The 111609-nt window shown below is 61.5% G+C and carries 111 protein-coding genes, 3 tRNA genes and 3 pseudogenes (2 of these 117 running past the window's edge); 73 read left to right on the plus strand and 44 right to left on the minus strand.

The features are described 5' to 3' along the window. Both AB7Z56_RS16895 and AB7Z56_RS16900 read right to left on the minus strand, forming a co-directional pair. On the minus strand, window positions 1-969 hold the 5' portion of the coding sequence (locus AB7Z56_RS16895) for a serine hydrolase domain-containing protein (RefSeq protein WP_441256371.1). The gene continues 420 nt to the left of window position 1, outside the view; 969 of the gene's 1389 nt are visible here — the first part of the coding sequence; it begins with the start codon at window positions 967-969; its stop codon lies beyond the left edge, outside the window. A gap of 109 nt (window positions 970-1078) precedes the next feature. Beyond that, entirely contained in the window at window positions 1079-1621 is a 543-nt protein-coding gene (locus AB7Z56_RS16900) for a tetratricopeptide repeat protein (protein ID WP_354100398.1), read from the minus strand. A 251-nt stretch (window positions 1622-1872) separates the two neighbouring features. On the opposite strand from AB7Z56_RS16900, the gene AB7Z56_RS16905 reads away from it, so the two are divergent. From AB7Z56_RS16905 to AB7Z56_RS16920, 4 genes are all read left to right on the plus strand, one after another. Further along, window positions 1873-2241, plus strand: coding sequence for a His-rich protein BRANT (locus tag AB7Z56_RS16905; RefSeq protein WP_354098557.1), 369 nt, complete (start codon window positions 1873-1875; stop codon window positions 2239-2241). Window positions 2242-2453: 212 nt separating this feature from the next. Then, window positions 2454-2888, plus strand: a complete 435-nt coding sequence (locus tag AB7Z56_RS16910) for a hypothetical protein (RefSeq protein WP_187388016.1) — start codon at window positions 2454-2456, stop codon at window positions 2886-2888. Window positions 2889-3175: 287 nt separating this feature from the next. Further along, entirely contained in the window at window positions 3176-3883 is a 708-nt protein-coding gene (locus tag AB7Z56_RS16915) for an outer membrane protein (protein WP_071917379.1), read from the plus strand. 251 nt (window positions 3884-4134) lie between these two features. Then, window positions 4135-4377 (plus strand): DUF6719 family protein, encoded by a 243-nt coding sequence (locus AB7Z56_RS16920; protein ID WP_038935984.1) that lies wholly within the window; start codon window positions 4135-4137, stop codon window positions 4375-4377. Window positions 4378-4417: 40 nt separating this feature from the next. On the opposite strand, the gene AB7Z56_RS16925 is transcribed toward AB7Z56_RS16920, so the two are convergent. Both AB7Z56_RS16925 and AB7Z56_RS16930 read right to left on the minus strand, forming a co-directional pair. Further along, window positions 4418-4672 carry a hypothetical protein gene (locus AB7Z56_RS16925; RefSeq protein WP_028150218.1) on the minus strand — a complete coding sequence of 85 codons (255 nt, stop codon included), beginning with the start codon at window positions 4670-4672 and terminating at the stop codon, window positions 4418-4420. A gap of 296 nt (window positions 4673-4968) precedes the next feature. Then, window positions 4969-5358 carry a hypothetical protein gene (locus AB7Z56_RS16930; RefSeq protein ID WP_208087494.1) on the minus strand — a complete coding sequence of 130 codons (390 nt, stop codon included), beginning with the start codon at window positions 5356-5358 and terminating at the stop codon, window positions 4969-4971. Between the two features lie 102 nt (window positions 5359-5460). On the opposite strand from AB7Z56_RS16930, the gene AB7Z56_RS16935 reads away from it, so the two are divergent. After that, window positions 5461-5625: a hypothetical protein gene (locus tag AB7Z56_RS16935; protein ID WP_354124984.1), complete on the plus strand. Its 165-nt coding sequence runs from the start codon at window positions 5461-5463 to the stop codon at window positions 5623-5625. A gap of 3 nt (window positions 5626-5628) precedes the next feature. Here AB7Z56_RS16935 and AB7Z56_RS16940 read toward each other — a convergent pair whose 3' ends face one another. After that, a complete protein-coding gene (locus AB7Z56_RS16940) occupies window positions 5629-5847 on the minus strand; it encodes a hypothetical protein (RefSeq protein WP_225005256.1) in 219 nt (72 codons plus the stop codon). A 218-nt stretch (window positions 5848-6065) separates the two neighbouring features. Here AB7Z56_RS16940 and AB7Z56_RS16945 point away from each other — a divergent pair, with 218 nt between their 5' ends. After that, the gene (locus AB7Z56_RS16945) at window positions 6066-7763 is read left to right on the plus strand and encodes a methyl-accepting chemotaxis protein (RefSeq protein WP_354124985.1); all 1698 of its coding nucleotides are present in this window, start codon (window positions 6066-6068) and stop codon (window positions 7761-7763) included. A 226-nt stretch (window positions 7764-7989) separates the two neighbouring features. Here the strand turns inward: AB7Z56_RS16945 and AB7Z56_RS16950 are convergent, their stop codons facing one another. After that, window positions 7990-8751, minus strand: coding sequence for a dienelactone hydrolase family protein (locus AB7Z56_RS16950; RefSeq protein WP_225005254.1), 762 nt, complete (start codon window positions 8749-8751; stop codon window positions 7990-7992). An 87-nt stretch (window positions 8752-8838) separates the two neighbouring features. Here AB7Z56_RS16950 and AB7Z56_RS16955 point away from each other — a divergent pair, with 87 nt between their 5' ends. From AB7Z56_RS16955 to AB7Z56_RS16965, 3 genes are all read left to right on the plus strand, one after another. Next, the gene (locus AB7Z56_RS16955; protein WP_354124986.1) at window positions 8839-9552 is read left to right on the plus strand and encodes a class I SAM-dependent methyltransferase; all 714 of its coding nucleotides are present in this window, start codon (window positions 8839-8841) and stop codon (window positions 9550-9552) included. A gap of 104 nt (window positions 9553-9656) precedes the next feature. After that, on the plus strand, window positions 9657-11489 hold the full coding sequence (locus AB7Z56_RS16960) for an outer membrane protein assembly factor BamB family protein (RefSeq protein ID WP_354124987.1): 1833 nt from the start codon (window positions 9657-9659) through the stop codon (window positions 11487-11489). 20 nt (window positions 11490-11509) lie between these two features. Next, the gene (locus AB7Z56_RS16965) at window positions 11510-11923 is read left to right on the plus strand and encodes a GFA family protein (protein ID WP_063986280.1); all 414 of its coding nucleotides are present in this window, start codon (window positions 11510-11512) and stop codon (window positions 11921-11923) included. 18 nt (window positions 11924-11941) lie between these two features. On the opposite strand, the pseudogene AB7Z56_RS16970 reads toward AB7Z56_RS16965, so the two are convergent. Next, window positions 11942-12040: pseudogene (locus tag AB7Z56_RS16970) on the minus strand. 413 nt (window positions 12041-12453) lie between these two features. Here AB7Z56_RS16970 and AB7Z56_RS16975 point away from each other — a divergent pair. Together AB7Z56_RS16975 and AB7Z56_RS16980 are read left to right on the plus strand one after the other, a co-directional pair. Next, window positions 12454-12825 (plus strand): hypothetical protein, encoded by a 372-nt coding sequence (locus AB7Z56_RS16975; RefSeq protein WP_084795359.1) that lies wholly within the window; start codon window positions 12454-12456, stop codon window positions 12823-12825. Between the two features lie 115 nt (window positions 12826-12940). After that, window positions 12941-13570, plus strand: a complete 630-nt coding sequence (locus tag AB7Z56_RS16980) for a TerC family protein (RefSeq protein WP_354124988.1) — start codon at window positions 12941-12943, stop codon at window positions 13568-13570. A gap of 245 nt (window positions 13571-13815) precedes the next feature. Here AB7Z56_RS16980 and AB7Z56_RS16985 read toward each other — a convergent pair. After that, window positions 13816-13890: transfer RNA gene (locus tag AB7Z56_RS16985), tRNA-Thr, on the minus strand. 370 nt (window positions 13891-14260) lie between these two features. On the opposite strand from AB7Z56_RS16985, the gene AB7Z56_RS16990 reads away from it, so the two are divergent. Continuing rightward, a complete protein-coding gene (locus AB7Z56_RS16990) occupies window positions 14261-14662 on the plus strand; it encodes a hypothetical protein (protein WP_354124989.1) in 402 nt (133 codons plus the stop codon). Here AB7Z56_RS16990 and AB7Z56_RS16995 read toward each other — a convergent pair. Together AB7Z56_RS16995 and AB7Z56_RS17000 are read right to left on the minus strand one after the other, a co-directional pair. Continuing rightward, window positions 14640-14951, minus strand: a complete 312-nt coding sequence (locus AB7Z56_RS16995; protein WP_063982534.1) for a hypothetical protein — start codon at window positions 14949-14951, stop codon at window positions 14640-14642. The two genes, AB7Z56_RS16990 and AB7Z56_RS16995, sit on opposite strands and share 23 nt — an antisense overlap. 123 nt (window positions 14952-15074) lie before the next feature. Beyond that, entirely contained in the window at window positions 15075-15548 is a 474-nt protein-coding gene (locus tag AB7Z56_RS17000; RefSeq protein ID WP_441256372.1) for a hypothetical protein, read from the minus strand. A gap of 307 nt (window positions 15549-15855) precedes the next feature. On the opposite strand from AB7Z56_RS17000, the gene AB7Z56_RS17005 reads away from it, so the two are divergent. Both AB7Z56_RS17005 and AB7Z56_RS17010 read left to right on the plus strand, forming a co-directional pair. Beyond that, on the plus strand, window positions 15856-16341 hold the full coding sequence (locus AB7Z56_RS17005; protein ID WP_071912719.1) for a hypothetical protein: 486 nt from the start codon (window positions 15856-15858) through the stop codon (window positions 16339-16341). Window positions 16342-16397: 56 nt separating this feature from the next. Then, a complete protein-coding gene (locus AB7Z56_RS17010) occupies window positions 16398-16913 on the plus strand; it encodes a hypothetical protein (RefSeq protein WP_063982537.1) in 516 nt (171 codons plus the stop codon). A 125-nt stretch (window positions 16914-17038) separates the two neighbouring features. On the opposite strand, the gene rlmB is transcribed toward AB7Z56_RS17010, so the two are convergent. Continuing rightward, window positions 17039-17869, minus strand: a complete 831-nt coding sequence (rlmB, locus tag AB7Z56_RS17015) for a 23S rRNA (guanosine(2251)-2'-O)-methyltransferase RlmB (protein WP_441256373.1) — start codon at window positions 17867-17869, stop codon at window positions 17039-17041. A 206-nt stretch (window positions 17870-18075) separates the two neighbouring features. Between rlmB and AB7Z56_RS17020 the strand changes: the two genes are divergently transcribed. Then, window positions 18076-18161, plus strand: a tRNA-Tyr gene (locus tag AB7Z56_RS17020). Window positions 18162-18282: 121 nt separating this feature from the next. Here AB7Z56_RS17020 and AB7Z56_RS17025 read toward each other — a convergent pair. The 8 genes from AB7Z56_RS17025 to AB7Z56_RS17060 all read right to left on the minus strand — a co-directional run bounded on the left by AB7Z56_RS17025 (window position 18283) and on the right by AB7Z56_RS17060 (window position 27823). After that, window positions 18283-19314, minus strand: a complete 1032-nt coding sequence (locus tag AB7Z56_RS17025) for an LLM class flavin-dependent oxidoreductase (RefSeq protein ID WP_063982539.1) — start codon at window positions 19312-19314, stop codon at window positions 18283-18285. A 157-nt stretch (window positions 19315-19471) separates the two neighbouring features. Beyond that, complete coding sequence (locus tag AB7Z56_RS17030; RefSeq protein WP_063986281.1) at window positions 19472-20479, minus strand: dimethylarginine dimethylaminohydrolase family protein; 1008 nt, start codon at window positions 20477-20479, stop codon at window positions 19472-19474. A gap of 42 nt (window positions 20480-20521) precedes the next feature. After that, window positions 20522-21322: an ABC transporter permease gene (locus tag AB7Z56_RS17035; RefSeq protein WP_063982540.1), complete on the minus strand. Its 801-nt coding sequence runs from the start codon at window positions 21320-21322 to the stop codon at window positions 20522-20524. Further along, window positions 21319-22197, minus strand: coding sequence for an ABC transporter permease (locus tag AB7Z56_RS17040; protein ID WP_084795074.1), 879 nt, complete (start codon window positions 22195-22197; stop codon window positions 21319-21321). The genes AB7Z56_RS17035 and AB7Z56_RS17040 overlap by 4 nt, the downstream gene beginning before the upstream one ends. 93 nt (window positions 22198-22290) lie before the next feature. Then, window positions 22291-23355, minus strand: coding sequence for an ABC transporter substrate-binding protein (locus AB7Z56_RS17045; protein WP_354124072.1), 1065 nt, complete (start codon window positions 23353-23355; stop codon window positions 22291-22293). Between the two features lie 45 nt (window positions 23356-23400). Beyond that, window positions 23401-24471: an ABC transporter ATP-binding protein gene (locus tag AB7Z56_RS17050; RefSeq protein WP_225005249.1), complete on the minus strand. Its 1071-nt coding sequence runs from the start codon at window positions 24469-24471 to the stop codon at window positions 23401-23403. A gap of 257 nt (window positions 24472-24728) precedes the next feature. Next, complete coding sequence (locus AB7Z56_RS17055; RefSeq protein WP_063982543.1) at window positions 24729-25652, minus strand: LysR substrate-binding domain-containing protein; 924 nt, start codon at window positions 25650-25652, stop codon at window positions 24729-24731. 113 nt (window positions 25653-25765) lie between these two features. Next, window positions 25766-27823: an ATP-dependent helicase gene (locus AB7Z56_RS17060; RefSeq protein WP_354124073.1), complete on the minus strand. Its 2058-nt coding sequence runs from the start codon at window positions 27821-27823 to the stop codon at window positions 25766-25768. A gap of 128 nt (window positions 27824-27951) precedes the next feature. Here AB7Z56_RS17060 and AB7Z56_RS17065 point away from each other — a divergent pair, with 128 nt between their 5' ends. Further along, window positions 27952-28542: a TMEM175 family protein gene (locus AB7Z56_RS17065; RefSeq protein WP_354124074.1), complete on the plus strand. Its 591-nt coding sequence runs from the start codon at window positions 27952-27954 to the stop codon at window positions 28540-28542. A gap of 9 nt (window positions 28543-28551) precedes the next feature. Here the strand turns inward: AB7Z56_RS17065 and AB7Z56_RS17070 are convergent, their stop codons facing one another. Continuing rightward, entirely contained in the window at window positions 28552-28932 is a 381-nt protein-coding gene (locus AB7Z56_RS17070) for a YciI family protein (protein ID WP_135216597.1), read from the minus strand. A 167-nt stretch (window positions 28933-29099) separates the two neighbouring features. On the opposite strand from AB7Z56_RS17070, the gene AB7Z56_RS17075 reads away from it, so the two are divergent. Together AB7Z56_RS17075 and AB7Z56_RS17080 are read left to right on the plus strand one after the other, a co-directional pair. Beyond that, window positions 29100-29309, plus strand: coding sequence for a hypothetical protein (locus AB7Z56_RS17075; RefSeq protein WP_014494462.1), 210 nt, complete (start codon window positions 29100-29102; stop codon window positions 29307-29309). A gap of 26 nt (window positions 29310-29335) precedes the next feature. Then, entirely contained in the window at window positions 29336-29539 is a 204-nt protein-coding gene (locus AB7Z56_RS17080; protein ID WP_354124075.1) for a hypothetical protein, read from the plus strand. A 10-nt stretch (window positions 29540-29549) separates the two neighbouring features. Here AB7Z56_RS17080 and AB7Z56_RS17085 read toward each other — a convergent pair whose 3' ends face one another. Further along, window positions 29550-30263 (minus strand): substrate-binding periplasmic protein, encoded by a 714-nt coding sequence (locus AB7Z56_RS17085; RefSeq protein ID WP_354124076.1) that lies wholly within the window; start codon window positions 30261-30263, stop codon window positions 29550-29552. A gap of 307 nt (window positions 30264-30570) precedes the next feature. On the opposite strand from AB7Z56_RS17085, the gene AB7Z56_RS17090 reads away from it, so the two are divergent. Together AB7Z56_RS17090 and AB7Z56_RS17095 are read left to right on the plus strand one after the other, a co-directional pair. Then, window positions 30571-32985, plus strand: a complete 2415-nt coding sequence (locus AB7Z56_RS17090; RefSeq protein ID WP_354124077.1) for an ATP-binding protein — start codon at window positions 30571-30573, stop codon at window positions 32983-32985. Window positions 32986-33315: 330 nt separating this feature from the next. Next, window positions 33316-33389 (plus strand) — tRNA-Gly (locus AB7Z56_RS17095). A 521-nt stretch (window positions 33390-33910) separates the two neighbouring features. Here the strand turns inward: AB7Z56_RS17095 and AB7Z56_RS17100 are convergent. Genes AB7Z56_RS17100 through AB7Z56_RS17110 form a run of 3 tightly spaced genes read right to left on the minus strand, consistent with a single transcriptional unit; the run spans window position 33911 to window position 35252 of the window. Then, window positions 33911-34264: a hypothetical protein gene (locus AB7Z56_RS17100; RefSeq protein WP_441256374.1), complete on the minus strand. Its 354-nt coding sequence runs from the start codon at window positions 34262-34264 to the stop codon at window positions 33911-33913. Next, on the minus strand, window positions 34248-34784 hold the full coding sequence (locus AB7Z56_RS17105; RefSeq protein ID WP_441256375.1) for an NAD(P)H-binding protein: 537 nt from the start codon (window positions 34782-34784) through the stop codon (window positions 34248-34250). The genes AB7Z56_RS17100 and AB7Z56_RS17105 overlap by 17 nt, the downstream gene beginning before the upstream one ends. Window positions 34785-34829: 45 nt before the next feature. Beyond that, window positions 34830-35252: a DoxX family protein gene (locus AB7Z56_RS17110; protein WP_354124079.1), complete on the minus strand. Its 423-nt coding sequence runs from the start codon at window positions 35250-35252 to the stop codon at window positions 34830-34832. Window positions 35253-35373: 121 nt separating this feature from the next. Here AB7Z56_RS17110 and AB7Z56_RS17115 point away from each other — a divergent pair, with 121 nt between their 5' ends. Together AB7Z56_RS17115 and AB7Z56_RS17120 are read left to right on the plus strand one after the other, a co-directional pair. Further along, on the plus strand, window positions 35374-36279 hold the full coding sequence (locus AB7Z56_RS17115; RefSeq protein ID WP_354124080.1) for a LysR family transcriptional regulator: 906 nt from the start codon (window positions 35374-35376) through the stop codon (window positions 36277-36279). 218 nt (window positions 36280-36497) lie between these two features. Then, window positions 36498-36737: a hypothetical protein gene (locus tag AB7Z56_RS17120; protein ID WP_354124081.1), complete on the plus strand. Its 240-nt coding sequence runs from the start codon at window positions 36498-36500 to the stop codon at window positions 36735-36737. A 1008-nt stretch (window positions 36738-37745) separates the two neighbouring features. On the opposite strand, the gene AB7Z56_RS17125 is transcribed toward AB7Z56_RS17120, so the two are convergent. The 5 genes from AB7Z56_RS17125 to AB7Z56_RS17145 all read right to left on the minus strand — a co-directional run bounded on the left by AB7Z56_RS17125 (window position 37746) and on the right by AB7Z56_RS17145 (window position 43540). Next, window positions 37746-38717 carry an ABC transporter permease gene (locus tag AB7Z56_RS17125; protein ID WP_354124082.1) on the minus strand — a complete coding sequence of 324 codons (972 nt, stop codon included), beginning with the start codon at window positions 38715-38717 and terminating at the stop codon, window positions 37746-37748. Window positions 38718-38725: 8 nt separating this feature from the next. Beyond that, a complete protein-coding gene (locus AB7Z56_RS17130; RefSeq protein WP_354124083.1) occupies window positions 38726-39694 on the minus strand; it encodes an ABC transporter permease in 969 nt (322 codons plus the stop codon). Beyond that, complete coding sequence (locus AB7Z56_RS17135) at window positions 39691-41181, minus strand: sugar ABC transporter ATP-binding protein (protein WP_354124084.1); 1491 nt, start codon at window positions 41179-41181, stop codon at window positions 39691-39693. Before AB7Z56_RS17135 ends, AB7Z56_RS17130 begins: the two co-directional genes overlap by 4 nt. Before the next feature lie 58 nt (window positions 41182-41239). Beyond that, window positions 41240-42376, minus strand: a complete 1137-nt coding sequence (locus AB7Z56_RS17140) for an ABC transporter substrate-binding protein (protein ID WP_354124085.1) — start codon at window positions 42374-42376, stop codon at window positions 41240-41242. A gap of 81 nt (window positions 42377-42457) precedes the next feature. Then, the gene (locus tag AB7Z56_RS17145; RefSeq protein ID WP_354124086.1) at window positions 42458-43540 is read right to left on the minus strand and encodes a 2,3-butanediol dehydrogenase; all 1083 of its coding nucleotides are present in this window, start codon (window positions 43538-43540) and stop codon (window positions 42458-42460) included. Between the two features lie 260 nt (window positions 43541-43800). On the opposite strand from AB7Z56_RS17145, the gene AB7Z56_RS17150 reads away from it, so the two are divergent. Further along, the gene (locus AB7Z56_RS17150) at window positions 43801-44712 is read left to right on the plus strand and encodes a LysR family transcriptional regulator (protein ID WP_354124087.1); all 912 of its coding nucleotides are present in this window, start codon (window positions 43801-43803) and stop codon (window positions 44710-44712) included. Window positions 44713-44808: 96 nt separating this feature from the next. On the opposite strand, the gene AB7Z56_RS17155 is transcribed toward AB7Z56_RS17150, so the two are convergent. Further along, on the minus strand, window positions 44809-45000 hold the full coding sequence (locus AB7Z56_RS17155) for a hypothetical protein (RefSeq protein ID WP_354124088.1): 192 nt from the start codon (window positions 44998-45000) through the stop codon (window positions 44809-44811). 10 nt (window positions 45001-45010) lie between these two features. Here AB7Z56_RS17155 and AB7Z56_RS17160 point away from each other — a divergent pair, with 10 nt between their 5' ends. After that, the gene (locus tag AB7Z56_RS17160) at window positions 45011-45292 is read left to right on the plus strand and encodes a hypothetical protein (RefSeq protein ID WP_354124089.1); all 282 of its coding nucleotides are present in this window, start codon (window positions 45011-45013) and stop codon (window positions 45290-45292) included. Between the two features lie 146 nt (window positions 45293-45438). Here the strand turns inward: AB7Z56_RS17160 and AB7Z56_RS17165 are convergent, their stop codons facing one another. Beyond that, entirely contained in the window at window positions 45439-45954 is a 516-nt protein-coding gene (locus AB7Z56_RS17165) for a winged helix-turn-helix transcriptional regulator (RefSeq protein WP_354124090.1), read from the minus strand. Between the two features lie 239 nt (window positions 45955-46193). Here AB7Z56_RS17165 and AB7Z56_RS17170 point away from each other — a divergent pair, with 239 nt between their 5' ends. Together AB7Z56_RS17170 and AB7Z56_RS17175 are read left to right on the plus strand one after the other, a co-directional pair. Further along, window positions 46194-46826: a 2-hydroxychromene-2-carboxylate isomerase gene (locus AB7Z56_RS17170; RefSeq protein ID WP_354124091.1), complete on the plus strand. Its 633-nt coding sequence runs from the start codon at window positions 46194-46196 to the stop codon at window positions 46824-46826. Between the two features lie 78 nt (window positions 46827-46904). Beyond that, complete coding sequence (locus tag AB7Z56_RS17175) at window positions 46905-48104, plus strand: CaiB/BaiF CoA transferase family protein (RefSeq protein ID WP_354124092.1); 1200 nt, start codon at window positions 46905-46907, stop codon at window positions 48102-48104. Between the two features lie 35 nt (window positions 48105-48139). Here the strand turns inward: AB7Z56_RS17175 and AB7Z56_RS17180 are convergent, their stop codons facing one another. Further along, window positions 48140-48817, minus strand: coding sequence for a glutathione S-transferase family protein (locus AB7Z56_RS17180; protein WP_354124093.1), 678 nt, complete (start codon window positions 48815-48817; stop codon window positions 48140-48142). A gap of 1 nt (window position 48818) precedes the next feature. Beyond that, entirely contained in the window at window positions 48819-49556 is a 738-nt protein-coding gene (locus AB7Z56_RS17185; RefSeq protein ID WP_354124094.1) for an SDR family NAD(P)-dependent oxidoreductase, read from the minus strand. A 237-nt stretch (window positions 49557-49793) separates the two neighbouring features. Between AB7Z56_RS17185 and AB7Z56_RS17190 the strand changes: the two genes are divergently transcribed. The 7 genes from AB7Z56_RS17190 (at window position 49794) to AB7Z56_RS17220 (ending at window position 57513) form a co-directional block, all read left to right on the plus strand. Next, the gene (locus AB7Z56_RS17190; RefSeq protein ID WP_354124095.1) at window positions 49794-51392 is read left to right on the plus strand and encodes a class I adenylate-forming enzyme family protein; all 1599 of its coding nucleotides are present in this window, start codon (window positions 49794-49796) and stop codon (window positions 51390-51392) included. 19 nt (window positions 51393-51411) lie between these two features. Then, on the plus strand, window positions 51412-52149 hold the full coding sequence (locus tag AB7Z56_RS17195) for an SDR family oxidoreductase (protein ID WP_354124096.1): 738 nt from the start codon (window positions 51412-51414) through the stop codon (window positions 52147-52149). Between the two features lie 15 nt (window positions 52150-52164). Then, window positions 52165-53346, plus strand: coding sequence for an acyl-CoA dehydrogenase family protein (locus tag AB7Z56_RS17200; protein WP_354124097.1), 1182 nt, complete (start codon window positions 52165-52167; stop codon window positions 53344-53346). Window positions 53347-53367: 21 nt separating this feature from the next. Next, a complete protein-coding gene (locus AB7Z56_RS17205; protein ID WP_354124098.1) occupies window positions 53368-54498 on the plus strand; it encodes an acyl-CoA dehydrogenase family protein in 1131 nt (376 codons plus the stop codon). A gap of 52 nt (window positions 54499-54550) precedes the next feature. After that, on the plus strand, window positions 54551-55738 hold the full coding sequence (locus AB7Z56_RS17210) for an acetyl-CoA C-acyltransferase (protein WP_354124099.1): 1188 nt from the start codon (window positions 54551-54553) through the stop codon (window positions 55736-55738). A gap of 45 nt (window positions 55739-55783) precedes the next feature. Beyond that, window positions 55784-56797, plus strand: a complete 1014-nt coding sequence (locus AB7Z56_RS17215; protein ID WP_354124100.1) for an NAD(P)H-dependent flavin oxidoreductase — start codon at window positions 55784-55786, stop codon at window positions 56795-56797. A gap of 62 nt (window positions 56798-56859) precedes the next feature. Beyond that, a complete protein-coding gene (locus AB7Z56_RS17220) occupies window positions 56860-57513 on the plus strand; it encodes a flavin reductase family protein (RefSeq protein WP_354124101.1) in 654 nt (217 codons plus the stop codon). 19 nt (window positions 57514-57532) lie between these two features. Here AB7Z56_RS17220 and AB7Z56_RS17225 read toward each other — a convergent pair whose 3' ends face one another. Together AB7Z56_RS17225 and AB7Z56_RS17230 are read right to left on the minus strand one after the other, a co-directional pair. After that, entirely contained in the window at window positions 57533-58744 is a 1212-nt protein-coding gene (locus AB7Z56_RS17225; RefSeq protein ID WP_354124102.1) for a multidrug effflux MFS transporter, read from the minus strand. 88 nt (window positions 58745-58832) lie between these two features. After that, the gene (locus AB7Z56_RS17230; RefSeq protein ID WP_354124103.1) at window positions 58833-60032 is read right to left on the minus strand and encodes an acetyl-CoA C-acyltransferase; all 1200 of its coding nucleotides are present in this window, start codon (window positions 60030-60032) and stop codon (window positions 58833-58835) included. A 171-nt stretch (window positions 60033-60203) separates the two neighbouring features. Here AB7Z56_RS17230 and AB7Z56_RS17235 point away from each other — a divergent pair, with 171 nt between their 5' ends. From AB7Z56_RS17235 to AB7Z56_RS17250, 4 genes are all read left to right on the plus strand, one after another. Further along, on the plus strand, window positions 60204-60824 hold the full coding sequence (locus tag AB7Z56_RS17235; protein WP_354124274.1) for a TetR/AcrR family transcriptional regulator: 621 nt from the start codon (window positions 60204-60206) through the stop codon (window positions 60822-60824). Window positions 60825-60843: 19 nt separating this feature from the next. Then, the gene (locus tag AB7Z56_RS17240) at window positions 60844-63165 is read left to right on the plus strand and encodes a molybdopterin-dependent oxidoreductase (protein ID WP_354124104.1); all 2322 of its coding nucleotides are present in this window, start codon (window positions 60844-60846) and stop codon (window positions 63163-63165) included. Window positions 63166-63182: 17 nt separating this feature from the next. Further along, entirely contained in the window at window positions 63183-63887 is a 705-nt protein-coding gene (locus AB7Z56_RS17245) for an SDR family NAD(P)-dependent oxidoreductase (RefSeq protein WP_354124105.1), read from the plus strand. Between the two features lie 88 nt (window positions 63888-63975). Continuing rightward, window positions 63976-64797 (plus strand): enoyl-CoA hydratase-related protein, encoded by an 822-nt coding sequence (locus tag AB7Z56_RS17250; protein WP_354124106.1) that lies wholly within the window; start codon window positions 63976-63978, stop codon window positions 64795-64797. Between the two features lie 145 nt (window positions 64798-64942). Here AB7Z56_RS17250 and AB7Z56_RS17255 read toward each other — a convergent pair whose 3' ends face one another. Further along, on the minus strand, window positions 64943-65542 hold the full coding sequence (locus AB7Z56_RS17255; RefSeq protein WP_354124107.1) for a TetR/AcrR family transcriptional regulator: 600 nt from the start codon (window positions 65540-65542) through the stop codon (window positions 64943-64945). A gap of 214 nt (window positions 65543-65756) precedes the next feature. Between AB7Z56_RS17255 and AB7Z56_RS17260 the strand changes: the two genes are divergently transcribed. The 6 genes from AB7Z56_RS17260 to AB7Z56_RS17285 all read left to right on the plus strand — a co-directional run bounded on the left by AB7Z56_RS17260 (window position 65757) and on the right by AB7Z56_RS17285 (window position 70599). Then, window positions 65757-66584: an oxidoreductase gene (locus AB7Z56_RS17260; protein WP_354124108.1), complete on the plus strand. Its 828-nt coding sequence runs from the start codon at window positions 65757-65759 to the stop codon at window positions 66582-66584. Between the two features lie 105 nt (window positions 66585-66689). Then, window positions 66690-67553, plus strand: coding sequence for an alpha/beta fold hydrolase (locus AB7Z56_RS17265; protein WP_354124109.1), 864 nt, complete (start codon window positions 66690-66692; stop codon window positions 67551-67553). Between the two features lie 34 nt (window positions 67554-67587). Then, the gene (locus AB7Z56_RS17270; protein ID WP_354124110.1) at window positions 67588-68592 is read left to right on the plus strand and encodes an NADP-dependent oxidoreductase; all 1005 of its coding nucleotides are present in this window, start codon (window positions 67588-67590) and stop codon (window positions 68590-68592) included. 66 nt (window positions 68593-68658) lie between these two features. After that, window positions 68659-69447, plus strand: coding sequence for an SDR family NAD(P)-dependent oxidoreductase (locus AB7Z56_RS17275; RefSeq protein ID WP_354124275.1), 789 nt, complete (start codon window positions 68659-68661; stop codon window positions 69445-69447). Between the two features lie 82 nt (window positions 69448-69529). Next, window positions 69530-69775, plus strand: a complete 246-nt coding sequence (locus tag AB7Z56_RS17280; RefSeq protein ID WP_354124111.1) for a hypothetical protein — start codon at window positions 69530-69532, stop codon at window positions 69773-69775. A gap of 44 nt (window positions 69776-69819) precedes the next feature. Further along, window positions 69820-70599, plus strand: a complete 780-nt coding sequence (locus tag AB7Z56_RS17285; protein ID WP_354124112.1) for an SDR family oxidoreductase — start codon at window positions 69820-69822, stop codon at window positions 70597-70599. A 320-nt stretch (window positions 70600-70919) separates the two neighbouring features. Here the strand turns inward: AB7Z56_RS17285 and AB7Z56_RS17290 are convergent, their stop codons facing one another. Beyond that, complete coding sequence (locus tag AB7Z56_RS17290) at window positions 70920-71309, minus strand: winged helix-turn-helix transcriptional regulator (RefSeq protein ID WP_354124113.1); 390 nt, start codon at window positions 71307-71309, stop codon at window positions 70920-70922. Window positions 71310-71380: 71 nt separating this feature from the next. Here AB7Z56_RS17290 and AB7Z56_RS17295 point away from each other — a divergent pair, with 71 nt between their 5' ends. After that, window positions 71381-72463 carry a quinone oxidoreductase family protein gene (locus AB7Z56_RS17295; RefSeq protein WP_354124114.1) on the plus strand — a complete coding sequence of 361 codons (1083 nt, stop codon included), beginning with the start codon at window positions 71381-71383 and terminating at the stop codon, window positions 72461-72463. A 165-nt stretch (window positions 72464-72628) separates the two neighbouring features. Here the strand turns inward: AB7Z56_RS17295 and AB7Z56_RS17300 are convergent, their stop codons facing one another. Both AB7Z56_RS17300 and AB7Z56_RS17305 read right to left on the minus strand, forming a co-directional pair. Next, a complete protein-coding gene (locus tag AB7Z56_RS17300) occupies window positions 72629-74878 on the minus strand; it encodes an indolepyruvate ferredoxin oxidoreductase family protein (protein ID WP_354234340.1) in 2250 nt (749 codons plus the stop codon). Further along, window positions 74875-76176: a hypothetical protein gene (locus AB7Z56_RS17305; protein WP_354124117.1), complete on the minus strand. Its 1302-nt coding sequence runs from the start codon at window positions 76174-76176 to the stop codon at window positions 74875-74877. Before AB7Z56_RS17305 ends, AB7Z56_RS17300 begins: the two co-directional genes overlap by 4 nt. Window positions 76177-76341: 165 nt before the next feature. Here AB7Z56_RS17305 and AB7Z56_RS17310 point away from each other — a divergent pair, with 165 nt between their 5' ends. The 5 genes from AB7Z56_RS17310 (at window position 76342) to AB7Z56_RS17330 (ending at window position 82305) form a co-directional block, all read left to right on the plus strand. Beyond that, window positions 76342-77346 (plus strand): LysR family transcriptional regulator, encoded by a 1005-nt coding sequence (locus AB7Z56_RS17310; protein WP_354124118.1) that lies wholly within the window; start codon window positions 76342-76344, stop codon window positions 77344-77346. Between the two features lie 191 nt (window positions 77347-77537). Beyond that, a complete protein-coding gene (locus AB7Z56_RS17315) occupies window positions 77538-79283 on the plus strand; it encodes a dihydroxy-acid dehydratase (RefSeq protein ID WP_354124119.1) in 1746 nt (581 codons plus the stop codon). A 138-nt stretch (window positions 79284-79421) separates the two neighbouring features. Beyond that, complete coding sequence (locus AB7Z56_RS17320; RefSeq protein WP_354124120.1) at window positions 79422-80732, plus strand: MFS transporter; 1311 nt, start codon at window positions 79422-79424, stop codon at window positions 80730-80732. 54 nt (window positions 80733-80786) lie between these two features. Then, window positions 80787-81503 (plus strand): haloacid dehalogenase type II, encoded by a 717-nt coding sequence (locus AB7Z56_RS17325; RefSeq protein ID WP_354124121.1) that lies wholly within the window; start codon window positions 80787-80789, stop codon window positions 81501-81503. Between the two features lie 109 nt (window positions 81504-81612). Beyond that, entirely contained in the window at window positions 81613-82305 is a 693-nt protein-coding gene (locus AB7Z56_RS17330; protein ID WP_354124122.1) for a Crp/Fnr family transcriptional regulator, read from the plus strand. A gap of 20 nt (window positions 82306-82325) precedes the next feature. Here the strand turns inward: AB7Z56_RS17330 and AB7Z56_RS17335 are convergent, their stop codons facing one another. Both AB7Z56_RS17335 and acuI read right to left on the minus strand, forming a co-directional pair. Continuing rightward, window positions 82326-82784, minus strand: a complete 459-nt coding sequence (locus AB7Z56_RS17335; RefSeq protein ID WP_354124123.1) for a DUF2147 domain-containing protein — start codon at window positions 82782-82784, stop codon at window positions 82326-82328. 106 nt (window positions 82785-82890) lie between these two features. Then, the gene (gene acuI, locus AB7Z56_RS17340; RefSeq protein ID WP_354124124.1) at window positions 82891-83877 is read right to left on the minus strand and encodes an acrylyl-CoA reductase (NADPH); all 987 of its coding nucleotides are present in this window, start codon (window positions 83875-83877) and stop codon (window positions 82891-82893) included. A gap of 422 nt (window positions 83878-84299) precedes the next feature. On the opposite strand from acuI, the gene AB7Z56_RS17345 reads away from it, so the two are divergent. The 6 genes from AB7Z56_RS17345 (at window position 84300) to AB7Z56_RS17370 (ending at window position 91640) form a co-directional block, all read left to right on the plus strand. Further along, entirely contained in the window at window positions 84300-84689 is a 390-nt protein-coding gene (locus AB7Z56_RS17345; protein WP_354124125.1) for a winged helix-turn-helix transcriptional regulator, read from the plus strand. A 1043-nt stretch (window positions 84690-85732) separates the two neighbouring features. Next, on the plus strand, window positions 85733-87328 hold the full coding sequence (locus AB7Z56_RS17350) for a class I adenylate-forming enzyme family protein (protein WP_441256376.1): 1596 nt from the start codon (window positions 85733-85735) through the stop codon (window positions 87326-87328). 97 nt (window positions 87329-87425) lie between these two features. Further along, window positions 87426-88625: an ABC transporter substrate-binding protein gene (locus AB7Z56_RS17355; protein ID WP_354124276.1), complete on the plus strand. Its 1200-nt coding sequence runs from the start codon at window positions 87426-87428 to the stop codon at window positions 88623-88625. A gap of 70 nt (window positions 88626-88695) precedes the next feature. Then, window positions 88696-89796 carry an NADH:flavin oxidoreductase gene (locus AB7Z56_RS17360; protein WP_354124127.1) on the plus strand — a complete coding sequence of 367 codons (1101 nt, stop codon included), beginning with the start codon at window positions 88696-88698 and terminating at the stop codon, window positions 89794-89796. 198 nt (window positions 89797-89994) lie between these two features. Further along, window positions 89995-90786 (plus strand): crotonase/enoyl-CoA hydratase family protein, encoded by a 792-nt coding sequence (locus tag AB7Z56_RS17365; protein WP_354124128.1) that lies wholly within the window; start codon window positions 89995-89997, stop codon window positions 90784-90786. Window positions 90787-90851: 65 nt separating this feature from the next. Then, complete coding sequence (locus AB7Z56_RS17370) at window positions 90852-91640, plus strand: SDR family oxidoreductase (protein ID WP_354234345.1); 789 nt, start codon at window positions 90852-90854, stop codon at window positions 91638-91640. On the opposite strand, the gene AB7Z56_RS17375 is transcribed toward AB7Z56_RS17370, so the two are convergent. After that, entirely contained in the window at window positions 91637-92095 is a 459-nt protein-coding gene (locus tag AB7Z56_RS17375) for a MaoC family dehydratase (RefSeq protein ID WP_354124130.1), read from the minus strand. The genes AB7Z56_RS17370 and AB7Z56_RS17375 overlap by 4 nt on opposite strands. A gap of 204 nt (window positions 92096-92299) precedes the next feature. On the opposite strand from AB7Z56_RS17375, the gene AB7Z56_RS17380 reads away from it, so the two are divergent. After that, on the plus strand, window positions 92300-93247 hold the full coding sequence (locus tag AB7Z56_RS17380) for a LysR family transcriptional regulator (protein ID WP_354124131.1): 948 nt from the start codon (window positions 92300-92302) through the stop codon (window positions 93245-93247). 163 nt (window positions 93248-93410) lie between these two features. After that, complete coding sequence (locus tag AB7Z56_RS17385) at window positions 93411-94973, plus strand: fatty acid--CoA ligase (RefSeq protein WP_354234347.1); 1563 nt, start codon at window positions 93411-93413, stop codon at window positions 94971-94973. Between the two features lie 44 nt (window positions 94974-95017). Here AB7Z56_RS17385 and AB7Z56_RS17390 read toward each other — a convergent pair whose 3' ends face one another. Then, window positions 95018-95689, minus strand: coding sequence for a GntR family transcriptional regulator (locus AB7Z56_RS17390; RefSeq protein ID WP_354124133.1), 672 nt, complete (start codon window positions 95687-95689; stop codon window positions 95018-95020). 132 nt (window positions 95690-95821) lie between these two features. Between AB7Z56_RS17390 and AB7Z56_RS17395 the strand changes: the two genes are divergently transcribed. From AB7Z56_RS17395 to AB7Z56_RS17445, 11 genes and pseudogenes are all read left to right on the plus strand, one after another. Continuing rightward, window positions 95822-96598 (plus strand): enoyl-CoA hydratase/isomerase family protein, encoded by a 777-nt coding sequence (locus AB7Z56_RS17395; protein ID WP_354124134.1) that lies wholly within the window; start codon window positions 95822-95824, stop codon window positions 96596-96598. A gap of 9 nt (window positions 96599-96607) precedes the next feature. Then, window positions 96608-97900 carry a CaiB/BaiF CoA transferase family protein gene (locus tag AB7Z56_RS17400; RefSeq protein ID WP_441256377.1) on the plus strand — a complete coding sequence of 431 codons (1293 nt, stop codon included), beginning with the start codon at window positions 96608-96610 and terminating at the stop codon, window positions 97898-97900. Window positions 97901-97944: 44 nt separating this feature from the next. Then, complete coding sequence (locus AB7Z56_RS17405; protein WP_354124136.1) at window positions 97945-98265, plus strand: DUF485 domain-containing protein; 321 nt, start codon at window positions 97945-97947, stop codon at window positions 98263-98265. Next, window positions 98262-99953 (plus strand): cation/acetate symporter ActP, encoded by a 1692-nt coding sequence (gene actP / locus AB7Z56_RS17410; protein ID WP_441256378.1) that lies wholly within the window; start codon window positions 98262-98264, stop codon window positions 99951-99953. The genes AB7Z56_RS17405 and actP overlap by 4 nt, the downstream gene beginning before the upstream one ends. After that, window positions 99953-101302, plus strand: coding sequence for a fumarylacetoacetase (gene fahA / locus AB7Z56_RS17415; protein ID WP_354124138.1), 1350 nt, complete (start codon window positions 99953-99955; stop codon window positions 101300-101302). The genes actP and fahA overlap by 1 nt, the downstream gene beginning before the upstream one ends. Window positions 101303-101408: 106 nt before the next feature. Next, window positions 101409-101552 (plus strand): hypothetical protein, encoded by a 144-nt coding sequence (locus AB7Z56_RS17420; RefSeq protein ID WP_354124139.1) that lies wholly within the window; start codon window positions 101409-101411, stop codon window positions 101550-101552. Between the two features lie 1151 nt (window positions 101553-102703). Next, a complete protein-coding gene (locus AB7Z56_RS17425; RefSeq protein WP_354124140.1) occupies window positions 102704-103294 on the plus strand; it encodes an RNA polymerase sigma factor in 591 nt (196 codons plus the stop codon). A gap of 199 nt (window positions 103295-103493) precedes the next feature. Further along, complete coding sequence (locus AB7Z56_RS17430; RefSeq protein ID WP_441256379.1) at window positions 103494-105428, plus strand: vWA domain-containing protein; 1935 nt, start codon at window positions 103494-103496, stop codon at window positions 105426-105428. 382 nt (window positions 105429-105810) lie between these two features. Beyond that, window positions 105811-106167, plus strand: a pseudogene (locus AB7Z56_RS17435) (DUF1109 domain-containing protein); the annotation flags it as partial. Between the two features lie 50 nt (window positions 106168-106217). After that, window positions 106218-106385 (plus strand): annotated as a pseudogene (locus AB7Z56_RS17440) (GDP-L-fucose synthase); the annotation flags it as partial. 244 nt (window positions 106386-106629) lie between these two features. Next, on the plus strand, window positions 106630-106833 hold the full coding sequence (locus AB7Z56_RS17445) for a hypothetical protein (protein ID WP_063986285.1): 204 nt from the start codon (window positions 106630-106632) through the stop codon (window positions 106831-106833). Window positions 106834-106957: 124 nt separating this feature from the next. Here the strand turns inward: AB7Z56_RS17445 and AB7Z56_RS17450 are convergent, their stop codons facing one another. After that, window positions 106958-107689 carry an IclR family transcriptional regulator gene (locus AB7Z56_RS17450; RefSeq protein ID WP_354124142.1) on the minus strand — a complete coding sequence of 244 codons (732 nt, stop codon included), beginning with the start codon at window positions 107687-107689 and terminating at the stop codon, window positions 106958-106960. 234 nt (window positions 107690-107923) lie between these two features. Here AB7Z56_RS17450 and AB7Z56_RS17455 point away from each other — a divergent pair, with 234 nt between their 5' ends. The 5 genes from AB7Z56_RS17455 to AB7Z56_RS17475 form a co-directional block, all read left to right on the plus strand. Further along, window positions 107924-108754 (plus strand): transporter substrate-binding domain-containing protein, encoded by an 831-nt coding sequence (locus tag AB7Z56_RS17455; protein WP_354124143.1) that lies wholly within the window; start codon window positions 107924-107926, stop codon window positions 108752-108754. 17 nt (window positions 108755-108771) lie between these two features. Beyond that, the gene (locus AB7Z56_RS17460; RefSeq protein ID WP_063982553.1) at window positions 108772-109488 is read left to right on the plus strand and encodes an amino acid ABC transporter permease; all 717 of its coding nucleotides are present in this window, start codon (window positions 108772-108774) and stop codon (window positions 109486-109488) included. Further along, window positions 109485-110303, plus strand: coding sequence for an amino acid ABC transporter permease (locus AB7Z56_RS17465; RefSeq protein ID WP_354124144.1), 819 nt, complete (start codon window positions 109485-109487; stop codon window positions 110301-110303). Before AB7Z56_RS17460 ends, AB7Z56_RS17465 begins: the two co-directional genes overlap by 4 nt. Next, window positions 110300-111046, plus strand: coding sequence for an amino acid ABC transporter ATP-binding protein (locus tag AB7Z56_RS17470; protein ID WP_354124145.1), 747 nt, complete (start codon window positions 110300-110302; stop codon window positions 111044-111046). Before AB7Z56_RS17465 ends, AB7Z56_RS17470 begins: the two co-directional genes overlap by 4 nt. Before the next feature lie 86 nt (window positions 111047-111132). Continuing rightward, window positions 111133-111609 carry the start of an NAD(P)/FAD-dependent oxidoreductase gene (locus AB7Z56_RS17475; RefSeq protein ID WP_354124146.1) on the plus strand. Its footprint extends 840 nt past the window's final position, so 477 of the gene's 1317 nt are visible here — the first part of the coding sequence; its start codon is at window positions 111133-111135; the stop codon falls past the right edge of the window.

Below are 111609 nucleotides of genomic sequence, written 5' to 3' on the forward strand. Positions count from 1 at the left end.
GAGGATGCTGATCGCGAGCTCGCAAGCGGGGATGGAGCAGGTCCGGGAGATGTAACCCTGAAAATGGCCGCCATGGCCGAACCAGTCCCAGCCGTCGGTTTTGCCGGCGTTGATGCCAAGGCCATAATAGGCCTCGAAACTCTGCGGGATGCGCCAGTGATGCCGGGTCATTTCGCGGCGGCTTGCGACTGAGAGCACGCTCTTCCTGGCGTTGGGCGCAAGCTGCGCGAAGAAGCGGGCCGTATCGCCGGCGGTGGCGGCGAAGCCCGTAGCGGACGCCATCGCGTGCGTCGGATTGTCGCCGGGGATCACGCAACGCTCGCCCAAGGGCACCTTTCGCGTGTGGCCGCGCGCGAACGATGCGCCCTTGGGAAGCGGCGCATCCGGCTCAGTCTCGCGCAGGCCTGCGGGCTCGATGATCTCGCGCTTGATCCAGGCGGCGTAGGGCTCCTTCGACACGGCTTCGATGACGAGGCCGAGCAGGCCAAAGCCGTGGTTGGAGTATTTGAAGCGCGTCCCCGGCTCGATCGCGGTCGGCAGCTTCAATTCCGCGAGCAACTCCCTGGCGTTGAGATAGGGACGGTTGTCGATGAACTGCCCGGAATCGGCGCCATCGCGCGTCAGCCCCGCGCTGTGCGAGAGCACCTGCGCAATCGTCGTCTCGGCGACGCGCGGATGCAGGCCGCCGACATGTTGGCCGACCGTGTCGTCGAGCCGCAGCTTGCGCTGGTCGCGCAGCTTCATGATGCCGGCGGAGGTGAAGCTCTTCGAATGCGAGGCGATACGGCAGCGGTGGCGCGGGGTGAGTTTTTCGCCGGTGTCGAGATTGGCAAGACCAAAGGCGTGCTCGGCGACGATTTCGCCGCGATGGGCAAATGCGACGATGACGCCGGGCTGCTGGAATGTCGTCTGTTGGAATTCGATCCAGGAGCCGATGTAGTCGATCGCGGATCGCAGCCACGTATCCATTGCGCACCAATTTGCGAGGGGAGCACTTGATGCGAGAGGCTAACCGAGAAAGCGGAACGGGCACAACCCCGAGGTTGTGCCCGTTCGTTTCGTTCGAGGATGCGATGTCTCAGTAGACGAGCGTCGCGCCGGTCGGCTTGTCGAGCGCCGCGGCGAGCGAGCGATACTCGGAGCTGTCAGTGCCGGCGAGCGAGGCGATCTTGTTCAGGTGGTACTGCGCCTGTTCGCGGTTGCCCTGCTCGAGCTGCCAGAGGCCGTAATACTGCCAGGTGCGGACGTGGTTCGGATCGTCCTTCAGCGCGATCTCGTAATAGACCTTGGATGACTGGTAGTCGCCGAGCTTGCGATAGGAGTAGCCGATCAAATTGGCGACGTCGGCGACGTCGTCGCGCTCGAGCGACTTCAGCTGGCCGATCGCGCTCGTGTAGTCGTGACCGTCGTAGATCGTGGTGTAGGCGGTGCGATAGGCCGCGAGGAATTTGGGATCGCTGATGGAGGAGCTCTTCTTCTTCCCCTTCTTGGTCGAGCTGTCCGACTTCGGCGGCGGCGAGGGCTCGTCGCTGCCCGCGGCGTAGGCGCTGGTCAGCATCGGTCCGGCGGCCAACGCCATCGAGACAAGCCCCGGTACCAGAAGCATGGAAAGTTTGCGCATCTATCTTCTCCCGTATGGAACGTGGCGATCCTACACGATTGCCCAAAGACCGGAACACCCAGAGGGCAAAAACATTCCCGCTTCGCACGATCTATTCGCCCCTCCGCAGATGACAAACTTGTCATCGAGATGAACAGAAGCCTGCAAGGGACTTCAGACTGGGTTCAGCGCGCGCCGCCTAGGCTCCCACCCACGATCGAAGAGTAGGCGAGAGGGCGCCGCCTCAAGATCCTTCCAAGAGGAGACCAACCATGTTGAAGACCATTTCCGCAGCCTTGCTCGCCGCTTCCGTAATCGCAGCCCCGGCCTTCGCCGCTGAAGCCGGCAAGACCACCACGACCGCGCCGGTGATCAAGGCGGACCAGAGCCAGACCAAGGTGTCGACCACCACCGTGAAACCCGAGGCCGGCGTCAAGGCCGACACGAAGGCCGCCGACGTCAAGGCGGACGCCAAGGTGGATACCAAGTCGAAGGCGATGAACGCCAATGCCGCGGTCACGCCCGATGAGCACAAGGCCGTGCGCACGCATCGTCACCACCACAAGCATCTGTCGGCCAAGAAGTCGCTGAAGGCGCAGCCTGACGTGACCAAGCCGGCGGCCATCGACAAGCGCAGCTAACGACTGATCCGGCGCGGCGGCATCCCTGGCATTGCCCGCCGCCGCGTGCGGAATTCAGGCCCGGCCCGTCGTCTCGGCGTCAGCGCGAAAGCGCAGGCGCCGGCGGCGGGGCGGTGCGTTATTTGCGCAGCCTACGAGCAGGAGCGAATTCCCTTCGTGCAACCTTGGAGCTAGAACATCCTCCGAGTCTGATCGAGCGGAGAGCGTGGCCTGTGGGGCGATTGGCGAAGCGTGCGGTGATCTTGGCGTTGGTTCTGGTCTTGCCGCTGGCGCTCGCGGCATGTTTCGGCAGCGACGGTGATCGTCCATCCCTGATGGAGGGGACCCAGGCGGGAGGGCCGCAGCCGTTTCCCGACAATTTTCGCAGTGACACGCTGGCCTTGATGCGCGCTTACCTCAACAATCCCGTCGGCGTGCGCGAGGCCACCATGGCCGATCCGGTGCTCCGCGAGATCGGCGGACGGCAGTTCTACGTCGCCTGCCTGCACTTCACGCCACGCGAGACCGACGGCAGCTACAAGGGCATGCGCGAACGGGCCGCCGTGTTCGTCAACGGGCGGGGCGACCGCATCGTCGATCGCGCCGGCGAGCTCTGCGCCGGTGCGGTTTACGCACCCTTTCCGGAACTGGAAAAGATGGCGCGGTAGCGCAAAGCCGGCCTTCATCGGCAGGTGCTAGGACAGGGGCCGCCGGAGCCGCTGGATCACAATTTGGCGAGCTTTGAACGGGGCTGGTTTGCCTTGCGACAGATCGTTACAGCCCGCCTTGCGCAGACGACGAAAACAGTCGGTGCAAGCAGGTGTGACGGAACAAAATCGCGTTGTTGCCAACCCGTCACAGTTACAGACGATCAACGTTCCGGCATCGCCGCGAAGCAACCTAATTCACGCCACGTTGTTTCCTGAGTGTCGAATTTGAAAGAACGGGGATGATCATGAAGACGATTTTGCTGGGCGCCGTCGCTCTGCTGGCGCTGGCTGCACCGGCCGCCGCGGCCGACATGCAGCCGCGCACCTATACCAAGGCGCCCGCCTATACGCCGCCGCAGGTGATCTACAACTGGACCGGTTTCTACATCGGCGGCCATGTCGGCGGCGCGTTCGCCGGTGACAGCAGCTTCCAGTCGAGCGACGCCCGCTTCCTGGGCGGCGTGCAGGGCGGCTTCGACTACCAGTTCGCGCCCAATTGGGTGGTGGGCATCGAGGCCCAGTACTCCTGGCTGCCGACCAACAACAACGGTGTCACGTTCCCGCTGGGGACGCAGGTGACGTCCAACACCGACCAGCTCGGGTCGGTGACCGGCCGCATCGGCTACACCTGGGGACCGGCGCTGGTCTATGCCAAGGGCGGTTACGCCTGGCGTAATGGCGGCCTCGGCGTCAACGTCGCCGGCGTGGCGCAGCCCTTCACCGCCACTGGCAACAACAAGGACGGCTATACTGTCGGTGCCGGCCTCGAATACATGTTCGCACCGAGCTGGTCGGCCAAGGCCGAGTACCAGTACTACAACTTTGGCAGCACGACGTTCACCTCCGGTCCGGCCGACGTCGTCGGCGTCCGGGGCCGGGAGGACGAGCATACCGTCAAGGTCGGTGTGAACTACCGCTTCGGCTGGGGTGGACCGGCGGCCTCGCGCTACTGACGCTCAACAGCGACCACGACCTGACAAGGGCCGGCTCACGCCGGCCTTTCGTTTGCCAGGCCCTTGTTTGCCTGCCTGTTGTTTGCTTTGCGTGAACCATCTGGCGCGTCATTTGCAAGCAAACGGTCTGGCGCGCGCGTTCTCACGCGCGTCATGGGACTGGCGTAAAGCAAAAATAATTTTTGCCGCCTACGGAACTCGCGCTCCGGAAGGCGTTATATGAGAATTACCGGGCTGGTGGGACGACGGACATGCGTATCTTTGTGTCGGCAGTAGTGCTCTCGTGCTTCATCTCCCTGCCGTGCGCTGCACAGACAATCCTCAAATCCGAGCCTCTGATGCTGGCACCCTATGAGGTGGCCTTCGTCAAGGACGCTTCCTGCCCATCCGGCAAGGTGCTGAAGGTAACGGGCGCGATCCGCGGGCTGCACCGTCGCAAGGCGTGCGTGGTGCTGGCGGGCGAGCAGGCCTCGCTGGCGACCGCGACCCCCTGAGAGATCCCTTGCTGAGATACCCTGGGCTTGCGGCCGAACCTCAGGAATTCAGCTCAAGCTCCATCCTCGACTGCTGCTCGGCCTCGGCCTTGTTCCTGGCGGGGTCCTCGCCCTGGGCGGCCCGGCAGGGCTTGATCTCGTAATCATTGTCCAGGACCCGGCGCGGCCCGTGGCGCTGGTCGTCGGTGCTGACATCCACGACGAGGCCGCTTTGCTGCGCGAGCTGCCAGACGTCGGCCTCGCTGGGATAGGCCTTGCTGATTTGGGCGTCGTTGCAGAACAGGGCGTAGGGCATTCTTCCCGCTCCCGGAAAGCGCGTTAACGGCTTCACGGGGCAAGGGGTTCCGGGGCGATCACGGGGGCGTGATCGGGGCCGCGGGCCCTGAGTCTTTAACGAGTCCTGAATCCCCAAAAAAAGAATCCCTGGGACTCATTTGCCGGAATCAGCGGATGTTTTCGGCCATGACGACCGACCTCAAGACCTGCTGCGGGCACATGCTGTTGCCACTGACGCTGGGATTGCTCAGCGCCTGTGCGGCCAATCTCTGGTTGGTCTGGTCCTGGCTGTAGGTGTCCGATCGACCGTCGGCCCTAGTTTTCGGCTGGCGGACGGAGGGAGGGGTCGCGAATGGCCGCGCGGAGCCTGGTCAGGGTCGCCGCGCAATACTCCTCCCGCTCACGCTCGAATCGCTCCTGATGCTTGCGGAAATTGGCGATGCGGGCCTGCATCTCGGAGCGGAAATCGCCGCCTGTCCGTGCTGGCGGGATCATGACGGCTGGGGCGAGCGGGACTGGCGGCGGATTGATCTCGACCGCCAATGTCTCGACCGCCACGGTCTCGACGGTGACGCTCCCCACCGGCACGTCCGGTGCAGCCGTCGGTCTCTCCGGCGGATGGAAGTCACCCTTCTTGCCGGTTACCGATTGGACGAAGGCCATTGTCTGCGCGATCAGTGCGTCGCGCTCGCTGATCCACTTCATGGTCCACCTCTGTTGGAGCTATTCCAGCAAAGCTGGCCGGCCGAATCAAGGAGGTGTCCGGCTGGGGATTGCATATTTTTCCCGCCCGCCCGACAGTGAGGAATGGACGTCAAATCAGACCAGTCGGACGAAGCGCAGGGCCTGAGGCTCGTCCGTGCGTTCTTGTCGCTGCCGCCCGACAGGCGGGCGGAGGTGATCGCGTTCGTGGAGGAATTGGCGCGGGCCCAAGGCCGGCCCGAGGCAGGCGCAGAGGCATCGCCGACGTGAGCGCTATCGCTCGCGCGGGTTAATGTTGGGCTCGAACGGCGCCCCCACCACCCGGACTGGTGTCGGAGCCGTAACGTCGATCGCCGCGCGTTCGGCGACCTGCGTTGCCGGAGCCGGCCCTGGTGCCAGCTTGAACAGCGCAACGGTGCCGGCCACGGCGACACAGCACAGCGTCACCGTCGCCAGCAGAAACATGTTTCGGTTTTCTTCCTTGATCCGCATGGGCCGACAACGACTGACGCCGGCGACCGGTTCCGGCCGGTCATGTCCGGATCACGCCCCCAAAACAGGCAGAAGCTTACACGAGGCTTACGCCGACCCCCCGAATAGTTATTTTTCCGTAAGACTACTCGGGGGATTTGGCATCAAATCTTAACGTCCGCCGGTTCCAATGCCCGTTGCTGGGATTATGCGTCGGCAGAAGCATTGGGGCGGCTGTTATGAGCTTTTTGAACAATCTGAAAATCGTGTGGAAGGTCGCACTAATCGTGGCGGTGATGGGATGCGCGATGCTCGCCGTCGCCGGCTTCGCCGCGCGTGAACTTTCAGCGACTGTCGACGGATTTACCGAACTCTCCGCCGCGCAATCCTCGGCGCTCAACCTGACGCGGGCCCAGCGCCGCGCGGAGACCTATCATGCCGCGCTCTATGCGGTCTTCACCGAAGCGACGGAGGCGGGCAGCGCTGGCCGTCTCAAGATCGCGAACCAGAACCGCACCGAAATCAGTCAGTACCTCGATGCGGCCGTGCAGGACGACCCGTCGCGCGCCAGCCAGGTCAAGAGCATCGGGGACCAGCTGAAGGCCGCGTTCGCCAGCTGCGATCCGGTACTCCAGGCCGGCGCGCAGGCAAGCAGCGTGGAGGAGAATGCCAAGGCCGCCGAACGTGCGCACAAGGAGTGCGATCCGGTGCTGGACGCGGCCCTCGCACGCATCGTCCAGTTCGTGACCGAGTCCGCACAGGCGGTCAGCAACCGCAAGGAAGCCATCAACCGCGACGCCAGATCCGCGACCTGGACCGTGATCGGCGTCAGCGCCGGCGGCCTGATCGTCGGCATCGCAATCGCGCTGTTCATCGGCCTCAATGCGATGTCCCGGCCGATCGCCCGGCTCAAGCTCGCCATGGAGGGTCTCGCCCGCAACGATCTCAAGACCGAGGTGCCCGAGAAGGAGCGGAGCGACGAGATCGGCGACATGGCCAGGACCGTCGAAGTCTTCAAGACCAACGCGCTCGAGGTCGAACGCCTCAAGGCTGCGCAGCTCGAGATCGAGAAGCAGGCTGCCGAGCAGCGCCGCCGTGACATGGTCAACCTGGCCGACGGCTTCGAACGCGCGGTCGGCGAGATCATCGAGACGGTGGGCTCGGCGTCCACCGAGCTCGAAGCGTCGTCCTCGACGCTGGCCACCACCGCGCACCGCGCGCAGGAGCTGACCTCGGTGGTCGCGGTCGCTTCGGGTGAAGCCACCGGCAACGTGCAGTCGGTGGCGACCGCCACAGAGGAGCTGTCGTCCTCGGTCAACGAGATCAGCCGGCAGGTGCAGGAATCCGCGCGGATGGCGGGCGAAGCCGTCACCCAGGCGCGCACCACGACCGAGCGGGTCAGCGAGCTCTCGATCGCGGCGACGCGGATCGGCGATGTCGTCGAGCTGATCAACACCATTGCCGGCCAGACCAACCTGCTGGCGCTGAACGCCACGATCGAGGCGGCACGCGCCGGCGAGGCCGGCCGCGGCTTCGCGGTCGTCGCCTCCGAGGTGAAGACGCTGGCCGAGCAGACCGCGAAGGCGACCGGCGAGATCAGCCAGCAGATTTCCGGAATCCAGACCGCGACCCAGGAATCCGTCAACGCGATCCGCGACATCTCCGCGACGATCGAGCGGCTATCGGAGGTGTCGTCCACCATTGCCGCGGCCGTCGAGGAGCAGGGCGCCGCGACCCAGGAGATCTCACGCAACGTGCAGCAGGCCGCTCACGGCACCCAGCAGGTCTCCACCAACATCACCGACGTGCAGCGCGGCGCGGCCGAGACCGGTTCGGCGTCCTCACAGGTGCTTTCGACCGCCAAGATGCTGGCGACCGACAGCAACCGGCTGAAGGACGAAGTCGGAAAATTCTTGCGGACCGTGCGCGCGGCGTAAGTGTGTGCGGCGGCACTCGTCCGCCGCGCTCGCCGCGCCTAATGCGGAAGCAAGAGGCCGAGCGCGAACACCAACAGCATGGCCGTCATGACGACGGCCGTCACGGCGCCGGCAACGATTTTGGCCTTCTCTTTGCTGGTAGTCGAGCGCATCGGATGCGCAGGCTACCTGATGTTGAACTCTGATCCAATCTGCGGTCAGGAGCCATCTTCGTGACCCGCCTCGATCAGGCGGCGAGCCTTGGCTGGAAGAACCGTGTGACGCGATCGATCGCATCGGATGTCATCGGGTCGGTGCCGGAGAAATCAAAGCCGTGGGCTTTGCCTGGATAGGGCACGAATTCGGCCTCGGCGCCGACCGACTTGCCGAGCTCGACCAGTTGCCGTCCCTTCGCGACCGGCACGTTCCTGTCCGCCTCGCCATGCAATGCGATCAGGGGCGGCAGGTGCTTGACCTTGGCGGCCATAGCGTCGGGCATGCCGCCATAGAGCACCGCGAGCGCGGTGATACGCGTGTCCCGCGCGGCGGTGTCGGCGGCGACGTAGCCGCCCAGCGAGAAGCCGAGCAGGCCGATGCGCCCGGAACTGTCGGACCGGCCCAGGATGGCCGTCACGGTGGCGGAGACCGTGTTGGCCCAATCGTCGAACCGCGTCGTGTCATAGGCATCGCGGCTCTCATGCGTGCTGGACTTCGGCGTCAGCGCGGCCTTATCGGCCGGTGTCATATAGCGGAGAAAATAGACGTCGATGCCCTTGGCGGACAGCGCATCGGCATATCGCTCGTAGGCGCGGAGCCTAAGCTCGATGCCGCGGGACCCGTGCAGCACGATCACGGCAGGGCGCTTCCCGGCCACCGTCGCCGCGTAACGTGATACGGGCAGGCTGTCATTGCCGGAGGTGACGCTGAACTGTTCGCCTGGTGCACCGTGTGCAGGGATAGACGTCAGCAGCGCGGCGATGCCGGTCATGGCCGTTCGTCGGGTAATCATCAGCGAACTCGCGCCAGGGAGATTTCGGAGGCGACGCGTCGGCTGTATAGTGTGCTTGCGACGGAATCTTGACACGAGTCCCGCCCGATGATCCCCAATCGTCCACCCGTGCTCGCCCATGAGCGCTTCGTTGCGGACCGCGAGAGCTTTGACGGCCTCGATCTCGCCGCGCGGTTCGAGCGGATCGAGCGGACCAACCTGTGGGGCGCGGCCACATCAGTCTCGGGCCTCGGCTCGGAGGACCCGGCGACCGCCGCGATCCGGGAGGAGCTTCCTCCTCTGCTGCAACGGCTCGACGCGCGCTCGCTGCTCGATGCGCCCTGCGGCGATGCCGGCTGGATCGGCCGCATCAAGCTCGACCTCGACTACACCGGCATCGACATCGTCCCGTCGCTGATCGAGACCAATCGGCGGCGTGTGGCCGGCGGCGAATTGTCCGGCCGGTTTCTCGTTGCCGACATCACGCGCGATGCGCTGCCGCGCGCGGATGTCATTCTGTGCCGGGACTGCCTGGTTCATTTGAGCTTCGACAACATCGCCCGCGCCGTTGCCCGCTTTGCCGAGAGCGGCGCGGGCTTCCTGCTGGTCACGACATTTCCCGAATGGGATGCAAATCGCGATTGCGCGGATGGCGATTGGCGCGCGCTGAACATGGAGAAGGCGCCATTCAACTGGCCCGCGCCGCGCGCGTTGATCAACGAGCGTTGCGAGGAGGGCGGCGGCGGCTGGCGCGACAAGAGCCTTGCCCTATGGCGGCTGGATGAACTGCCCGATCGTATCCGCATGGCCACGGCGATGTGACGGACGCAGGCGGAACTCCATTGCGTCCGTGACCGCACTGGCGATACACTTCAGGTTGTGTGACGCGATTTTTGCGTCGCGTGCCGACGATACCGGAGAACGCCATGAAGCCGAGTTTTGCCGTAGCGGCTCTGTTGATCTGGTGCTCCACGCCGGCACTGGCGCAGCAGGACGGCGCCGCGCTCTACGCAGCGCACTGCGCGCAATGTCACGATGCCGGCGATGCCCAGAACCGCGCGCCCGCGCGCGGCGCCATGCAGGCGATGTCGTTCGATCACGTGCTGGGGACGCTGACCTCCGGCAGCATGGCCGCGATGGCGAAGGAGCGCAGCGACGACGAGCGTCGCGCGATTGCTGCTTTCGTCACCGGCAAGGCCGCAATCAACAGCGCGTCTGACGGGCAGGGCCGCTGCACGCAGCAGATCAGCGGCTTTCCGCAACCGCTCGACGGTCCACGCTGGAACGGGTGGGGCGTCGATCTCAACAACAGCCGCTTCCAGCCGGCCGACATGGCGGGGCTGACCGCGGCGCAGGTGCCGCGCCTGCGGCTGAAATGGGCCTACGCGTTTCCCGGCGCCTCGGTATCCTTTGCGCCGCCGACGATCATGGGCGGCCTGCTGTTCATCGGCGGCACCGACCGCAAGGTGCACGCGCTCGACGCGCGAACCGGCTGCACGCTGTGGACGTTCGCGATCGATGCGGCGGTGCGCGCCGCGATCACGGTCGCGCCGCTTCCCGGCTCCGATCAGTTCGCGATCTTCTTCGGCGATTTGCGTGCGAACGCCTATGCCGTGAACGCGCTGACGGGGGCGCTGATCTGGAAGACGAAGGTCGAGGAGCATCCGGCCGCGCGCATCACCGGCGCGCCGGTGCTGCATTCCGGCGTGCTCTACGTGCCGGTGTCCTCGCTCGAGGAGGCCGCCGGCTCGCAACCCTCTTACGAATGCTGCACCTTCCGCGGCAGCGTGATGGCGCTGGAGGCCGCGACCGGCAAGCCGGTCTGGCAAGCCTATACGATCCCGGAAGTGCCGCATCCGACCGACAAGAACGCGAGGGGCGTGCAGCTGTTCGGCCCGTCCGGTGCCGCGATCTGGTCGGCGCCGACGATCGATGTGAAGCGCGGCGCGATCTATGTCGCGACCAGCAATTCCTATTCGAATCCGCCATCCGCGACGAGTGACGCGATTCTCGCCTTCGATCTTGCGACGGGAAAGCTGCTCTGGAGCCGGCAGGCCACGCCGAAGGACGCTTATGTCGTGGCGTGCTTCGCCGCGGACAAGACCAATTGTCCCGAGGATCACGGACCCGACCACGATTTCGGCCAGTCGCCGATCCTGGTGACTCTGCGCGACGGCAGGCGCGTTCTTGCCATCGCACAGAAATCCGGTGTCGTGCACGCGCTCGATCCCGACGACGGCGGCAAGATCCTGTGGCAGACGCGGATCGGGAAGGGCGGTGCGCTCGGCGGCAGCGAATGGGGCTCGGCGGCCGATCAGGATCGCATCTATGTCGCGAACTCCGACGTGCGTTTCCTGCGTGACGGCACCAGGCGTCTCGACTCCACGCAAGGCGGCGGCCTGTTCGGGCTCGATCTCGCCAGCGGGACAGTCGTGATGGAGGTGCCTCCGGTCGCCTGTGGCGATCGTCTCCAATGCAGCCCCGCGCTGTCGGCGGCGGTGAGCCTGATCCCCGGCGTCGTGTTCTCCGGCGGCGTCAGCGGCTTCCTGCGTGCCTATGCCAGCGACGGCAAGCTGCTCTGGGAGTTCGACTCCGCGCAGGATTACAAGGCCGTCAACGGCGTCCCCGCCCATGGCGGCGCGATCGACGGTCCCGGACCGGTCATCGCCGGCGGCATGCTCTACACCAATTCCGGCTACGGCCAATGGAGCGGCGTCGCCGGCAACGTGCTGCTGGCGTTCGAGGTGGGGACGGAGTGAGCGCGAGGCAGGGAGGCGCGATGATCGATGCCCGATGCAGTTGTGGCGCCGTTGCATTGTCGCTCGCGGGGCCATCCCGCGCGGTCGTTGCTTGTCACTGCATGGACTGCCAGCGCCGAACCGGTGCGCCCTTCGGCGTCGGTGCCTTCTACGCGGCTGAGGCCGTCACGATCTCGGGGACCCCAAGCGAATACGTTCGCAAGGCCGCGAGCGGCGGCAACGTCCGCAGCTATTTTTGCACCCATTGCGGCTCGACGGTCTACTGGAAGGCGGACAACCTGCCAGGGATGATCGGCGTCGCCGTCGGCGCGATGGCGGACCCGAATTTCCCGGCTCCGCTAAGATCGGTTTTCGAGCAGTCGAAACATGGCTGGGTCGAAATCAACGGTGCGGAGCACTTCCAGCAAAGCAGTGCGAAGAAGAATGCAAGCTGAGGTTTCCGCCTCAAGCGCTGGTGCCGGCTGAGGGGATTGAACCCCCGACCTTCAAGGCGATCTACGAAGCTTGACCGCTGACCTCGGCAAGCTGAGGTCGGAAGAGCATCAACCGGCTCGCCGACGGCCGCTGGAATAGCCGGCAATAGGAGACTCTCCAAAATGCTAGGCTTGCCACATAAGTCACCTTGCCGCGCGGTGAAAAACCGCGCGACGATGAGTAGCATTGCTTTTTTTATCGCCCGGTTCGTTCTTCTTGGAGAGCAGATCTTGTCGATCGTGGGTGCGCTCTCGCGAGAGGCCAGCACATGATTGAGCTTTGGAACAAGTGGTACGGGACCTTGGCCTCTGTCGAGGCGCTGGCAGCCGTCGTCGTTATTGCCGTGGTGACCGCTGGCATTCTTACGCTAATTGAGAGTCAGCGTCATAGGACAAAACATTGATGGGGAGACGTCGGAAAACGATCAGCTAGACCAGAGTAGTTCAGCAGGTGAGTGGCGCTAAAAAGTGCTCCTATGCAGGAGGATCAAATGATCCTTTCTCGTGCAAGTTGGACAAACAGGAATGCTTCTTGGCGGCAAGCATTTTGCACATGCGCGGTGTTGAGCATACTGGTCGCAGCTCCTGCATTCGTGATGATACTCCTGCTGGATTCCCAGCTCGTCTTGCCAGCGCTCAGTATTCTATTTTTCTCAGACGCGATGATCACTGCGGTTTTGGCTTGGGCAAAGTCGGGAAATGCGACATTAGAAAATGTAACGCTATGGGATGTTGCCGGGGCATTGACCATGTTGGGTTGTGCCGCAGCGATTCTTGGCGAACCAGATCAAGTGGCACTTCTTTTCGAGCAACCGGTTAGACTACATTCGGACGCGGCTCTAGGCGATAGCGCTAGCCCCTGATAACCGGCGGCGTTAGGACCCCCGTTTCTTGGTGGCAGGTATCGGTCAACCGATCCGATGGACGTATGCGATCTCGCTTGCAGCTGCCCATTCCCCTGCGGCGGGGACATGACCCGTGCCTGATTATTACGATACAGATGTCCTTAGCGTTTTCTTGCAGATCGTTCTGATCGACCTGGTGCTCGCTGGCGATAACGCCATCGTCATCGGTCTTGCTTCAGCCGGACTTCCTGAGGCGCAACGAGGCAAGGCGATTTTGATCGGTATTGTTGCCGCGACGATACTGCGCGTCTTGCTCGCCGGGTTGGCGACGCAAATCCTCCAGATCGTCGGCCTCTTGCTCGCTGGCGGGATCCTGTTGTTGTGGGTATGCTGGAAAATGTGGCGAGAGTTGCGCACATCCTCCACAGGGCCAACAGGTGCGATGGACGCCGCTGGAGCAATTGCAGGCAGCAAAGCTCGCAAAACCCTCGCTCAAGCGAGTTGGCAGATTGTCGTGGCCGACGTTTCCATGTCTCTCGACAACGTTCTGGCCGTGGCGGGGGCAGCACGCGAGCATCCGATGATCTTGATTTTCGGCCTGGGGCTTTCCATCGCGATGATGGGCGTGGCCGCTTCTTTCATTGCGCGCCTTCTGCAAACTTATCGATGGATTGCTTACGTCGGCCTAGCCGTCATCCTTTATGTGGCGGGTGACATGGTCTTTCGCGGGATGTTGGATGTCATCAACGTTGCGTCGATATGAGATGCTGTTTCACCCTAGATATCCTAAATCGTCAGGCAGAATTCGAACGCGGTACGCATAGGCTGCAGATGGGTGTGAAGCCCGCAGAAGAAAGGGCCGCCTTTGTGGGGCGGCCCTGTCCAAAGTCTATCGACGCCGGTCAAAAAAAATTAGGTTAGAGCAAAGCCAGCCCCGGGAATGAAAACAACTAAGGATACAAACGCCGCGCCCGGTTGAGGGACATCGAAATAAAACAAGCTAAGCGCTGGTGCCGGCTGAGGGGATTGAACCCCCGACCTTCGGTTTACAAAACCGCTGCTCTACCGCTGAGCTAAGCCGGCAAAACCAAACAATTATAAGCAGTTAACGAGAAGAAACTTGTCCGGTCGGCACGTTGGGGTGCACGGTCGGGCAGCGTTTGCGTCGATATAGCCGCAGTCGGGGTGTAGGTCTAGTCTGACTGGCTTGCGCTCTTGTCCGCACCGCCACCTGGCAGAAAATGTGTAGAGCCGGAAAACGCTTTGTGAAACCAGACTGCCCCCGTTGGAGGTACGGGCGAAGGATCTCAGACCAAAAGAGCGGATGATCGTCGACGCAACCGTCAACCGATTCTTGGAAAACTAAAGCTAACAAAACGAATGGTGCTCCAAAGCTGTCAAAGCCTTGCGCGGTCTCGGAACCAAATACGTCCCTTTGGAGTGAGGACGAGACATGAAACGCTTTCTCGCCATCGCCGCTGCACTCGCAGCCGCCGACGCTCACGCGGCGCCTCTAGACGATGCAATCAACTGCGCTAATTACGCGACTATTGATGCCGCCTGTCGTGAGCAAAAAGACCCAAGCGCCCCTTTGCTCGGCAAGCTCAAGACTGCAGCAGGCGTGTTGCACGGTCGCAGCATTCGCATAGGTGCGCAGGCTGGGATTTCCAAAGAAGCGGTTGGAGCCTTGGCTACTATCGCCAACGACAGGATGACAAACGAGATGTCGCGCAAGTGCGACAACATCAAAGTGTTGCGTGATCAATTCGAAGGCACTTGCCGCCCGGTGATGGATCAAGCGTATAAAGATACGCTCATGATGATAGACGAGATCATGAAGGGAAAGGGTCGCTAAGATGATAGCGAACGCGCCGCGCTAAAGCATTAGCGACCGCGATGTAGTCGTAACCCTCGGCGTAGTCCTTTTTCCAGCGTGAATTGTTTCGGTACATCCGGTCGAGCTTGGCTTTCTCCTTCGCATCGGCCACGGTCAGGATACCCTTGCAATAGAGTTCGAGGGAGGCGTTCGCAAAACCGTAGTCGCTGGCGGCCTTGCCGTGATCGACCGCGTGCGCGGCGCCGGTCAGGGCGAGCAGTGTTGCGGAGGCTAGGACGATGGCGGCGGTGCCGGGTAGTCGTTTCATGTGTCACCTCATATCCGCGAAGTGAACTTTTTCGGCATTCCATGCTTCCAGAGGTGCGTTTCGCCGCCATGAAACAGGCGGCCCGTAGGGCCGCCTGATCCTCTTCACCCGACTTGTGCCGTGTTACTGGCAGATGTGCTGGAGGCCGTCCGCTCCCTTGTACCAGGTCCCGAGCCGGCAAACGATGCCGTTGCGGGCCGCATAGGTATCCCAATTGCCGTACCAGCCCATTTCGCTGCGGCCGCCGGCATACCCACCGGAAGTGTCATAGGCGTAGGAATTGTCCCAGCCGCGGAACGGCGCGGATGCAACGGCTGCCGCGGTGCCGACGGCGGCGCCAGCAACGGCGCCTGCGGTGTCGACCGGCCAGAAGCCCGATCGAGTTCCGTCATCCGGATTCACTTGGCCGCGGGCCATGTGCCGGCGCCGAGAGGCGCGATCGGTGGTGGGATTGCCGGGGGTGAGATTCTGGCAATTGGGATCCTGGAAGAGCCCCGTGCAGCGGCCCGAATTGTCGACTGTGGTTTGCGCGAAGGCCGGTGTTGCCAGCGTGGACGCGACGATCGCGGCCAAGCCAAGAAGCTTCAGGCTCGTCATGGCATTTGCTCCATGTTGTTGAGACCTGTGCTAAGCGCGCCATCCGGCAGTCGTTCCGCGGCTTCTCGCATGTGGGGTCACATCGACGTGAGCCCGCCGAGGATGTGAAGTTTGCGCCACGCAACCTCGTGCGATCCGGCATGTGCGGCGGGTTTGTGTCCCGTTAACGCTTCGCTAGCGCAGCTTGCGGCATTTGAGCCGCTGTCGACCCTTGCGCGTTAGGCTTACCGGAAATTGGTGAGGGGGCCTTAACCCTCTCCGCGTGGCGATCGGATAGGATGAGCGTCGGATAAACCGGAATCCTTCCATGCGCGCTCTCGCGCTCGCCGCCTTTCTGATCGGATTGCCCGCGACGGCGTTTGCCGGCGGCGGCTTCGATATCGTCGTTCCCGGCCGCCCGGGCGTGCCCATCATCATCGACAACATCGACGCGTCCTACAGCGTGGTCGAGGGGGTCTGGGGCCTCGGCAAGAACGTCCAGGTGCAGCCGACCATCTATGGCGGGCGCTACATCGCCGAGCGGCAGCCCGAGGACGTCGGCCATTATTATCCGACCATGGGCTTGCGGCCGGGCTACGGCCGGCTCGAGGTCGAGCCGCCCGCCAACCGCAAATTGCCCAGGCCCGCCGAGAGCTATCACCAGAGCTGGGGTGTGCAATCGGCGCCGCTGCCGCCGCAGATGGACGTGCCCGTCAATCCGCCGCCGGTGATCTTTGCGCCTGAGATCAACGACCGTCCGCGGCGTCCTCGGCCGCGGCCGCATGCACAGGCGCCCGGAAGGCCGCCAACTTAAGAAACGTCAAAAATTCAAGAAAAAATCCAAGATACGAAAATCAACAGGAGAGAGTAATGCGTCAGATGATTTCGGGACTGGTTGCGGCGGCTGCCGTGATGTTCGTCGCCACCGCGCCCGCCGCGGCTTGCGGCTTCAGCACGTGCGCACCGGTTGCGCCGGTCTATAGCGGCTGCAACACGGGTTGCGGTAGCTGGGGCTATGGCCCGGGTTATGGCGGATGGGGCTTTGAGCACCTCGCCGAGCCAGCCACGCAGTATTACTACGTCAACCAGGGGCCGACCTACACCGGACCGGGCGCATTCGCGCCGTACCCTACCTATCGTGAGGACGCGGTCGTCGCGCCCGCTAACTACGGCTACGGCCGTGGTTATGGCTACGGCAATGGCTATGGCTATCGTGCCGCCGCCGCCTATCCCTATCAGCGCCCGTACTACCGTCCGTATCGCTACGGCTATGGCCCGCGCTACGGCTATCTGCCGCGCACGCACTACGGCTACGGTCCGCGCTACGGCTACGCCCACCGCGCGCCGTATTACGGCGGCCACCGCGTGCTGCGCCGCTATTACTGATCGTTTGATTGGTTGAGTTGACGAAACGCCCGTCCGCGCGATGCGGACGGGCGTTTTGTTTTTTGGATTCTTAGTTTGACGCGTTTTCTTGACGCGAACCGGTATCCACTTCGCTCGAAAACGCTCTAGCGCTTCATCAACCCGAGACGGCCCGCGCCAACATAGAGCGAGAGCACGGCGGCGTTGGAGACGTTGAGGCTCTTGATCTCGCCGGGCATGTCGAGCCGCGCCACGACGCTGCATGTCTCGCGGGTCAATTGCCGCAGGCCCTTGCCTTCGGCACCAAGCACCAGCGCGAGCGGCTCGCGCAGCGTGACGTTCGAGAGGTCCTCGCTGCCTTCGCTGTCCAGCCCAACGGTCTGGAAGCCGCGCTCGTTCAGCGCGGTGAGTGCGCGGGCGAGGTTCTGCACGGTCACCATTGGCACCAGCTCGAGAGCGCCGGAAGCGGCCTTGGCCAGCACGCCGGTTGCCTCGGGGCTGTGGCGCGCCGTGGTGACGATCGCCTTCACCGCGAAAGCCGCTGCGGAGCGCAGGATGGCGCCGACATTGTGCGGATCGGTGATCTGGTCGAGCACCAGCACCATGCCTTCCTGGTCCAGGGTCTCGATGTCGGGCGAGGGCAGGGCGTCGGCCTCGGCCAGCAGGCCCTGGTGCACGGCGTCGGGCGACAGCAGGCGGTCGATCTCCTGGGGCCGGACGATCTCGGGCGTGACGCGGGTCGCGATGTTTTCGTCCGCAAGCCGCTTTGCGGCGTTCTCGGTCAGCGTCAGCTTGCGGATCTGCCGCTGAGGGTTGGCGAGCGCCATGGTCACGGTGTGCCAGCCATAGAGGATGACCGGTCCGTCGGACTGCGAATCGCGGTCGCGCCAGGCCGGCCGGCCGGCTGATTTTCCGGGCCTGTTGAAGGGCTTAGCCCCGCCGCGGGGGCCCCTTGGGGTAAATTTTCGATCCTTCATGGGCTCGCTTGTGTCACGGGTCCCGGAATATGGCAATTTGGGTGGCTTCGGGGACGATTTTAGCTGTTCGCCTCGGTTGACTTTGCCCCACCGCATCGCCCATAAACGCGCCCGGTCGCGCCCCCATCCGGGCTGTCGCGGCCTTCACGTTCCATGGCCGTCTTCGGTCGCCGGCAAGGTCCGGCCCGATTGTGCTGCCGTCGAGCGGGGGAGTGTCCCGAGTGGCAAAGGGAGCTGACTGTAAATCAGCCGCCTCATGGCTTCGCAGGTTCGAGTCCTGCCTCCCCCACCAGCCTTCGCTCGCTTCGCGAGCTACGGCTGGGCAAGCCTGACCAAATCACCGTCACGCGAAGCTAGCGAAGGCTGTCACGCCGTAGCCCGGAGGGCGCAGACGGACTGGTCCAGAGCGTAAGTCACCCCATCATCTCCCTGACCATTGGCACCACTTTCCCCCCGTAAAGCTCGATGCTCCGCATCAGCTTCTCGTGCGGCAAAGGCCCCGCCGAATACTTCAGCTGGAAGCGCGAAATGCCAAGCGCCTTTGCGGTCTTGGCGATCTTGCGCGCGACGGTTTCCGGCGAGCCCACATAGAGCGAGCCGTGCTCGGCCTCATTGACGAACTCGTCGCGGCCCATCGGCGGCCAGCCGCGCTCCTTGCCGATCCGGTCGCGCATCGCCTTGTAGTCGGGCCACAGCTCTTCGCGCGCCTGTTCGTCCGTCTCGGCGACGTAACCGGGCGAGTGCACGCCGATCGGCTGCGCCGGGCGGCCGAACTCCTTGAAGGCGCGGTGATAGAGATCGACGTAAGGCGCAAAGCGCGCGGGATCGCCGCCGATGATCGCGAGCATCAGGGGCAGGTCGTAATGCGCGGCGCGCACCACCGATTGCGGGCTGCCGCCGACGCCGATCCAGGTCTTAAGCCGGCCGTTCTCGACCGGCGGATAGATCAGCTGCTCTTTCAGCGGCGGACGCAGCTTGCCCTCCCAGGTCACCGGTTGCTGCGACAAGAGTGCCGTGAACAGGTCGAGTTTCTCCTCGAACAGCGCCTCGTAAGCGCGCAGGTCGAAGCCGAACAGCGGAAAGGATTCGGTGAAGGAGCCGCGGCCGAGGATGACCTCGGCGCGGCCGTTGGAGAGCGCATCGAGCGTGGCAAAGCGCTGGAACACGCGAATGGGGTCGTCCGAGCTCAGCACCGTCACGGCCGAGCCGAGATGGATGCGCCTGGTGCGCGACGCGATCGCGGCCAGCACGGTCTCGGGCGAGGAGATCGCAAAATCAGATCGGTGATGCTCGCCGAGGCCGATGAAGTCGATGCCGAGCTCGTCGGCCAGCACGGCTTCGTCGACGACGTTGCGGATCACCTGCGCATGCGCAAGCGTCTTGCCTGTGCCGTCCTTGGTGACGTCGCCAAAGGTATCCAGTCCGAATTGAAGCGGTGCGGTCATCGATCAGGTCTCTGCGGGGGAGGATCGACGACATGTGGTGGATGGCCGCCGGGTCACAAGGCGGGTTTCGGAAATGCTCGGTTTCCGTTTGGTAGACCCTTGCTCTCTGCGCGGTCACGAGGCGGCAGATGTCGTTGCCGCCTCGTGCTCATGACAGTCAGAGCGGATCGCGGATCAGCGGCGAGGTCGAGCAGTGGATGCCGCCGCCGCCGAGCGCGACCTTGTCGTAAGCCACAACGCGCGTGGTGATGCCGGCCTTGACGAATTTCTCCATGGTCCGCGGCGAAATGCCTTCGGGCACGATGACATGGCCCGGGCGTACGGCGAGACAATTGATCACCCAGTTCTGGTCATCGGGACAGACCTCGATCTGGCGAATCCCGAGTTCCTTCAGTTTTTCAAGGAACCAGAACGGTAGCAACGTCGGGTTCACGAAGGCGGTATCGCGGTCGATCATCACGAACATGCCGTCGATGTGCAGCCGATAGCCGGTCAGCTGGACGCGCAGCAGCTCCACGCCCTGCGTGCGCAACACTTCCTCGAGCTGGCGCGCGCCTTCCTCGTCGACGCGGCTCGACAGCCCCACGACCGCGACCTTGGGCGTGATGAAGGCGAAGCTGCCACCTTCCATGAGTCCCGTGCCGGAGATCGTCCTGAGGATCGGCATCCCGAGCTTGGCCAGGGTACGGCTGACCGGCAGCTCTTCCCCGCGCCTGATCGGGGGGCCGAGGCGGGTGACGATGGCGCCGCCGTCGACGGCAATCACGCTGTCGCGCGTGTAGACGGTCTTCATCTTGCCCGGCGCGCATTGATCGACATAGACGACCTCCGCGCCTTCCTCGCGTAACGCCTGAGCGAGCGCGTCATGCTGGCTCTGCTGTGCGGCCAGATCCGGGATCACGTCGCCGCGCCAGTACCAGCCTTGCTCGGGGTCGCCGAAGGCGCCGATCTCGGGCAGGCGCTTGTTCGCGTCAACGATATTCAACTCGGCGCCGGGGCGATGCATGAGCACCATCCGGATCTGGCCGACGTCGTTGTTGCAGCCCCAGCGGCGCCCCCAAACGCCGACCTGCTCCGATTCCGTCTCGAAGGCCGGTTCGGCGCGCGACGGAAACGCTTTGATCAGCATGTTGTAGCGAAATTCTGGCTCGGAAATGATCGACATGAGGGGCTCCTGCGGGAAGTGGTTGGTGTGGCGCATGCGGGCTCAACGCGAGCGGTACGCCCGGACTGCGATATCGATGAAGAGAAGACTGACCGTGATCAGGATGAGCACGGCGGCGACTGCGGCCATGGTGGGATCGAGTTGTTCGTTGATGCCGTCCCACATCCGCCGCGGAAGCGTGAAAACCCCGCGGCCGGCAATGAACAGCACGATCACCAGCTCATCCCAACTGTGGATGAAGGCGAAGATCACACCGGAGATGATGCCCGGCAGAATGTTCGGGATGATGACCATGCGCAGCGTCTGGCCAATGCTGGCGCCGAGGTTGAGGGCCGCCTGTTCGAGCCTGGGGTCGAAGCCGGCGAGCGCCGTCGAGACGGTGATGATCACATAGGGCATGCCGGTCACCGCATGGGCGATGATCACGCCGGTGTAGGTATCGATCAGCCTGAGGTCCACCCAGACCTGATAGATGCCGAGCGCGTAGACGATGGTCGGCACCATGATCGGCATCAGCATGACGAGGCGGACGATATTGCTGGCACGGTTGCCGAGACGCCAGCATCCGATAGCGCAGAGCGTTCCGGCGACCGTCGCGATGACCGTCGAGCAGATCGCGATGACGAGGCTGTGCAGGATGCTCGTCAGCCAGGCCTGGCTGGTCAGCAGGTTGCGATAATATTGCAGCGAGACGCCGTCGCGAGGCAGCGACAGATAGGGACGATCGGTCAGCGACACCGCGAAGACGATGGTGATGGGCAGGACGAGAAAGCAGATAATCGCCCATGCGATCGAGCGCGTCATAGGCGAGGAGCCTTCGAATGCGGTGCTGCTGGTGCTCATATGGACCCGAACAGCTTGCGCAGATCGACGACGCGGGCGAGCGCGACAAGCAGCCCGCCGATGATGATGAGCAGGGTGCCGGCCAGCATACTGCCGACGCCCCAGCGGACGATCTCGAGAATCTGGACCTTGATATATTCGGCGATCATCAGAGTCTTGCCGCCGCCGAGAATGGCCGGGGTCACGAAGAAGCCGAGGGAGAAGATGAACACGAGGATACTGGCGCCGACGACTCCGGGCATCGACAATGGCAGGAACACCTGGCGGAACGCGACGGCGCGGCTGGCGCCGAGGCCCCGGGCTGCGGCAACGCATCGTTGATCGATGTCGCGCATGTTGGCGTAGATGGGGAGGATGCCGAAGGGCAGCATGTAGTGGACCATGCCGATCAACACACCGGTCTCGTTCCAGATCAGGCTGAGCGGAGCGTCAACCAGTCCGCTTGAGATCAGGATGTTGTTGATGAGACCCTCGCGCCGCAGCAGCACAAACCAGGCGAAGGCGCGCACCAGGACAGAGATCCACAGCGGCACGAGAACGCCGAGGAACATCCAGCGGCGGACCCGCTCGCTCGAATGGACCAGCGCGTAAGATACGATGTAGGCGAGCACGAGCGTGATCAGCGTGCTGATGACGCTGATGCGCGCCGTCGTCGCCAGCATGCGTTGGATCGACGCGCTGGTCGCAAGCATGGCGTAGTTGTCGAGGCCCGGCTGCGGCTCGGTGACGCTCAACCAGAGCACCTTCGAGATCGGGTAGATATAACAAACGATCATCAGCGCCAGGGCCGGCAGGATCAGCAGCCAGTAGCGCGCGGTTACGCCGAAGCCCGGACGGGACGGCGAGGGCGTCAGCTGATCTGCAGGAGAGCTCATCGATATCGGACCCGGGCGCTCGGGGCTTTGCGCGGTTTTGGCGAGGTTTTGGCAGCGCGGCGCCGAGGAGCGCCACGCCGCCGGTAACGGACGTCAGGAGGAGATGAAATCCAGATAGGCCTGGAAGGTCTTGGAATGGTTTTCGATGTACCAGGCCGCGTTGATCCTGGCCTGAACCGCTGCGTTTGCGGGATCGGCCGGATTGGTCGCGCGCAGCGCTTCCGGCACCATGGACTGGGCCGCCGGGTTGGAGGGACCGTTGCCCATCGCAGTCAGAAGTTTCACCTGCCCCTCCGGCTGCTGCATGGAGGCGATGGCGCGGAAGGCCTCGGCGCCGGCCGGATTGTTCTTCGGCACGACCCACAAGCCGGGCTGCAGAAGACCGTCCTTGAAGGTGTAGGCGATGCGGTTATTGGTCTCGGCCTTGAGGACGTTGGCGCGGGTGTGCCACAACAGGCCCATGACGCATTCGCCGTCCCGCATCAGGCTCTGGCTTTCGGCGCCGCTGTTCCAGTAGAGCACATCCTTCTTGATGGTTCCGAGCTTGGTGAAGGCGCGCTTGACGTCCAGCGGATAGAGCTGGTCGGGCGGGACACCGTCGGCGATCAGGCACAGCTCGAGCATGGCCTGGGAATCCTTGCGGACCATGCGGCGGCCTGGATATTTCTTCAAGTCGAAGAAGTCTGCGAGGGTCGGCGTCTCCTTGACCTTCGCCGTGTCCCAGGCGAGCACGGAGGAGAACATGTAGTTCACGACGCCGTTCTCGTAGGCGAATTCCGTGGCGACCTTGCTCTTGTCGACGATGCTGTAGTCGATCTTCTCCAGGGCGTTGCGCGGCCCGAGCTCGGCCAGCGTCGTAACGCCGCAATCGCAGATGTCCCAGGTGACGTTGCGAGACTGGACCATCGTCAGGATCTTGCCGTTGAGGGGGCCGCTGCCGTCCAGCACCATGCGGCCGCCCTGCGCGGCGAAGGGCTGCACATAGGCTTCGTCGAAAGCCTTCATGGCGGCGCCGCCGTAGTTGACCACGACGACCTCCTTGCGCGCCTCTGCGCGGGCAGCGCCGGCGGCGAACACTGCGGGAGCGGCGAGAAGGCTGGCGCCTCCCTTCAGGAGGGCGCGCCGGGTCGGGGTGAAAATTGAATTGCGTTCGTTCATGACGGAAGCCCCATTCGTTCGTTTCGACTGTTGCGGCACTGCAGTTCAGGCATCGGTGACCAGCGTCCCGGCGCTGTGGTCCCAACCGATCGTTACGGCGTCGCCGGCGACGGGCGGCTCGCCATGTCGCCAGGTCGGCATCATCACGACGACGTCGCCGAATTCCGGCGTGGCGACCACGAGCCGGAATTGTGAGCCCAGATAGCTCCACTCGGAGACGACGCCTTTGAGCGTATTGTCGGGTTGACCGGTTTTGCCGGCGAGGGTGATCTTCTCCGGCCTCAGGGCGATCACGACGGGCTGGCCGATCGCCGGGCGATTGCAGTCGTCGCTCGCCTGGATGATCCGCACGCCCTGATGGGTCAGCACGAAGCCGCCGGCCACGTGATTGTCCACGCTGCCCTTGAGGAAATTGCTCTTGCCGAGAAAGTTGGCGACGAAGCTTGTCGCGGGCCGCTCGTACAGCTCGGTCGGCGATCCCTGCTGGACCATCTTGCCGTCTCGCATCACCACGATCCGGTCTGACATCGACAGGGCTTCGTCCTGGTCATGGGTGACGTAGATGAAGGTCAGGCCGATCCGCTTGTGCAATCGCTTCAGCTCGTCCTGCAGCTCTGCGCGCAGCTTCTTGTCGAGCGCGCTCAGCGGCTCGTCCAGCAGAAGCAGGTGAGGCGTGAAGACCATCGCGCGGGCAAGCGCGACGCGTTGCTGCTGGCCGCCGGAGAGCTGGCGCGGATAGCGGCCGGCTTGCGAGCTCAGCTGCACCAGATCGATGGCGGCATCGACCTTGCTCTTGATCTCGGCGGCAGGCCGTTTGCGCACCTTCAGCGGGAACGCGACGTTGTCGTACACGGTCATGTGCGGAAACAGGGCGTAGCCCTGGAACACCATACCGAAATTCCGCTGCTCGGGAGGGAGTCGCAGGATGCTCTGTCCGCCCAGCAGGATGTCGCCGCGATCGGGCTGGACGAAGCCGGCGATGGACATCAGCAGCGTGGTCTTGCCTGAGCCCGAGGGCCCCAGCAGCGTCAGAAATTCTCCGCGCTTGACCGTGAGGGACACATCGTTCAGCGCGGCGAAGTCTCCGTAGAACTTGACGAGCCTCTCGATCTTCAAATCGTGATCAACTCCTGCGGAAGCTGACACACTTATGAAATTGTTGCTGGTCATTCTCGTCTTCTGGCTACGGCGGCAGAACGTGCGGAGATCCGTGTATCCCTGCAGATTGGCCGAGAGCTAAAATCGCAACAATCATCTAATTTGCATCTGTATGGTGTGTTTTTTGAACGATTGACCCGCCGGTGGCCGACGGTTGCAATCAGTGCGTTCGGTGTGCCGACGATGAGCGTCGGCGTTGTCGCTGGACAGGCGGCCTATTCAGAACGAGCCGCCGCATCGATTGTCCTGGCGATGCCCCCCTGGAATGCTTCCTTCAACCAGCGGCGCAGCACCACCAGTTCGGGGTCGCCCCAACGTCTGGCAACAGCGACGAAGTAGTAACCGCCGAGACTGACGGGGTGAGGGCTAAGATCGACCAGTCTGCCTGCGGCGAGGTCCTCCTCGACGAGCAGCGTGTTTGCGAGTGCGACGCCTTGTCCCTGTCTTGCGGCCTCGATCGTCAGATGGGCATGCCAGAGGTGCGGTCCTCGCAACATCGGCAGGTCGGTGACCCCCGCATTTTCGAACCATTGCTCCCAATAGAGCGTCGAGGCTTCGTGGATCAGCGGCAGGTTCAGGAAATCGGAAGCCTGAGTGACGACGGGATGGCGCGCCCTGAACGCGGGGCTTGCGACGGCATGAATCTTCGGCGCCGCGATCAGCTCGGTCCTGACCTTCGGGCGGCTGATCATCATGTTCATGTGAACGATCTCGGCATCAGCCTCGCCGCGCGTGAAGTCCGCACGCGACAGCGTTGGATACAGGGCGATGTCGTAGTTCGGCAGGCTGGCCATGAGCGCGGGCAAACGGGCGAGCAGGCGCTGATTGATGATGCCGGGAATGCACCAGATCGTCAGGGTTCGGCGGCTGGCCGGACGAACATCTTCGTTGGCCTGGCGCAGGATGTCGAAGGCGCGGGTGACCCGAGCGTGGAATGCTTCGCCGGCGGCCGTCAGCAGCAGGCCGCGTCCGTGCGCCGCAACCAGCGCGACATTGAGGTCGAGCTGGAGCTTGCGGATGTGTCGGGAGACGACGGTCGGACTCACCGACAATTCATCGCTTGCCGCCTTGATGCTGCCGGTGCGGCCGACAGCCTCGAAGGCTCTCAGGGCATTGAGCGACGGAAGCCGCAGTGACAAGCGATCCTCTGGCAAAAGCCACCTCTTTCCAGATGATCTAGCTCACCAAACCAGTCAGCGAAAGCAGGATCCGCGCCAATCCGAGGGATCGATGTACTGGGATTCGGGTCCACCTACCGCCACATCCCGCGCATCCGGGCCCCGATATCGATCTTCGGGCCCTGCGCCGCCGCGCGGGCCGCAGCCGAAGCCGCCTTCGGCCAGGCGGTGCGCTCGAACAGATAGACGAGGGATTCCGGGATGAAGCGGGTGCGCGAGGCGTAGACGTGGCGGTCGCCCTTGGCTTGCTGGCCGTGGGTGAAGAAGCGCTGCGGCACGACGAGGTGCAGATCGTCCTTGGCGCGCGTCATCGCGACATAGAGCAGGCGGCGCTCCTCCTCGAGCTCGGCCGAGGTGCCGGCGCCGAGATCCGACGGCATGCAGCCGTCGACGACGTTGAGCACGAACACCGACTTCCATTCCTGGCCCTTGGCCGAATGGATGGTGGAGAGGATCAGATAGTCCTCGTCGCGGAGCGGAGGACCTGATTTGTCGCTGGTCGCATCCGGCGGGTCGAGCGTGAGCTCGGTCAGGAATTTTTCGCGCGAGGCATAGCCACTCGCGATCTGCTCGAGCTGCATGAGGTCGGCGCGGCGCGTCTCGGAATCCTCGTGGATGCGATCGAGATGCGGCTTATACCAGAGCCGCACGCGCTCGAGATCGGCGGGCCATTCCGAGTAACGCAGATTTCCGACCGTGCGGACGAAGTCGGTCCAGTCGGCGCCGGTGCGTGGCGGCACCGCAAGCTGGCCGAGCGCGGCAAGCGGATCGGTGCTTTCCGCCATCTGGTCGAGCACGCGCTGCGCGGTGGCGGGGCCGACGCCCGGCAACAGGTGCAGGATGCGGAAACCGGCGACGCGGTCGCGCGGATTTTCGGCAAAGCGCAGCAGCGCCAGCACGTCCTTGACGTGCGCGGCATCGAGAAATTTCAGTCCGCCGAACTTGACGAAGGGGATGTTGCGGCGGGTCAGCTCGATCTCCAGCGGACCGGAATGCGAGGACGTGCGGAACAGCACCGCCTGGTGCTTGAGCAGCGCGCCTTGCTCGCGGTTGGCCAGCACCTCCTCGACGATGTAGCGCGCCTGGTCGGCCTCGTCGTGGACGGTGACGAGCTGCGGCTTCTGCGACGAGGTGCGGTCGGTCCACAGGTTCTTGGTGAAGCGCTCGCGCGCAAGCCCGATGACGCCGTTGGCCGCCGCCAGCACGGGTTGCGTCGAGCGGTAGTTGCGGTCGAGCGTGATCATCTCGGCGTGGGGGGAGAAGCTTTGCGGAAAATCCAGGATGTTGCGGACGGTGGCGGCGCGGAACGAATAGATCGACTGCGCGTCGTCGCCGACCACGGTCAGCCCGCGTCCATCCGGCTTCAGCGCCAGCAGGATCGAGGATTGCAGGCGGTTGGTGTCCTGATATTCGTCGACCAGCACGTGATCGAAGCGGCCGCCGATCTCTTCGGCGATCAGCGCATCGCTCATCATCTGCGACCAGTAGAGCAGGAGGTCGTCGTAGTCCAGAACGTGCTGGGCCTGCTTGGCCTCGACATAGGCCGCGAACAGGCCCTTCAGTTCGGCGGCCCAGCCCGCACACCAGGGATAGTGCTGGCCGAGCACCTTTTCGATCTCCATCTCGGCATTGACGCAGCGCGAGTAGATCGACAGGCAGGTGCCCTTGGCCGGAAAGCGGCTCTCGGTCTTCGACAGGCCGCGCTCGTGCCGAACCAGATTCATCAGGTCGGCGGAATCCTCGCGGTCGTGGATGGTGAAGGCTGGATCGACGCCAATCCGCTCGGCATATTCGCGCAGGAGCCGCGCGCCGATGCCATGGAACGTGCCGGCCCAGGTGAGGGCGTCGCGCATGATCGCGGCATTGTTCTCGCCCAGCACCTTTCGGGCGATGCGCTCGACCCGGCCGGCCATCTCGGCCGCGGCGCGGCGGGAGAACGTCATCAGGAGGATGCGGCGTGGATCGGCGCCTGCGACGATCAGGTGCGCGACGCGATGGGCGAGCGTATTGGTCTTGCCGGAGCCCGCGCCGGCGATGACGAGCAGGGGGGCGCCCACGGTCGCGCCATCTGCGACGCCATGCTCCACGGCGCGGCGCTGCTCCACATTGAGCGTGTCCAGATATGTCGCCACGAATCGCCCCGGTGAAAGGGTGAGAGTCGGCGATCCCGGCGCGAATCGCAATGCGGCTGGACGGAACCAATGTTAAGACCTAGGGACAAGACGGCCCGAAGTTCCAGCCCGAGAACCACGCAACCGGCATGACCGAGCTCAAGCCCGACCAGTTCGAGATGCGGCGGCTGGAGTCGCTCAGCAACACCATCTTTGGTGTCGCGATGACGCTGCTCGCCTACGACCTGCCCAAGGCCGCGGTGTTCACCAGTGCCCCGAGCTGGAGCGATCTCGCCCATGTCTATTCCGGCAAGCTCGCCGGTCTCGCGCTCAGCTTCATCATCGCCGGCGTGTTCTGGATCAGCCATCACCGCCGGCTCGCGCGCCAGCCCGTGGGCAGCCGCGGCATGGTGATCCTCAACCTGTTCTTCCTGCTCTCGATCGTGCTGCTGCCGGTGACCAACGGCCTCTACACCAATTACAGCATGAGCAGCGCGGTGGCCGTGCTCTACGGCCTGCATCTGACCGCGATCGCCGGCCTCAATGCCTGGCTGTGGTGGACGATTTTGGGCGGTTGGCGCCACGAGATCATGGCCTCGATTTTTCCGCTGCTGGTGTTCATTCCGGGCACGATCGTTGCGGCCTTCGCGCCGCACGTCGCGCCCTACGTGTGGTTCATCGCCTTTGGCGGGCTGCTGATCCAGCGCTTCTATGTCGCACCGACCGGGCCAGGCGCGTGAGGTGGCGGCTCACCCTTTTGTCGCGCCGAACCCGTCGACCGGCACGTAAAGCTTGACCGGGCGGATTTCGTAGACCGCCGACGGGTTGACCTCGCGCAGCTTCCGCGCCGCCGCGATCGCTTCCTCATCGGTATCGTAGTCGACGAGATGGAAGCCGAGAAGCTGCTCCTTGGTCTCGGCAAACGGGCCGTCCAGCACCATGCCCGCGCCGGGGCCGCGCAAGGTGTGCGCCTTTCGGGTCTCATCCAGACGAGCGGCCGGCCCAAGGTGTCCGCTTGCCCTCAAGGGCGCCTGAACCTCGATCACTTTGGCCACGACCGCGGCGTCCTGCTCGGGCGTCCAGGACAAAATCTCGTCTTCCACGTGGTAGGCCAGGATGGCGTAAAGCATCGTCACCTCGTTTGTTTTTCAAGCTCGCAGTCGGAAGGATGTATGAGCGCCGCCGAGACCGACAATCCCGGAGACTAACATATTGCGTCGCGGAAGTTGCGACGAAACCGTCCTGAAACCCGATTGCCGCCCTCGGAGGTGAACGCTGCCCAAAGCCGAGGCGACTGATGGCCACCAAGAACACTTCGGAGGCGGCCATGTCGACCATAAAGATCATCTGCGACGCGCGTCGGGCGGGAAAGTCGGAAGCCGCGGATTTGCACGACCAGTCCGGCCACCACCGCTATTACGGCAGCTCGGCCGAGAACGGCGGCGAGCGGATCGTCGAAAGCCGCCGCGGAAAACGCCCGCGCGCGCTCAATGTGTGTGGCTTCTGACGCCTTCGGCGACACCGTCTCTCGACATGGACGTCCTGCAAATATCGATCGCGGCGATGCCGTTCCTGCTTGCGCTGATGAGCCGGACGCGAAAGGCAATCGCGCCGTGCTTGCTGACGAGCACCATCACCGTGGTGCTCGGCGACGAGCCTCATCGGGCGGTCATGGCCTGGTGCGTCGGCGTGTTGATTGCCGCCGTTGCCCTGCGTGAGCGGCTTCGCGCGAGCTGACCCGGCGCCGTCACGGCGCACTCAGGACCTGTTTGACCAGCGCCTCGCGCAGCGTGGCCAGCTCGCCGCTCGCTTCCATCTGCGCGATCACCTTGCCGACCTTCGGCACCAGATCGCGATGGCGTTCGTGCAAATAATGGTAGATGTGGATGCGCTCCAGCGGAGGCGAGAGCGGGACAATCCTGGCCTGCAGATTGAGTTTCCTCACCGCGACGAGCCCGCTGAAGAGGTCGGTGACCATCACCTCGAAACGGTCGGCGTCGAGCATCCTGATCATGTTCTCGAGGCTGGTGGTCGCGGTGACGCGGGCCATGCCGCGTGTCCCGGCCTCTGAGGAGCCGACGCCGCGGACGATTCCGATGCTGTACTCCCTGATCGAATTCCAGCCGGCGACGTCGAAACGAAGTTTCGTCGCGAAGACCGCCGGCTCGATGTAGTTGATCGCCGGCGTCACCTGAATCAGCGTCGGGTAGTCGCTGGAGAGCGTTCCGATCCGCTGGATCTCGCCATCGACCTCGCCGGCGCTCGACAGCGCCAGCGCGCGCTTGCCGGGGACGTCCTCGAACTCCAGCTTGATATTCAGCTTGGCGTAGACGGCCCGAAGCATCTCGCCGCCGACATATTGATCGGGGATGTCGGCGATCCGCGCCAGCCGGATCAGCTCCTGCGCGTGCGACGGAGCGGCGGCGAGCAATGACAGGCAGGCGACGATGATCCGCCACATGACGCGTCTCCTTTGCCCTGCATGGCTACCATTGGATTCGGACGGCCGCGATCCACCGGCGTGGCGGCCGCACCGCTCGCCCGTCTTGCAGGCGACTGCGGACTTTAACCAATGTCATTCCAGTACGCGAAGTGATAGTTTGCGCGGGAATCCTGCTGCTGGGCGCAAGACAAGACCCAGCCAAGCCGCCCAAGGGCCGGCAGGATCGCCACGCAGGTCGCGTGATGAGAGAATTTCAACTGTCGAATTGCTCGCGGCTGCGACCCGCCGTGCGGAGCAGGGGGCCGCCATTCCGGGGACGTGGTGCATGGCCAACGCAGGCGACGAGGACTCCAAGCGCAGCAGTCGCGCCGGTGCCCCAGCGGCCGCGAAGCAGGATTTGAGCGGGATCGGTGCTGCATTTGCGCCAGGGATGATCGGAGCGCTGCTGTCGCGGATCTTCAACTGGTCGCGCAGCGGCGTCGGGCCGCGCCTGCTGGCCGCCGTGCTGCTGTTCTCCTCGATCGTCACGCTGATGCTGACCGCCCTTCAGCTCTATCTCGACTACGACCGCGAGGTCGGCGTCATCGAGACGCGGCTCGACGAGATCGGCCGCAGCACGACCGGAAGCCTCGGCGAGAGCCTGTGGAATCTCGACCAGAACCAGCTCAAGCTCCAGCTCGACGGCATCCTGCGGCTGCCCGACATCCGCGCCGCCGAGGTGCGCGAGATCGCCGATCGTCCCAATCCGATCCGTGTCGCGGTCGGCGAGCCGAGCACCCGCTCAGCCGTGACACGCGACTATCCGCTGAACTACAGCGTCCAGGGGACGTCACGCCCGATCGGCGTGCTCCATGTCGAGGCGACGCTGGCCGAGGTCTATCAGCAATTGCTGAACCGGGCCCTGGTCATCCTGGCAAGCCAGGCCGCGAAGACCTTTGTCGTCTCGCTGTTCATCATCTACATGTTCCATCTGCTGGTGACGCGGCATCTGGCCGCCATCGCCGAGTTCGTCGGCCAATACAGCCTGTCGCGGCCGCCGCCGCCTTTGCACCTCGAGCGCCGGCCGCCCCGCGATCCCGACGAGCTGGACAAGGTGATCGACGCCTTCAACGCGATGTGCGCGAACCTCGAGCGCGCCTATGGCGAGCTGCGCGAGGCCAACGCAAATCTCGAGCGCGACCTGAATATCCGCCGGCGCGCCGAAGAGGACGCGCGTGCCAGTGAAGAGCGTTTCCGCGACTATGCCGAGACCGCGTCCGACTGGTTCTGGGAGACCGGACCGGATCATCGCTTCACCTACGTATCCGACCGGGCCGGCGCCTTCGGCATGGACAACAAGGCGCTGGTCGGCAAGCACCGCACAGATGCCGCCTCCGACCGCGACGCCGAGCCTGAGAAATGGCGCGCGCACGTGGCGACCTTGGACCGCCACGAGCCGTTCCGGAAGTTCGAGTATCGCGGGCGCGACGTGGCCGGCCGCATGCATCATTTCAACGTCAACGGCCAGCCGATCTTCGCGGCGGACGGACGCTTCATGGGCTATCGCGGGTCGGCCACCGACCTCACGGTGCAGCACGAGGCCGAGGAGCGGCTGCGCCAATCCCAGAAGATGGACGCGATCGGTCAGCTCACCGGCGGCGTCGCTCACGACTTCAACAACGTGCTCACGGTCATCACCGGCACCATCGAGATCATCCAGGAGGGGCTTGCGGACAAGCCCGAGTTCGCCGCGATCGCACAACTGATCGACGATGCGGCGGCGCGCGGCGCCGAGATCACCTCGCAGCTCCTGACCTTCGCGCGCCGCCAGCCGCTGGAGCCCCGCGACATCGACGTCAACGCACTCGTGGTCGAAACCGCGAAGCTGCTCAAGCCGATCCTCGGCGAGCATATCGAGATCGTGACCCGGCTCGCGGACGACGCCTGGTCCGCGATGGCAGATCCGTCGCAGCTCTCGTCGGCGATCGTCAATCTCGCCGTCAATGCGCGTGACGCGATGCCGGGCGGCGGCCGGCTCACGCTGGAGACCGCAAACCGCGAGCTCGACGGCACCAGCGGTGCCGGCGACGGCGATGTCATGCGCGGCGCCTTCGTGATGATCGCGGTGGCCGACACCGGTCATGGCATCCCGGCAGATATCCGCGAGCGCGTGTTCGAGCCGTTCTTCACCACCAAGGGCGTCGGCCGCGGCACCGGACTTGGGCTGAGCATGGTCTACGGCTTTGCCCGCCAGACCGGCGGGACCGTCGTCATCGAGAGCGAGGAGGGGCGCGGCACGGTGATGCGGCTGTTCCTGCCGCGGTCGAAGGGCGAGGCGCCGGCCAGGACGGCGCCGGTTCAGCCGCCCGCGGCGGCACGCGGGCACGAGACGATCCTCGTGGTCGAGGACGATCCGCTGGTGCAGGGCTATGTCATCGCCCAGCTCGGCACCCTCGGCTATCGCACGCTCGCCGCCAGCGACGGCGCAGCCGCGCTTGCGCTGGTCGACCAGGGCGTCAAATTCGATCTCCTGTTCACGGACATCATCATGCCCGGCGGCATGAACGGACGGGAATTGGCCGAAGCCGTCCGGCTCCGCCGGCCGGGGGCGAGCGTGCTCTACACCTCCGGCTATACCGACGACACCATCGTCCACGAAGGACATCTCGATCCCGGCCTGGCACTGCTCAGGAAGCCGTACCGGAAATCGGAGCTGTCGCAGAAGATCCGCGAGGTGCTTGCAGGCAAGCCGCCGGCCTGAGCGGAGCTCATCCATGCAGGCGCCACCCACGAAAAAGGCGCGGCGGGAAGGCCCCGTCGCGCCCGATTTCTTGCTCGCTGGTCCAGGGCTGAGAGCGCCCCGATGCCAAGCCTTTCGTCAAAGCCTAGCGGGCGATCCCAGCGAGGTGACAGCGCTTGAGATAAGACACTGGATCACCTCCTTTCGTTGGTTTCGGGACTCTGAATATAGGACGAAATCCCGCCGCCGTTAAGGGGCGCCCCGGGGTGGGAACTAGCCTGTCCGCAAGGCGGGAAAGTCCGGTCCGGAGCAGTTGAGACTGCCGCCCGGTCGTGTTAGGGAGCCAGTGATGCGGGTGTAGCTCAATGGTAGAGCAGCAGCCTTCCAAGCTGAATACGAGGGTTCGATTCCCTTCACCCGCTCCAGCCTTTTCATAGACTTAGCGAGAGGGTCGGCTCTTTTTTTGATGATCTCATTCTGACAAAGGCGGCTTTACATTTTCTGTTGCTCGCTTTTCGACCGACTGTTTTTCGTATCTCGCATATTCCCACACCGCTGTTTTCAGACAGGTGCGAACTCATCAAACCGAAAATTTTGGTTTGGGGAAGAGGCGTTGAACGCGCGTGTGGCGATCGGCGGCGATGGCGTAAAAATAGGATAGACGGAATATGACGCGCGCGAAGTTTACGCAGATGAAATAGCCAAACGATTAGTTAGCCAGTAGTGACGCTTGCGAGAGTGAGCAGGACCTCAGTTCCAAAGGTTTCGAGATTGAAGTCGTGCAGCGACTTGAATGCCATCACCGAAAAGGTTTCGTTCTTCGGTTTCGACGAACTGGTTCGCGTCCCTACGGATTATCTCGACGCCACCCCGCCTGTTGGGGAGGAGACCTCCAGGGCGCGAATGAGGCACCCTCGTCACAGGCATCGCCCTCGAACGTCGCGGTTCACGCCGTCACGGCCTTCTGGGCCGCCGCGAAGACGTCGCGCGCGGACGTCGTACCCGCTACGTGCTCCGTACCCTCGACTCCAAGGTCCATCCATCCTGCATTAACGGCCTCAAACATTTCTTCGGCAGGTCCGGTGTGGCCCTCCGGGATGCCGAATTGCTCGAATGCTTTCGCCCATCCTGCACGCGGGACTGCAAAGGCTTTCACGTCGAGATTCAGGACTTCACCCAATTGCTCCGCGACTTCATCCGCGGTGACCATCGAACCAAGCTCGACGGCGCGCTGCCCTGACCATGCTGGCCCGGTCAAAAGGGTTGCGACCTCCGCGCCGATGTCATTCGTCGCGACCATGGTCGATTTCCGGTTTGTCGGATTGTAGTAGACCGGTAGCGTTCCGCCCTGGGCGACCTGCAAGCCGTAGAGGAAGTTTTCGAAGAATCCACCTGCGCGCACAAATGCGATTGGCGATATCAGGGTCGCGAAAACCTTGCTCCAGAAGCGACAACGCCGTGATCATCCCAAGCCCGCTGGTCCTGTTCGCGCCCATCGACGAAAGCGCTACTACCCGCGGCGGCGCTGTCCTGGTGAGCGCCTCGACATAGTTCGCAATCACGCCCTTGGCTTCTTTGTAATCGGGCGAGGGCGCCCAGACAGGGGGCAACATGACAAACGCGCCTTCGACGCCTTTGACCGCCCGCTCGATGGCTGCCGAATCATTCCAATCACCGTCAACCAGTTCCACGCCCTGGTTCGCCCAGCTTGACGCGTTCTCGCGATTGCGGACTAGCGCGCGTACTTCCTTGCCGTGCGCCAACAGATGTTCTGCCGTTGCGCCGCCCACTTTTCCCGTGATTCCCATTACTAAAAACATGCGTTTTCTCCTGATCTTGAGGGACAGAGCACTGCCCCCGTTGGTTCAACGGATGAGCGGCAGAACGGCCCGGATTCGGGGATCGCGCGCGTAGAGGCCGCCCCATGTCATCGCGCCCAGAAGCAGGGAAATGATTTCCGGCGGCGACCCCAACTCACCAATGCGGACATGGGCGCAGATGGCACCTCCCAAAAAGCCCGTCACCAGGATCGCGCCGAGGACGGCGGTGGCCGGGATGGCGTAAAGGATGGCGCAGGCGAGTATGATCGGACCCACGACACGGGTCAGGTCCATCGCGAACCCGGTTTCCCGCAACATGCTCGCGATCTCTGCCGGCGCGAAAAGCTGAATAGTGCCGTCTGCCACCAGAGCGATAACGACAAACGCGCTCATTATCCGGCCGGCCCACAGGGCGCGATGCAAGGTCATAGTTTCAGGCACCTGATGCAGATTCATAGTTTCCGACACTTGTCATTCTCCGATGGGGGGGATCCCATTATTCGGAGCCTATTGTGTCTCTCAGGTATGAGAAACACTGAGGAAATGAACTCACTGTTCTCTCTATGATGAACAATACCGAGGCACGAAAATGCAGAATCTCGAACCCATCCTCATTTTCATAACGGTAGCGGAAATGGGGAGCTTCACCCGCGCAGCCGATAGCCTGGGCATTCAGAAGGGAAGGGCCTCAACGGCGGTCCGGAAGCTGGAAGAAGATGTCGGTGTCAGGCTTCTGCACCGGACGACGCGTAGCGTGCAGTTGACGGAGGACGGACGCGCATTTCATGCCCGTGCCCGCGATCTGCTTGCTGAAGTCGATGACCTGCACTCGATGTTCGCAGGCGATCGCGTGGCGCTCCGCGGGCGTTTACGGGTCGATCTTCCGACCGAGGTGGCGCGCACGACGATCGTGCCGGCCTTGCCGGATTTCATGGCGGCTCACCCCGAGTTGGAGCTGGAGGTGTCGAGTACGGATCGACAGGTCGATCTGGTTCAAGAGGGGTTCGACTGCGTATTACGGCTTGGACCCATCAGGGACGAGACGCTGATTGCCCGCCCACTGGGCCTTTTGCGCACGGCCAACGCCGCCAGCCCCGCCTACCTGTCGCGCTATGGCGTCCCTCGATCGCCAGAAGATCTCCAGCGTCAGGGACATCGGTCAATTCATTTTTCGACGATGCTGGGCGCAAGACCCTATGGATGGGAATATCCGGACGGCGACAGCTACGCGACGCTTCAGTTGCCAGGTGCGCTGCACGTCAACAGCGCGCAGACCTACGAAGCCGCTGCCCTCGCTGGCCTTGGCCTGATTCAGGCGCCACTGCTGGGGATTGGCCGATACTTAGAGAGTGGAGCGCTTGTGGAGATCATGCCCGATTTTCGTCGCCGGGCGCTCGCTGTGTCCCTCGTCGTAGCACATCGGAGCAATCTGTCGCGCCGAGTCCGCGCATTCATGAAATGGATCGAAGATGTGCTGACGCCGTATCTGGAATAGCGAAACGAACCGCTTCGTCCTGCCCTCGAAATCAACATTCTGAGTTATGTCTGTTTAGAGATCGTCGCCCGGAGCCGCTTGGTCCGAGCATGCGGCCGTGTGGGTCGACCTCGATGTGTAAGCAAACCAACTCCAATCACCTCAACTCGGTACAGAAACGACGTTCACAACAATGCCAAAGGCAGCCCACGACCATTCTGACAATGAGGAATTCTGTAATGATCTTAAGGGATCAAAAAGCTGCAAATGTCAGAATGGCCTTTGAAAGTGTTTCAAGATTCCCCGACTTCCAAGCTGAATACGAGGGTTCGATTCCCTTCACCCGCTCCACGATTTTTGACGCTATTCTACGATTTGGTGCGATCGTGTTCGCTCGCTCGATGGCAGCGCTTGGAGTTTCATCGGCAACAAGCAATGGCGATCCATTCAGAGGTGAGCCCCTGCAAAACGCCCGATGATGGATTGGAGCGAGAGTTAAGGTTTTTCAATTGGTTAAGAGGCTACGTGTGCACGATGTGTGCACCGGGAGATCAAGGAACATCTCAATTACGGCCAACGTGAGCAATTCTTTGAACGCGGGCGGCCTACATCGGGCGACATTTCCGCTCTAGTCCGGCCGAACGCCCGGCCTTCGAATCCCCTGACAGAATAATGCTGTTAAGCTACGGCTAGGGTAGGGGTGTTGAACGCAAAGCGGGACGCGCGAGACAGAGCTGAACATTGCCTCGCGAGACCTAGTGCATCATTGATTGCGGATGATCGGTTGGCTCAGTCCTCGTTACGAAAAAGCAACGCTGCCGCGGCCAGTCGGTCGTTCCTGGCAAGCGAATAAGGTGGTAATCCAGCCGACAATATCCGCGGGCGTTCATGTGTTACGTTGCTCAGCCTGCACCAATCGGGATCCGCGCTCTCGACTCTCGAGATTGCTCAGTACGATGCGCTGCCCTTGCGCAAGTGCCGGAGAACCTAGCGATCGTTCTCAACCCAACGCGGGAACTTTCGCGGATCTACATCGAGGACGTTAAGGTTGAGCAATTTGGAGTTCAGGATACGTGGGACACTCACGGAGTGTCCTGCCCCGCGCGCATTACAAGTCAATTTACTCCGCAGTGGAGGTCATCGCAGACCGGTTCACCCGCTCCAGAGCCCTTTTATTTATGAAAACAGGCGCTTGCGGTCTTGCCGGGTCTGAATAGACCGCCGCCTTCCGGATTTTCATACAACTGCTGTACAACCAAGCTCCGATAGGGGATACGGCGGGCCACGATGGCCTATCGCCAACGAGGAGCAGAACGGCAATCGAATCCTTGGCACGTCCTGCGAGGCGCGCGGCGCTGATAACCGCCGCCGCAGCTGGATGAGAGGGAGAATCTTAACGCTCGCGTCGCGCCACGGCAGCGGCGATCGACGGTGGCGGTTTCTTGCGATAGGCGCGGAGCGATCACGTCTATGCGGAGCGATCACGTCTACAAACTGTCCCGGCGGTTGTAGGTCGCCGCAGCTATCACGATGACGACGCCTTTGATGATCAGTTGTGCCTGGACCGGTACGCCAAGCAATAGCACTTCGTTGGCGAGAATGACGATGATCGCCGCCCCGGTGAGCGCGCCGAGGATCGAACCGCGGCCGCCGCGCAGAGACACCCGACCGACGACGCAGGCGACGATCGAATCGAGCTCGTAGCCTTGCCCCACCCAGTTGTCGACGAGTCCGACATAGCCGCTCAGGATCAGCCCGGCGATCGCCGCAAGGCAGCTCGAGATCAGGTAGCAGGCGATGGTGATTGCGTCGGAGCGGATGCCGAACAGGCGTCCCGTCACCGGATTGCCGCCGACGATGAAGATCCTGCGTCCGAACGCGGAGCGATGCAGGACGACGGCAAGCAACGCCGCCAGCACCAGCAGAACCAGCGCGTTGTAGGGCACGTCATAAAATTTTCCGGAGCCGAGTACGCGCAGGAGTGGCGGCACGTTCCCGGATGGCGCGCCCTGCGTGTAAGCGAATCTGAATCCCTGGAGCAGGATCATTGTCGCGAGTGTTGCCAGGAACGGCGAGACCAATCGTTTAGTGACCAGGAAACCATTGAGCAGGCCGGCGGCGATCGCGACCGCCATCGCGATGGCGACAATGGAAGCGACATCGCGGTCGGCTCCCGAGAATCCGGTCGCGATCACTGCGGCCGTCGCCATCATTGAGGCGACCGACAGGTCGAGGCCACGCACGATCATCACCAGGCTCTGCCCCATGGCGACGATCGCGAGCGGAGCGAATTGCAGCAGCAGGTTGGACAGATTGTCGGAACTGACGAAGGCTGGCGACGTCACGCCGCCGAGCAGGAGCAGGAGCGGCAGCGCGAAGGCGGTGCCGTAGCGCGCCAAGACAACGCGGACCGACCAGGACGGTGCGGCGGGGCCTGCGATCTCGACGGAGCCTGGCATTTCCTGGGTCACTCCATCCTGCGGCGTTCGACATAGATGGAGACGGCAAGGATGATGATGATCGCCTGCGCCACCAGTTGATAGTGCTTCGACACGTCCATGAAGTTGAGCAGATTGTTCAGAAGCGCGATCAGAAACGCCCCGAACAGAGTGCCGATCACGCCGCCTTTACCGCCGCTCAACAAGGTCCCGCCGAGTACGACGGGTGTAATCGAGGCCAACGTGTAGTTGACACCTGTATAGGGCTGTCCCACGCCGAACCTTGCGGCGAGATAAAGCCCGGTCGCTGCACAACAGAAGCCTGAAGCGCCGTAGACGAGCGTCAGAATGTGCGTCCGCCGCAGGCCTACGAGGCGGGCGGAATTTGCATCGTCCCCGATCGCGTAGATCTGGCGGCCAAGCGGCAGGTAGCGCAAGAACAGTGCGATCAGGATGCAGAGCAACACCGCCAGCGTCGCGCCGACGGGAAGGCCCAAGATGCGTCCATAGGCAAGAAAATTGAAGCCGCGCGGTACGCGTCCGACCGGCCCCAGGGCGTAGAGCAATGTCACGCCCTGGAGGATCGCACCCATGCCGAGCGTCACGATCAGTGGATGGACGCGAAGACTTACGACCAGCCCGGCATTGACGACTCCGACAAACGTTCCGAGCGCAAGCACGGCGATGACGACCGGAATGACCCGATCCGGATTGCCGTTGATAAGGCCCGACGTCAGGCAGGATGTGAGGCTGATCAGCGACCCGACCGAGAGGTCGATGCCGCCGCTGAGAATGGTAAGGGTCTGCCCGATGCTAACGAGTGCGAGATCGGTGGTCTGTTCATAGACATTGAGCAGGTTACCCTGCGTCGGGAAGCGGTCCGATACCGTCGCGCCGATGAGGTAGACGACGCAGATCAGGACGAGCACGCTGACAAGGCCCGCGTTGCTGCGCAGCCACCATGGCATTGTGGGTCTGGCAGCGAGGATCGCGGTCATGCGGCTTTTTCGCCGGTCGCCAGCTGCATGATGCTTTCCTCCGTGGCGTCCTGCGCGGGCAGCTCGCCGCTGACGCGTCCCTCGCGCATGACGATGACGCGGTCAGCCATGCCGATGACTTCTGTCAGCTCCGAGCTGATCATCAGGATTGCGAGGCCTGCATCCGCAAGCTCGCGCATGATGCTGTAGATCTCGGCCTTGGCGCCGACATCGACTCCGCGGGTCGGCTCGTCCAGGATCAGCACGGAGGTGCACAGGCGCGCCCAGCGGGCGATGATGACCTTCTGCTGGTTGCCGCCGGACATCGTGGCGACCGGCGTCGCCGGCCCGCGGCAGGCGATACGGTATCGTTCGATTTCGCGCGCGGCGATAGCCGTCTCGCCGTCGCGATCGATCAGGCCGTACCGCGTGACGGAGCGGAGCGCAGGGCCGGTGATGTTGGCGGCAATATCGAGCAGCATCGCAAGCCCTTGCGACTTGCGATCTTCTGTGACGAGACCCATGCCGAGCGTGATCGCCTTGGCGGGCGACATCGCGGTGTGGCGTTCGCCGCCAATGTGGAGCGTGCCTCTCGAGATGGGCGCCGCGCCGAACAGTCCGAGCGCAACATCGGTGCGTCCGGAGCCGACCATGCCGGCGAGCGCGACGATCTCACCGGCGCGCAGCTCAATCGAGACGTCCCGGACCCGGCGGCCGATGGAAATGGTCTCTGTGCGAAGCACCGGTTGACCTGTTTTCGTGGCGGCGGCGCGCGGTGGAAACAGATCGCCGAGATCGCGTCCGACCATCATCGAGATCAGCCGTTCGCGCGTGACGTCGGCAGTATCCTGTGTCCCGACCAGACGGCCGTCCTTCAGGATCGTGGCGCGATCGCACAGCGCAAAGACCTCGTCGAGACGGTGCGAGATGAAGAGAACGGAGACGCCGGCTTCGCGCAGCCGGCGCAAGCGCTCGAACAGCAGTGCGACCTCGCGCCCGGCGATGACGGCGGTGGGCTCATCGAGGATCAACAAGCGGACATTGTGAGTCATGGCACGCGCGATCTCGACCATTTGCTGGTCGGCGACCGAGAGCGAAGCCACCGTCGCGCGAGGGTCTAGGGAGATGCCAAGCTTTCGCATCAGCTCGGCTGCCTCCTTCCGTGTCCGCCGGTGGTTGACCATGCCGAGAGCGTTGCGCCGCTCGTTGCCGAGGAAGATGTTCTCGGCAACGGACAGTTGCGGAAACAGTGCGAATTCCTGGTAGACGACGTGGACTCCGGCGAGTTTTGCTTCGCGCGGCGACGACCAGCTCACGGGCTGACCGGCGAAGATGATCTCGCCCTCGTCGGGCGCAAGCGCGCCGGCGATGATCTTGATCAGGGTGGATTTGCCGGCCCCGTTCTCGCCGAGCAGGCCGTGAATCTCTCCCGGCCTGACCTCGAGGTTCACGCCACAGAGGGCGCGTACGCCGGGAAAGCTTTTGGAAATGCCTTTAAGCGTCAGCATGCGGCCCGTTGTGCTCTGTCGGAGTACCGGTGAGGCCGGTACGCCGGAGTGTTCGCGATCAGTGCGGATAGTTGATCTTGAACGTGCTCGGATTGTAACCGGGGCCCATGCCGCCCGACACCAGCATGTCGTCCGGACCATCGGGCACGACGTGCTGCTCGACATACATGTCGGGCTTCGGGATCGAGGGCGTCTCGTCGCCGTGGGTCAGCACGATGTTGCTGTTGATCGTGTAAACGCAGGGTACCGAGGCGCCGGACAGCACCTTGAGCGCGACGTCGAGGGCCGTACCCATCATCGCCGGCGGATAGTCGATGTCGAGCAGCGGGAACTTGTTCTTGATCGCCATCTTCATCGGTCCGTTCATGTCGGCCGAGGTCATCGGCGGAATCTCGCTGCCCTTCCAGCCGGCTTCGAGGAACGCCTCGATCGCGCCGGGCACCTGCAATCCATGCGGCGCGAACACCGCGTTGATGCTGTGGCCGTATTTGGCGATCATGGCCTGCATCACCTGCTTGCCCTTCACCGGGCTCCAGTCGGAGTAGACGGTCTCCAGGATCTTGATGCCGGGATTGGCCGAGAACACCTGCATCGCGGGCTTGACGCGGTTCTCGTTCGGGCTGGAGCCTGCCTGCCCGCCCAGGATGATCACGTTGCCCTTGCCGTTCAGCTTCTCGACGATCCACTGCGCGAACAGGCGGCCCATCATCGCGTCGGAGGCGGTGACGAAGGTGACGAAATTGTCGGAGTCGACCCGGCGGTCTACCATCACGACCGGGATGCCGCGTTCGGTCGCCTGCGTGACAGCAGGATCGAGCGCCTGCGAGGTATTGGCGCTGACGATCAGGAGGTCGACGCCGCGGGACACCAGGTCCTGGATGTCTGCAACCTGCTTCGCATCATCATGACCAGCATCCGTGATCAGGAGCTTCTTCACGACGTCGGCATGGTCGTGAGCAGCCTTCTGAAGGGAGTGCAATCCGACCACGCGCCAGCTGTCGCCGAGGCCTGCATTGGCAAAGCCGATGACGTAAGGCGGAGTCTTCTTGAATTTCGCCGTGTCGCGGATGCAGACGTCGAGGGCCGGATTGAACAGGAATGTTCGCGGTGCGCCGGAATACTGCGCCTGCGCCTCCTTCGGCATGGCCGCGGCAAGGCAGGCCAGTGACAGACAGCTCGCGATGATGGCTCTCATTGATATTCCTCCCCTTTGATTTTTGTGATCGTGGCGACTTGAGCGTCGCTCTAACCAATCAACCCCGGTTTTGGCGCCGTCTCACGACGGCGCCGCAAGCTGCGTCGACACGAGTATCTTCAGCTTGTCGTTACTCGGAGCGGTGAGGACGTCGAAACCCTTAGCTACGACGTCCTCCGCACGGATGCGGCCGTCGATGATCTTCGAAATCGGCAGCTTGCCGGACTCGACGAGCCCGATGATGCGCGGCCACATCGTGATGGGGTAACACCAGGTCGCCTCGATGGTGATGTCCTTCAGTGCCCACAGCATCGGGTCGGTGGAGGCCTTGCCGACATGCAGGCCGGCCTGAACCACGACGCCGCGCCGGCGCACGGCTTCGACACAGGTGTTCAATGCGCTTTCGTTGCCGACACATTCGATGGCGACGTCGACGCCGACATTCTCTTCGGTGTGCTCCTTGACGCGCGCGATCACGTCAATGGCCTTGGGATCATAGACCCCGGCACAGATGCCCCAGCTCTCAATCGTTCGTCGCCGCGATGCATTGGGCTCGGACACATAGATTCTGGCGGCGCCGGCCGCATGCGCGCACAGGATCGTCAGCGCGCCAATCGGGCCTGCGCCTGCGATCAGGACGGTGCTTCCCGCCTGGACGCCGCCGCGGTCCACCGCATAGAGCGCAACCGCCGCCGGCTCGATCATTGCGGCTTCCTCGTTGCTGATGGTGTCGGGGACCTTGGCTGCGTTGTAATCGTTGATGATGGCGAGGTCGGACATGCCGCCCCATGCCCAGCTCAGGCCGACGCAGCCCATTTTCTCGCTGAGATGATTGAGGCCACGCCGGCTGTAATAGTCGTTCATCGGCATCACCAGCGGCTGCACGGAGATGCGGTCGCCGCGCCGGACATGCGTGACCTCGCGCCCGACATCCAGGACCTCGGCCGAGAACTCGTGTCCGAGAATCTGCGGCAAGGTCGCCGCGGTGAAGACGTGCGGCGCCGCAGGGGTGACGATGGGGCCGGCGATGTATTCGTGGAGATCCGTGCCGCAGATTCCGGTCCACAGTGGTTTCACCAGGAGTTGGTTCGTGCCCATCTCCTTCGGTTCGGCGACGGTTTCGACACGAATGTCCTTCCGTCCATAATAACGAACAGCCTTCACGGCGCGCTCTTCCCATTTGCGGCGAACGCGGATGATTCCGCGCCGCCTTATTTTGTTACCGGCCTCTACGGTCCTGAACTGGATGGGGAATTTTGCTCCCCACTCTGGAGCCGCCGGTTCCAAAAGGTTAGAATAGACGCCTTGGGGCCACAATATGCGGTGATTTCCCTTCACTGGGGAATTCAACGCCCTAATCTACCGCGCCGTTTATCGTCATTGGAAGGGCGGGCGCCGGCCGCGACCGAACCAGGGAGGGCACGATGACCATTGACCGGATGAAGGATATCAGCGTGTTCGTCCACGTCGCCGAAGCCAAGAGCTTCACGGCTGCGGCGGAGCGCATCGGGCTTTCACGATCTGCCGTCGGCAAGAGCATCGTTCGGCTCGAGGACCGGCTCGGCGTGAGACTGCTTCAGCGTACGACGCGAAGCGTGTCGCTGACCGGGGAGGGTGCGGCCTTTCACGAGCGTTGCGTGCGTCTGCTCGCCGATCTCGATGAGGCGGAGATGGCAATGCTCAGCCATTCGCAGGCGCCGCGCGGACGGTTGCGGCTCGATCTGCCGGTATCCTTCGGGCGGCTGCACGTGCTTCCAGTCCTCAACGCGTTCATGCGCAAATGGCCGGAGATTTCGGTCAGCACTTCGTTTGGTGATCGCTATGTCGATCTCATCGAGGAGGGGGTCGATGTCGCGATCAGGATCGGCAGCAGCGATGACTCTCGCCTGATGACCAGATTTCTTGCGCCACATCGCCTCGTGACTTGCGCATCGCCGACCTATCTAGCGGAACGAGGGATGCCTGGTAACATCGAACAGTTGGCGCAGCACAGCTGCCTCGCCTTCGTTCACGGCGGACGCGCCGTCGACTGGCGCTTCAACGAGAACGGACAAGCCCGCGTGGTCGCCATCAATGGCCGCTTTGTTGCGACCAACGCGGAAGCGCTGCGCGACGCGACGCTTGCGGGCTTCGGCATCGCGCGGCTTGCCACCTTCCTCGTCAGCGACGATCTGCGTGCGGGCCGGCTGGTGCCGATCCTTGAAGAGGTCGACGCCGACGGTGCACCCATTCGCGCCGTCTATCCGTCGAGCAGGCACTTGTCGCCGAAGGTGCGTACATTCATCGATGCGTTGCTCGAGGCCTGGCGCCCGGAGCCGCCTTGGGACCAGAAGTAGAATTATAAGAAGTTGGATATTCTCGTCGCCGGGAAGAGCCCCTCGCTTGCAGGGGCGCGATGCAACGGTCGGAGATGCACGGGAATTCCAGCATGCCTATTTTCGTTTCAAATATGCCGCCAACATCTTACGGGCATCCTCACGGCGCTTGCCGCGCCACGCTGCATCGCCGAGGTCGCTTGCGAACATCGAGGAGAGGGTGTGCACGTTGGTGAGATGAAACTGGCTGAGCGCCGCGATCATGATGTAGAGGCGTAACCAGGGAATGAAGAGCTTTCGGGCCTTCATCGACAAGTTCATGCCCGGCGTTGACATAGCGGATACCAATTACTTGTTCGGTTACACACAAGGCATGCTGCTCGAACACCTGATCAAGCAATGTGGTAACGATTTGTCCCGCGAAAACATTATCAAGCAAGCAAAGAACTTAAAGGACGTCATCCTGCCGACGGTATTGCCTGGCATCAAGATCAACACCAGCGACAAGATCAACATGAACTTCACCCAGATGAGGCTGCAGCGCTGGACCGGTTCGCATTGGGACCAGTTCAGCGAGGTTCTCGATGCCGCTTCGGAGTGATGGCGGCCGCGTTTGCCTCCTTGTAGTGTATGCAAGAGGGAAGAGGATGCCTTTCAAATGCTGGGAGCGGCGGTAGCTTATCGTTGTGCTCGTTCCTGGCGCGGCAATTTGGATTGAACCGCATCGCGCAGCTCTGACGGGCGCCATCACGCCACTTGCCTGCGGACCTTCGGCTTCAGCTTTTTGTCGACAGAGACCTTCTCTGGAGCCGGGCGCGCACCCGGTCCGGGATGGACATGAACTTCCTTGGCCGAAAGCGGCTCGCCGCATTCCGAGCACACCATCACGGGATCGAACATCTTGCCGCACTTGCGGTGCTCATGCAGGAGAGGACGTCCGCGTACGTCGACCATGTGGGTATCACCCCAATGGACGATCGCCATCATGATCGGATAGAGATCGAGGCCCTTTTGCGTCAGGATGTACTCGTGGCGCTTTGGCGACTCTTGATATGGAATGCGGCGCAAGACGCCTTGGCGAACCAGCTTTTTCAGACGTTCTGCGAGCAAGTGGCGCGTGATCCCAAGTGCTGACTGAAAACCCTCGAAGCGGCGCGTGCGCAGGAAGCACTCGCGGAGGATCAGAAGCGTCCAGCGGTCACCAATGACACCGATGGTTCGAGCCATTGAGCACGGCTCTTCCTCAAGTTCGTCCCATTTCATTCCTGCTCTCCGGTCGCCCGGCGTCTGTTCCTCTCGAATCGTTCAGGGAACCGCAGCCAGATATACCATTCTAGATAGGTACTTAATTTCAAACAATACCCCGTCGGTCAGTTAAAATCAGCAGAATTCAGCATACATTTGACAGTTCAATTTTAGAACTGTATGAACGAAAAGTAGCCTGGGTCTGGCTATAAGCCACCAAGTCCGGTGATTCACTTCGCTCTGCGGGAGGAGCTGACATGTCCCTGAAAGCTGAGTTCCTGTTCGATTTTGGCAGCCCGAACGCCTACCTGGCGGAACTGGTTCTTCCGGGAATCGAACGGCGCACCGGCGTGAAATTCGATTATGTCCCGGTTCTGCTCGGCGGCATCTTCAAGGCGACGGGCAACATGTCCCCGTTCGACTCGCTTCGCGGAATCAAGAACAAGCCGGAATATCAGGCGCTGGAGACCCAGCGTTTCATTCGGCGCCATGGCGCGACGAAATTTCAGCAGAATCCCTTCTTTCCGGTCAATACGCTGATGTTGATGCGGGGCGCCGTCGCGGCCCAGTTCGAAGGCATGTTCGAATCCTATTTCCGTGCCGCCTATCATCATATGTGGGAAGAGCCGAAGAAGATGGATGACCTCGAAACCTTCCGGAGCGCATTCATCTCCTCAGGCATCGATATCGACAGGTTGATTGCGCGTGCACAGCAGGATGACGTCAAGAAGGAGTTGATCGATCGGACCACCGAAGCGGTCAACCGCGGAGCATTCGGCTCTCCGACATTCTTCGTTGGAAAGGAAATGTTTTTCGGTAAGGACCAACTCCGCGACGTCGAGGCATCGATTGTCGAGCAGACCAGACAATCTGTTCCCAAGACAGCCTAACGGCGGCGACTGTACGGGTTTAGTGGCGAGAGCCAGACTCCCGGACCCAAACCAAAAGTAAACTCAGGGAGAATCCCCATGCCTGGCCCGCTCAGCGGCGTTCGTGTCCTCGATTTGACGGGGGTGGTATCGGGGCCTTTCGCGACCATGTTTCTGGCCGATCAAGGTGCTGACGTTCTGAAGATTGAGCCGATCGGCGGCGACATTACCCGCCGCAGCCGTGCCACCATCGACAAGGATGGCGAGTTCTCGGCGCTCTTTATCTCTTCGAATCGCGGCAAGCGCTCATTGTCGATCGACGTCAAAAGCGCAGTCGGCCGTGAGGTTCTTGCCAGGCTGGTTGCGCAGGCGGATGTGCTGGTGCAGAATTTTCGGCCCGGCACAATGGAACGCCTCGGTCTCGGCGTCGATGAGTTGCGCCGACGCCATTCGCGCTTGATCTATGTCTCGATCAGCGGTGTCGGCGACACCGGACCGTATGTGAAGAAGCGCGTCTATGACCCGATCATTCAAGGGCTGTCGGGCTTTGCCGATATCCAGTCGCAACCAATAACGAATCGTCCGCAGATGATCCGGACCATCGTGTGTGACAAGACCACGGCGGTGTTCACCGCGCAGGCGGTGGCGGCGGCGCTCTATGCCCGCGAGAAAACAGGGCAGGGCGATCATATTCAGGTCGCGATGCTGGATGCTATGATCTCGTACCTGTGGCCGGAAGGTATGATGCAGTACACCGTGGTTGGAGCCGAGACCACCGCCGCCGATCCTAACGATCGGCCCGATCTCGTGTTCAAGACCAGCGACGGCTACATCACGGCCGGTACCATCTCGGATTCCGAATGGCAGGGGTTTTGCCGGGCCTCCGGAGATCCCGAGCTCGTCAAGGACCCTCGATTTGCGACGCCATCGGCGCGCTCGATCAACGCCACGGCCCGCATCAACAAGATGGCGGAGTATATCGGCCAGCATACCACTGCCGAATGGCTGGAGCGCCTGGACGCCGCTGACGTGCCGTGTGCGCCGATCCTGCGCCGGGGTGAAATCATCCACAATGAGCAGGTGATCGCGCGCGATATCATCGCTGAGTTCGATCAACCGAAGGTCGGGCGAGTGCGGCAACCGAAGCCTGCGGCCCGCTTTGAAATCAATGAGGCAGCGATCGGCGGGCCTGCTCCCCGGGTGGGCGAGCACTCGCGCGAGGTGTTGCGGGAATTGGGTTACGACGATAGCGCTATCGACAAGATGGTCGCGGAGCGTAGCGTGCGTGTGGCGGTCTAGTGCCGAAGTCTTCTCGCGCCAGTGGCGGACACTTTCTAGACTTTCGCCGGCAGCGGCGTGATCGGTGCCAGCGGGACGTTCGCTGCGACCGCTCGTTGATAGGTATCCCGTTTTTTGATGCGTTCGAGGTAGGGCTGCGCGTTGTCGCAAATGCCGACGCCATAGGCGATGGCCCACTCGAGGCAAGTCGTCAGCAGGATGTCAGCGCTGGTGAACCGGTCGCCCATCAGGAATTGCCGGCCGTCTGCGAGCGCGACTTCGACATGGTGCAACTGCTGACGGAAATAGGCACCGGCCTGGGTAACGACCTCGGGCGCAATCCCGTAGATCGGACCGAGTGCGTCGGCCCGATGGCGGCGCATCACGTATAGGCTGGTTGAATCCAGCTCTGCGACGATAAAGAAGCACCACTCCAGCCACGCTGCATACTCGCGGGTGGCCTCCGGAATCAGCGAGCGTTCCGTCGTGGAATACATTCGCGAAAGGTAAGCCACGATCGCGGCGCTTTCGCCGATAGAGAAGTCGCCGTCCTGAAGCAGCGGAATTTTCTGGCGCGGATTGAGTTTGGTATATTCAGCGGTCTTGGTCTCACCCGTTCGCGGTCCGATCGGCTTTGTCTCGTAGACCAAGCCCAGTTCGTGCATGGCCCAGTGCGGGCGAATGGTGCGGCTTGTCCCGACGCCCCACAGGGTCAGGTTTGGTGTCGCGCTCATGTTACCACTTCTCCACGGAGGGGCGGAGATCGAGCTCGTGGGTCCAGCCATCCCTAGTTTGCTCGTGGGTGAACCAATATGCGTCGGCAATGGAAGAGGTCTTGGTCAGGCTATCTGCGGGGATTTCGCTTGCCTCGATCCCCTTCGCCGCCTTCATGCGCTGATGGATGGCTTCGCTATCCACGCCCGCATCGATCAACAGATGCACGACATGAATATTCTTCGGCCCCAGCTCGCGCGCCATCGCCTGAGCCACCGCGCGAAGGCCGAACTTCGCAGATGAAAATGCAGCAAACCCCTGGCCGCCGCGCACACTGGCCGTCGCGCCCGTAAAGAAGATGGTGCCATGTCCGCGCGGAAGCATGACGCGCGCAGCCTCTCGTCCGACCAGGAAGCCGCCGTAGCAGGCCAGTTCCCAGGCCTTGAAGAACAGCTTCTCCGTGGTCTCCAGCAGAGGCTTGTTGACGTTCGAACCGGCATTGTAGAGGCAGACCTCAATGGGTCCGAGCTCTTTCTCGATCCGGCCGAATATGCCTTGGACCTCCGCTTCCTGGCGGGCATCGACGCTGAACGCGTGTATGTTATGTCCCTCAGTCCTCAGTTCGCCCACAAGCCCCTGGGACTTGGACGCATCACGCCTGCAGATGCAAACCGTATAGCCGCCCCTGGCAAAACGCCGCGCGACGGCCGCTCCGATGGCGTCGCCCGCACCCACAAGTATCGCTACGCCGCGGCTCATTCTGGTTCTCCCTATAAGTTCTTATTTGATACTTTAATAGTAGCGGCTGAGCGAAGCGTTGTAAACGATCGTTTTCGACGTCGAGCGGTGAAGAAATAGGGGAGATTTGTTGCCAGATTTGGCCTCGCGAAACGGGAACGATGAATTAGCGATTGACGAGTTCTAAAAAAGAACGTTATGTCTGGATCGAATATGCCGCGTTGCAAAAGTAGGCATGCATCAGTCGGGAGGTCAGTCGTGGCGGAGCTATCAGAGGCGACCAATCTCGACGAGATTGCCGTCGGCTTGCCGAACCGCATCCATGAAGTAACACTAGCAAAGGCCCCCGACCGGATTGCGTTGGTCGAAGATGGGGCTTCCTGGAGCTACCGCGATCTGGATCAGCGCGTCAGCGAGATCGCCGTCGTCCTCTCATCGCTGGGGATCAGGCCGGGCGACCGGATGATCATTGTCAGTGAAAACTGCATTGCGCTCGCTGCCTTGCTGCTGGCGACGAGCCGGCTCGACGCCTGGGCGATCGTCGCAAACCCGCGATTGTCTGCACGCGAACTGGACCAGATCCGTGACCATAGTGGCGCCCGTCGGATGTTCTTCACGTCAAGTATTTCGAAGGAGGCCGCGGCCCACGCGTCGCGCTATGGCGCCGAGCACCGGCAAATAGGGGCGCTGCTGGTGACCGGCGTTGGTCCGCTCAACGAAAGCGCAGCCGTCGAGCCGGTGGAGGCCGATCCCGCAAAGCAAGTCGCGGTACTGATTTACACCTCGGGGACAACGGGGACCCCAAAGGGCGTGATGCTCTCGCATGACAGCCTGTTGATCAGCGCAAAGACCACCGCGTATTTCCGCAGGATGAATGAAGACGACAAGATCTATCTGGTATTGCCGATCTCCCATATCGTCGGCATCTCGCTCCTGATCATGACATTGATGGTCGGCGGCACGGTGCGGATGGTCAGCAAATACGATCCTGCCACGACCGCCAAGGCGATCGCGGAGGAGGGTGTCACCATCCTCAACGGCGTGCCAGCCACCTATCAACGCTTGCTGGAATACAAGAGCGTATCGGGTGGAGAGCGGCTCGCCCGAGGCTCGTTACGCTTGATCGCCGTCGCCGGCGCGCCCCTCGATTTGAATCTCAAGTTGCGTGTGGAAGAGGAACTCGGCCTTCCGCTGCTTAACGGTTACGGGATCACCGAATGCTCACCGGGAATATCGGGCGTGCGCTTCGATGCACCGCGCTCGGATCACGCGGTCGGCACACTGCTGCCGGGAGTGGAGGCGCGGGTCAGAACGCTCGACGGTAGTCCGACGGCAAGAGGGGAGGTCGGGGAGCTGCATGTCCGTGGACGCAACGTGATGCTCGGCTACTATCGCGCCCCCGAGCTTACCGCCAAGGTGATCGACAGCATGGGCTGGTTCAATACCGGCGATCTGGCGCGCTTCGACGGCGATTGCCTGTACATTGTCGGCCGCACCAAGGAAATGATCATCCGTTCGGGCTTCAATGTCTATCCCGCCGAGGTCGAAGCGGTCGTCAGTTCGCACAAGGACGTCGTGCAATCTGCCGTGGTTGGTCGTGCCGCAGACGGCAATGAGGAGATCGTCGCCTTTGTACAATTGCTGCCGGGATCTCGCACGACGCCCGAAGATCTGATGAGTTTCATCCGATCTCAGCTCACTTCATACAAGCGGCCGTCCGAAATCGTCATCCTCGACGCCTTGCCGGCGACTTCGACCGGCAAGATACTCAAGCACAAGCTCGCGGAGTCCTTGCGCGGCGAAGGTGGCGAAAGCCCTTCGGCGCAGACGCCCGAATTCCGCAGGCAACATATCTAATTTCACCGGGAGAACACCCTTGCAAAAGAGAAACGCAACCGTGGCCGTGATCGGGGCCGGAGACTACATCGGTGGCGAGATCGCCAAGAAGTTCGCCTCGGAGGGCTTCACGGTGTTTGCCGGTCGTCGCAATGGCGCCAAGCTTGAGCCGCTGGTCAAGGAGATCGAGACAGCTGGAGGAGAGATTCACGCGCGTTCGCTCGATGCACGCAAGGAGGAGGAGATCATCTCCTTCCTTGGCGATGCGGACAAGCACGCGCCGCTTGAGGTCTGCATCTTCAATATCGGCGCCAACGTCAACTTCCCGATTTTGGATACGACGGAACGCGTGTTCCGGAAGGTCTGGGAAATGGCCTGCTATTCCGGCTTCCTCGCCGGTCGCGAGGCGGCCCGACTGATGCTGCCCCGCGGCCAGGGCAATATCTTCTTCACCGGTGCAACAGCGAGCCTCCGTGGGGGCTCCGGATATGCGGCCTTCGCCAGCGCCAAGTTCGGCCTGCGGGCCGTTGCCCAGGCGACCGCGCGCGAATTGGGTCCAAAGAACATTCACGTGGCCCATCTCATCATCGATTCCGGCGTCGATACGGAATGGGTGCGTCAGCGGCGGATCGAGGCGCTTGGTCCCAATGCGCTGGATGATCCCGATCTCTTGATGCCGCCGTCCTCAGTCGCGGAATCCTATTGGTTGCTCTATCAGCAGCCCAAAAGCGCCTGGACCTTTGAGCTGGAGATCCGTCCCTTCGGCGAGAAGTGGTAGCGGGAGCCTCTCACGATGGAGCTCAAGCTTTCCAGCGAAGACGCCGCGTTCCGTGACGAGGTGCGTGCTTTCATAGCGGAGAATTATCCGCAGGAAATGCGCGTTCCAAACCCCGAGACCGATTTGACCAAGGAGCAGTCGATGCTCTGGCACCGTATCCTGCACAAGAAGGGTTGGATTGCTCCGCTCTGGCCCAAGGAATATGGCGGCCCCGGCTGGTCGGTCACACGGCGATTCATCTTCGAACAGGAAACGTCACGCGCCGGCACGCTGCCGCCGCTTGCGTTCAGCGTCACGATGGTCGGGCCGGTCATCTACACCTTCGGCAACGACGCGCAGAAAAAGAAGTATCTCTCGCGAATTCTGTCCGGCGAGGACTGGTGGTGCCAGGGCTATTCGGAGCCGGGCTCCGGCTCCGACCTTGCTTCCGTTCGGACCAAGGCGGTGCGCGATGGCGATCACTACGTCGTCAACGGCCACAAGACCTGGACGACCCTGGCCCAGCATGCCGACTGGATCTTCTGCCTGGTGCGGACCGACCCTTCGGCCAAGGCTCAGGCCGGCATCTCCTTCCTGCTGATCGACATGAGATCGCCCGGCGTCACGGTGCGGCCCATCATCACCATCGACGGATCGCACGAGGTAAACGACGTCTTCCTCGAGGACGTGCGCGTCCCCGCCGAGAATCTGATTGGCGAGGAAAACAAGGGCTGGACCTACGCGAAATTTCTGCTCGGCAACGAGCGTACGAGCATGGCCGGGATCGGCCGGTCGACACGTTATCTCGCGCGTCTCAAGCAAATCGTCAGGACCGAAATCGGCGAGGACGACCCGACTTTCGGCGAGTTCATCAGGGAGATCGCGCGCGTCGAGCTCGACGTGCTTGCGCTGGAGGCAACCGAACTGCGCATCGTTGCTCAGATGTCGCGCGGCATCGACCCGGGACCGGCCGCATCGTTGTTCAAGATCAGGGGCACCGAGATATTCCAGCGCATCACCGACCTGACACATCAGGCGATCGGTAACTACGGTCTGGCCATACGCGAGCACCCGGTAACCGCGAACCGCTTCATGCCGGGACCGGACTATGGACACACCGCGACGGAGAAATATCTGAACTCCCGCAAACTCAGCATTTACGGGGGCTCGAATGAAATCCAGCGAAACATCATCGCGAAAGCAGTCCTTGGTCTCTGACCACATCGCACGAGGCATCGGATGGATATCCAGTTGACGGAAGAGCAGGAATTGCTTCGTTCCAGCATTCAGCGCTTCCTGCGCGACCAGTACGATTTCGACGAGCGTCGAAAGATTGTTGCGACGGAGGAAGGCTGGAGCCGAAAGCACTGGAGTGCCTTTGCCGAGCTTGGGTTGTGCGCGGCACCGTTTCAGGAAAGCTCTGGTGGTCTTGGTGGCGGATCACTTGCGACGATGATCGTGATGCAGGAATTCGGCCGCAACTTGGTCGTTGAACCGTTCTTCGAAACCGTCGTTCTCGCAGGCAGCTTGATTGAAGACGCTGGCTCCCCCGAACAGCGCGAGGCGTTCCTGCCGAAGATCATGGATGGCAGCGCCATATGGACGCTGGCTTGGGCGGAAGGGCGATCTCGCTACGATTTCAACAACGTCGCGACGACGGCGCGACGCCAGGGGGACAGTTTTGTCTTGAGCGGAACCAAGGCGGCGGTGATTGGTGCGCCGTGGGCCGACAAGTTGATCGTCTCGGCGCGTACGTCCGGTGGGCCGCGCGACCGGGCCGGCGTAAGCCTGTTCGTCGTCGATTGCCACTCGCCCAATCTTCATTTGCAGAGCTTCAAGACGATCGATGGTCGGCGCGCTGCCGAACTCACGCTGATGGATGTTCAAGTGCCGGCCGGCCAGCTGCTTGGCGCCGAGGGTGAAGGCGTCGCGGTGCTCGAAGCGTGCCGGGACCGTGCTATCGCTGCGCTCTGCGCGGAAGCGGTCGGCGCGATGTCGGTGCTGAATTCTGCGACGCTTGAATACAGCAAGGCGCGCAAGCAGTTCGGGGTTGCCCTCGGGACGTTTCAGGTGTTGCAGCACCGCATGGTCGACATGTTCATCGCGCTCGAAGAGTCGATCTCGCTCACGCAGCATTTGAACCTCAGCCTGGCAACCCGCGAGCCCAACGGATCGAAACTGGCGTCTGGCGCGAAGTCGAAGGTCGGCTACGCCGCGCGCTTCGTCGCAGAGCAGGCCGTGCAGCTGCACGGAGGTATGGGTATGAGCGACGAATTGAACGTCGGCCACTACTTCAAGCGAATAAGCTCCATCAACATCCAGTTCGGTGATCCTGCCTATCATCTGATGCGGTACGCGCAGCAAAGCTGAACGTGCGTCCGAGGCGGTAATCCGACTGTCGTACTCAACCGAAGGTGAAATAATGACTGAAGCTGTGATCGTCTCGACCGCCCGCACCCCGATCGGCAAGGCATATAAAGGCGCGCTCAACCATACCGAGGGCGCCACCCTATTGGGGCATGCGATCTCGTCGGCGTTGTCACGCGCCAAGATTGATGGTGCCGAAGTCGAGGATGTCGTGATGGGTTGCGCCATGCAACAGGGCACCACGGGCACCAATATCGCACGGAAAGCGCTCCTACGCGCCGGACTTCCCGTGAGCGTGGCCGGAACGACAATTGATCGCCAATGTGCGTCCGGCCTTCAGGCGATTGCGCTGGCTGCGCGTTCCGTGATTTTCGATGGCGTGCCGGTGGCTATTGGAGGCGGCGGCGAGTCCATCAGCCTGGTCCAGAACAATCAAATGAACATGTTTCATGCCGTCGATCCAAAGCTGCTCGCTATGAAGGGAGACGCTTACATGGCGATGCTGGATACGGCCGAGATCGTGGCCAAGCGCTACAACATCTCACGCGAGCGCCAGGACGAGTACAGCCTTGAAAGCCAGCGTCGGACGGCATCTGCGCAGCAGGCGGGCCGCTTCAACGACGAGCTCGCGCCGATCAAGACCGCGATGGCAGTCACCGACAAGGTGACTGGTGCCGTGTCATATCGGGACGTGACCCTGTCGGCAGACGAGGGCCCGCGTCCCGATACCACCGCTGAGGGTCTCGCAGGCGTCAAGCCGGCCAAGGGGCCGGGCTTCACCATCACTGGCGGCAATGCGAGCCAGCTCTCCGACGGTGCAAGTGCCGCCGTCATCATGAGCGACAAGCTGGCGGCACAGAAGAGACTACAACCGCTCGGCATTTTCCGCGGCTTTGTTGCGGCCGGCTGCGAGCCGGACGAGATGGGAGTAGGGCCGGTCTACGCCGTGCCCCGGCTACTCAAGCGCCATGGACTTACGGTTGACGATATCGATCTCTGGGAATTGAACGAGGCATTCGCCGTGCAAGTCATTTATTGCCGCGACAAGCTCGGGATCGACCCGGAAAAGCTCAACGTCAATGGTGGCTCGATCGCGGTCGGTCATCCCTACGGCATGACGGGAGCGCGGCTGACCGGCCACGCCTTGATCGAGGGACGCCGGCGCAAGGCGAAATACGCGGTTGTCACCATGTGCGTGGGCGGCGGCATGGGCGCTGCAGGACTTCTCGAAATTGTGCACTGACAAACAACGAGCCGAGACATCTATGGAACCACATCGGAGGCATTTGTGAAGACAGCAATTACTGAGATGTTCGGTATCGAACATCCGATCATCCAGGGCGGAATGCACTATGTGGGGTTCGCCGAACTCGCGGCCGCAGTGTCGAACGCCGGCGGGCTTGGTATCATCACAGGCCTAACGCAGAGGACGCCGGAACTGCTCGCCAAGGAAATCGCGCGTTGCCGGGACATGACGGACAAGCCGTTCGGCGTGAACCTGACGTTCCTGCCGACCTTCAGCGCGCCGCCCTATCCGGAATACATCGCAGCCATCAGGGAAGGTGGGATCAAGGTGGTTGAGACAGCCGGTCGCAGCCCCGAGCAATACATGTCGGCCTTGAAGGCAGCAGGGATCAAGGTGATTCACAAATGCACGTCCGTCAGACACTCGTTGAAGGCTGAGCAGATCGGCTGCGACGCCGTCAGTGTCGACGGTTTCGAATGCGGCGGGCATCCCGGCGAGGACGACATGCCCAACATGATCCTGTTGCCGCGCGCGGCTGAGGAGTTGAAGATACCGTTCGTGGCGTCAGGCGGCATGGCGGATGCACGCAGCCTGGTCGCGGCTCTTGCGATGGGGGCCGCCGGGATGAATATCGGAACGCGCTTTATTGCGACCAAGGAAGCGCCCGTGCACCAGAACGTCAAGAATGCGCTGGTCAATGCGTCAGAGCTCGACACCCGTCTGGTCATGCGCGGGCTCCGGAATACCGAACGTGTATTGAACAACAAGGGCGTCCAGCAATTGCTCGAGATCGAACGCGAGAAGGGAAAGCAACTCAAGATCGAGGATATTCACGATCAGGTGGCGGGTGTCTATCCCAAGGTGATGATCGACGGCGACATGGACGCTGGAGCCTGGAGTTGCGGTATGGTCGCGGGCCTCATTCATGACATCCCGACGGTGAAGGAACTGATCGATCGCATCATGGCGGACGCCGAACGAATCATCCGTGAGCGTTTGACTGGTTTCCTCGATGGTGCCGAGCAAAGGCCGACTGTCGTTCGAGCAATTGCGTAGGCGCTTTCCGTGAAGCCCAGCCGGCCAACGATGGATGGCCTTCGGCAGCCCTGGAGAGATTTATGGATCGGGCCGATTTCCACTACTATGAGCCTTCGAAGGGCCACGGACTCCGACATAATCCATTCAATGCGATTGTCGCGCCGCGTCCGATTGGCTGGATTTCGTCGCGGAATGCGGCTGGTCAACTGAATCTCGCTCCTTACAGCTTCTTCAACGCGTTCCTCTACGACCCTCCGATCATCGGGTTCTCCTCAATTTCGTGGAAGGACACCGTCAAGAACGTCAGCGAGACCCGCGAATTCGTCTGGAATCTGGTCACGATGGATTTGGGCGAGCGCATGAACGTGACGGCGACGCCTCTCGATCACGGCGTGAGCGAGTTTGAAGCAGCAGGGCTGACGCCAATACCCGGGCGCCACGTCGCTGTGCCGCGGGTGGGTGAGAGCAGGGCCGCAATGGAATGCAAGGTCGTCGAGGTCTCGCAGCTGGCGAATGCGCGTGGTGAGAAGGTCGAAGGATGGTTCGTACTCGGCGAGGTCGTCGCAGTATACATCGACAAGTCGTTGATCGAGGACGGTGTCTACAACACTGCACTTGCACGTCCCATACTGCGCGCCGGTCGTGGTGGAGACTACCTCGAGGTCCGGACTGAAAACATGTTCGAGATGAAGCGCCCGTCTGGCAGCAGCAAACCGGAATTCCACGGCACCTGATTCTGTGGGAGGAAGCTAATCAGGATCCCGGGCGCCACGTGTACAAGCAAAGCGCCAGCAGTGAAAACACGCTCAACACCACGCCTAGCGCGAACATCGCTTCATGCGATACCGTGGCAGCAAGCCATACGCCGATTGCCGCATTCATCATCTGCCAGAAGCCCAGCAGGGCCGAGGCCGCGCCGGCTTTCTCCCCGAATGGAGAGAGTGCCCGTGCGGTAGCCAGTGGACTGACGATTCCCATGCCGAGGAGAAATACGCTCATCGCGCCCAGAAAAGGCAGGAAAGTCGGACTGATCATCGAGACGAGCAGGACCGCAATGCTGCTGGCGGTCGTCGCCCACAATCCAGCCCTGATCGGGCCGTCGAGCCCGTAGCGTGACGCCAATCGTGTCGCCAGCATACCGGCGGCGAACACGATAAAGACGGTGCCGGCGAAGAAAAGGCCGAGCTGGATCGGCGTGAAGTGCAGCGCCTCGATGAATAGGCGCGGTGCAGCCGAAAACATCGAGAACAGACCGCCTATGATCAGGCTCGAGGTCGCGGCCGGAATTGCGAAACGACGATCGCCGAAAAGGCCAGCATAGCTCCTGACGATAGCGATCGGATTGAGCGGAGTGCGGGTCGAATGATGGGTTTCGCCGAGGACGATGCCGTAGGCAACGGCGCCAACAGCGGCAAAGGCCGCGACGAGAGCGAATTCGGAGCGCCAGCCAAAGCTGTGATCGAGCGCGCCGCCAAGCAGAGGCGAGAATCCAGGGGCTGCGGACATTGCGATCATGATCAGCGCCAATGCGCGTGCCAATGCTGCCCCGCTGAACATGTCCCGGGCGATGGCACGGGACAGAACTGATGTGGCGCATGCGCCCGCAGCCTGAACTGCGCGGCCAACCAAGAGATTCGGCAGGTCGTTTGCCAAACCGCACCAGACGCTGCCGCCGAAGAACACGGCAAATCCGATCAGGACTGGCCAGCGTCTTCCATAGCGATCGGAAAGCGGGCCGACCACGAGCTGTCCCAACCCGAACACCGCAAGAAAGACGGTGATGGCGGATGTGACGGCCGCGCTCGTGACATTCAATGAGATCGCAATTTGTGGGAGCGACGGCAGCAAGATGTTGGTCGCGAGCGTTCCCATGGCGGCCAGGATGGAGAGAATCGCGATTGGCAGGGCGCCGGAGGTATGAACCCTCGGCGGCGCGGTCTGGATTGCTTCGCACTGGTCAGTCATGGGAACTTTCGAACCGGGATAGGCAGGCCACGAGAAGAGAGCGGCGCGGCTTGCCTCGCTCTCTGATCCCTTTCGGGTGTCGTCCGTACTATCGGCGGACGACGCGCTCGATCGCGATGGCGGTAGCTTCACCGCCACCGATGCAGAGTGCTGCAACACCCCGCTTGAGGTTTTGTGCCTCCAGCGCATGCAACAACGTCACGATCAGGCGCGCGCCGGTAGCGCCGATGGGATGCCCGAGCGCACAAGCGCCGCCATTGACGTTCAGCTTCTCGCGGGGGATGCCGAGATCCTTCTGCGCTGCCATCGCTACCACGGCAAAGGCCTCGTTGATTTCGAACAGATCGACGTCGCCGACGCTCCAGCCGATCTTGTCCAGCAGCTTGCGAATGGCTGGGATCGGTGCCGTGGTGAACCATTGCGGTTCCTGGCTATGAGTGGCGTGACCCTTGATCTCGGCCAGTACGGGCAGGCCATCGCGATCAGCGAGGGAGCGTTTTGCGAGGATGAGAGCCGCCGCGCCGTCGGCATTGGCGGAGGAGGCGGCCGGCGTAATGGTGCCGTTGGCGCGGAAGGCTGCTTTCAATCCGGGAATCTTGGCGGGGTCCACTTTCAGCGGGTGCTCGTCATTGGCGATGATCCGCGGCCCGGCCTTTTCGGTCAGCGTGATCGGCGCAATCTCGGCCTTGAATGCGCCGCCTTCGACCGCCTTGCGCGCGCGGGTCAGCGTCTCTATCGCGTAGGCGTCCTGATCCTTGCGCGTGAATTGATAGGCTTCCGCGGTGGCCTCTCCGAAATCGCCCATCGAGCGACCAGTCTCATAGGCGTCCTCCAGCCCGTCCATCATCATGTGATCGATGATGCGGTCATGGCCCGCGCGGTAACCGCCCCGCGCCTTGGCCAACAGATAGGGCGCATTGCTCATGCTCTCCATGCCGCCGGACAGCACGATTTCGGCGGAACCTGCGTTGATGATGTCGTGGGCGAGCATCGTGGCCTTCATGCCGGAGCCGCAAACCTTGTTGATGGTCGTGGCGCCGGTAGCGTCGGGCAATTTGGCGCCGCGGGCAGCCTGTCGGGCCGGCGCCTGACCCTGTCCGGCCGGCAGCACGTTACCCATGAACACCTCGTCGATCTTTTCGGGAGCCAACTTCGCCCGCTCCAGCGCGGCGCCGATCACGTGGGAACCGAGCTTGTGGGCGCTGAGAGGCGACAACTCGCCCATGAAGCGGCCGAGTGGGGTGCGGGCGGCGGAAAGTATGACGACGGGATCGGAAGCGCTGGCCATGGCGAATTCTCCTGTTGAACGCTGTTGTTATATGACGATAGTCATATAAGATAGCCGGCATTGCAATGAAATGTTGCCGTGTCCTTCAAGGAAGCACGGTTCCAAAATTGCTTCGGAAGGATAAGAACGGCTTGTACAGCTGATCACCTTTGGAGCTTGCACGGGGTGGCGATGCGCTACGGAGAAAACCACAGGCGTCGGACGCACCGTCGGATAGTCGAAAATGCCTCATACGGCTTGCGCCAGAAGGGCGCCAAAGGGCTTAGTGTTATCGACTTGATGAAGCTCGCGGGCCTGACACATGGCGGCTTCTATAACCATTTCGATTCACGTGAAGCGCTTGTTGGCGAGGCAATCGCCTTTGCAATGGACCAAACCACCGAGCGTTGGAAAAAGCTGACCGACGACAAGGCCAATGGTGAACGCTTCGAGACGTTGATCGCCGACTATCTTAGTCCCCGGCATCGAGACAATCCCAAACATGGTTGCGCCCTTCCAACCCTGGCTGTCGATGTTGCTCGATCGGGCTCGAGCGAGCAGCAGGCCCTGGCCTCCAAGCTGGAGAAGATGATCGATGTCTTTGTCGAGCTGCTTCCCGATGAGTCACCTCGAGAGGTCCGCCAAATCGCAACCGGCGCTATCGCGACCTTGGTTGGATCGATCGTGCTGTCGCGTGCCGTTGGTGTTGGGAAGCTTTCCGACGGCATTCTCGCCGCGGGACGCATGACTGCCGGTGGCAGGACTCAAAAGCCTCGGCGTAGAGCGACAAGGACGATGCGCTGCGACAAATAACAATACCAGGGAGGTCAACATGACGGCCAGCAAGTGGCTCAAGACAGCCTGCAACCTGTGCTACGTAAATTGCGGTATTGAAGTCTGGGTGAATGACGGCCGCCTCGAGAAAGTACGGGGCGACCGTTCGAGTCCGAAATCGCAGGGCTATCTGTGCAACAAGGCGAGCCGGATTCCATATTATGCGCATCACAGTGATCGGCTTACGACCCCGCTGCGTCGTCGCGCCGACGGCGGCTTTGATGAAATCGAGTGGGACGTGGCGATCGCAGAAATCGCCGAGCGGCTGCGTGATCTCGTCGACAGGCATGGCGGCAAGAGTATTGCCCTTTATGGCGGTGGCGGGCAGGGCAACCACGCCGGCGGCGCCTACGCCAGCGGATTATTGCGCGCGCTGGGGTCGCGCAGCGTCTTCAACGCACTCTCGCAGGAGAAGACCGGCGACTTCTGGGTCAATGGCCATATGTTCGGCAGCCAGACATGCCACACTGCCGAAGACGTACATCATTGCGATCTCCTGCTTGTGATCGGCGCAAATCCCTGGATCGCGCATGGCTTTCCCAATGCGCGCGATCATCTCAATCAAATCCGCAAGGATCCCGAACGCAAGCTGATCGTCATTGACCCACGGCGAACAGAAACCGCCGAAATGGCGGATCTGCATCTCGCGGTTCGTCCCGGTGCCGACGCGTTTCTCCTTGGCGCATTGTTAGCCACGCTTGTCCGTTCCGACCGGGTCGACCATGCGTTCATTGAGGAGCACACGATCGGATTCGCGGAAGTGAGGCAGGCCCTGTTGGACGTTCCGGTTGAAGAATGGGCTGCCGCCGCAGATATCTCGGTCGCGGATATCGAGCGTTGCGCTGCGATGATCGTCGCGGCGAAGGCCATGGTGGTTCGGGTCGAGCTTGGCATCCAGCAAGGCATCAACTCGACGCTCAACTCCTATCTCGAGAAGCTCTTGATCATGCTTTCCGGCAATTTCGGCCGTAAAGGTACAAACCAATTGCATAGCTGGCTTCAGCCATTATGGGGCAATTCCCCGAACCAGACGTTCGCGCCAACCGGCGACGCGATAATTGGAGGCCTGTTACCTCCTAACATTTTCCCCGAGGCAGTGCTCATTGACCATCCCGACCGATTGCGCTGCGCCTGGATCGACAGTTCCAATCCCGCCAACACCGCGGCAAACACCGAGGCGGTAGAACGCGCGCTGCGCTCGCTCGAGCTATGCGTGGTGGTCGACGTTGCGATGACCGAAACCGCACAACTGGCGCATTACGTTCTCCCGGCGTCATCGCAATACGAGAAGACCGAATTCACCCTGTTCAACTTCGAATTTCCGACCAATTTCTTTCACGTGCGTGCCGGCGTATTGCCGCCGCTCGCCGGCACCTTGCCGGAGCCTGAAATCTACACGCGGCTTGCAATCGCCCTGGAGCTTCTACCAGGTGACAATGCGCTCGCACCCCTGCGCGAGGTGGCACGGCGCTCGCGACCTGAATTCGCCGCCGCCTTTCGTGCCTTCACCGCAGAAAATCCACGGACAGTGGCTGCCCTTGTGCTCTATCACACGCTGGGGCAGACGCTTCCGGATGGCACGGCGGCCGCGGCTCCGTTGTGGAGCGCGGCGCTGGCTTGCGCGAAACGAGCACCGCAAGCGGTGCGGCGGGCGATCGGCGCATCGGACGAGGTGGCGGATCATCAACTCGGTGACCTCCTGTTCGATACGATCGTGGCCGCCCGGCAGGGCACGGCGGTTACCCGCCACGACTATGACGAGGTCTGGTCATTGATCGGTCATTCGGATCGCAAGGTTCGGCTCGCCGTTCCGCAGATGCTGGAATGGCTGGCGCGTCTCGATCCGCAAGCCGCGGGCGCTCCAAAGGAGTTTCCGTTCATGCTGGCGGCCGGTGGCCGCCGCATGTTCAATGCCAATCAGATCTTTCGCGATCCCGCGTGGCGTCGCGACGATCCGGACGGCGCCATGTTGATCAATTCGAACGATCTGGGCGAGTTGGGCGCAAAGGATGGTGACTGGATTGCCGTCGAGTCGGTGGTCGGCCGGCTCGTCGTGCGCTGCAAAGTCGATGAAGCTATGCGGAACGGCCAGTTGGCGCTGCCTCACGGCTACGGTCAGGCCTACCCAGCGCCGGACGGAGAGCGCCTCATCAACGGGCCGCGCATCAATCTGCTCACCGAGAGCGGCAACCGCGATCCTATTGCGGGAACACCTTACCACAAGAATGTCGCGGTTCGTCTGGCCCTGATATCTGCGCATGAGGCCGCCGCCCATCAGTCGCAGTCCGAGCGAATTCATATGAGAGTGGCCGGACAATAGCTCGAAGGGAGTTTCAAATGACCGTGAAACCGATCGCGATCGTGACCGGGGTAGGGCCGGGCACTGGAGCTGCCATCGTCAAGTGCTTCTCTGCCGGCGGGTTTCGTATCATAGCGCTTGCTCGCTCAGCCGAGGTCATCAATCGCCTTGCGCAAGAGCTTCCCGACGTGCACGCGGTGACCTGCGACGTCTCAGACGAAAGCCAGGTGCGGACGGTGGTCGCTGACGTAGAGCGCCGATTTGGCGCGGTCGAAGTTCTCATCCACAACGCGGTAGGAGGGGGGTGGGGGAGCTTTCGCGAGATCGATCCGAAGATGCTGAAGGGCAATTTCGACGTCAACGTAATGGGCTTGTTGTACCTGGCACGCGAAGTAGCTTCTGACATGATCGATCGAGGCAAGGGCGCAATCCTGGTGACCGGAAACACGTCTTCGATCCGCGGCAAGGCCAATTTCGCCGGCTTCGCTCCGACAAAGGCGGCGCAGCGTATTTTGGCTGAATCAATCGCACGCGAGGTGGGACCTCTCGGCGTGCACGTCTCTTATGTCCTCATCGACGCTGTGATCGACACCCCCCGTATGCGCGCGCGGATGAGCGACAAGCCAGATGAATTTTTCATCAAGCCTGCCGCGATCGCCGAAGAACTGTTTCATCTTTACGGTCAGGACCGATCGGCCTGGTCGTTTCTCGCGGAACTTCGGCCCTTCCGCGAAAACTGGTGACGTCTAGTAGGAAACATAGTCGTCGTTAGATAGCGCGCTTGCGCGTGGAAGAGAGTTCTCCAGGGACAGGACTTGGGAGGTCAAGACCATGACTGATGAGTCAATCTCGATTGATACAGGGACGGACGAACTTCTGTGTGCGATTCGGGATCGCGTGGCCGTGATCACCTTGAACCGACCGGAGGTACGAAATTCGCTGTCCGATCATCTCACGCCGGCGTTACGCCGGATGATCAAGCGCAATGGCGACGATCCGGACGTCGGAGCGCTACTGATTACGGGTGCCGGCACCGCTTTCTGTTCGGGAGGTGACGTCAAGGGGATGGGCGCCAACTCTGCCGTACCGGCCATGTCTTTCAACGACAAGGTTGCGCGACTAAGGGAACGTCAGCGAACGCTGACCGGTGTGCTTGTCTCGGTACGCAAACCCACCATCGCAGCCCTGCCGGGACCGGCGGCCGGTGCTGGGCTTGCTATCGCGCTCGCCTGCGATATGCGAATCGCAGCCGAATCCGCCATCATGACGACCGGTTATGCCCGGATTGCGCTCACCGGTGATTACGGCATTTCGTGGCTGTTGACCCGACTGGCCGGCACGGCGCGTGCCCGCGAACTGATGTTTCTGTCCGAACGGATTGATGCGCGCCGCTGCGAAACAATGGGGCTTATAAATCGCGTGGTACCTGATTCCGAACTGCAAAACGAAGCATTCGGGATCGCAAGGACGTTAGCCAACGGTCCGGCGAGCGCCTATGCTTCCATCAAGGACAATCTCGACCTAGCGCTGTCCGCGGACTTTTTGACATCATTGGATCACGAGGCTGAAAAGATGGTCCTCGCGGCGAGTACCGCCCAGCACACCGAAGCCGTGCGCGCCTTCATCGAGAAACGTGTCCCAAGATACAGGTGAGACGAATGGGCTGAAGGTCTGCCGAGCAGCGCTCCGATCTGGACAGCGGCGAACTCCAGGCAGAGCGCGTCCCAATCGGGCGTGAGCGGCAATCCAATACGCCTGTGATGTGAGGACACCAATGCCTCTCTGCTGCCGCGTTGCATCATGCATCGGTCGATTTGTTCTCCGGTGATGGTCCGGCAATATCTGCCACCACGGCTGCAATCAGCGATTCCGCCAGTGGCTCATCCGCAATCACCCGAGACAATATGACCGCCCCTACCATCTCCGAGAGAATGGCCGCGGGATGTCTGCCGCCACCGGCCCTTGGGGGCGCGGACGACAGTTTCGCAATCTGGTCGAGATAGAATTGAATCGCCGTGGTGAAGGTGGCGCGGAGAGCAGGATCGTCGCGCCGCGCCGCGTCTGCGGCCAACGCTGGGAGAATGCAGCCGGAACCCGGATCGTCGCGATGGGCGGATGACACGTAGCGTTCGATGAGTGCACGAAACGGATCCGGAGGCTGTTGGGCCAATCCATCCTTCAGCAGCGCCATCGTATCCGCGATCGCATGTTCACTGGCCTTGACCGCCAGTTCATCCTTTGAAGCGAAGTTGCGATAAAAGCCGCCATGGGTCAGTCCGGCTGCCTTCATGATGTCGGCAACGCCGATCCCGTCGAAACCATGCTTACGCAGCAGGCGCGCTGCGGTACCGACGGTCTGCTCGCGGTTCTCCAGCGCTTTTTCTCGCGTCACCCTCATGTTTTTCTCACTCCGTTAGTAGCAGCACCGCTCCTGCGTCTGACGGTCCTATCCACGGCCGAGCGTTCTCAGATTCGCAAAAATTGCGCTTGACTTTTTTGAGTACGATCATCATCTATCATGTATGATGACGATCGTCATCAAAAATCTGAGGCGAAAGACGATGTTCTCTCCTGGTTGGAAAACGATCGTTTCGCAATGATGGGGTATCATAATGCCTATCTTGAAGACGCGGGAGCGTCAAAAGACCGCGTTTCTTACTGGCGCGTCGAGCGGCATCGGCAAGGCAGCTGCTGTTGCGCTGACGAGTGCCGGCTACCGCGTGATCGGAACCAGTCGGCGCGCCGATCCCGACACGGTACTCGACGGCATCCGGATGATTCCGTGCGATGTAACCTCAGATGAATCCGTCGCAGTCGCCGTCGCTCGGGCACATACCGAGCTCGGGCAGATCGACCTCCTGGTCAACAATGCCGGGGTTGGAGTGACGGGCGCCGCGGAAGAAAGCTCGATCGCGCAAGTCCGCTCGCTGTTCGAGACTAATTTCCACGGTGTCGTGCGGGTGACCAATGCCGTGCTGCCGATCATGCGAGCGCAGGGTGGCGGACGGATCCTCAATGTCGGCTCCGGGCTGGGCCTCATTCCGGCTCCATACAGCGCCTACTATTCGGCAAGCAAACACGCGATCGAGGGGTATTCGGAATCGCTGGATCATGAAGTGCGTGAATTCGGCGTGCGCGTCGTCGTCATCGAGCCTGCTGCCACGCGCACTTCATTTGAAACCAGCACTGTCCCGTCCGATACGCCACTCGCCGCTTACGACGCGAGCCGCGCGAAGTATCTCGTGGCGTATGAGCGTGCGATGGCCGTGGCGGACACTGCTGAAAGCGTAGCCGAAACCATCGTACAGGCGGCGCGCGATAAAACCCCGCGCCTGCGCTACCCGTCGGGTAAGGCCGCACGGCAGGTCGCATTCGCCCGGCGTTTTGTTCCACGGGCTTTGTTCGACAAGATACTGCGGTCGCAATTCGGGTTGGCGTAGTCGGCGCATGCGTCTCGTGGCGAGCGAGCAGGGGAGCCGCGCCATCCGACCGAATATCCCTTCCATCTTAGGATTTCCGGTCCGAGCCGGAGAATGGAGTAAGCGATGACCAACTATGTCAGTCACCCCGGATCGGTTGTGCGCTATGTCGACGCGGCGAATCTTTCGATCAGTGCTGCAGGAACTACTTTTGCCTATCGCGACATCGGTCCCCGCACCGGCGTGCCGCTGATCCTTCTTAACCATTGGGGCGCGGTTCTCGACAATTTCGACCCGCGGATTGTCGACGGCCTCGCCACCATGCATCGTGTGATCGCGACCGATTACCGGGGGATCGGTGCGTCGGGCGGAACAGCGCCTGTGACCATCGATGAAATGGCGCTGGATGCGATCGCCCAGATCCGCGCGCTGGGCTTCGAAAAGGTCGATCTGCTCGGCTTTTCCCTCGGCGGATTTGTGGCGCAAGATATTGCGCTGAAAGCGCCGGACCTCGTGCGAAAACTCATTCTCACCGGCACGGGCCCGGCCGGCGGCGAAGGTATTGACAAGGTGGGGCCAGTGTCCTGGCCGTTGATGATCAAGGGCTTGCTGACGCTGCGAGACCCCAAATTCTACCTCTTCTTCACGTCCACGGTTAATGGTCGCCGAGCCGCAAAAGCCTTTTTGACGCGGCTGAAGGAGCGCAAGACAGACCGGGACAAAGGAGCCAAACCGGAAGCCTTCTTGCGGCAACTCAAAGCGATCAAGAACTGGGGCCAGCAGGCGCCTCAGAATCTCGCCAGTATCCGCATCCCGGTGCTGATCGCGAACGGCGATAATGACATCATGGTGCCGACCGCAAACAGCATCGATATGGCACGCCGTATCCCAGGCGCGCAACTCATTATCTACGAAGATGCCGGGCACGGTGGGATCTTCCAGAACCACGCCGATTTCGTGCCGAAGGCCTTATCCTTCCTCGACGCCTGAGGCCACGGCCATATTTCAAATTGGAGAAGACACCATGAAGGCATTCGTTGTCGACAAATACAAAAAGAGAGGCGCTCTGCGCTTGGCCAATTTGCCCGAGCCGGAGTTGCGGGACGATGATGTCCTGGTTCGAGTTCGTGCAACTGGTGTGAACCTTCTGGACTCCAAGGTCAGGGACGGAGAGTTCAAGCTCATACTGCCGTATCGTCCGCCTTTCATTCTCGGGCACGATGTTGCCGGGATCGTCGTCAGGATTGGTCCTAAGGTGCGGCGGTTCAAGGCGGGCGACGAGGTCTATGCACGGCCGCGCGATCACCGGGTTGGAACATTCGCGGAATTCATTGCGATGAATGAAGCGGACGTGGCGCTAAAACCCAAAAATATCAGCATGGAGGAGGCCGCCTCCATCCCCCTGGTGGGGCTGACTGCCTGGCAGGCTCTGGTAGAGGTGGGCAAGCTAAAGCCCGGCCAGAAGGTCTTCATCCAGGCAGGCTCCGGTGGTGTGGGGACGTTTGCCATACAACTCGCCAAACATCTCGGTGCGATCGTGGCGACGACGACGAGCACAAAAAATGTCGAGCTGGTCAGAAGTATCGGCGCGGACTTGGTCGTTGACTACAAGACGCAGGATTTCGAGAAGATTCTGTCGGGCTACGATCTGGTCCTGCACAGCCAGGACGCCAAGGCGCTTGAAAAATCTCTGCGCGTGTTGAAACCAGGCGGTCTCCTCATCTCGATCTCGGGGCCGCCCGACCCGGAATTCGCCAAAGAACAGGGGTTGAACCTATTCCTGAAACTGGTGATGCGTCTGCTGAGTCGCGGTGCGCGGAACAAAGCCAAAAGCCTTGGTGTGCGCTTCTCGTTCCTGTTCATGCGTGCGCAGGGGCAGCAGCTGAGCGAAATCACGTCCCTGATCGAATCCAGCGTGATCCGTCCGGTCGTGGACAAAGTTTTCCCGTTCGAAAAAACCGGCGATGCGCTCGCCTATGTCGAGACCGGGCGTGCGAAGGGCAAGATCGTCATCACCGTAGCAGACTAGACTCCTCTGCGGCCTCACCGGAATTGTGATGCCGCGTAGTAGGGCCCCTTGAGCGAGAACAAAATCATGGCTGAAAATCCTGCTGTCCTCATCACCGGTGCCTCCTCAGGCATTGGGGCGACTTATGCAGACCGTTTCGCCCGCCGCGGACATGATCTCGTGCTGGTCGCCCGCGACACGGAGCGAATGGCGGCTCTTGCTGCGCGGCTTCGCGGGGAGACGGGTGTTGTTATTGACATTCTGCAGGCCGATCTCACCAACCCGGATGAGCTTGCGGTCGTGGAGACGCGGCTGCGTGACGATCGCCGCATTGGTATCCTCATCAACAATGCTGGGGCGGCCCTGGGTGGAACCTTCGTTGCGCAAGCAATTGACGATGTCGGACGCCTTGTCGCTCTGAACACGACCGCCGTCGTTCGCCTCGCGAGCGCCGTGGCGCCGCGATTTGCCGACGCGGGTGAAGGCGCGATCGTCAATATCTCGTCAGTGGTCGGGCTCGCGCCGGAGTTCGGCATGTCGGTGTACGGCGCGACCAAGGCTTTTGTGACGTTTCTGTCCCAGGGGCTCAGCCTCGAGCTCGGCCCCACGGGCGTCTATGTTCAGGCGGTGCTACCCGCTGCGACACGCACCGAGATATGGGAGCGTGCCAACATCGACGTCAACGCGCTTCCCGTGGTGATGGAAGTGGGAGAGCTGGTTGACGCTGCGCTGGTTGGCTTCGATCGCCGCGAATCCGTCACGATCCCACCACTCCACGACGCCGGGCAGTGGGACGCCTATCAGACGGCGCGGCAAGCGATGCTTCCGGGCATTCGGCAGGAACATGCCGCTGCACGCTATCAGGCGTCGCACTGATACTCTCGATGGGAGAGGCAACACAAACGCCGAACTCATCGTCTCGGAAAAGTCCCCTAGGGCAAGTCAGGAGGAAAGACCCGTGTACACTGCAATTCGAACATTAGCTTCCCGGCTGACCGAGAAGTCGCGAGCTTTCCTCGATCTTCTTGCTACCCTTGATGATCCTTATGGTGATTATCGGTTTGCACTTGGGGCGCGCGTCGATCATCTCGCGGCCGAGGTGAAGGCGCTTCGGTCACAGCTGGGGAAGTCCCGGGGAGAAACGCTAAGGAAGGGCAATCATACCAGCGGGTGGAGCACTGAAGAAATAGATCTACAAATGTGATGTCGGAACCCTTGCCGGCCACCAAACGCATCCGAGGAAGCACCATGACCCAATCCAACCCCGACATCCCAACTTCCGTACAAGACGTGGCACTCATTGTCGGCGGCGGTCCGGGTATCAGCTCGAGTTGCGCCAGGCTGTTCGCGGAAAACGGCATGTGCGTCGGCGTCGCAGCCAGGAACCCCGAGAAAGCGGTCCTTGAGACGCTCGAGAAGACGCATGGTGTGCGCCGATACGCCTGCGATGCCAGCGAACCGGAAGCCGTGGCGCAGCTGTTCGGGAAGGTCGTTCAAGACATCGGAACCCCGAGGCTTGTCGTGCATAACATCGATGGCCGGGTTCCCGGCATCTTCCGCAAGAGCGTTGTCGAAGCCGATCCGGTCATGGCGTTCGAAACATTTCGAAATTCGGCGTTCAGCGCGTTTCTGGTCGGTCAACAGGCAGCTCGGCTCATGCTTGGAAACGAACCCGACGCCAACGGCGCGAGAGGAACGATTATCTTTACGAACGCCAGCGCGGCGCTCAAGGGCTTCCCATCAAGTGGCGCCTTTGCAATGGCATGTCATGCCAAGTCCGGACTTGCGCAGAGCATGGCAAGAGAACTGATGCCGCAGGGGATCCACGTAGCGAATGTGCCGATCGACGCCGCGATTGGCTGGACCCAGGAGGACGGGACCCGCGCGCACCGGTTGGCGGGAACAACTGTCGAGGACAATATGGCTGACCCCGTCCATATCGCAAAAACCTATCTGCAACTTCACCGCCAGCATCGGTCGACTTGGGCGTTCGAGGTCGTGCTCCGGCCATGGGTCGAAAAGTGGTGATTTGCGGTCGCGACAACGCTGTCCGTCCCGTTGCGTCACGAGCGCTCCACATCAAAGCAGCGAACTGGATCAGCCGGAAGCGCCTTGGCAGAACAACCAGGACCACTGGTTCGAGAAGGACGAGTTCGTATCCATTGACTTCAACGAGCCGGCGCTGGTCTACGGCGGTCCAGATTAGGTGCAGCCCGACCGGGTAACGAAACGAATAGCGCGGACGAAGCAGTAGCCGGATATCGCGCAGGCGGTCGAAGATGTGACCGCCGAGACAGAGCAGAGCAATAGAGGTCCCGTACCCGCGGCACGGCCAAGAACTGAAGTGGCTACTCAGCCGCTTCCGCGGTCGACTTGTTGAAGCTCCTTTCGCCGAATGCACGGCGCGCCTTATCGACGGCAACTCGATGTTCGACCGTCCAGTCGTACAGGGCCTGGAAGGGCTTCCTGAGAGTCCGCCCCAAAGGCGTGATGCTGTATTCGACAGCGATAGGCGATACGGGGATGACGCGACGAGCAACAATGCCGTTGCGCTCAAGGCGTCTCAACGCCTCCGTGAGGGCCTTTTGTGTGACCCCGTCCAATTCTCGCTTTAGGGCGTTGAACCGCAACGGAGCTGGCAGCAACGCGGCGAGGATGAGGATCGACCATTTGTCAGCGATCTGGTCGAGGATCAGTCGGCTAGGGCAGGTGGCATTCTGGTGCGCATCTCTTTTCATGGCGGTTTCCTCAAGGATACCTGGGCGATTCAAAGTACCTAATTGACGTTAGGTATATGATGTATACCTCAATGATCAAGGCTGAAAATTGCGACAGCTCATCTCCAACATGCATCGCCTTTCGCAATCCACGCCGTCTATTCGTCAAACGCAGGAAGAAAAATATGAAAGCAGTACGGTTTCACAAGACTGGCGGACCTGAGGTCCTTATCTATGAGGATGTACCCGACCCGACGCCGAAGGACGGAGAGGTATTGATCCGCGTCGAAGCTGCGGGGATCAACTTTGCGGACGTGATGCGCCGACGCGGCGACAACTATCCCGAGCCATCGCCTCCGCCGTTCATCCTGGGAGTCGAAGTGGCCGGCACGATCGCGGCGGTCGGAAAGGGCGTCACGTCGCTTGCGGTCGGGACGCCGGTCCTTGCGACGCCGGGAGCCGGGGGATACGCGCAGTACATCTGTGTTCCGGCTGCGATCGTCGTGCCGCTCCCGCCTGGCGTTGGCGCCGTACAGGCCGCGGCTGTGGTCGCGCACGGGCTGACCGCTGCACTCGCGCTCCGCAATGCTGCACGACTTGCGCAGGGCGAAACCGTACTGATTGAAGCAGCCGCCGGTGGCGTGGGCTCTTTCGCTGTCCAATTGGCCAAGCTTTATGGCGCTGGCAAAGTCATCGCCGCTGCCAGTACGCCCGAGAAGCGCGCAATCGCCGAACGCCTTGGTGCGGATGCGTCGGTCGATTACACGGCACCGGATTGGGCTGGGAAGGTACGAGAGCTGACGAATGGTCGCGGTGTCGATGTCGTGCTCGAGACTGCAGGCGGTGAAACCGTAGCTCAGGCGCTCGACGCTATGGCGCCCTTTGGCCGGATGATTTTCCTGGGCCAGTCGAGCGGTAAGACGGCTCTGATCGACCCCTGGCAGCTCACGGTTCCGAACCACACTGTGAGCAGTTTCTATATCGGCGCATATCTGGCTTTCCCGGACCTGATCCAGTCCACGCTGGGCGAAATTCTAGGGTTCATTATGACGGGAAAGCTGTCGCTCCAGGTGGGAACGGTACTGCCGCTTTCACAGGCGGCAGAAGCGCATCGGCTTCTGGAAGGTAGGAAGACCACGGGCAAGGTCGTGCTGCAGCCCTGGGCCGATGCCTGATCTTTCGACATAGCCGTCTGAACTGATTGTCGGCATCGTGACATGATGCCAAGTGCGCGGGCGGCAGTTAGCCGCCCGCGCCACAGATACGTTAAGTGTTGATCTCCGATGCCGACGTTGTTGCCCGCAGGGTGCCGTGCGATTCCGTTGCGTCGGATACCAGACTCATACCGCCAGCTGAGTAGCTCGGCTTTTAGGGCTGGCCCCGTTGGCCCACTGTTCCCACAACTGGCGCCGCTGCTCAGCAGCGTGTTTGGCATGCCGTTCCTTTACGTGACCGTATCCGCGGATAGTCTCGGGCAGTTGCGCAATTCGCACGGCAAGCTGGACGTTGCCGCTGCTGAGTTCTGTTAGCAAGCGATCTACGTCCCGTTCATATTGCTGCAGCAGGGTTCGTTCGAGTTCGCGCTCGGCATTCCAGCGGAAAGGATCCAGCCAGGTGCCGCGCAGGCCGCGCGCACTGGCAATGAGCTTGAAAACGAGCATCATCCAGCTGCCGACCTCGCTCTTCTCGAGGGCGCCGGTAGCCTTGTTACGACGCGCGAACGGTCCTGAGCCCAGGTGGAATTTGAGCCGGAAGTTGCCTTCGAACTGGTCTGCCAGCGCGGCCCGGAAGTCGGGATGGGTGTAGAGCCTCGCGACTTCCCACTCGTCCTTTACCGCCAGCAGGCGATGATAGTTGTGTGCCACGGCCGCCGTCAGTTGGGTGGCGGTAGACACTGAAGCCTCGATGCCGCGCACCCGCTTGACCAAGTTCAGGTAACGAGACTCAAGTGTCTTTACGCCGTATGCCTGCAGGTGCCCGACACGGTGTTCGATGATCTGGTCCACGGTTAGCCGGTTCTGCGGGGCGAACTGCAGAATCTTTGAGGGCTTGCGGGCCTTTGCAACGTCCTCCACCAGCGCGAGGTCGATAGCGGCGCGTCGCCCCCAGGTGAAGGCCTCCTTGTTCATCGCAATGGCCACGCCGTTGAGTTCGATTGCCTGTTCGATGGCGCTCAGGCTCAGCGGAATTTGGCCGAGTTGCCATGCCGCACCCAGCATGAACATGTTGGCAGCAAGGGGGTCGCCCACGAGGGTGGTGGCCAGGCGCTGGCCTTCGAGCAGCAATGCGCGATCGCCCAGCTGCTCGCGGAACTGCGCGATGAGCGCGTCCCTGTTGATGGCCCAGTCCGGGTTACGTGCGAACTCCGCGGTGGGGATGATATCGGTGCAGACCACGGCGCCGCCTGCAGCGATGTCGATTGTGCCCACCGATTCGTCGGAGGCAGCAACGATCAAGTCGCATCCAATAAGCGACCGCGCCTCTCCCTCTGCGATCCGGGTCGCGTGTAACATGTCCGATCGAGGCGACCAGCGTACGTGCGAGTGTACCGCGCCGTACTTCTGTGCGAGACCTGTCACGTCCAGGTTTGAGCTGAAATAGCCATCGATGTGCGCGGCTACTGCCAGTGTCTGCCCGATGGTCACGACGCCGGTGCCGCCGATGCCTGCAATGAGAACGCTGTGTACCTGGGTCAGTGGCGCGATGGCCGGCAGCGGCAGCTCGCTTCTCCATTCCGTCTTCGGAGATGCGGACTTGGCCGGGGCCGCTCGGGGCTTATCCTTCTTCAGTTGGCCGCCTTCGACGGTTACGAAGCTGGGGCAAAACCCTTCCACGCAGGAAAAATCCTTGTTGCAGGTGCCTTGGTTGATTTGGCGCTTGCGACCCAGCTCGGTTTCGAGAGGTTCGATGGACATGCAGTTGGACGCAACGCCGCAATCGCCACAGCCCTCGCAAACGGCCGCGTTGATGAAACTGCGCTTGTTGGGATCCTCCCAGTTCCCGCGCTTGCGCAAACGGCGCCGCTCGGTTGCACAAGGCTGGTCGTAGAGAATGACCGAGACATCCGTATATTCGCGGAAAGCCTTCTGGACTGCATCCAGCTCATTGCGATGGTGCACCTTCACGCCTATCGGCAAGCCGACATCCTGGTACTTCTGAGGTTCGTCGGTGACCACCGCCATCTTCTGCACGCCCTCCGCGGCCAATGTGGCCAGGATCTGCTGCGGCGATAGGCCTGTCTCGACGGACTGTCCGCCGGTCATGGAGACGAAGCCGTTGTAAAGGATCTTGTAGGTGATGGGGACGTGGGCGGCGATGGCTTGGCGCACTGCCAGAAATCCAGAGTGCGAGAATGTACCGTCACCTAGGTTGGCAAAGACGTGCCTTTCATTGGTGAACGGCTGCTGGCCCAACCACATCACGCCTTCAGCGCCCATATGCGAGACGGTGGTGGTCGTCAGCGGATCGGCGATCATGGCCATGGTGTGACAGCCAATGCCCGCCAGAGCGCGACTGCCTTCCGGAACGCGGGTGGAGCGGTTGTGAGGGCAACCTGAGCAAAAATTGGGGGCGCGCTGTGGCTTCTTCATCGTGTCATCTCAAGTTCGTTGCCGGGATGCTCGTTCGACGACTCTTGCGGTTCCTGTGAAGGGATGTAGTCGCCGAGCGCTGCGCGCAGGACCTGGCTCACCAGCGGCGGCGATATCTCACCGAAATCCGGGAAAGCGACGGGGCCTCGGACGCTGTCAAAGACGCTGCCGTAGAAGTGCTTGCCTATCAGGCGCGGCGACCCAGACTGGCCGTACAGAATGGTGCGGATCTGATCTTCCAGGATAGGTCGCTTCTCCTCGATAACGACGAGCGTCTCCATGCCGGCGGAAAATTCGCGCACCACCTCGGAGTCCAGGGGCCAGATCATGCCGACCTTCAACAAGCGGATGCCCCATTGCTGTAGCTTGTCCGCGCTCCAGCCCAAACGTCCCAGCGCCTGTAGCAGATCCTGCCACGCCTTGCCGGCCGCAACGATGCCCGCCTTCGCAACCGCCGGGTTGACCGTGATGCGGTTGAGACTGTTGCTGCGTGCGTAATTCACTGCGGCCCTGATCTTGTGAACGTAGAGGCGCTCCTCCTGCGGCAGCGCCATGTCGATCGCGCGGATGTGCACTCCTTTGCCCTGCGCGTCGGGGCTCATGGCCGGTTGCGATGGCGTGATGATCTCGGGTGCGAGCGGGCTCACGTGCACCGAGCCGCCACCTTCCACGACGTCCGTGACCACCTTGAGCGCCACCCAGCAGCCGCTATAGCGGCTCATCGCAATGCCATGGAGCCCGTAGTCGAGTAGTTCCTGTGTGTTGGAGGGATATAGGATGGGGATACCGACGGCCATGAAGATGGGGTCGGAAAAGTTGGCCACCGTGGAGCTCTTGGCGCCGTGATCATCGCCTGCGAGGCAAATCACACCGCCGCGACTGGAGGTGCCTGCCAGGTTGGCGTGGCGCAGAACATCGCCAGAGCGGTCCACCCCCGGCCCCTTGCCGTACCAGATGCCAAAGACGCCATCGACCTTGGCGCCGGCGAAGTTGCCAACCTGCTGGCTGCCCCAGATCGCCGTGGCGGCGAGGTCCTCGTTGAGGCCAGCGCGAAACACCACGTTGGCCTTTTGCAGGTGTGTCTCGGCCGCCCACAGCTCCATGTCATAGCGCCCCATGGGCGAGCCGCGGTAGCCTGAAATGTAGCCGGCCGTGTTCCAGCCCATGGCGGCATCCCGCGCGCGCTGTTGCAGCGGCAGGCGGACCAGCGCCTGTATGCCGGTCATATAGACCCAGTCATCCTGTACTGAATACTTGTCGTGCAACGTGGTGCTGCCGCGACCCAGTTTCTCTCCCATCGTCTTCCCCTTCGAGTTTTGCGCGGCGGCAAAAGCCCCTGCAGTTCTCGGTTGGGTAAGGACTCTGTCCCGCAGCTTGTCATTGTGTCCAATGAATTGATCGGCTAATATTAATGCAAAAAACACAACAATGGCCTTCCAAGAACAAGGGACTATCCGCCGCGCATGCTGCCCAAAACCAAAGAGCTGCAACACTTGGTGCTCCTGGCAGAGGAGCGTCATTTCGCGAAGGCGGCGCAACGCGCCTTTCTGTCTCAATCGGCCTTCAGCCGCAGTATCAGTGCACTGGAGGACGAGCTCGGGCTGAAGTTGTTCGACCGGGGTTCACGCCATGTCCACATCACGGCCGATGGTGAGCGCATTCTGCAACTGGCACGCCGTCTGCTCGCTTCGGCCTCGGACCTGACGCGTGAGGCCGCGCTGCTGCGCGGTGGTGAGGTGGGCGACATCGCCATCGGCTCCGGCCCCTACACAAGCGTACTATTCACCGTACCGGTGATCACAGCTGCACGGCAGCGATTTCGCAACGTGCGATTCCGCTTGGAGGTCGATCACACCGCCGCCTTGCTGGCAAAGCTCGAGGCGGAGGAGATCCAACTGTTCCTGTCCGACGTCAAGGAGATTCCCGGCCACGGACCTTGGACGGTGGAGCCGTTGGGCAGCTATAGCAGCACCGTCATCGGACGTTCGGGTCACCCGCTTGCGAGGCGCCGCCAGTTGCAGTTGTCGCAACTGACGGAGCTGGAACTGGCGACTGTGCATATTCCCGGCCCCATCCGGCTCAGGCTCGCGGCGGCCTTGGGCTACGCGCACGCGGAGCTGCTGCCGGTGGCATTCGAGTGTGAAAGTGTCTCAGCGCTGCGCGAATTCGTGCTGCGCTCCGACGCCGTCGTGTTGGCGCCACCGGAACTGTTTCGGCGCGAGCTGGACGCTGGCCTTATGACGCAGTGGCAGGTCGCGCAATGGTCCGATCCGCGCGACAACCCCGTGCGGGTGGATTTGGGCCTCGTCCGGCTCTCAGGTCGGACCCCGACATCGGCGATGCGGATGCTTGTGGATTTGATACGTGTTGAAGCCCGGCAGCGCCTCGAACAACACACAGCGGACAAGCGTGTGACCGAACGGGTGCGAAAGGGCGCGCGGAAACGAATCCTCTCTTCCAGCGTTTGATCGCGTCGATTCTCGGACAGCCCATGGCCGGCGCGGTGAGGCATTGTCCGCCGCGACCACGCCCATGCCGGAAGAGATTACGCGTGGCAAGATTGTCAACAACTTGACAGTCTTCATCATCGGTACGGCGCTAGAGTGCTTGCGCTGGGAGATGATCGTATCGTTCATCCGCTGCACAACAAGGCAAGAAAATGCAAAGTGAGGATACCCCATCGACGAGCGTCGAGCCGCGGCCCTATGATCCCGCCAGGCGCTCCAAAGTCGTCACACAAGGGCTGGAACGCGTTCCGCATCGATGGCAGCTCCGTGCGACCGGGCTCGATGATGACTCGTTGAACAAGCCCTTTGTGGGCGTGGCCCATACCTACGGCGAGGTCAGTCCTTGCTCGCAATCGCTCCTTCCGCAGGTACAGGCGGCCAAGCTTGGGTTAGAGGTGGCCGGCGGCACGGCGCGAGAGTTCTCCACCATCTCTGTCTCCGACGTGCTGGCGCAGCAGCACGACGGTATGCGCTACAGCCTGATGTCTCGCGAAATCATCGCGGACTCCGTTGAAGTCGTGATGCGCGCCCAGGGTTACGACGCGCTCGTTGGCGTGGGGGCTTGCGACAAGACCATTCCCGGCCTGCTGATGGCCATGGTCAGACTCAACGTGCCCAGCCTGTTCCTGCACGGCGGGCAGATGCTGGTTGGCTGGCATCAGGGCGAGCAGGTCAACCCGCTGCGCTTGTTCGAAGGCCTGGGCAAGGTCTACAGCGGTGAACTCGACGCACAACAGCTCGAGCAGATGGGGCACGATCTCGTGACCACCGCCGGCGCATGCCCCGGCCAATTCTCTTCGGGTACCGCAGGCAGCATTGCCGAGGTGCTGGGCTTCAGCCCTTTGGGCTCCACCAGCATTCCCGCGGCCTTTTCGGTACGCCAGGCGGTGGCGCGGCGCGCCGCAAGTCAGCTGATGGAGAACCTCAAGGGTTCCGGGCGACCGCTGCCGCGCGACCTCGTCACCCGCAAAGGCCTTGAGAACGCCGTGGCTGTCGTTGCGGCGACCGGGGGCTCGACCAATGCCACCTTGCATCTTCCCGCCATTGCTAACGAGGCCGAGATTGTGTTCACGCTGGCGGACATGCAGAAGGTTCTGCGCCGCACGCCGACGCTGGCCAGCCTTGCGCCAGGCGGTCCGCACGTGCCGTACGAGCTTCACCGCATCGGCGGGGTGCCCGTGGTGCTCAAGGCATTGCTCAAAGGCGGCTACCTGCATGGCGACGTCCCGACGCTAGATGGACGGTTGCTGCAGGACGCGCTTGCCGATGTGCCCGAGCCCGACGGAATAATCGTACGACCGCACACCCAGTCCTTTCGCGCCAGCGGCGGCCTGGCGGTGTTGCAAGGAAACCTTGCGCCTGATGGCGCCGTCATCAAGGTTGCAGGCCTGACCACTTTGAAGCTGGAAGGGCCAGCGCGCGTGTTCGAGAGTGAGGCGGAAGCGCTGGCGGCCGTCAGCGCGCGAGCCTACGATGAGGGCGATGTCGTAGTGATCCGTAACGAGGGGCCGCACGGCGGACCGGGCATGCGCGAAATGCTGTCGGTGACCTCGGCCATTGTCGGTCAGGGGCGCGGCCAGTCAGTGGCTCTGGTCACGGATGGGCGTTTCTCGGGTGGCACGCGCGGGCTCTGTGTCGGGCATGTCTCGCCCGAGGCTTCGCGGGGCGGGCCGCTGGCGCTGGTGCAAAACGGCGATTGCATTCGCATCGACGCCAACGAAGGCAGCATCGATCTGCTGGTGGACGAATCCGAGCTCGCGCGCCGCAAGGCGACATGGAAACCAGCCGATCGGCCGGTGCGTCTGGCCGGCGTAGATGAGAAGTACTCACGCTTGGTCGGGCCTGCCCATGGTGGCGCGGTGACGCACTCGGGCGGCGTGCAGTGGCTCGTGCGCTGAAGCTCTCGTCCACTCCTGTCGAATTCCTCTTCCTTGGTTGCGCCGCTGTGGCTGCGGCACCCAGCCCGGATCGGGGACAACTCAATTAATAACAACTGGGAGGCAATGATGAATACAACAATAGGGCATGGCGGCCTCATGTCCGCAGATCTGGCGATGCCGATGCGCAAGATCATCCGACGCGTCGTGCCGTTGCTGTTCGCGTGCTACGTCATGAATTTTCTGGATCGGATCAATATCGGGTTTGCGCAGCTTCAGATGAAGCAAGACCTGGCGTTCTCCGATGCCGTTTATGGGTTGGGGGCCGGTCTTTTCTTCATTGGCTACTTCTTCTTCGAAGTGCCCAGCAACATCCTGCTGGAGAAGATCGGTGCGCGAAAGACGATCATGCGCATCATGGTGCTGTGGGGGCTGGCCTCGTCTGCGATGGTATTCGTGCAGACGCCAGCGCACTTCTATATCGTTCGCTTGCTGTTGGGGCTGTTTGAAGCAGGTTTCTTTCCCGGCATTATCCTCTATCTGACGTTCTGGACACCGGCGGCCTACCGCGCGCGCGTGCTGGCGCTGTTCATGACCGCACTGGTCGTCTCTGGCATGATCGCGGGCCCCGTTTCGGGGCTTATTCTGCAAACCATGGACGGCCTTGGCGGTTTGCGTGGTTGGCAGTGGATGTTCTTGGTCGAGGGCCTTCCCAGCAGTGTACTCGGCGTTATGGTTTATCTGTTGCTCGATGACCGACCAGGCGATGCGAAGTGGTTGAACGCTGCTGAAAAGCGCGCTGTCAACGAAGCGCTGGAGGCCGAACGCAAGGAATCGCATGATGTAAGCGGCAACCATTCTGATCTGCGCAGTGCGTTCAGCCGGCCGCTGGTCTACCTGTGCTCGTTCGTGTATTTCGCCATTCTTGCGGCGGGCTATATCATTGCTTTCTGGCTACCGATGACCATCCGGGAGCTGGGTGTCTCCAACTACCTGCACATTGGTTTGTATTCGGCAATTCCCTATACCGTGGCTGGCATTGTGATGATCGCGCTGGGCAGGAGTTCGGACGCCTACAATGAACGCCGTTGGCACGTGGCGCTGCCAGCTGCCGTCGGCACCTTAGCGTTGATCATGGTGCCGCAAGTGTCACACGAATTCACACTGTCGATGGCGCTGCTGACTTTGGCCACAGCAGGCCTCTACTCCACGCTGCCAGCGTTCTGGACCTTCACGACCATCTCGCTCTCGCGCGCCGAGTCGGCGGCCGGCATCGCCATCATCACCAGCGTGGGCAATCTGGCAGGCTTCGTCAGCCCGCTCACCATCGGCAAGATCCGCACAGAGACCGGTAGCATGACCGCGGGCATCTACCTGATGGCTGCCATCGTGCTAATGGGGATGGTCGCGATGATCCTGGGTACCCGCGCGCAGCGCCGCCAGGAAGCACAGCTGGGAGCCACGGCATGAGCGGTATTGTGCCGAACGCCGGTGCGCGCCCGTCTACTTAGGAAGGCAAATCCCATGAAACTTCCAAAGGTCCTAGCCTTTGATGTGTTCGGCACCGTCGTCGATTGGCATAGCAGCATTGCTCGGGAAGTGACCCTTTTCCTGGCGCGGCACCTTCCCGACGTGGAGCCATCCGCATTCGCCCTGGAATGGCGTTATCTGTATCAGCCCGCAATGGAAGAATGCCGCAGCGGTCGCCGCCCATACACGCTGCTGGATCAGCTGCATCACGAGACGTTGTTGCAGCTGCTCCAGCGCCATGGTCTGCGGACTGACGAACTCGATAGCGCCGAACTGACGGACCTGGCTTACGCGTGGCGGCGACTTGATCCATGGCCGGACGTGCCACGCGGGCTTGCGCAATTGCGCGAATCGCTTCCAGTGGTGACGCTGTCGAACGCCAACGTTGCGCTGATGATAGCGATGAACCGCTTTAACGGACTGCAATGGGATGCCATCCTTGGCGCTGAGATCGCCCAAAGTTACAAGCCCGAGCCCCAAGCCTACTTGCGAACGGCCGAACTGCTTTGCCTTCAGCCGCAGGAGTTGTGTCTTGTAGCGTGCCACCATAGCGATCTGGCTGCCGCGCGGGCCTGCGGCCTGCGGACGGCCTACGTGGACCGTCCGATGGAGTATGGGGGAGCGCCCGCACCAGACAGATCGTATGAGCAAGAATGGGAGTGGCGTGCGAACGACTTCACGGAGTTGGCACCACCTTTCGGATCAGAGTAACCGGGCGTCACGCAATGACCGCCGTCACAGCGGCAGCAGAATCATGCAGCCGGCTCAACATTTTCGAGTATAGAACGTAACGAACTCCACAGCGCAGTCTGTCCTTTTCATGGCCTTCGCCAAGTTTGATCTCTTGCAGTGGATGCCGCCTGACCTACGGACGGTATTTCTGAATCGATTGCAACGGCGACAGTATCGGCCTGGACAATCCATCTACGTCCAGGGCTCGCCTGGTGTCGAGATGTTCCGGTTGGCGTCCGGTACGGTACGCATTTCGGTATTGAGGCCTGACGGTCGGCAGATCACCTATACTTTGTTCGAGCCGGGAGACTGCTTCGGTCAAACGAGCCTGATTGACGAAGGGGCAAGGCCGCAAACAACCGAAGCGAGCAGCGACGTTGAGGTCGGTGTTCTGTCTCGGAGCGCTTTTTTGGAGCTTAGCAGTCAATTTCCATCGTTCGATAAGGCCATTATGCGCTTGCTGGCGGCACAACTTCGCGTATTGGCTCAAAACTATGAAGGCGCCAGCCTCGATGATCTCAACATACGAGTTGCGCGTCAGATCCTGCAGGCGTGCGCAGTGGAGGAGGCTGGCGCCCCTGGTTCATCCAAATTGTTGTCGGCTCGACTATCCCAGGCGCAGCTTGCCTCCATGGTAGGTGCATCGCGCCAGTCGGTTAACAAGGTGCTGCAAAAACTCCGGCATCAGGGGATGATACAGATAGATTATGGTCGCGTGCTGGTGATGAATATGAGCGGCTTGAAGAAGATGATCCTTCGTAAATCGAAGCGGACTCTCTGACGCGACAAGGTTGCGACCGGCTATTCCTGGCGCACCCAGATCTGCGAACGGCCCAGCATCGATACGCCAACGAAGCCTCGCACGTTGAGCCGTTGGCCGCCGTCGGTTAGCTGGATTTTGCTGCTGTAGACCTTGCCATTGTCCGGATCGAGGATCTTGCCGCCGGAATATTCGTCGCCGTCCTTCTTCAGTCCGCTCAGGATTATCAACCCGATCACAGGCGCATCCTTGAGCGCGCCCTCACATTTTTCACACTTTGGGTTCCGGTCTTCGGACGGAGCGGGGAACACCTTTTCAATCTTGCCCTGCACGATGCCGTTCGATTCCGTGACCCGGATCAGCGCTCTCGGTTTGCCGCTGACGTCATCGATGTTTCTCCACAATCCGACGGGCGAGGTATTTTCCGCCCAAGCCCCGGAGGACATGAGGGCGGCAGCCAAGGTGAGGGCGAGAACGCCTGTTTGTTTAAGAATGCGCATTTCGATAGTTTTCCAAGGAGTACGATTGTCGAGGGAGGGCTATTGTTGTCTCGCCCTGCGGTCTGACCTCATCGAGGTGTCGCCCGGCGGTTCAGTCGTAGCGTTGTTACGCATTCACATCGACGACCGTGCGGCCTTGGACCGTTCCTGCGAATATCTGGCGCGTCACATCGGGAACCTCTGCCAGGCCGATCACCTGCACCGTGCGGGCGAGCTTGTTCAGGTCCAGATCGCGCGCCAAACGCGACCATGCTTCGATGCGCGCTTCCTGCGGGGCATTCACCGAATCGATACCGGCAAGCGTGACGTTCCGCAGGATGAACGGCAGAACCGTTCCAGGAAGATCGACTCCCTGGGCAAGGCCGCAGGCTGTTACTACGCCGCGGTATAGCGTCTGCGCCAATACATTCACCAGCGTATGGCTGCCGACGGAGTCGACTGCGCCAGCCCAGCGCTCGCGCGAGATTGGTGCGCCTGGCTCCGAAAGCGTTCTCCGGTCGATGACATCAGCCGCGCCGAGACTCCGCAGATAATCTGCTTCCTCAAGGCGTCCAGTCGATGCAACGACGCGATAACCGAGATCGGAGAGGAGCGCGATCGCAATCGAGCCGACGCCGCCATTGGCGCCGGTGACGAGGATGTCGCCACGTTGCGGAGTAATGCCGCCATGTTCGAGGGCGAGCACCGAGAGCATCGCGGTGTAACCGGCCGTGCCGATCGCCATGGCGTCCTTGGTCGAAAACGGGGTCGGAATCTTGACCAGCCACTCGCCTTTGACCCGTGCTTTCTGGGCGTAACCGCCGTGGTGGGTCTGGCTCAGTCCCCAGCTATTGGCGACAACGCGATCTCCGACTGCAATGCCCGGATGGGACGATGCCTCGACCGTGCCGGCCAAATCAATTCCCGGGATCAAAGGAAACTGACGAATGACCTCCGCGCGCCCACTAATGGCCAATGCATCCTTGTAGTTCACCGTGGAATAATCGACTGCGATTGTAACGTCGCCAGGCATGAGATCTTGCTCGTTCATTTCGACCACGCTGGTCGAAATCTTCTCACCTGTCTTTGCTGCCAGCAGTGCCTTGAACGTCATCGCCGTATCCTGGATTGGTGTTTCGCTGTCCACGGACCTAGGGTCGCGTCGCGTTATCGCAAGAAGGCACAATTAAAGCGGGTACTATCATTTATGGAGGTACCCACCCGCCCCAAAGCACCGGCCCCCGATACGACAGCAGGCCAGACATGGCGACGACTCGGTGCTCCAAGGCGAGATCAAGAACCCGCCTATGTCCTTGGGCCCTTTGGCATATCGGACGCCTGTCCCGTACCCTCGGCATCTATTGTATTATGACCGTCATGTGATATGTAAAGCTGGAACTGAATAGCTCGTTGAGATCGACGGCTTGCATCCAAAGATGCTCGCGGACCGAATTTGACCGGAGCCGTTGGTGCAGGCGTTCCCGACCTGTCGGAGCGCACAAATGATTGCCAATACTATCACCTATGGAGGCGTCTATGCGCCCGAAACGGTTCGACGCGAAAAGCGGATGTGCGGTCGGAGTGACGTTGTCCGTCATTGGCGGTACATGGAAGCCGTTGATCCTGTTTCATCTCTTTGCCGGCAAGAAGCGGTTCATGGAGCTGTCACGGGCCATCCCTAACGCCACGCAGAGGATGCTAACTCTGCAGTTGCGCGAGCTGGAGGCCGATGGTGTGATCGTGCGCCATTGCTATCCGCAGATTCCTCCGAAGGTCGAATATGAAATCTCTCCCTTCGGTCAGAGCCTCGGGCCTGTCCTGCTTTCGCTCCGGAGTTGGGGCAAGCAGCATGGAGGTTCAATTGAAGGCGTCTCTCAGCCGCACTATGCGCCTGAAGATCAGCAGCCAAACGCATGCTCCTTGTGACGTGAAATTGCGCAATGGGCGCGAGCCTGGTCGGTTCGACTCTCGTGATCGTTAAGCCATCGCACCGGAATAAATCGCTGGACGTGGGCTTCGACGCTTGGCGTTGCCCCGCGGGTCCCCTGTAGTGTCGGCGGTGGCTTGCTTCAAACCCTTCGGGCTTTGAATACATTCATAACTGATAGTATCCGCTGTAATTGTGCCTTCTTGAGCCAAGAGGCACGCGATCCTAGCTGCTCGGATAGTGAGAGGACTCACACGTACCAAGCTTGAGGGGATCCCTAGCCGATGAAGATTCAAGTTGCGCTAATGCTTCTGGCGGTGGCCGCAATGCCCGCATCTGCACAGTCTGGGCCAACTGAGATACAGCAGCAGCAGGCGTGTATGGGTGACGCGATGCGTCTTTGCTCGGCTTATATCCCGGACCGCGCCAAGATCACGGGCTGCATGGCATCGCAGCACGATCAGCTTAGCGCGCAGTGCCGCGCCGTCTTCGACGCGAGCGCGGACGCTCGAGCGGCTTCTATGCGGAAGCGTTGAGTTAATAGCTCTCCAGGACGATCTGGTGAGTGAGCTGGGTCAAGTATCCATCAATCAACGCCATCGCGTTGGTCGGCAAGCTCAATAGCGACCCTGCGACATTCGGTCGGCGTTCAACACGGCTTGCCGGGCTACACCCTCAGTACAGTCCGTGCCGCGGCTTGGTGCCAGTGTTTGAGGCGTCGAGATGTCGGCCCGGTAACATCGGGAGCTTGGTGCGACCGCTTGCGCTCGCGGGGAGGGTATCCTCAGCGGATGGGATTGAACGGATCATTTATTTAATTCGAAATTGGAACGGATCTGACAACTCAATGGGAAAAATGCATAAACTGTGGTGCTCTCGCCTCATGTTGACAGTTCTATTTTAGAACGTTAAAGATCGTGTCGACTTTTGCCGTCCGGCTATCGACCGCCGCAGGCGCGCGACATCTGATCGTAAAAAGGGAGCTTCTCAACCGCTCCCGAAAAAAAAGACGAAGCAAGAATTCGCCACGAGGGAGGATGGCATGAAGAACGTGGACGATATCACTGCGGCCGAGTTGCTGGATGGCCTGCCGTCCAGGGTGCACGAGGTCTATGCGCCGTTCGTACGGGACACCCCGGATCATCCAGCGTTCGTAGAAGGGGGCCGCTCGTGGAGCTATCGGCAGTTCTCAGAGGTCGTCGACGCTGCATCGAGGGATCTCGCCGATCTGGGGATCAGGCCGGGCGATCGCGTGATGATCGCCAGCGAGAACAGCGTGGCTCTGGGAGCGATGCTTTTCGCGGCGAGCAAGCTCGATGCTTGGGGCATTGCGGTTAATCCTCGACTGTCGCCCCGGGAGATCGACCTGATCGGTACGCACAGCGGTGCTCGACGCGTGCTGTTCAACGCGGCGCTTTCGAAGGAAGCTGCCGATCATTCCAGTCGCGTCGGCGCTAAAATTGATGCTGTGGGACCGTTTGGCGGAATCGGTGTCGGTCCTCTCAATGAGAAAGCGCAAGCGGAGCCTGTCGAGAAGGACGGCGCCCGCCAGGTCGCGGGCCTTTTGTACACCTCGGGCACGACCGGTGCTCCGAAGGGCGTCATGCTGAGTCACCGCAACCTCCTCTTTACCGGAAAGACGTCGGGAATCCTCCGTCAAAGCGGTCCGGCCGACCGCATCTACGGTGTGCTGCCGATGTCCCACATCGTCGGCTACTCGATCTTGCTGATCTCGACGCTGATGCACGGCAGCACCCTGCACGTGGTAGCCAAGGCCGATCCCGCCGCGCTGGCCCATGCCGTTGCCGAGGAAGGGATTACGAGCCTGTTCGGCGTGCCCGCCACATATCAGCGTCTGCTCGAACACAAGGCGGTCAAAGGCATCCAGCGGCTCGAACGGGGCAGACTGCGGGTCATGGCCGTCGCCGGCGCTCCTCTCGATCTCGATCTCAAGAAGCGGATCGAGGACGAATTCGGAATACCACTGCTTAACAACTACGGTATAACCGAATGTTCCCCTGGCCTGTCGGGAGTCCGCTCAGAACAACCTGTTGCAGACGAGTCGGTAGGACCGTTCCTTCCCGGTATCGAGCACCGGATTGTGGACGGGAAGGGCAAAAAGGTCGCGACTGGTGAAGTAGGCGAACTGCACGTCCGAGGCCCCAATGTGATGCTCGGCTACTACCGCGCTCCGGAACTGACTGCGGCGGCGATCGATGGCGAGGGATGGTTCAACACAGGGGACCTCGCCCGCGTGAACGGCGAGGGACATCTCTATATCGCTGGCCGCACCAAAGAAATGATCATCCGCTCCGGCTTCAACGTCTACCCAGCGGAGGTGGAAGCGGTGCTGAATTCGCACGATCAGGTCGTCCAATCAGCTGTGGTGGGACGATCGGCTGACGGCAACGAGGAGGTCGTCGCGTTCGTGCAGCTTCTGCCCGGTGCCAGCGTTAGCGCCGAAGAGCTGAAGTCGTACGCGGCCCGACAGCTCACCTCGTACAAACGTCCGACTGAATTGATCGTGCTGGACGCGCTGCCCTCTGCCTCTACCGGCAAGATACTCAAACACAAGCTGCGAGAGATGGCGATCGAACGCGGAGCTCCGAAGGCGTCCGATGCGGCAGCCGCGGGCTAACCCGTGGGCGACGCGAGAGACTATACCGGTCGCAGAAATCGCCGGGATTAAACCAACAATGAGCGACGCAACCCGTCGCCGGACAAGGGAGAAGTTGATGTTCAGAAGAACCATACTGGCAGCCACGCTCGCGGCATCGATAGCAGGCACGCCGGCGCGTGCGGAGACGCCTGGCGTTACCGAGTCTGAGGTGAAAATCGGGGCGACTTTCCCGTTCAGCGGCCCCGCTTCGCCGCTCAGCAATACCGGAAAGGGCCTGATTGCCTACGTCAACTCGATCAATGATCGCGGCGGTATCAACGGACGAAAGATCAATCTCATAACCTACGACGACGCCTACAGTCCGCCGAAGACGGTAGAGCAGACGCGAAAGCTTATCGAAAGCGACGAGGTGGCATTTCTGTTCGGTCCGCTGGGTACACCCGGCATCAGTGCCACCATCAAGTACGTCAACGCGAAGAAGGTGCCGCATCTGTTTGTTGTGAGTGGAGTCACCAAGTTCACGAATTTCGCTGAATTCCCCATGACGACGACCGGATTGCCGAGTTACGACACAGAGGGGCGAATCTACGCGAAGTACGTCACTCAGACCCGTCCTGACGCGAAGATAGCGATCCTGTATCAGAACGACGATCTCGGTAAGGACTTCGTCAATGCATTCAAAGGCTATCTGAAGGACGATTTCGACAAGAAAGTCATCGTGTCCTCCTACGAGGTCACAGAGCCTACGATCGACTCCCATGTCGTGTCTTTGAAGGCGTCAGGCGCAGAGGCGTTCCTGGTCGCCGGCACGCCGAAGTTCGCGGCCCAGGCTATCAAGAAGGCCGATGAGATTGGTTGGAAGCCGCTGTTCCTGATCAACTTCGTTTCGAGCTCGGTCTCCTCGACCATCGTCCCGGCGGGACCGGAAAAGGCCGTGGGCATCGTCGCGGCAACGATCACCAAGGATGCGAACGACAAAAAGTGGGCCGACGACCCCGGCATCAAATGGTACCGTGAGTTCTTCGCGAAATATTTGCCGGGCGCGGACATCGGCGATGCCAATTACCTGTTCGGTACGCAGCAAGGACAGATCCTGGAGCAGGTGCTCAAGCAGTGCGGTAACGATCTTTCGCGAGAGAACATCGTCAAGCAATCGCGGAGCATACACGGGCTGTCGCTCCCCACTCTCATACCCGGTGTCACGATCAACACGGGCCCGGAAAGAAGCATGGCATATACGCAGCTTCAATTGCAGCGCTGGACCGGCAGTTCGTGGGAGCAGTTCGGAGACGTCGTCAGCGCCGAGGAAAAGTGAACTTGCCATTTGATGGAGCAATGCGGGTGATCCAAGCCCGCAAAACTGCCAACTGAATCATGGAGCCCGAATGTCCAGCGACGTGCTTTTCCGGCCTTTCAAGCTCAAAGGGCTGAACTTGCCGAACCGGGTCGTGATGGCCCCGATGACGCGCTCGTTCTCTCCCGGCGGAATTCCGACCGACGACGTCGCGCGGTACTACCGCCGCCGCGCCGAGGGAGCGGTCGGGCTCATCATATCCGAAGGTACGGGCGTGGATCGTCCGGCATCCCTGAACGATCCGAATGTTCCCCGCTTTCATGGCGAGAAGGAGCTCGCGGGGTGGCAGCGCGTGGTGGACAAAGTGCACGCCGCAGGCGGTTTGATGGCTCCGCAGCTATGGCATGTCGGAGCCGTTCGCACGCGCGCTCAGAATTGGTCTCCTCCCGGTGCCTACGACAGTCCGTCCGGCTTGTCGCGGCCGGAGAAGAAATTCGGCGAGCCCATGAGCGAAGAGGACATCGCAGACGCCATTCGCGCCTTCGCCGATGCGGCGCTTGCCGCGAAGCGCCTAGGATTCGACGCGGTCGAATTGCATGGCGCGCACGGCTACCTGATCGATCAGTTCTTCTGGGAGGGGACCAATCGCCGCGAGGATACCTATGGAGGCAGGGACCTGCCTGGCCGGGCCCGGTTTGCCGCTGATATCGTGCACGCGGTGCGCAAGTCGGTCGGAACGGACTTTCCGATATTGCTTCGGATCAGCCAGTGGAAGCAGCAGGACTATGAAGTGAAGCTGGCCGACACGCCGCGCGCTCTGGAAGCCTGGCTCAAACCTCTTGTCGACGCAGGAGTTGATCTTCTGCATTGCTCGCAACGGCGCTTCTGGGAGGCGGAGTTCGAGGGGTCCGATTTGAATTTCGCCGGATGGGCGAAGAAGGTAACGGGAGTGCCGACGATCTCGGTCGGGTCGGTCGGTCTGACCGGTGAGTTCATTGCAGCGTACGGCGGAGAGAGCTCACGTCCGGCATCCCTCGACGAGTTGATCCGTCGTCTCGATCGCGAGGAGTTCGATCTGGTTGCGGTCGGTCGGGCGCTGCTTCAGGATCCGCAGTGGCTGCTGAAGGTACGTGACGGCCGGACAGAAGAGCTGATGGCTTTCGAACGGACCGCGTTCGCGGCGCTGAGTTAAGCTGAGCGAGGAAAAAGTTCGGGGCGGGGGCGAGCGTCACCACTGAATAGCAGTTATTCAAATATTTTGTAGCCTGTGTTTCGGCGACCGTTCCAAACTGGCTGGCAAATAATGGTCGGCTGCACGTCAGTTGCAGTTGACGGGAGGATCCTGCGTGCCATCGCGCAGCCGCCTTGAAGCAATTCGGAGGAGCAGCAAATGAGCGAGACGAAAACCCAAGTTGGCCAGATCCGGACCGAGGTGCACGGGCATGTGTTCAAGATCGTCATCGACAATGTGGCGAAGAAGAACTCCTTCAGTCCGCAGATGATGGCGCAGATCTCGGATGCGATGACGCTTCTCGACCGAACGGACGATTACTGGGTCGGGGTGCTCTGCGCGGAGGGCGCGGATTTCACGGCCGGGCTGGATATGCCGAAATTCTTTGGGCCGAAGGCCGAGAATACCGAGACCAAGCCCGGGAACATCGATGCATTCGCGCTGAAGAGCCGATGCCGCAAGCCGATTGTGACGGCGGTACAGGGGATCTGCTTCACGATCGGCATCGAGATGATGCTGGCTGGCGACATTGTCGTGGCGGCCGACGATGCCCGGTTCTGCCAGATGGAATCCAAGCGCGGGATCGCACCGCTCGGCGGCGCCCACTTCCGATATTTGACTCGGGCCGGCTGGGGGGACGCGATGTATCACCTGTTCCTGTGCGACGAGTTCAGCGCCGCGCGGGCTTACAAGATCGGATTTGTTCAGGAAGTCGTCGCCCCCGGCCAGCAGATTCCCCGCGCAATGGAAATTGCTGGCCTGATCGCCAAGAACGCTCCGATCGGTATTCAGGTAACCAAGGAAGCCGCGCTGAAGTACATCGAGGCCGGCGAGAAAGCCGCGATCGATTACATCCCGAAAATCAAGGATCGCGTTTTCAGCAGCGAAGATATGAAAGAAGGCATCCAGTCTTTCGTAGAACGTCGCTCGGCAGTGTTCCGCGGGAAGTAGAGATCCCGCGGGCCTTCACGTAACCGCGCAGCAGAACATCGCCCACCAAGCTTGAGGATTTGACCATGGGAAGCATCAAGAAGGCATTCGATCTCACCGGCAAGAATGCCCTTGTTACAGGCGGCTCCCGCGGCCTCGGGCTGCAGATCGCCGAGGCGCTGGGTGAGCAGGGGGCGCGGGTCGTGATTTCCTCTCGCAAGGCGCCAGATCTGGAAAAGGCCCACGCGCATCTTGCTGGTCTCGGCATCAAGGCGGACTGGATCGCAGCCGACAATTCCAAAGACGAAGACGTCAAGCGGCTCGCCGACGAAGCGATCGAGAAGCTCGGCCGGGTGGACATTCTGGTGAACAACGCGGGCGCAACCTGGGGCGCACCGACCGAGGATCACCCGATCGAGGCGTGGGACAAGGTGATGAATCTGAACATCCGCTCGCTGTTCCTGCTCAGCCAGCAGATTGCCAAGCACTCGATGATTCCCAACAAATACGGCCGCATAATCAACCTAGCCTCGATCGCGGGCCTGTTCGGAAGTTCCGGGGATATGCAGATGGTTGCCTACAATACGAGCAAGGGCGCGGTAGTCAACTTCACGCGGGCGCTGGCGGGGAGCTGGGGGCGCTATGGAATTACGGCCAACGCTCTGGCGCCCGGTTTTTTCCCATCGAGGATGACGAAGGGTACCATCGAGGCTGTCGGTGTCGAAAAGCTCGCCGCCGGCGCGCCGTTGCGCCGCATCGGCGACGAGGACGATCTGAAAGGCGCCGCGGTTCTCTTCGCCAGCGACGCCGGCAAGCACATCACCGGTCAGATACTTGCCATCGATGGCGGTCTGACTTCGGTGATATCGGGCTAGGGGACGACCAAGGTCAGCGTCTCGGCTACCAGCGCCGGTGTTTCGCTGTTCTCGATCTCGAGTACCGCGTTGCCTTTGATCAGCAAGCGCCCGTTGTCTTTCGGTTCGACACTGGTCATGGAAAGCTGAAGGCGAACGCGGTTGCCCGATTTTACCGGTGTCAGGAATCTGACCTTGTCGAGGCCGTAGTTTAAGACGGCAGATGCATCAACCGGCGCGAGCCCCAGGTCCATGCCCAAAGGTGCAATCAGCGACAGGCTCAGGAAGCCGTGGGCAATGGTGCCGCCTGCGGCACTTTCCTTGCTCGCCCGATCTGCGTCAACGTGGATCCATTGTCTATCTCCAGTGCATGCCGCGAACTGGTCGATCATGGACTGGTCGACGGTGACCCAATGGGATTTGCCGAGATCCTGGCCTATGAAATCGTTGATCGCTGCTAGTGTGACCTTTGGCATCGCTGGTGTCCGCTGTTTCGAATATTGAATATCGGCATATTCCGCCCTGCCGCGAAGAAGGCCATGACGATTTTGTTGAACGGAGATCGCAGTATTGAATAACGGTCGCGCTCCGCTGTGTTTTCATCCGTGTTTTCGGGTCCTGGCGGCGCGGTCTGCGCCCGGCGGCGAAGAACCCAAGGCACTCATGCAAAGGACCGGAACGTGACCGAAGCAAACTGGGACCTGTTTCGCTTGTTTTCCGTGGTCGCGAGGACCGGAAGCGTCAATCGCGCCGCGCACGAACTGGGGATGAGCCAGCCGACGTTGAGCAGGCGTCTCAAGGAGCTGGAGCGCTATGTGGCCGCACCGCTGTTCTTTCGGGCCTCGTCTGGCGTGAAGCTGACGCAGGAGGGCGAGGACCTGCAACGCTCGGCCGGAGATATGATGCTCGCGTTCGAGTCGTTTCAGCGCGATCTGCGTTCGCGGGTCGGGCAGCGATCATCTGTCATCAGGATATCGGCGACCGAAGGCATGACCAAGCATTGGCTTCTGCCTCGCGTGAAGGAGTTGCGGCGGCGCAATAGTCGGATCTATCTGGAAATTGTCTCCACCGTGAACCAGCAGAGCGTGGCGACGAGCGACCTCGACTACGTCATCAGGATGGGAGACCCTGGCGAGAACGATCTCATTGGAAAGCGGGTCGCCGACGTACCGATGGGGATATTCGCTTCTGAGCAGTATCTGGCCGAACGCTCGGCGCCACGATCATTGCCCGAGTTGAAGGATCACGACATCATCGGCCATACGGCCGATTTTGTATCGTTCCGCAATGTTCGGCCCAATCAGAGGCACCTGTTGGAGTATTTCTCGGAAGCGGCGGGCATCCGCAGCGTTGTTCGGGTCAATCCGGTGGCCAACCACTTTGCCGCAGCCGGTTGCGGGCTCGGGCTTGCGCTTCTTGCTGTACCGTTCGCGCAGGCCGAGGGGCTGGTCCAGGTATTGCCGCAAGAGACTGTTACGATGAACGTATGGCTGCTCCGCAGGCGCGAGAGCGACCTGAGAAAACTGACTCGAGAAGTCCGGCGATTTCTGGAAGCAGAATTCGCCGCCTCCAGGGAATGGCTCGCAGGCACCCCCCGAAATTCAAGAGCGACCAAGCGTAAGGCTTGAGGGCGTTTCAAGTGTTCCGATCGCTCGTGTTTAAGTACGTCGCAGTAAGATGCATGAGCGTGCAGTGGTCATTCTGCGCTGAATAACGGTAGTTCAGAATTTAGATACGCGCGGAGCACCTCGGCGGCCATCCTGTTCCAAAAATAGCAATGGGGAGGGATGAATGGCCAAATCGGAAGGGTCCTTGCGGTCAACGCCGATCCAGACGATCGCGGAAATTCCGCGACGTTACGCGGCGAGTACTCCAGACGCGATCGCCCTGAGCTTCGAAGGGCGCGAGACGAGCTATCGGGCGCTGGACGAATTATCCAATCAAGTCGCCAACGGCCTCGTGGCTACAGGCGTGCGACCGGCGAGCCGTATTGCGATTCTCGACAGGAATTCGGATATCTTTTTTCAGGTGCTGCTCGGTGCGGCCAAGGTCCGCGCTGTCCTGGTTCCGATCAATGCAAGGCTGGCACCTCCCGAAATCGCTTTCGCAGTCAACGACGCCCAAACCGAAATTCTCTTCGTCGGCGAAGCGTTCGAGAAGATCATCGCTGAAATCCAGGATCAGCTGGACACCATTCGCCAAATAATCGTGCTGGACTCACGTTACCTGAACTGGCGCGATGCCCAACCCTTGTCTGAACCGGGCTTGCCGGTCAGCGCCGACGACGTCTGCCTGCAGTTATACACCAGCGGCACGACCGGTTATCCGAAGGGTGTACAGCTTTCCCATGCAAACTTTCCTCTGCAACCGCTCGACGACTGGAAGGCATGGTCGTCCGACGACGTCATGCTGCTTGCAATGCCCTTGTTCCACATCGCGGGCGTCGGCACCGGCGTGTTCGGTCTGGTGGCCGGTCTCAAGACGATCGTGCTTCGCGAGTTCGTTCCATCAGTGGTGCTCGAAACGATAGAACGTGATCGGATTACGACCACGTTCCTCGTTCCGGCGATGGTATTGGCGATGCTGGCCGAACGTGACGTCGAGAAATTTGATCTCTCCTCGCTGAGGCAAATTCTCTACGGGGCGTCTCCGATACCGCTCGAGCTTCTTAGAAAGTCGCTCCGCGTGTTCAGGCATACGGGGTTTTTCCAGGTATACGGCCTTACCGAAACCACCGGCGTCATCACCGTCCTGGGAGATGCAGACCATTCCGCTGGTGAGGACGAACTCCTGAGGTCGTGTGGCCGCGCTATCGAGGGCGTCGAACTGCGGATCGTCGACGCTTCGGGAAAATCGCTGCCGGCCCGACAGGTGGGTGAGGTCGTATGTCGCACATCGCAAAATATGAGGGGATACTGGAATCGGACCGACGACACCGCGAGGACCCTCCGGAACGGTTGGCTGCATACCGGAGATGCCGGGTTCCTCGATGAGAACGGCTATCTGTACATCCACGATCGCTTGAAGGACATGATCGTTTCCGGCGGAGAGAACGTCTATCCCGCCGAGATCGAGAGCGCCTTGTATGGGCATGCGGATATCGCCGATGTCGCCGTCATCGGTGTGCCTGACGACCGGTGGGGTGAAGCGGTCAAGGCCCTCATCGTCTTGAAGCCGGATCGTTCGCCGGATCCGGCGGGCATACTGCATTTCGCGCGAGAAAGGCTGGCGGGCTTCAAGATCCCGAAGTCAATCGACTTCCTGAACGAGCTTCCTCGCAATCCATCCGGGAAGATACTGAAGCGATTGCTGCGCGAGCGCTATTGGGAAGGATATGAGCGGAGGGTCAATTGAGTGCGGTTGGCCGAACTGAATGTGCCGGACCGGTGGCGTTTTTGCTAGGCGACCGCTGCGTCCTGCAACTTGAGCGACTGAAGCGTCAGCACCTCGGTCACGCGCAGATGTTCCGTCATCAGATCGGTGGCGAGTTTCACATCGCGGCCAAGGATAGCTCGCGCCAGTGCCGAATGTTCGACGCGCAGATCACGATCCGCGCGCGACATTCGAACGTTGATACGGCGATAGCGTTCGCCCTGGACGAAGAGTTGTTCGCGGATACGCAGCAGCCAGCGGCTGTCGCAGGCAGCCACCAGGGCGGCATGGAATTTCGCGTGCGCGATCATCCAGTCGTCGCCCAGATCGTGGATGTCATGAGGCGTATGCGAGAGTTCATGATCGGCCGCGACAATGGCAGCCTCCCATTTGAGGCCGCCGACTTTCATCGCCCGGTGCATGCATTTCAGTTCGATGTCGATTCTGACGGCCGTCAGGTCCGAAACGTCGGCTGCATTGATGGGTGCTACCCGGAAACCTCGCTGCGGCTCCGCAATGACCAGCGACTCGGCAGAGAGACGCGAAAGCGCCTCCCGTACGACGCTCGGGCTCACCGTAAGATATTGAGCCAAATCCTGAATTTTCAGCTTTCCATCAGGCGGCAAGCGGCCAGCCAAGATGTCTGAGCGAAGCCGAACATAGGCCGAAACGGTAAGGCTGGTGGCGTCTGGGGACATCCTGGCATTTTCCCGAGGATTCCAAAGAATACAAGACAAGATCAAAAATATCTTTTTTTTCTTGACTGTATGATTTTTTGAAGTACCGTTCCATTATCGAACTTACGATCAAGAAAAGTCCGGAGGAAGCTAATGACCACACCAAACGAATTGGTTGCCGTCAGTCGGGAGGGCGATCTCGTTACTCTGACGATGACGTTCGCTCCCTATAATCTGGTGGGAAAGCCGCTGCTGACTGCCCTCATGGACGCGGTCGAGAAGGCTCATAAGGAAGGCGCGCGCGCCATTATCCTTCGCAGCGGATTGCGGCACTTCTCCGCCGGTGCTGAAATAGAACTGTTCGACAATCGCGGCGAACGGCTGCCCGAGATCGATGTGTGCGCCTGCCTGGATGCGCTCGAACAGGTCCCGGTGCCGATCATCGCGAGCATGCACGGATTGGCGCTCGGCGGCGGTTTCGAGCTGGCGCTGGCCTGCGACATCATCGTTGCCGCGGACTCCTCGAAGGCCGGCATGGTCGAAGTGACGCTGGGCCTGCACCCGCTGATGGGCGCTATTCAACGTGTGGCATCGCGCGCCGGCGTGGCGCGCGCCAAGGAGATGGCTCTGTTCGGCCGTCGTTATGATGCGGCCACGCTGGAGCGCTGGAATATCGTCAATCGCGTCGTGCCCGAAGCCGAGCTTGAAGAAACGACGCGTATTCTCGCGCTCGAACTTGCGATGGGCCCGACAGTGGCACATGGCGCCACCAAACGACTGATCCGGGAATATATCGACGAGAGTGTCGTGAAGGCGGATCGCGCGATGTCCGACGCGCAGCGTCCGATCTTCCAGAGCAACGATCTCGTCGTCGGCCTCAAGGCCTTCCGCGAATCCGGGCCTGGTCACGCCATTTTCTCGGGCCGGTGAGGAGGGATCATGACAAACCCTGCACCCCTTGCCGGAATCAAGGTCGTCGACTTCTCGCGCGTCCTTGCTGGACCCCATTGCACCAAGGCCCTGTCGGACCTCGGCGCCGACGTGATCAAGATCGAGCCGCCGCGCGGAGACATCTCGCGGTACGCACTGCCCGGCGACGAAACCGCGAGCATGTCTTATTATTATATCCAGCAGAATGTCGGGAAGCGGAACATCAGCATCGACCTCAACTTCCCCGAAGGAAGAGAAGTCGTTCGCAAGATGTGCGACAGCGCCGACATCATCGTCGAGAATTTTCGCGCCGGCACATTGAAGTTCTTCGGCCTCGATTATGAATCCGTTGCAGCACGCAACCCGAAGGTGATCTACGCCTCGATCAGCGGTTATGGCCAGGGCAGCGCGCTGTCACACCGCAGCGCCTACGCGCCGACCGTCCACGCCGAATCCGGCTTCGTTGGCGGGATGATCGACCATCTCGGCGATGATCTCACGGTCAAGCGGCATGATGCCTATTCGCATGCCGATATCTATACGGGTCTCGAAGCGATCATCGGCATTCTCGCAGCACTGCACCACCGGGACCGGACCGGCGAGGGTCAGTATGTCGATATTGCGATGGCCGCAACCATGCTTGCCGTCAACGAGCGGGTTCACGCCGATCTCTCGGACGTGGATTTAGGCGGAGAACCCGCGGCACTCGGACCTGCAGATTCTCCATTCTTCAAGACAAGCTATGGCGATGTCATCACAATCGCGACCAGCGTCGTCAGCAGTTTGACATTCCCGAACTATATCGCGGCGATGCGCCGTCCCGATCTCGCTCTTGATCTGAGATTCGCTACGCCGGCGGCGCGCCGGAAAAATCTCGATGCGCTTTACCAGATCATCCAGCAGTGGATCCTTTCCTTCCCCACGGCCGGCGAACTCGATGCCCAGCTCGATGAAGTGAAGCTGGCGTTCGGCGTCGTCCGCTCGGTCAAGGACTTCGCCGGCTCGGACTGGGTCAAATGGTGGGGCGCGATAGAGGAGGTCACCGACCGCTGCGGCAAGGCGGTCAGGATCCCCGGCAAGCCCTGGCACTTCTCAAAGACGCCGCTCGCCGCTGCGCGCGAAGCCGCCTATCGCGGCGAACACAACGTCGAAGTGATGAAGGAATACGGCTACTCCGACCAGGAGATTGCGGCCCTTGCAAATTCGGGCGTGTTGCTGACGAATATTCCGCCGCGACCCTCGCTGCTGGTGGAAGCATCCGGGCTGCCTGATAGCGGGGATGTCCTGAAGCAGGCGTCCTAGCCGTTGTCGAGACCAATCAGCAAGAAATCAGCGGGAGGGAAATCATGTCACTACAGTTGTCTTCGGAACAAACGCGCAAAATCCTGTCTAATCCGTCTTTCCGGGAACTGACCGCCGCGCGGGCGCGGTTGCGGTGGGGGCTCTCGATCGTCACGTTGCTGATGTTCTTCGGCTTCATCGGCCTGATCTCGGCGGCGTCGTCAACGCTGGGGAAGAGCATGGCGGGCGGAGCCGTTCCGTTGGGCATGGCGATCGCGCTTGGCATGATCGCCTTGGTCGTCGCCTTGACCGGTTACTATGTACGCCGTTCCAACGCCTACTTCGACGGCCTGACACAGCTCGTTCGCCGGGAGTGTGGCCGATGATCGCGCGCATTCTACTGGCGACCATCGCGGCGGCATTCTCCTTTTCCGCCCACGCGCAGGCGACGACTGTTGTAGCCGGGCGCGATCCCAACTGGATCGCCATCGGCATGTTCCTGTTGATCGTGGCCGTCACGCTCCTCATCACGTATCGATCAGCTGGCCGCACCAAATCGAAGGCGGACTTCTATACCGCAGGACACGGGATCACCCCGCTTCAGAACGGCCTGGCGATTGCCGGGGATTTCCTTTCCGCCGCGGCCTTCCTTGGTATCTCGGCGCTGATCTATGCGACCGGCTTCGACGGCCTCATCTATGCACTTGGTTTTTTGACGGGTTGGCCGATCGTGCTGTTCATGATGTCGGAGCGTTTGCGCAACCTCGGCAGTTACACGTTCGCCGACGCCGCGACGTTTCGCCTTGATCGCACCTCGGTCCGTCTGGTTGCCGCCACGGGTAGTCTCGTGGTCGTGCTGTTCTACCTGATCGCGCAGATGATCGGCGCCGGTAAGGTCATTCAGCTTCTATTCGGCGTAAACTATCTGTTCGCGGTCGCCGGCGTCGGACTTCTGATGATCGTCTATGTGGCTGTTGGCGGCATGCAAGCAACCACCTGGGTTCAGATCACCAAGGCGCTGCTGCTGCTGATCGGCGGCACCTTGATGGCGCTGGTGGTGCTGTGGCGTTTCGATTTCAGCCTTGGACGTCTTTTCGTCGAGGCGAGCCAGACCCACCCCAAGGGGGCAGCAATTCTCTCACCCGGCGGGCTGTTCGCCGAGCCGGTTTCCGCAATCTCGCTTGGACTCGCGCTGGTGTTCGGGACCGCTGGGTTGCCGCATATCCTGATGCGGTTCTTCACCGTCAAGGATTCCGCAGGCGCAAGGAAATCGGTTTTCTATGCGACCATCTGCGTGGCTTATTTCTGCCTGGTCATCCCGCTGTTCGGCTTTGCCGCGATGGTGATCCTTATGCCGGACGCGAGTTTCTTCAACGTCGGCGTGAGCGGTCAGTTCAACAAGATCAGCGATCTGATCGGCGGTCCCAATATGGCGGCGGTCCACCTGGCGGGCGCACTCGGCGGACCGATTCTGCTTGGGTTTATCTCGGCCGTCGCGTTTGCCACCATTCTCGCCGTGGTAGCCGGGTTGACGCTCGCCGGCGCCTCCGCGGTGAGCCACGATATCTATGGTCAGGTGATTGCGAAGGGCAACGCGCAGGAGGCACGTGAAGTGATGGTTGCCAAGATCGGCGCGGTCGCGATCGGCATCGTCGCGGTGGGCCTCGCCATCATCTTCGAGAACCAGAATGTCGCGTTCATGGCAGGGTTAGCGCTTTCGGTCGCGGCAAGCTGCAACTTTCCAGTGCTGTCGATGGCGATCTTTTGGCGCGGTACCACCACGCGGGGCGCGGTTGCCGGTGGCTTGGTCGGCCTGTTCAGCTCTCTCCTGTTCGTTGTGCTGAGCAAGACTGTCTGGGTCGCGGTGTTCCATTTCGCTGCGCCATTATTTCCCTACGACAATCCCGCGCTGTTTTCGATGCCGCTGGCGTTCCTGGTGATATGGCTCGGGTCGCTGAGCGACCGAACGGCCCGTGCCTCGGACGAACGGCGCGCGTTTGATGCGCAGTTCGTACAATCGGAAATCGGCATCGGGCTCTCTGAAGGCAACAACGCGCTGGCAGGAGCTGCATGATGAAGGCTACGATCGACGAGACCCACGATCCGGCGCGCCGCAGTTTTGTGTCGGCCGCGAATGACCCTTCCTGCGACTTCCCCATCCAGAATCTGCCGCTCGGCGTCTTCAGCCGTGGCAAGGACGGAAAACTGTCCGCGGGGATTGGGATCGGCGATCAGATCCTCGACCTTCATGCGGCACACAGGGCCGGTCTCCTGCCGGAAGAAATTCCCGAGTGGACTGTGGCCGACTCCTCGCTCAACTCGCTGTTTGCGTTGGGGCCTCGCGCGTTGCGGGCTCTACGAAAGGCAATCGGTGCCGCGCTTGACGCCGGCTCAAGCGGTGAAGCTGCGCGCCGACGTGCGTCAGACCTGCTTGCCCCAATGAGCGCATCCACGATGTATCGTCCGACCGCGGTGCCCAACTATACGGATTTCTATGCCGGCATACATCACGCGAAGGCAGCGGGTGCGCTTCTCACGCCTGAAAATCCGCTGCCTGCCAACTATAAGTGGGTGCCGATTGCCTATCACGGAAGGGCGTCTTCGGTGCAAGTCGGCAAAGGCATTGTCCGCAGACCCATCGGACAGCGGACGCCATCTGTCGATGGGGGCAGTCCTGGCTTTGGTCCGTGCGACCGGCTCGATTTTGAATTGGAGATGGGGTTCTATCTCAGTGGCGGCAACGAACTCGGAAGTCCGATCCCGGTTGCGCGCGCGAGCAAGCAGATTGTCGGCTATTCACTGCTCAACGACTGGTCGGCGAGGGATGTCCAGCGCTGGGAGATGTACCCACTCGGGCCATTCCTCAGCAAGAGTTTCGCGACGTCCGTTTCGCCGTGGGTCGTCACTGCGGACGCATTGGCTCCGTTCCGTATTCCGGCCATGGTTCGTCCTCACGGGGATCCCCAGCCCTTGAAATATCTGCTCGATGACGATGATCAGAGACATGGCGGGCTGGACGTCCACCTGAAGGTGTTTCTCACGACGGAGAAGATGCGGGCTGCTGGGGATGTTCCAGCCGAAATTCTTAATTCGAATGCCAAGTATCTATATTGGACTCCGGCGCAGATGGTTGCGCACCACACGATCAATGGATGCAACCTTCTACCGGGGGATCTGATCGGCACCGGTACAATCTCCGGCCCTACCGACGCCGAATTGAGCAGCATGCTTGAATTTACGTTCGCTGGAACCCGCCCCGTCACGCTTCCCAACGGAGAGCTGCGCGGCTTTTTGCTCGACGGCGACGAAATCAGGTTTGAGGGGCGCTGCAGCCGCGAGGGTTTTGTGTCCATCGGGTTCGGAGCCTGCGTCGGGATGATTGCAGCACCGCACCAGGCAGCGCTTGAAAGCAGGGCGGCCTGACCCGCGCGTTCTGCGAAAAGTCGCGGTTGCCGAGCGACTCGCACCGAACGGGTTTGCGGAGCTCGGAAGATGACAGAACAAGCAATGCCGAGGGGGAGGAGCTGCCATGGAAAATAGCCTCATGATCGCATACGCCATGATCACAATGCCGGACATCGACATGAAAGAGATCCAGTTTGGGCAACTTCTCGTCCTTCTCGTAGTCTTACCAATCGCCGTGTTAGGCCGCCTTGCTGCACTTATCTTCTGACCTTTCACGACGCGGTCGATGTTGTCGTGGGCTCACGCAAACTCGGCGATCGAATGTAGGAGTCCGCATTTGGTGGAAACCGCGGCGCTCCCTGTAGATTTTGCGCGAGCGTTGGATTAGTCGGCGTGACCTTCAGTCACATCAGCGGGCCAAAGTAATTGAGTTTATGGCGTACCCCGTCTCGTTTCAGCATCCACCTAGCTGATCGCTACAGCTACACGACTCGACTGACACGTCTGGAAGCAGAAACGGTTTAAACTTCCAGTACGCATGCCCAGTGGGGTCTCGCATACGCAGGGTCTGGCGCCATCGTTACGAGACGATTTTTTGGCAGCCGAGTGGCGGAGTCTGAGTGTCATCGTCCGGTGCGAGCCACGCGAGGCGCTACCACCGTTACTCCACGGATTTCCATAGAGGCGCAAGACGGAGTTTGACTGCGATCATGGGGTTCGCAACCGCCATTCTGACAACGAGAAATTCTTTAAAGATCTCAATGGGCCAAAAGCACCGAAAATGTCAGAATGGCCTCTGAAAACACCACAGTATTTTGAGACTTCCAAGCTGAATACGAGGGTTCGATTCCCTTCACCCGCTCCAAATTTTTCGAAGATTTTGCGAGAGTGGTCAGGTTTCAGTCTGACAAATCGGCTGCTTTGCACGTTCTGATGCTCGCTTTCCGATCGACTGTTTCGCGCCTCTCTTGATAGCTTTCGTATTCCCCGCACTGGATAAGAACCGCGAAAGGCAACCAGTTAGAATCCCGGTTGGCGACTCCCTCCTGGCCTTCGCGGGTGTGCGACCGGCTGAAGCGAGGCTAATTGGACCGGGCCACGCCGAACCGCCTGAAAATCCTGGGCATGGTCGCCCGGATCGTGTTCGCCGCCACGATGCTTGCGTTGCTGCCGCCACAGAGCGCCGTAAGGCCCTGGTGTTGCGCCGTCCGGAAATTTTTTCAAACCTGGCCCAAGGATTCCGGCGTCTCGTTCGTCTCAATTCGTGAATGCCCGGAAAATCTCCTCCCGGCGCCCCGGCTTATGGGTGGAACTACTATGGTAAAGCGCATGCGGTCGCGGTCCAGGACGGGACTGCCCGGGGGACCGGGTAACGGTCCCAATTGTTTTGCTCAATCCTGTCGGCTTTGAGGAAAGGGCATGGGGGGCGCCATTCAGCTTATGACCGCAGAGGTGACTGAGCCGCCGGATGGCGGCGCCACGGATGACGACCTCGTCAGTCTGGCCACGCAGGGCAACCGTGCTGCATTCGAAGCCTTGTTGCGGCGTCACTACGACCTGATGCACCGGGTTGCGTGGCGCATGACCGGCTCCCAGACTGACGCGCAGGACATTTGCCAGGATGTCTGCTGCGCGCTGGTGGAACGGATCGCTTCTTTCAGGGGGGAGGCGAAGTTCACAACCTGGCTGGTCGGTATCGTGCGCAACGCCTGCCATGACCACCATCGGCGTCATTCGACGTTGACGCGGCTGAAAGGCCATCTCGCCGTTCTTGCCGAAATGGCGGCGCCGCCGGATGGCCGGGATCTCTTTCGTCGCAGCTGGCTCGCGAGCGAGCTGGCGCGGCTTTCGCCGCTGCTGCGGGAGACAGTCGTGCTTGTGGTCGGCGAAGGCATGACGCACGCGGAGGCGGCCACAGCCCTGGGCGTCTCCGAGTCGACCATCTCCGGGCGCATGCACGAGCTGAGGCGACAGGCGGATCTCGCGAAGGACATCGGCGATGAGTACTGATCACGACATCATGCGTTTGCCCGACCCTCCGCCGCCTGCGCCGGACGCGCGTGCCTCGGCTGTGCAACAGGCGCTGCTGCGCTTCGATCAAAAAAGCGCCGAGGAAAAAAACGCCGACGACAGCCAAGGAGTGCCGACCGACATCCGTCTCATCGAGCGAACCGCCGCGTCCTTGCGGCCGTCGCGCGAGAGGACTGTCATGAATCGTACGCGTTATCTCCTGGCTGCCAGCCTGGCCTGTATTGTTGCCGGATCGGGCGCCTATCTCCATCTCATGTGGTCGCCGCAGCCGCAGGATGCCGGCGTGCGCGTCGAACGGCTGGCTAGCAACGCCGTCGCTCAAGCTCCTTCGACAGTGGAAGCAAAGAAGGAAAGCGAAAGCCACGCCCAGCCGCAAATGCAAATCCAAACCGCCAGTCAGGCCGGAAAGCCCAGCCAGGAAGGCGCCGCGCCTTCGGCTGCCGCGGCGCCGCCTCCCGCCAGGTCGCGCGTGGAAAATCTGATTGCCAGCCGGGACGCTCCGAAGGCGCCTCCCGCGACGGCGTTGAGGGCTCCCATGCAGGGGGCACCGTCAGAAATGTACGCTCTTAGAGGCCGGAACGATCACATGCTCTCGCGCGCGCCGTCTGCTCAACTGCTGGCGCAGGTCGAAGTCTTTCGGGACCAGCGCGAACGTGTTCCTGCTGCGTCCGAGCCTATCGGCCGCGACAAGTTTGCAAACGCGCCGGAAAACGCCTTCAAGGTCGCGCGCGACGCACGCGTCTCGACATTCTCTATTGATGTCGATACGGCGTCGTACGCGTTCGTCCGCGCACAGCTCAACCGCAATGTCCTGCCGCCGGCCGCGTCGGTTCGGACCGAGGAGCTGATCAATTACTTTCCCTATGCCTATGAAGCCCCCGCATCGGCGAACGAACCGTTCCGGGCCAACGTTGCCGTGTTTCCGAACCCCTGGGCGGAAGGCCGCAAGCTCATTCGCATTGGCGTCAAAGGTTATGCGCTGCAACAGACGAGCCGACCGCGCGCGAATCTCGTTTTCCTGATCGATACATCGGGCTCGATGGAGCCGCAGAACCGGTTGCCGCTCGTGAAGCAGTCGCTCGCCATGCTCGTTACCCAGCTGAAACCCGAGGACCGCATCGCGATCGTGACCTATGCCGGAAATGCCGGCACGGCGCTCGAGCCCACTTCCGTGTCCGAGAAAGCGAAAATCCTGGCGACGATCGATCGGCTCGAGGCGGGTGGCAGCACGGCGGGTGCCGAAGGCATCAGGCAAGCCTATGGTCTTGCAGAGCAGAACTTTGACGCCAGCGGCGTCAATCGGGTCATCCTCGCCACCGACGGCGACTTCAATGTCGGAATTACGAACAAGGATGAATTGAAAGGTTTCGTCGAGCGTCAACGCGAAAAGGGCATTTTCCTGTCCGTGCTCGGCGTTGGTGCCGGCAATTACAACGACGCGCTGGCGCAGACGCTGGCGCAGAACGGCAACGGCGTCGCCGCCTATATTGATACGATCAACGAGGCACGCAAGGTGCTGGTCGAAGAGGCAAGTTCGACGCTGTTTCCGATCGGCAAGGATGTGAAGATCCAGGTCGAGTTCAATCCGGCAGCCGTCGCCGAATATCGGCTCATCGGCTACGAGACGCGACTGCTCAATCGCGACGATTTTTCAAATGACAAAGTCGATGCCGGCGACGTCGGCTCGGGGCAAACCGTGACGGCGCTCTACGACATCGTGCCTGTCGGCGGGCCTCGCGTGGTCGACGATCTCAGATACGGTGCGCAAGCCCCGGCGAGCGACTCACCGTCGCCGGCCGAATATGCCTTCGTCAAGATCCGCTACAAGCTGCCGCGATCCGATCAAAGCGTGCTGGTCAGCACCCCCGTCGATCGCGCATCGGAACATGGCCGCTTCGAGGACGCGCCACTCGATGCCCGCTTTGCAACCAGTGTTGCCGCGTTCGGCGAGATTCTACGTGGCGGAAAGCACACCGGCCGGTTCGGCTATGACGACGTGCTCCGTATCGCCTCGGCCGCGCGCGGCGACGATCCTTACGGCTATCGCTCCGAGTTCCTTCAGTTGGTGCGCGCGGCCAAAACTGCGAGCGCGATGCAGCCGCTGCGACCGTGATCACTCTTCGATTTAGGCCAGCGCGCCCATTCCGGCATCGATAGGAAGCGGAGCAAAGTTGCCTCCGCTTCCGGGCCTCCCAACGCGATGCGAAGCCATCAAGGCGGAAAATTTCGTGCCGCCACCGCTCGCTGGATGGTAGCGCTTAGGCGGTGTCAACGCCGTGTGCCACATCCAAACCAGAAAGCGGACGCGTGAATTGTCACCAAGAGACTCGCGCTCTCGGCTCACACGCGTCGATCCTCACGAGGGCGTGATGTAACTGATCGCCGACCGTCGCCGAATTCAGGACCAGGGGGCTTCTCAATCCGTCCCGCCCGTGGAATTTTGCGGCCATGAAATTTCGAGCTGTCATGTCCTGAAGCACAGCATGGCGGTCGTCGTCCTGCCGTTTCTGCTGATCGCGGCGCTGGCGCTCATCAGCATCGGTTCGGCGCCGGTGTCGCACTGGGACCGAATGGTTGCGGGTGACGCGTGGTTGGAATGTCTGGTGTCGATCCCGATCATCGCCATTGTGCCATTTGCGCTAACGATGTGGGCGGTGCGTCAGGCGGCACCGATCGACCTGCGCCGCGCAGGGGCGTTCGCCGGTCTTGTCGCTGGCAGCATCAGCGCAGTGGCCTACGCGCTTCACTGCACCGACGATTCGCTGCCCTTTGTCGCGCTCTGGTATGGTGGAACGATCGTGGTGTGCACTCTGGCGGGGGCCGCGCTCGGGCCGCGGCTACTGCGGTGGTGAGGTGTTGCGTCAATACCGACGTCGAACTCGAAACCGCGACAAATGCGTGCGGCGATATCAGTGTCGATAGCTCGCGTCCCGATCGAACGCCGCGCAAACTGCTCGACGTCAGCCGTCTCGCCAAGCTCGGCTGGCGCGCCGCGACCTCGCTTCACGATGGCTTGAAGAGCGCCTATGCGGCGTATCAGGCCGGCGCGCCGGTGGCGGCGCGAGAGTAGGAACCTTCACCGCAAGCAAGAGTTGGCCGGTCGGGCAGGGCGAAAAGCCACACGAGGCCGACCGTGCAACAAGCCGTGCGCGTGCGCTCCACCGCGCAAATCGAGGGTCATCCGATTCATCCGATGCTGGTGCCACGACAAGGCCGGCGCATTGCTGGTCGCCGACGACAGCGGCAACGCCGTGTGGCGGGTGACGGCGGCCCATCCGCAGGTCACGCAGCGCTGGATATCGAGGAGTTGCACCATGGGCCTTGCTCAATACGCGATCGTGCCGGTCGAGGATGAATGGGGCGTGCTGCATGACGGCGACGTCAAAAGCAAATACGCGACCAAGGAAGCCGCGTTCGAGTCCGCGGTCGCTGCCGCCTCCCTGGCGATCCGTCAGGGGCATGAGGTGCATGTCAGCGTGCCCGGTCGCGAAGCCGGCGAGAATGCGCTGGGAAGCTAGGGATACGATCAAGCCCGTGCGCTTGTGATCCTGAGCGAGTACGGCGCCACGACTGCGCATCATCCCTACGTGAACGAGATCCGCTAACCTGTTTCCGGCCGTCGCCACGCCACCCTGATCCTTCCTACTGACCGACGATGGCGTCGATTTCCTCTTTCAGGAGGGCGCCGTAATGTTCGAGGACGCCCGGCGCCAGCTTGGCGCAGAGCAGCGTGAAACTGAGCGCCGCGCCCGGCTTTTCGCCCGGCGTCATGATCGGCAATCCAACTCCGGCAATGCCGGGAATGAGCTCGCCCACATCCACCGCGTAACCGCGGCGACGGGTGTCGGCAATCAGCTGTCGAACCTTGTCCTCGGTGAGGTTGCGATAGGACGCGTAGCGCCCGAGGTTGGCGCGGATGATGTAGTCCTGCTCGTCCTCGTCCAGGAATGCGAGCATTGCGATCGAACCGGGGCCAACGCCGAGGGGGACGAAGCCGCCGATCGATCCCGTCAGCGTCGGCACGATGCATTCGCCGTCGCGCCGGTCGAGACAAACGGAATCGTGGTTGAAGCGGGCCATCAGATGGGTCGTGTCGCCGGTGCGGCGCCTGAGCCGGGACAGCGCGATCTCGCAGCGGCTGATGATGCCGGGGCCGCGAGCCGCGCGGACGCCGTAGATCGCCATGCGTGCACCCAACCTGTAGCGCCGTTTTTTGTCGTCGCGGGCAAGCAGCTTGTGACCGACCAGCGTGTTGAGGATGCGGTGACAAGTGGCGGTGTTTAGCCCGGAGCGGGCCGCCAGGTCTTTGAGCGATAGGCCCTCGACGCCGCCATCGGCGACGAGATCCAGCAGGATGACGGTCCGGTCGAGCAACTGGGCTCCACCGGAGGGCGGTTGGGCGATCACCGGTATATAATCTCACATTATGAAAAAAGTGGTCTCAACAACTATACATTGAGAAAGATGTGTCTCCAATGATGAAAATTAGGTCGCTTGGGATTGATGCATATTTTTTGAGCGACCTGATTTCTGCATTCGCAAAGCTGATGGCTGACGCGGCGCTGTGGCAACAGCGCTGGAAGGCCGTGATTTATCCAGAGGAACAGGATGACAGGCTTCAAAACGATGATGGGCGTTTCCGCTGTTGCGCTCGCTGCCTTTTTTGCTGGTAGCGCCGCCGTGGCGGGCACGCTTGAGAACGTCAAGGCGCGCGGCAAGCTCGTCGTCGGCGTGAAGAATGATTACGTGCCCTATGGCTTTCTGAACGACAAGGGCGACATCGTCGGCTTCGAGGTCTCGCTTGCGAAGTACGTTGCCAAGGAGCTCCTTGGCTCCGAGGACAAGATCGAGCTCGTGCCTGTCGTCGCGTCCAATCGCATCGAATTCCTGACCGCCGGCCGCATCGATGCGATTTTCGCCACGCTCGGCGTCACGGCCGAGCGCGCCAAGGTCATCGACTTCACGACGGAATACGTTTCCGCTGCCGGCCCGTCCGTGCTGGCGGCCAAGGAAGCGACGGTCTCCAAGTGGGAAGAGCTGAAGGGCAAGTCGGTCTGCGGCATCCAGGGCTCCTACTACAACAAGAAGATGACCGAGGAATTCGGCATCAATCTCGTGGCCTTCAAGACCCAGCCGGAAGCCTATCGCGCGTTGAAGGACAATCGTTGCATCGGCTTCGTCTTTGACGACATGACGCTTCAGCAGAAGCTCAAGGAGCCCGATTGGGCAAACTACAAGATCGCGGTGGCGCCCTATGAATTCCAGCCGATGGCGGGCGGCCTGCGCAAGGGGGACACGGAATTCCACGAAGCCGTCGACAAGGCCATCGCGAAGGCCGAGGCCGAAGGCAAGCTGATTGCGTGGGAGACCGAGTTCGGCATGCCGCACTCCGGCTACATCGCCGCGCGGGCGAAGGCTGCGGTCGCGAAGAAGAACTGACGCACACGGAGCGGCCTTTGTTCGGACTCGACTATTCCTGGCTCGCGGATCCTGCGTACCAGCAATGGCTGCTGACCGGTGTCGTCAACACGCTGAAGCTGGCGGCGCTCTCATCGGCGGCCGCCATCCTCATCGGGATGCTCGGGGCCCTCGGGCTCACGCTGCGGATTTTCTGGCTCGATGCCCTGATCGAGCTGTTCGTCGAGGTGTTCCGCAACACACCGCCGCTGTTGCAGATGTTGTTTGCCTATTTCACCTTCTCGAACCTCGGCCTCAAGGTGACCGATCCGTCGACGGGATTATCGGTTCCGCTTCTCAGTGCTTTTGCCTGTGCTGCGATTTCGCTCAGTCTCTTCGGCGGGGCGCTGGCGACCGAAGCCTTCCGCTCGGGCATCGAAACCATGCCGCGATCGATCATCGATGCCGCACGGTCGCTGGGGTACGGCCGATGGGCCCGCTTCTGGCGCATCGAGGCGCCGATCGCCACCCGCATCTGCCTGCCGGGACTGACGAACATCCTGACCAACCTCTTCAAGACGACGTCGCAGGCATCCGTCATCACCGTGCCGGAACTGATGTACTACGCCGGGCAGATCTACAATGACACGTTCCGCACGCTGGAGGTCATGATTCTGGTCCTCCTCATATATGTGGTGCTGGTGTCCATCCTCACATTTGCGATGGCGAGGCTCGAAGCCTTCATGGCCTTCCCGGGTTACGGGAGGGGGCATTGATCGCGGGCTCCATGCTCTCCTATGACGGAAAGAAGCGCGCCGTTCTGCTGCTGATCGCCTTTGGCGTGGCCGTCTGGATCGGGGTCGATGCGGCGGCGGGCGGCTCGGCGCACTGGAGCCGCGTGCTGGCGCGGCTTCCTCTGCTTCTCACCGGCTCGGCGTCCGGCTGGCCGATCACGGGCGGCTTTGCCCTCAATATCATTCTCTCGATCGCCTCCATGGCACTCGCGACGGTGCTCGGTACGATCATGGGTCTTGCGACGCTCGCCAGGTTCGGACCGATCCGGGTCCCGTCTCTTCTGCTGATGAATTTCCTGCGCAATTCACCCTGGCTCGTTCTGCTTTTTGCAACGCTCTATTTCCTGCCGTTTGAGATGCATGTCTTCGGCACGACCATTGCGTTCCCGCCGTTCGTGAAGGCCGTGATTGGCCTTGCGCTGCCGACGGCGGCGAATTTCTCCGAGGTGATCCGGGGCGCCGTTCAGTCCATTCACAGCGGTCAGTGGGAAGCGGCACGTTCGCTCGGCTATGGCACCGGCCAGATCTATCGCCACGTGATCATGCCACAGGCGCTGCGGCGCATGATTCCGGGCTGGATGAATTCCTACGCGTTGCTGATGATCGCGACAGCGCTCGCCACGGTGACCGGTATCCAGGACGTGCTGACAATTCTGAATACTTTGCTCGCCATGGAGAACGAGCGCGTGATCGTCTACTTCTATTTGACCATCCTCTTCCTGTTCATCGCCTATTGCTATCCGATCGCGGTCGTCGCGCGCTGGTTGGAACGCGCCGCGAAGGGAGAAAGCCTGTGAACCGCATCGACGCGCTGATCGAGCTCGACAACGTCCGCAAGTCCTTCGGTGACGTCCCTGTTCTCAAGGGCATTTCGATGTTCGTGCAGAAGGGCGAGGCAGTCTGCATTATCGGTCCTTCCGGGTCGGGAAAGTCCACCATTCTGCGCTGCATCAACGGCCTGATTCCCGTGGACGAAGGCTTTGTCCGCGTCGGCGCACACCGTGTGCATGAAATGAGGTCGGAAAAGCAGATGCGGGTGCTGCGCCATCAGGTCGCGATGGTGTTCCAGCAGTACAATCTTTTCCCGCATCGCACCGCACGGGAAAACATCATGATGGCGCCGATCCAGGTTCTCGGACACGATCGCGCCGAAGTCGAGGAGCGGGCCCGCAAGCTCCTGAAGAAGGTGCGGCTCTCGGAGAAGGCAGACAGCTACCCGGGGCAGCTGTCCGGCGGCCAGCAGCAGCGCGTGGCAATCGCCCGCGCACTCGCGATGCAGCCGGAAGCGATCCTGTTCGACGAGGTGACGGCTGCGCTCGATCCCGAAACGGTAAAGGACGTGCTGTTCGCGATCCGCGAACTGGTGGAGGAGGGCCTCACCTGCATTCTCGTGACGCACGAGATGAAGTTCGCCCGGGAAGTCTCGCAACGCGTTTGTTTCACCGATCGTGGTCTGATCGTGGAAAGTGCGCCTCCTGCGGAACTCTTCGACAATCCGCGAGACCCGCGCACGCGCGAATTCCTCGGTCAGGTTCTCTGATCGCACCACCGGGGCGGACGCGCTGCGTGGTGCGGCCATCCCACGTGCAATGAAAATGAAAGGTGAGCCGGAAGGCCCAATACATCATGCCTCGTTTTGACGACATCTACGCCAAGGACTTCAAGGAGACGCCTTACTGGTGGGAGGCCGCGGAACCGGAGACCGATCTCGATCCGCTGCCGGAGCGAGCCGAGGTCGTGGTCATCGGCTCGGGCTATGCCGGGTTGAATGCAGCGACTCATCTGGCGCGCGCCGGGCGCTCCGTCGTCGTCATCGACGGTGACCGGATCGGGGAGGGAGCCTCGACGCGTTCGGGCGGGATGGTGTCGAGTGGCCAGAAGCTGGTGGTTAGTGGTGCGATCAAGGGAATCGATCCCGTGCTCTTCTCGCGCCTGATCGGCGAGAGCAACGAGAGCTTCGATTATCTGAAGATGCTGGTCGAGACGGAGAAGCTGGATGCGGGGCTTGCGCTCAGCGGCCGCTTTTTCGGCGCCCACGCCGCGGGCGATTACGAAACCCTGAAGCGGCATGGCATGCTTCTGGCGGAAAAGACCGGCGTGACC

The organism is Bradyrhizobium sp. 482_C4_N1_8 (assembly GCF_052075965.1).
Classification (GTDB): Bacteria; Pseudomonadota; Alphaproteobacteria; order Rhizobiales; family Xanthobacteraceae; genus Bradyrhizobium; species Bradyrhizobium barranii.

Excerpts from the sequence above, each read along its gene's own strand:
- AB7Z56_RS16900 (WP_354100398.1), bottom strand. The coding sequence starts at position 1,621 with ATGCGCAAACTTTCCATGCTTCTGGTACCGGGGCTTGTCTCGATGGCG.
- AB7Z56_RS16905 (WP_354098557.1), top strand. The coding sequence starts at position 1,873 with ATGTTGAAGACCATTTCCGCAGCCTTGCTCGCCGCTTCCGTAATCGCA.
- AB7Z56_RS16915 (WP_071917379.1), top strand. The coding sequence starts at position 3,176 with ATGAAGACGATTTTGCTGGGCGCCGTCGCTCTGCTGGCGCTGGCTGCA.
- AB7Z56_RS16920 (WP_038935984.1), top strand. The coding sequence starts at position 4,135 with ATGCGTATCTTTGTGTCGGCAGTAGTGCTCTCGTGCTTCATCTCCCTG.
- AB7Z56_RS16925 (WP_028150218.1), bottom strand. The coding sequence starts at position 4,672 with ATGCCCTACGCCCTGTTCTGCAACGACGCCCAAATCAGCAAGGCCTAT.
- AB7Z56_RS16930 (WP_208087494.1), bottom strand. The coding sequence starts at position 5,358 with ATGAAGTGGATCAGCGAGCGCGACGCACTGATCGCGCAGACAATGGCC.
- AB7Z56_RS16935 (WP_354124984.1), top strand. The coding sequence starts at position 5,461 with ATGGACGTCAAATCAGACCAGTCGGACGAAGCGCAGGGCCTGAGGCTC.
- AB7Z56_RS16940 (WP_225005256.1), bottom strand. The coding sequence starts at position 5,847 with ATGCGGATCAAGGAAGAAAACCGAAACATGTTTCTGCTGGCGACGGTG.
- AB7Z56_RS16945 (WP_354124985.1), top strand. The coding sequence starts at position 6,066 with ATGAGCTTTTTGAACAATCTGAAAATCGTGTGGAAGGTCGCACTAATC.
- AB7Z56_RS16950 (WP_225005254.1), bottom strand. The coding sequence starts at position 8,751 with ATGATTACCCGACGAACGGCCATGACCGGCATCGCCGCGCTGCTGACG.
- AB7Z56_RS16955 (WP_354124986.1), top strand. The coding sequence starts at position 8,839 with ATGATCCCCAATCGTCCACCCGTGCTCGCCCATGAGCGCTTCGTTGCG.
- AB7Z56_RS16960 (WP_354124987.1), top strand. The coding sequence starts at position 9,657 with ATGAAGCCGAGTTTTGCCGTAGCGGCTCTGTTGATCTGGTGCTCCACG.
- AB7Z56_RS16965 (WP_063986280.1), top strand. The coding sequence starts at position 11,510 with ATGATCGATGCCCGATGCAGTTGTGGCGCCGTTGCATTGTCGCTCGCG.
- AB7Z56_RS16975 (WP_084795359.1), top strand. The coding sequence starts at position 12,454 with ATGATCCTTTCTCGTGCAAGTTGGACAAACAGGAATGCTTCTTGGCGG.
- AB7Z56_RS16990 (WP_354124989.1), top strand. The coding sequence starts at position 14,261 with ATGAAACGCTTTCTCGCCATCGCCGCTGCACTCGCAGCCGCCGACGCT.
- AB7Z56_RS16995 (WP_063982534.1), bottom strand. The coding sequence starts at position 14,951 with ATGAAACGACTACCCGGCACCGCCGCCATCGTCCTAGCCTCCGCAACA.
- AB7Z56_RS17000 (WP_441256372.1), bottom strand. The coding sequence starts at position 15,548 with ATGACGAGCCTGAAGCTTCTTGGCTTGGCCGCGATCGTCGCGTCCACG.
- AB7Z56_RS17005 (WP_071912719.1), top strand. The coding sequence starts at position 15,856 with ATGCGCGCTCTCGCGCTCGCCGCCTTTCTGATCGGATTGCCCGCGACG.
- AB7Z56_RS17010 (WP_063982537.1), top strand. The coding sequence starts at position 16,398 with ATGCGTCAGATGATTTCGGGACTGGTTGCGGCGGCTGCCGTGATGTTC.
- rlmB (WP_441256373.1), bottom strand. The coding sequence starts at position 17,869 with ATGAAGGATCGAAAATTTACCCCAAGGGGCCCCCGCGGCGGGGCTAAG.
- AB7Z56_RS17025 (WP_063982539.1), bottom strand. The coding sequence starts at position 19,314 with ATGACCGCACCGCTTCAATTCGGACTGGATACCTTTGGCGACGTCACC.
- AB7Z56_RS17030 (WP_063986281.1), bottom strand. The coding sequence starts at position 20,479 with ATGTCGATCATTTCCGAGCCAGAATTTCGCTACAACATGCTGATCAAA.
- AB7Z56_RS17035 (WP_063982540.1), bottom strand. The coding sequence starts at position 21,322 with ATGAGCACCAGCAGCACCGCATTCGAAGGCTCCTCGCCTATGACGCGC.
- AB7Z56_RS17040 (WP_084795074.1), bottom strand. The coding sequence starts at position 22,197 with ATGAGCTCTCCTGCAGATCAGCTGACGCCCTCGCCGTCCCGTCCGGGC.
- AB7Z56_RS17045 (WP_354124072.1), bottom strand. The coding sequence starts at position 23,355 with ATGAACGAACGCAATTCAATTTTCACCCCGACCCGGCGCGCCCTCCTG.
- AB7Z56_RS17065 (WP_354124074.1), top strand. The coding sequence starts at position 27,952 with ATGACCGAGCTCAAGCCCGACCAGTTCGAGATGCGGCGGCTGGAGTCG.
- AB7Z56_RS17070 (WP_135216597.1), bottom strand. The coding sequence starts at position 28,932 with ATGCTTTACGCCATCCTGGCCTACCACGTGGAAGACGAGATTTTGTCC.
- AB7Z56_RS17075 (WP_014494462.1), top strand. The coding sequence starts at position 29,100 with ATGGCCACCAAGAACACTTCGGAGGCGGCCATGTCGACCATAAAGATC.
- AB7Z56_RS17080 (WP_354124075.1), top strand. The coding sequence starts at position 29,336 with ATGGACGTCCTGCAAATATCGATCGCGGCGATGCCGTTCCTGCTTGCG.
- AB7Z56_RS17085 (WP_354124076.1), bottom strand. The coding sequence starts at position 30,263 with ATGTGGCGGATCATCGTCGCCTGCCTGTCATTGCTCGCCGCCGCTCCG.
- AB7Z56_RS17090 (WP_354124077.1), top strand. The coding sequence starts at position 30,571 with ATGGCCAACGCAGGCGACGAGGACTCCAAGCGCAGCAGTCGCGCCGGT.
- AB7Z56_RS17100 (WP_441256374.1), bottom strand. The coding sequence starts at position 34,264 with ATGGTCGCGACGAATGACATCGGCGCGGAGGTCGCAACCCTTTTGACC.
- AB7Z56_RS17105 (WP_441256375.1), bottom strand. The coding sequence starts at position 34,784 with ATGTTTTTAGTAATGGGAATCACGGGAAAAGTGGGCGGCGCAACGGCA.
- AB7Z56_RS17115 (WP_354124080.1), top strand. The coding sequence starts at position 35,374 with ATGCAGAATCTCGAACCCATCCTCATTTTCATAACGGTAGCGGAAATG.
- AB7Z56_RS17120 (WP_354124081.1), top strand. The coding sequence starts at position 36,498 with ATGATCTTAAGGGATCAAAAAGCTGCAAATGTCAGAATGGCCTTTGAA.
- AB7Z56_RS17125 (WP_354124082.1), bottom strand. The coding sequence starts at position 38,717 with ATGCCAGGCTCCGTCGAGATCGCAGGCCCCGCCGCACCGTCCTGGTCG.
- AB7Z56_RS17130 (WP_354124083.1), bottom strand. The coding sequence starts at position 39,694 with ATGACCGCGATCCTCGCTGCCAGACCCACAATGCCATGGTGGCTGCGC.
- AB7Z56_RS17135 (WP_354124084.1), bottom strand. The coding sequence starts at position 41,181 with ATGCTGACGCTTAAAGGCATTTCCAAAAGCTTTCCCGGCGTACGCGCC.
- AB7Z56_RS17140 (WP_354124085.1), bottom strand. The coding sequence starts at position 42,376 with ATGAGAGCCATCATCGCGAGCTGTCTGTCACTGGCCTGCCTTGCCGCG.
- AB7Z56_RS17150 (WP_354124087.1), top strand. The coding sequence starts at position 43,801 with ATGACCATTGACCGGATGAAGGATATCAGCGTGTTCGTCCACGTCGCC.
- AB7Z56_RS17155 (WP_354124088.1), bottom strand. The coding sequence starts at position 45,000 with ATGAAGGCCCGAAAGCTCTTCATTCCCTGGTTACGCCTCTACATCATG.
- AB7Z56_RS17160 (WP_354124089.1), top strand. The coding sequence starts at position 45,011 with ATGCCCGGCGTTGACATAGCGGATACCAATTACTTGTTCGGTTACACA.
- AB7Z56_RS17165 (WP_354124090.1), bottom strand. The coding sequence starts at position 45,954 with ATGAAATGGGACGAACTTGAGGAAGAGCCGTGCTCAATGGCTCGAACC.
- AB7Z56_RS17170 (WP_354124091.1), top strand. The coding sequence starts at position 46,194 with ATGTCCCTGAAAGCTGAGTTCCTGTTCGATTTTGGCAGCCCGAACGCC.
- AB7Z56_RS17175 (WP_354124092.1), top strand. The coding sequence starts at position 46,905 with ATGCCTGGCCCGCTCAGCGGCGTTCGTGTCCTCGATTTGACGGGGGTG.
- AB7Z56_RS17180 (WP_354124093.1), bottom strand. The coding sequence starts at position 48,817 with ATGAGCGCGACACCAAACCTGACCCTGTGGGGCGTCGGGACAAGCCGC.
- AB7Z56_RS17185 (WP_354124094.1), bottom strand. The coding sequence starts at position 49,556 with ATGAGCCGCGGCGTAGCGATACTTGTGGGTGCGGGCGACGCCATCGGA.
- AB7Z56_RS17200 (WP_354124097.1), top strand. The coding sequence starts at position 52,165 with ATGGAGCTCAAGCTTTCCAGCGAAGACGCCGCGTTCCGTGACGAGGTG.
- AB7Z56_RS17205 (WP_354124098.1), top strand. The coding sequence starts at position 53,368 with ATGGATATCCAGTTGACGGAAGAGCAGGAATTGCTTCGTTCCAGCATT.
- AB7Z56_RS17210 (WP_354124099.1), top strand. The coding sequence starts at position 54,551 with ATGACTGAAGCTGTGATCGTCTCGACCGCCCGCACCCCGATCGGCAAG.
- AB7Z56_RS17220 (WP_354124101.1), top strand. The coding sequence starts at position 56,860 with ATGGATCGGGCCGATTTCCACTACTATGAGCCTTCGAAGGGCCACGGA.
- AB7Z56_RS17225 (WP_354124102.1), bottom strand. The coding sequence starts at position 58,744 with ATGACTGACCAGTGCGAAGCAATCCAGACCGCGCCGCCGAGGGTTCAT.
- AB7Z56_RS17230 (WP_354124103.1), bottom strand. The coding sequence starts at position 60,032 with ATGGCCAGCGCTTCCGATCCCGTCGTCATACTTTCCGCCGCCCGCACC.
- AB7Z56_RS17235 (WP_354124274.1), top strand. The coding sequence starts at position 60,204 with ATGCGCTACGGAGAAAACCACAGGCGTCGGACGCACCGTCGGATAGTC.
- AB7Z56_RS17240 (WP_354124104.1), top strand. The coding sequence starts at position 60,844 with ATGACGGCCAGCAAGTGGCTCAAGACAGCCTGCAACCTGTGCTACGTA.
- AB7Z56_RS17245 (WP_354124105.1), top strand. The coding sequence starts at position 63,183 with ATGACCGTGAAACCGATCGCGATCGTGACCGGGGTAGGGCCGGGCACT.
- AB7Z56_RS17250 (WP_354124106.1), top strand. The coding sequence starts at position 63,976 with ATGACTGATGAGTCAATCTCGATTGATACAGGGACGGACGAACTTCTG.
- AB7Z56_RS17255 (WP_354124107.1), bottom strand. The coding sequence starts at position 65,542 with ATGAGGGTGACGCGAGAAAAAGCGCTGGAGAACCGCGAGCAGACCGTC.
- AB7Z56_RS17260 (WP_354124108.1), top strand. The coding sequence starts at position 65,757 with ATGCCTATCTTGAAGACGCGGGAGCGTCAAAAGACCGCGTTTCTTACT.
- AB7Z56_RS17265 (WP_354124109.1), top strand. The coding sequence starts at position 66,690 with ATGACCAACTATGTCAGTCACCCCGGATCGGTTGTGCGCTATGTCGAC.
- AB7Z56_RS17270 (WP_354124110.1), top strand. The coding sequence starts at position 67,588 with ATGAAGGCATTCGTTGTCGACAAATACAAAAAGAGAGGCGCTCTGCGC.
- AB7Z56_RS17275 (WP_354124275.1), top strand. The coding sequence starts at position 68,659 with ATGGCTGAAAATCCTGCTGTCCTCATCACCGGTGCCTCCTCAGGCATT.
- AB7Z56_RS17285 (WP_354124112.1), top strand. The coding sequence starts at position 69,820 with ATGACCCAATCCAACCCCGACATCCCAACTTCCGTACAAGACGTGGCA.
- AB7Z56_RS17290 (WP_354124113.1), bottom strand. The coding sequence starts at position 71,309 with ATGAAAAGAGATGCGCACCAGAATGCCACCTGCCCTAGCCGACTGATC.
- AB7Z56_RS17295 (WP_354124114.1), top strand. The coding sequence starts at position 71,381 with ATGATCAAGGCTGAAAATTGCGACAGCTCATCTCCAACATGCATCGCC.
- AB7Z56_RS17300 (WP_354234340.1), bottom strand. The coding sequence starts at position 74,878 with ATGAAGAAGCCACAGCGCGCCCCCAATTTTTGCTCAGGTTGCCCTCAC.
- AB7Z56_RS17305 (WP_354124117.1), bottom strand. The coding sequence starts at position 76,176 with ATGGGAGAGAAACTGGGTCGCGGCAGCACCACGTTGCACGACAAGTAT.
- AB7Z56_RS17310 (WP_354124118.1), top strand. The coding sequence starts at position 76,342 with ATGCTGCCCAAAACCAAAGAGCTGCAACACTTGGTGCTCCTGGCAGAG.
- AB7Z56_RS17315 (WP_354124119.1), top strand. The coding sequence starts at position 77,538 with ATGCAAAGTGAGGATACCCCATCGACGAGCGTCGAGCCGCGGCCCTAT.
- AB7Z56_RS17320 (WP_354124120.1), top strand. The coding sequence starts at position 79,422 with ATGTCCGCAGATCTGGCGATGCCGATGCGCAAGATCATCCGACGCGTC.
- AB7Z56_RS17325 (WP_354124121.1), top strand. The coding sequence starts at position 80,787 with ATGAAACTTCCAAAGGTCCTAGCCTTTGATGTGTTCGGCACCGTCGTC.
- AB7Z56_RS17330 (WP_354124122.1), top strand. The coding sequence starts at position 81,613 with ATGGCCTTCGCCAAGTTTGATCTCTTGCAGTGGATGCCGCCTGACCTA.
- AB7Z56_RS17335 (WP_354124123.1), bottom strand. The coding sequence starts at position 82,784 with ATGCGCATTCTTAAACAAACAGGCGTTCTCGCCCTCACCTTGGCTGCC.
- acuI (WP_354124124.1), bottom strand. The coding sequence starts at position 83,877 with ATGACGTTCAAGGCACTGCTGGCAGCAAAGACAGGTGAGAAGATTTCG.
- AB7Z56_RS17345 (WP_354124125.1), top strand. The coding sequence starts at position 84,300 with ATGCGCCCGAAACGGTTCGACGCGAAAAGCGGATGTGCGGTCGGAGTG.
- AB7Z56_RS17350 (WP_441256376.1), top strand. The coding sequence starts at position 85,733 with ATGAAGAACGTGGACGATATCACTGCGGCCGAGTTGCTGGATGGCCTG.
- AB7Z56_RS17355 (WP_354124276.1), top strand. The coding sequence starts at position 87,426 with ATGTTCAGAAGAACCATACTGGCAGCCACGCTCGCGGCATCGATAGCA.
- AB7Z56_RS17360 (WP_354124127.1), top strand. The coding sequence starts at position 88,696 with ATGTCCAGCGACGTGCTTTTCCGGCCTTTCAAGCTCAAAGGGCTGAAC.
- AB7Z56_RS17365 (WP_354124128.1), top strand. The coding sequence starts at position 89,995 with ATGAGCGAGACGAAAACCCAAGTTGGCCAGATCCGGACCGAGGTGCAC.
- AB7Z56_RS17370 (WP_354234345.1), top strand. The coding sequence starts at position 90,852 with ATGGGAAGCATCAAGAAGGCATTCGATCTCACCGGCAAGAATGCCCTT.
- AB7Z56_RS17375 (WP_354124130.1), bottom strand. The coding sequence starts at position 92,095 with ATGCCAAAGGTCACACTAGCAGCGATCAACGATTTCATAGGCCAGGAT.
- AB7Z56_RS17385 (WP_354234347.1), top strand. The coding sequence starts at position 93,411 with ATGGCCAAATCGGAAGGGTCCTTGCGGTCAACGCCGATCCAGACGATC.
- AB7Z56_RS17390 (WP_354124133.1), bottom strand. The coding sequence starts at position 95,689 with ATGTCCCCAGACGCCACCAGCCTTACCGTTTCGGCCTATGTTCGGCTT.
- AB7Z56_RS17395 (WP_354124134.1), top strand. The coding sequence starts at position 95,822 with ATGACCACACCAAACGAATTGGTTGCCGTCAGTCGGGAGGGCGATCTC.
- AB7Z56_RS17400 (WP_441256377.1), top strand. The coding sequence starts at position 96,608 with ATGACAAACCCTGCACCCCTTGCCGGAATCAAGGTCGTCGACTTCTCG.
- AB7Z56_RS17405 (WP_354124136.1), top strand. The coding sequence starts at position 97,945 with ATGTCACTACAGTTGTCTTCGGAACAAACGCGCAAAATCCTGTCTAAT.
- actP (WP_441256378.1), top strand. The coding sequence starts at position 98,262 with ATGATCGCGCGCATTCTACTGGCGACCATCGCGGCGGCATTCTCCTTT.
- fahA (WP_354124138.1), top strand. The coding sequence starts at position 99,953 with ATGAAGGCTACGATCGACGAGACCCACGATCCGGCGCGCCGCAGTTTT.
- AB7Z56_RS17420 (WP_354124139.1), top strand. The coding sequence starts at position 101,409 with ATGGAAAATAGCCTCATGATCGCATACGCCATGATCACAATGCCGGAC.
- AB7Z56_RS17425 (WP_354124140.1), top strand. The coding sequence starts at position 102,704 with ATGGGGGGCGCCATTCAGCTTATGACCGCAGAGGTGACTGAGCCGCCG.
- AB7Z56_RS17430 (WP_441256379.1), top strand. The coding sequence starts at position 103,494 with ATGAATCGTACGCGTTATCTCCTGGCTGCCAGCCTGGCCTGTATTGTT.
- AB7Z56_RS17445 (WP_063986285.1), top strand. The coding sequence starts at position 106,630 with ATGGGCCTTGCTCAATACGCGATCGTGCCGGTCGAGGATGAATGGGGC.
- AB7Z56_RS17455 (WP_354124143.1), top strand. The coding sequence starts at position 107,924 with ATGACAGGCTTCAAAACGATGATGGGCGTTTCCGCTGTTGCGCTCGCT.